The 106,844-nt window shown below is 65.1% G+C and carries 105 protein-coding genes, 1 tRNA gene and 1 pseudogene (1 of these 107 only partly in view); 33 read left to right on the top strand and 74 right to left on the bottom strand.

Annotation, left to right across the window (positions count from 1 at the left end):
* Positions 1-1,236 (top strand): pseudouridine synthase (locus KHO41_RS04660; RefSeq protein WP_211952132.1); only part of this gene is annotated, 1,236 nt, incomplete at its 5' end.
* 99 nt (positions 1,237-1,335) lie between these two features.
* Here KHO41_RS04660 and def read toward each other — a convergent pair.
* The 4 genes from def to smc form a co-directional block, all read right to left on the bottom strand.
* Positions 1,336-1,869 carry a peptide deformylase gene (def, locus tag KHO41_RS04655; RefSeq protein ID WP_211952131.1) on the bottom strand — a complete coding sequence of 178 codons (534 nt, stop codon included), beginning with the start codon at positions 1,867-1,869 and terminating at the stop codon, positions 1,336-1,338.
* Positions 1,866-4,001, bottom strand: a complete 2,136-nt coding sequence (ligA, locus tag KHO41_RS04650) for an NAD-dependent DNA ligase LigA (RefSeq protein ID WP_211952130.1) — start codon at positions 3,999-4,001, stop codon at positions 1,866-1,868. The genes def and ligA overlap by 4 nt, the downstream gene beginning before the upstream one ends.
* Before the next feature lie 12 nt (positions 4,002-4,013).
* Positions 4,014-5,357 (bottom strand): cell division protein ZipA C-terminal FtsZ-binding domain-containing protein, encoded by a 1,344-nt coding sequence (locus tag KHO41_RS04645; RefSeq protein ID WP_211952129.1) that lies wholly within the window; start codon positions 5,355-5,357, stop codon positions 4,014-4,016.
* 106 nt (positions 5,358-5,463) lie between these two features.
* The gene (smc, locus tag KHO41_RS04640; protein ID WP_211952128.1) at positions 5,464-8,979 is read right to left on the bottom strand and encodes a chromosome segregation protein SMC; all 3,516 of its coding nucleotides are present in this window, start codon (positions 8,977-8,979) and stop codon (positions 5,464-5,466) included.
* Between the two features lie 409 nt (positions 8,980-9,388).
* Between smc and KHO41_RS04635 the strand changes: the two genes are divergently transcribed.
* A complete protein-coding gene (locus tag KHO41_RS04635; RefSeq protein ID WP_211952127.1) occupies positions 9,389-10,216 on the top strand; it encodes a ferritin-like domain-containing protein in 828 nt (275 codons plus the stop codon).
* A gap of 11 nt (positions 10,217-10,227) precedes the next feature.
* Here KHO41_RS04635 and KHO41_RS04630 read toward each other — a convergent pair whose 3' ends face one another.
* Positions 10,228-11,193 (bottom strand): DMT family transporter, encoded by a 966-nt coding sequence (locus KHO41_RS04630; protein WP_211952126.1) that lies wholly within the window; start codon positions 11,191-11,193, stop codon positions 10,228-10,230.
* A 177-nt stretch (positions 11,194-11,370) separates the two neighbouring features.
* Between KHO41_RS04630 and dapC the strand changes: the two genes are divergently transcribed.
* The 7 genes from dapC (at position 11,371) to KHO41_RS04595 (ending at position 17,826) form a co-directional block, all read left to right on the top strand.
* Positions 11,371-12,570: a succinyldiaminopimelate transaminase gene (gene dapC, locus KHO41_RS04625; RefSeq protein WP_211952125.1), complete on the top strand. Its 1,200-nt coding sequence runs from the start codon at positions 11,371-11,373 to the stop codon at positions 12,568-12,570.
* A 126-nt stretch (positions 12,571-12,696) separates the two neighbouring features.
* Entirely contained in the window at positions 12,697-13,524 is an 828-nt protein-coding gene (gene dapD / locus KHO41_RS04620) for a 2,3,4,5-tetrahydropyridine-2,6-dicarboxylate N-succinyltransferase (protein WP_011298055.1), read from the top strand.
* Between the two features lie 115 nt (positions 13,525-13,639).
* Positions 13,640-14,002 carry a hypothetical protein gene (locus tag KHO41_RS04615; protein ID WP_211952124.1) on the top strand — a complete coding sequence of 121 codons (363 nt, stop codon included), beginning with the start codon at positions 13,640-13,642 and terminating at the stop codon, positions 14,000-14,002.
* A 32-nt stretch (positions 14,003-14,034) separates the two neighbouring features.
* Positions 14,035-14,382 (top strand): ArsC family reductase, encoded by a 348-nt coding sequence (locus tag KHO41_RS04610; RefSeq protein ID WP_211952123.1) that lies wholly within the window; start codon positions 14,035-14,037, stop codon positions 14,380-14,382.
* Positions 14,383-14,398: 16 nt separating this feature from the next.
* Positions 14,399-15,550, top strand: a complete 1,152-nt coding sequence (gene dapE, locus KHO41_RS04605) for a succinyl-diaminopimelate desuccinylase (protein ID WP_211952122.1) — start codon at positions 14,399-14,401, stop codon at positions 15,548-15,550.
* Positions 15,551-15,595: 45 nt separating this feature from the next.
* A complete protein-coding gene (prmB, locus tag KHO41_RS04600) occupies positions 15,596-16,489 on the top strand; it encodes a 50S ribosomal protein L3 N(5)-glutamine methyltransferase (RefSeq protein WP_211952121.1) in 894 nt (297 codons plus the stop codon).
* A gap of 86 nt (positions 16,490-16,575) precedes the next feature.
* Positions 16,576-17,826 (top strand): MFS transporter, encoded by a 1,251-nt coding sequence (locus KHO41_RS04595; protein ID WP_211952120.1) that lies wholly within the window; start codon positions 16,576-16,578, stop codon positions 17,824-17,826.
* Between the two features lie 152 nt (positions 17,827-17,978).
* Here KHO41_RS04595 and KHO41_RS04590 read toward each other — a convergent pair whose 3' ends face one another.
* Positions 17,979-18,710 carry a GntR family transcriptional regulator gene (locus tag KHO41_RS04590; protein WP_211952119.1) on the bottom strand — a complete coding sequence of 244 codons (732 nt, stop codon included), beginning with the start codon at positions 18,708-18,710 and terminating at the stop codon, positions 17,979-17,981.
* Between the two features lie 129 nt (positions 18,711-18,839).
* On the opposite strand from KHO41_RS04590, the gene pcaB reads away from it, so the two are divergent.
* The 3 genes from pcaB to KHO41_RS04575 are packed head-to-tail and all read left to right on the top strand — an operon-like array spanning position 18,840 to position 23,090.
* A complete protein-coding gene (gene pcaB / locus KHO41_RS04585; RefSeq protein ID WP_211952118.1) occupies positions 18,840-20,237 on the top strand; it encodes a 3-carboxy-cis,cis-muconate cycloisomerase in 1,398 nt (465 codons plus the stop codon).
* Between the two features lie 27 nt (positions 20,238-20,264).
* Positions 20,265-21,674 (top strand): cation:dicarboxylate symporter family transporter, encoded by a 1,410-nt coding sequence (locus KHO41_RS04580; RefSeq protein ID WP_211952117.1) that lies wholly within the window; start codon positions 20,265-20,267, stop codon positions 21,672-21,674.
* A 27-nt stretch (positions 21,675-21,701) separates the two neighbouring features.
* The gene (locus KHO41_RS04575; protein ID WP_211952116.1) at positions 21,702-23,090 is read left to right on the top strand and encodes a class II fumarate hydratase; all 1,389 of its coding nucleotides are present in this window, start codon (positions 21,702-21,704) and stop codon (positions 23,088-23,090) included.
* A gap of 68 nt (positions 23,091-23,158) precedes the next feature.
* Here KHO41_RS04575 and KHO41_RS04570 read toward each other — a convergent pair whose 3' ends face one another.
* The 5 genes from KHO41_RS04570 to KHO41_RS04550 are packed head-to-tail and all read right to left on the bottom strand — an operon-like array spanning position 23,159 to position 29,259.
* Positions 23,159-23,977 (bottom strand): enoyl-CoA hydratase, encoded by an 819-nt coding sequence (locus KHO41_RS04570; protein ID WP_211952115.1) that lies wholly within the window; start codon positions 23,975-23,977, stop codon positions 23,159-23,161.
* Positions 23,978-23,999: 22 nt separating this feature from the next.
* Positions 24,000-25,418 (bottom strand): aldehyde dehydrogenase family protein, encoded by a 1,419-nt coding sequence (locus KHO41_RS04565; RefSeq protein WP_211952114.1) that lies wholly within the window; start codon positions 25,416-25,418, stop codon positions 24,000-24,002.
* Positions 25,415-26,185, bottom strand: coding sequence for an enoyl-CoA hydratase/isomerase family protein (locus KHO41_RS04560; protein ID WP_211952113.1), 771 nt, complete (start codon positions 26,183-26,185; stop codon positions 25,415-25,417). Before KHO41_RS04560 ends, KHO41_RS04565 begins: the two co-directional genes overlap by 4 nt.
* 1 nt (position 26,186) lies before the next feature.
* Complete coding sequence (locus tag KHO41_RS04555; protein ID WP_211952112.1) at positions 26,187-28,286, bottom strand: acetate--CoA ligase family protein; 2,100 nt, start codon at positions 28,284-28,286, stop codon at positions 26,187-26,189.
* Positions 28,279-29,259 (bottom strand): Bug family tripartite tricarboxylate transporter substrate binding protein, encoded by a 981-nt coding sequence (locus KHO41_RS04550; protein ID WP_244873709.1) that lies wholly within the window; start codon positions 29,257-29,259, stop codon positions 28,279-28,281. Before KHO41_RS04550 ends, KHO41_RS04555 begins: the two co-directional genes overlap by 8 nt.
* 169 nt (positions 29,260-29,428) lie before the next feature.
* Here KHO41_RS04550 and KHO41_RS04545 point away from each other — a divergent pair, with 169 nt between their 5' ends.
* Complete coding sequence (locus KHO41_RS04545; RefSeq protein ID WP_244873708.1) at positions 29,429-30,349, top strand: LysR family transcriptional regulator; 921 nt, start codon at positions 29,429-29,431, stop codon at positions 30,347-30,349.
* A 98-nt stretch (positions 30,350-30,447) separates the two neighbouring features.
* Positions 30,448-30,984, top strand: a complete 537-nt coding sequence (locus tag KHO41_RS04540; protein WP_211952109.1) for a dihydrofolate reductase family protein — start codon at positions 30,448-30,450, stop codon at positions 30,982-30,984.
* Positions 30,985-30,996: 12 nt separating this feature from the next.
* On the opposite strand, the gene KHO41_RS41150 is transcribed toward KHO41_RS04540, so the two are convergent.
* Together KHO41_RS41150 and KHO41_RS41870 are read right to left on the bottom strand one after the other, a co-directional pair.
* The gene (locus KHO41_RS41150; protein WP_244873707.1) at positions 30,997-31,401 is read right to left on the bottom strand and encodes a hypothetical protein; all 405 of its coding nucleotides are present in this window, start codon (positions 31,399-31,401) and stop codon (positions 30,997-30,999) included.
* Positions 31,401-31,496, bottom strand: a pseudogene (locus tag KHO41_RS41870) (hypothetical protein); the annotation flags it as partial. The pseudogene KHO41_RS41870 and the gene KHO41_RS41150, both read right to left, overlap by 1 nt.
* Before the next feature lie 336 nt (positions 31,497-31,832).
* On the opposite strand from KHO41_RS41870, the gene KHO41_RS04525 reads away from it, so the two are divergent.
* The 3 genes from KHO41_RS04525 to KHO41_RS04515 all read left to right on the top strand — a co-directional run bounded on the left by KHO41_RS04525 (position 31,833) and on the right by KHO41_RS04515 (position 34,588).
* Positions 31,833-32,840: a tripartite tricarboxylate transporter substrate binding protein gene (locus tag KHO41_RS04525; RefSeq protein ID WP_211952106.1), complete on the top strand. Its 1,008-nt coding sequence runs from the start codon at positions 31,833-31,835 to the stop codon at positions 32,838-32,840.
* 59 nt (positions 32,841-32,899) lie between these two features.
* Positions 32,900-34,447 (top strand): class I adenylate-forming enzyme family protein, encoded by a 1,548-nt coding sequence (locus tag KHO41_RS04520; RefSeq protein ID WP_211952105.1) that lies wholly within the window; start codon positions 32,900-32,902, stop codon positions 34,445-34,447.
* A gap of 64 nt (positions 34,448-34,511) precedes the next feature.
* Positions 34,512-34,588, top strand: a tRNA-Val gene (locus KHO41_RS04515).
* 72 nt (positions 34,589-34,660) lie between these two features.
* Here KHO41_RS04515 and KHO41_RS04510 read toward each other — a convergent pair.
* Positions 34,661-35,269 (bottom strand): cysteine hydrolase family protein, encoded by a 609-nt coding sequence (locus tag KHO41_RS04510; RefSeq protein ID WP_211952104.1) that lies wholly within the window; start codon positions 35,267-35,269, stop codon positions 34,661-34,663.
* A gap of 85 nt (positions 35,270-35,354) precedes the next feature.
* Between KHO41_RS04510 and KHO41_RS04505 the strand changes: the two genes are divergently transcribed.
* The gene (locus KHO41_RS04505; protein WP_211952103.1) at positions 35,355-36,200 is read left to right on the top strand and encodes a LysR family transcriptional regulator; all 846 of its coding nucleotides are present in this window, start codon (positions 35,355-35,357) and stop codon (positions 36,198-36,200) included.
* A 25-nt stretch (positions 36,201-36,225) separates the two neighbouring features.
* On the opposite strand, the gene KHO41_RS04500 is transcribed toward KHO41_RS04505, so the two are convergent.
* The 3 genes from KHO41_RS04500 to KHO41_RS04490 all read right to left on the bottom strand — a co-directional run bounded on the left by KHO41_RS04500 (position 36,226) and on the right by KHO41_RS04490 (position 39,435).
* Positions 36,226-37,344 carry a CaiB/BaiF CoA transferase family protein gene (locus KHO41_RS04500; RefSeq protein ID WP_211952143.1) on the bottom strand — a complete coding sequence of 373 codons (1,119 nt, stop codon included), beginning with the start codon at positions 37,342-37,344 and terminating at the stop codon, positions 36,226-36,228.
* A 72-nt stretch (positions 37,345-37,416) separates the two neighbouring features.
* The gene (locus KHO41_RS04495) at positions 37,417-38,427 is read right to left on the bottom strand and encodes an NADPH:quinone oxidoreductase family protein (RefSeq protein WP_211952102.1); all 1,011 of its coding nucleotides are present in this window, start codon (positions 38,425-38,427) and stop codon (positions 37,417-37,419) included.
* An 18-nt stretch (positions 38,428-38,445) separates the two neighbouring features.
* Complete coding sequence (locus KHO41_RS04490) at positions 38,446-39,435, bottom strand: Bug family tripartite tricarboxylate transporter substrate binding protein (protein ID WP_211952101.1); 990 nt, start codon at positions 39,433-39,435, stop codon at positions 38,446-38,448.
* Between the two features lie 186 nt (positions 39,436-39,621).
* Here KHO41_RS04490 and KHO41_RS04485 point away from each other — a divergent pair, with 186 nt between their 5' ends.
* The gene (locus KHO41_RS04485) at positions 39,622-40,521 is read left to right on the top strand and encodes a LysR family transcriptional regulator (protein ID WP_211952100.1); all 900 of its coding nucleotides are present in this window, start codon (positions 39,622-39,624) and stop codon (positions 40,519-40,521) included.
* A 253-nt stretch (positions 40,522-40,774) separates the two neighbouring features.
* Here the strand turns inward: KHO41_RS04485 and KHO41_RS04480 are convergent, their stop codons facing one another.
* From KHO41_RS04480 to KHO41_RS04435, 10 genes are all read right to left on the bottom strand, one after another.
* Positions 40,775-41,857 carry a M14 family metallopeptidase gene (locus tag KHO41_RS04480; protein WP_211952099.1) on the bottom strand — a complete coding sequence of 361 codons (1,083 nt, stop codon included), beginning with the start codon at positions 41,855-41,857 and terminating at the stop codon, positions 40,775-40,777.
* Positions 41,858-41,930: 73 nt separating this feature from the next.
* Entirely contained in the window at positions 41,931-42,689 is a 759-nt protein-coding gene (locus KHO41_RS04475; RefSeq protein WP_211952098.1) for a hypothetical protein, read from the bottom strand.
* Between the two features lie 102 nt (positions 42,690-42,791).
* Entirely contained in the window at positions 42,792-43,610 is an 819-nt protein-coding gene (locus KHO41_RS04470; RefSeq protein ID WP_211952097.1) for a M55 family metallopeptidase, read from the bottom strand.
* Positions 43,607-44,644, bottom strand: coding sequence for a DmpA family aminopeptidase (locus KHO41_RS04465; RefSeq protein ID WP_211952096.1), 1,038 nt, complete (start codon positions 44,642-44,644; stop codon positions 43,607-43,609). Before KHO41_RS04465 ends, KHO41_RS04470 begins: the two co-directional genes overlap by 4 nt.
* A 6-nt stretch (positions 44,645-44,650) precedes the next feature.
* Positions 44,651-45,562, bottom strand: a complete 912-nt coding sequence (gene gsiD, locus KHO41_RS04460; protein WP_211952095.1) for a glutathione ABC transporter permease GsiD — start codon at positions 45,560-45,562, stop codon at positions 44,651-44,653.
* 12 nt (positions 45,563-45,574) lie between these two features.
* Positions 45,575-46,495 (bottom strand): glutathione ABC transporter permease GsiC, encoded by a 921-nt coding sequence (gene gsiC / locus KHO41_RS04455; protein ID WP_211952094.1) that lies wholly within the window; start codon positions 46,493-46,495, stop codon positions 45,575-45,577.
* 134 nt (positions 46,496-46,629) lie between these two features.
* The gene (gsiB, locus tag KHO41_RS04450) at positions 46,630-48,156 is read right to left on the bottom strand and encodes a glutathione ABC transporter substrate-binding protein GsiB (protein ID WP_244873711.1); all 1,527 of its coding nucleotides are present in this window, start codon (positions 48,154-48,156) and stop codon (positions 46,630-46,632) included.
* Between the two features lie 56 nt (positions 48,157-48,212).
* Positions 48,213-50,102: a dipeptide ABC transporter ATP-binding protein gene (locus KHO41_RS04445; RefSeq protein ID WP_211952092.1), complete on the bottom strand. Its 1,890-nt coding sequence runs from the start codon at positions 50,100-50,102 to the stop codon at positions 48,213-48,215.
* Between the two features lie 48 nt (positions 50,103-50,150).
* On the bottom strand, positions 50,151-51,125 hold the full coding sequence (locus tag KHO41_RS04440; protein ID WP_211952091.1) for an isoaspartyl peptidase/L-asparaginase family protein: 975 nt from the start codon (positions 51,123-51,125) through the stop codon (positions 50,151-50,153).
* Positions 51,126-51,131: 6 nt separating this feature from the next.
* The gene (locus KHO41_RS04435) at positions 51,132-52,103 is read right to left on the bottom strand and encodes a MurR/RpiR family transcriptional regulator (protein WP_211952090.1); all 972 of its coding nucleotides are present in this window, start codon (positions 52,101-52,103) and stop codon (positions 51,132-51,134) included.
* A gap of 263 nt (positions 52,104-52,366) precedes the next feature.
* Here KHO41_RS04435 and KHO41_RS04430 point away from each other — a divergent pair, with 263 nt between their 5' ends.
* The 3 genes from KHO41_RS04430 to KHO41_RS04420 all read left to right on the top strand — a co-directional run bounded on the left by KHO41_RS04430 (position 52,367) and on the right by KHO41_RS04420 (position 56,557).
* Positions 52,367-54,298, top strand: a complete 1,932-nt coding sequence (locus KHO41_RS04430) for an ATP-binding cassette domain-containing protein (protein ID WP_211952089.1) — start codon at positions 52,367-52,369, stop codon at positions 54,296-54,298.
* Between the two features lie 281 nt (positions 54,299-54,579).
* Complete coding sequence (locus KHO41_RS04425; protein ID WP_211952088.1) at positions 54,580-55,803, top strand: O-antigen ligase family protein; 1,224 nt, start codon at positions 54,580-54,582, stop codon at positions 55,801-55,803.
* Between the two features lie 100 nt (positions 55,804-55,903).
* Positions 55,904-56,557, top strand: a complete 654-nt coding sequence (locus tag KHO41_RS04420; RefSeq protein ID WP_211952087.1) for an ankyrin repeat domain-containing protein — start codon at positions 55,904-55,906, stop codon at positions 56,555-56,557.
* A 49-nt stretch (positions 56,558-56,606) separates the two neighbouring features.
* Here KHO41_RS04420 and KHO41_RS04415 read toward each other — a convergent pair whose 3' ends face one another.
* The 4 genes from KHO41_RS04415 to alr all read right to left on the bottom strand — a co-directional run bounded on the left by KHO41_RS04415 (position 56,607) and on the right by alr (position 60,409).
* On the bottom strand, positions 56,607-57,092 hold the full coding sequence (locus KHO41_RS04415) for a disulfide bond formation protein B (protein ID WP_211952086.1): 486 nt from the start codon (positions 57,090-57,092) through the stop codon (positions 56,607-56,609).
* A gap of 165 nt (positions 57,093-57,257) precedes the next feature.
* Positions 57,258-57,830, bottom strand: coding sequence for a GNAT family N-acetyltransferase (locus KHO41_RS04410; RefSeq protein ID WP_211952085.1), 573 nt, complete (start codon positions 57,828-57,830; stop codon positions 57,258-57,260).
* Between the two features lie 3 nt (positions 57,831-57,833).
* On the bottom strand, positions 57,834-59,198 hold the full coding sequence (radA, locus tag KHO41_RS04405; RefSeq protein ID WP_211952084.1) for a DNA repair protein RadA: 1,365 nt from the start codon (positions 59,196-59,198) through the stop codon (positions 57,834-57,836).
* Between the two features lie 89 nt (positions 59,199-59,287).
* Entirely contained in the window at positions 59,288-60,409 is a 1,122-nt protein-coding gene (alr, locus tag KHO41_RS04400) for an alanine racemase (RefSeq protein ID WP_211952083.1), read from the bottom strand.
* A gap of 476 nt (positions 60,410-60,885) precedes the next feature.
* On the opposite strand from alr, the gene lplT reads away from it, so the two are divergent.
* Positions 60,886-62,205, top strand: a complete 1,320-nt coding sequence (lplT, locus tag KHO41_RS04395) for a lysophospholipid transporter LplT (protein ID WP_211952082.1) — start codon at positions 60,886-60,888, stop codon at positions 62,203-62,205.
* 80 nt (positions 62,206-62,285) lie between these two features.
* On the opposite strand, the gene KHO41_RS04390 is transcribed toward lplT, so the two are convergent.
* From KHO41_RS04390 to tsaB, 4 genes are read right to left on the bottom strand one after another with little or no spacing between them, the layout of a single operon-like run.
* Positions 62,286-63,404 (bottom strand): DUF1853 family protein, encoded by a 1,119-nt coding sequence (locus KHO41_RS04390; protein ID WP_211952081.1) that lies wholly within the window; start codon positions 63,402-63,404, stop codon positions 62,286-62,288.
* Positions 63,385-64,251 carry a uracil-DNA glycosylase gene (locus KHO41_RS04385; RefSeq protein WP_211952080.1) on the bottom strand — a complete coding sequence of 289 codons (867 nt, stop codon included), beginning with the start codon at positions 64,249-64,251 and terminating at the stop codon, positions 63,385-63,387. Before KHO41_RS04385 ends, KHO41_RS04390 begins: the two co-directional genes overlap by 20 nt.
* The gene (rimI, locus tag KHO41_RS04380) at positions 64,248-64,733 is read right to left on the bottom strand and encodes a ribosomal protein S18-alanine N-acetyltransferase (protein WP_211952142.1); all 486 of its coding nucleotides are present in this window, start codon (positions 64,731-64,733) and stop codon (positions 64,248-64,250) included. The genes KHO41_RS04385 and rimI overlap by 4 nt, the downstream gene beginning before the upstream one ends.
* Before the next feature lie 56 nt (positions 64,734-64,789).
* Positions 64,790-65,554, bottom strand: a complete 765-nt coding sequence (gene tsaB, locus KHO41_RS04375; RefSeq protein ID WP_211952079.1) for a tRNA (adenosine(37)-N6)-threonylcarbamoyltransferase complex dimerization subunit type 1 TsaB — start codon at positions 65,552-65,554, stop codon at positions 64,790-64,792.
* A gap of 121 nt (positions 65,555-65,675) precedes the next feature.
* Here tsaB and KHO41_RS04370 point away from each other — a divergent pair, with 121 nt between their 5' ends.
* Positions 65,676-65,945 carry an acyl-CoA-binding protein gene (locus KHO41_RS04370; RefSeq protein ID WP_211952078.1) on the top strand — a complete coding sequence of 90 codons (270 nt, stop codon included), beginning with the start codon at positions 65,676-65,678 and terminating at the stop codon, positions 65,943-65,945.
* Between the two features lie 41 nt (positions 65,946-65,986).
* On the opposite strand, the gene KHO41_RS04365 is transcribed toward KHO41_RS04370, so the two are convergent.
* Positions 65,987-67,468 carry a DHA2 family efflux MFS transporter permease subunit gene (locus KHO41_RS04365; protein ID WP_211952077.1) on the bottom strand — a complete coding sequence of 494 codons (1,482 nt, stop codon included), beginning with the start codon at positions 67,466-67,468 and terminating at the stop codon, positions 65,987-65,989.
* Positions 67,465-67,935: an SRPBCC family protein gene (locus KHO41_RS04360; protein ID WP_211952076.1), complete on the bottom strand. Its 471-nt coding sequence runs from the start codon at positions 67,933-67,935 to the stop codon at positions 67,465-67,467. The genes KHO41_RS04365 and KHO41_RS04360 overlap by 4 nt, the downstream gene beginning before the upstream one ends.
* Positions 67,936-68,049: 114 nt before the next feature.
* On the opposite strand from KHO41_RS04360, the gene KHO41_RS04355 reads away from it, so the two are divergent.
* From KHO41_RS04355 to KHO41_RS04340, 4 genes are all read left to right on the top strand, one after another.
* Positions 68,050-68,724 carry an SGNH/GDSL hydrolase family protein gene (locus KHO41_RS04355; RefSeq protein ID WP_211952075.1) on the top strand — a complete coding sequence of 225 codons (675 nt, stop codon included), beginning with the start codon at positions 68,050-68,052 and terminating at the stop codon, positions 68,722-68,724.
* A gap of 104 nt (positions 68,725-68,828) precedes the next feature.
* Positions 68,829-69,236: a VOC family protein gene (locus tag KHO41_RS04350; protein WP_211952074.1), complete on the top strand. Its 408-nt coding sequence runs from the start codon at positions 68,829-68,831 to the stop codon at positions 69,234-69,236.
* A gap of 184 nt (positions 69,237-69,420) precedes the next feature.
* Positions 69,421-70,236: a MetQ/NlpA family ABC transporter substrate-binding protein gene (locus tag KHO41_RS04345; protein ID WP_211952073.1), complete on the top strand. Its 816-nt coding sequence runs from the start codon at positions 69,421-69,423 to the stop codon at positions 70,234-70,236.
* A 295-nt stretch (positions 70,237-70,531) separates the two neighbouring features.
* Positions 70,532-71,389 (top strand): lysophospholipid acyltransferase family protein, encoded by an 858-nt coding sequence (locus tag KHO41_RS04340; RefSeq protein ID WP_211952141.1) that lies wholly within the window; start codon positions 70,532-70,534, stop codon positions 71,387-71,389.
* Between the two features lie 27 nt (positions 71,390-71,416).
* Here KHO41_RS04340 and KHO41_RS04335 read toward each other — a convergent pair whose 3' ends face one another.
* From KHO41_RS04335 to KHO41_RS04290, 10 genes are all read right to left on the bottom strand, one after another.
* Complete coding sequence (locus KHO41_RS04335; RefSeq protein WP_244873706.1) at positions 71,417-71,863, bottom strand: PaaI family thioesterase; 447 nt, start codon at positions 71,861-71,863, stop codon at positions 71,417-71,419.
* 190 nt (positions 71,864-72,053) lie between these two features.
* Positions 72,054-72,704, bottom strand: a complete 651-nt coding sequence (locus KHO41_RS04330; protein ID WP_211952072.1) for a DsbA family oxidoreductase — start codon at positions 72,702-72,704, stop codon at positions 72,054-72,056.
* A gap of 212 nt (positions 72,705-72,916) precedes the next feature.
* Positions 72,917-73,312, bottom strand: coding sequence for a VOC family protein (locus KHO41_RS04325; RefSeq protein WP_211952071.1), 396 nt, complete (start codon positions 73,310-73,312; stop codon positions 72,917-72,919).
* 2 nt (positions 73,313-73,314) lie between these two features.
* Positions 73,315-73,662, bottom strand: a complete 348-nt coding sequence (locus KHO41_RS04320) for a ribbon-helix-helix domain-containing protein (RefSeq protein WP_211952070.1) — start codon at positions 73,660-73,662, stop codon at positions 73,315-73,317.
* Positions 73,663-73,694: 32 nt separating this feature from the next.
* Positions 73,695-75,263, bottom strand: coding sequence for a GMC family oxidoreductase (locus KHO41_RS04315; RefSeq protein ID WP_211952069.1), 1,569 nt, complete (start codon positions 75,261-75,263; stop codon positions 73,695-73,697).
* 97 nt (positions 75,264-75,360) lie between these two features.
* A complete protein-coding gene (locus KHO41_RS04310; RefSeq protein WP_211952068.1) occupies positions 75,361-75,966 on the bottom strand; it encodes a gluconate 2-dehydrogenase subunit 3 family protein in 606 nt (201 codons plus the stop codon).
* 71 nt (positions 75,967-76,037) lie between these two features.
* Positions 76,038-76,340, bottom strand: a complete 303-nt coding sequence (locus KHO41_RS04305) for a c-type cytochrome (RefSeq protein WP_211952067.1) — start codon at positions 76,338-76,340, stop codon at positions 76,038-76,040.
* A 216-nt stretch (positions 76,341-76,556) separates the two neighbouring features.
* Entirely contained in the window at positions 76,557-76,811 is a 255-nt protein-coding gene (locus tag KHO41_RS04300; protein ID WP_211952066.1) for a hypothetical protein, read from the bottom strand.
* A 20-nt stretch (positions 76,812-76,831) separates the two neighbouring features.
* On the bottom strand, positions 76,832-78,418 hold the full coding sequence (gene aceB, locus KHO41_RS04295) for a malate synthase A (RefSeq protein ID WP_211952065.1): 1,587 nt from the start codon (positions 78,416-78,418) through the stop codon (positions 76,832-76,834).
* A 54-nt stretch (positions 78,419-78,472) separates the two neighbouring features.
* Complete coding sequence (locus KHO41_RS04290) at positions 78,473-79,174, bottom strand: haloacid dehalogenase type II (RefSeq protein ID WP_211952064.1); 702 nt, start codon at positions 79,172-79,174, stop codon at positions 78,473-78,475.
* A gap of 251 nt (positions 79,175-79,425) precedes the next feature.
* On the opposite strand from KHO41_RS04290, the gene KHO41_RS04285 reads away from it, so the two are divergent.
* On the top strand, positions 79,426-80,376 hold the full coding sequence (locus KHO41_RS04285; RefSeq protein ID WP_211952063.1) for a LysR family transcriptional regulator: 951 nt from the start codon (positions 79,426-79,428) through the stop codon (positions 80,374-80,376).
* A gap of 185 nt (positions 80,377-80,561) precedes the next feature.
* A complete protein-coding gene (locus KHO41_RS04280; RefSeq protein WP_011298116.1) occupies positions 80,562-80,996 on the top strand; it encodes a universal stress protein in 435 nt (144 codons plus the stop codon).
* A gap of 57 nt (positions 80,997-81,053) precedes the next feature.
* On the opposite strand, the gene KHO41_RS04275 is transcribed toward KHO41_RS04280, so the two are convergent.
* The 4 genes from KHO41_RS04275 to KHO41_RS04260 all read right to left on the bottom strand — a co-directional run bounded on the left by KHO41_RS04275 (position 81,054) and on the right by KHO41_RS04260 (position 85,121).
* A complete protein-coding gene (locus tag KHO41_RS04275; protein WP_211952062.1) occupies positions 81,054-81,419 on the bottom strand; it encodes a response regulator in 366 nt (121 codons plus the stop codon).
* A gap of 35 nt (positions 81,420-81,454) precedes the next feature.
* Positions 81,455-81,988: a hypothetical protein gene (locus KHO41_RS04270; protein WP_211952061.1), complete on the bottom strand. Its 534-nt coding sequence runs from the start codon at positions 81,986-81,988 to the stop codon at positions 81,455-81,457.
* Positions 81,985-82,596, bottom strand: coding sequence for a methyl-accepting chemotaxis protein (locus KHO41_RS04265; RefSeq protein WP_244873704.1), 612 nt, complete (start codon positions 82,594-82,596; stop codon positions 81,985-81,987). The genes KHO41_RS04270 and KHO41_RS04265 overlap by 4 nt, the downstream gene beginning before the upstream one ends.
* 140 nt (positions 82,597-82,736) lie before the next feature.
* Complete coding sequence (locus tag KHO41_RS04260; RefSeq protein WP_211952059.1) at positions 82,737-85,121, bottom strand: HAMP domain-containing protein; 2,385 nt, start codon at positions 85,119-85,121, stop codon at positions 82,737-82,739.
* A gap of 273 nt (positions 85,122-85,394) precedes the next feature.
* Between KHO41_RS04260 and KHO41_RS04255 the strand changes: the two genes are divergently transcribed.
* Positions 85,395-85,595, top strand: coding sequence for a DUF3562 domain-containing protein (locus tag KHO41_RS04255; protein WP_211952058.1), 201 nt, complete (start codon positions 85,395-85,397; stop codon positions 85,593-85,595).
* Between the two features lie 20 nt (positions 85,596-85,615).
* On the opposite strand, the gene KHO41_RS04250 is transcribed toward KHO41_RS04255, so the two are convergent.
* The 5 genes from KHO41_RS04250 to loiP all read right to left on the bottom strand — a co-directional run bounded on the left by KHO41_RS04250 (position 85,616) and on the right by loiP (position 89,438).
* On the bottom strand, positions 85,616-86,326 hold the full coding sequence (locus tag KHO41_RS04250) for a GGDEF domain-containing protein (RefSeq protein WP_211952057.1): 711 nt from the start codon (positions 86,324-86,326) through the stop codon (positions 85,616-85,618).
* A gap of 6 nt (positions 86,327-86,332) precedes the next feature.
* Positions 86,333-86,725: a DUF1987 domain-containing protein gene (locus KHO41_RS04245; RefSeq protein WP_211952056.1), complete on the bottom strand. Its 393-nt coding sequence runs from the start codon at positions 86,723-86,725 to the stop codon at positions 86,333-86,335.
* Between the two features lie 18 nt (positions 86,726-86,743).
* Positions 86,744-87,313, bottom strand: a complete 570-nt coding sequence (locus KHO41_RS04240; protein ID WP_211952055.1) for a SiaB family protein kinase — start codon at positions 87,311-87,313, stop codon at positions 86,744-86,746.
* Positions 87,310-88,560: a SpoIIE family protein phosphatase gene (locus KHO41_RS04235; RefSeq protein WP_211952054.1), complete on the bottom strand. Its 1,251-nt coding sequence runs from the start codon at positions 88,558-88,560 to the stop codon at positions 87,310-87,312. Before KHO41_RS04235 ends, KHO41_RS04240 begins: the two co-directional genes overlap by 4 nt.
* Before the next feature lie 122 nt (positions 88,561-88,682).
* Positions 88,683-89,438 (bottom strand): metalloprotease LoiP, encoded by a 756-nt coding sequence (gene loiP / locus KHO41_RS04230; protein ID WP_211952053.1) that lies wholly within the window; start codon positions 89,436-89,438, stop codon positions 88,683-88,685.
* 253 nt (positions 89,439-89,691) lie between these two features.
* On the opposite strand from loiP, the gene KHO41_RS04225 reads away from it, so the two are divergent.
* Both KHO41_RS04225 and KHO41_RS04220 read left to right on the top strand, forming a co-directional pair.
* Positions 89,692-89,991, top strand: coding sequence for a type II toxin-antitoxin system RelE/ParE family toxin (locus KHO41_RS04225; protein ID WP_211952052.1), 300 nt, complete (start codon positions 89,692-89,694; stop codon positions 89,989-89,991).
* Between the two features lie 3 nt (positions 89,992-89,994).
* Positions 89,995-90,294, top strand: a complete 300-nt coding sequence (locus tag KHO41_RS04220; protein WP_211952051.1) for an addiction module antidote protein — start codon at positions 89,995-89,997, stop codon at positions 90,292-90,294.
* A gap of 186 nt (positions 90,295-90,480) precedes the next feature.
* Here KHO41_RS04220 and aceA read toward each other — a convergent pair whose 3' ends face one another.
* From aceA to KHO41_RS04130, 18 genes are all read right to left on the bottom strand, one after another.
* Positions 90,481-91,776, bottom strand: coding sequence for an isocitrate lyase (gene aceA / locus KHO41_RS04215; RefSeq protein WP_211952050.1), 1,296 nt, complete (start codon positions 91,774-91,776; stop codon positions 90,481-90,483).
* Positions 91,777-92,198: 422 nt separating this feature from the next.
* Entirely contained in the window at positions 92,199-92,615 is a 417-nt protein-coding gene (locus tag KHO41_RS04210; RefSeq protein WP_211952049.1) for a gamma-glutamylcyclotransferase family protein, read from the bottom strand.
* Position 92,616: 1 nt separating this feature from the next.
* On the bottom strand, positions 92,617-93,114 hold the full coding sequence (gene rraA / locus KHO41_RS04205; RefSeq protein ID WP_211952048.1) for a ribonuclease E activity regulator RraA: 498 nt from the start codon (positions 93,112-93,114) through the stop codon (positions 92,617-92,619).
* Between the two features lie 44 nt (positions 93,115-93,158).
* Positions 93,159-94,421 carry an MFS transporter gene (locus KHO41_RS04200; protein WP_211952047.1) on the bottom strand — a complete coding sequence of 421 codons (1,263 nt, stop codon included), beginning with the start codon at positions 94,419-94,421 and terminating at the stop codon, positions 93,159-93,161.
* 150 nt (positions 94,422-94,571) lie between these two features.
* Positions 94,572-95,393, bottom strand: a complete 822-nt coding sequence (locus tag KHO41_RS04195; RefSeq protein WP_211952046.1) for a LytR/AlgR family response regulator transcription factor — start codon at positions 95,391-95,393, stop codon at positions 94,572-94,574.
* 51 nt (positions 95,394-95,444) lie between these two features.
* Positions 95,445-96,611 carry a sensor histidine kinase gene (locus KHO41_RS04190; RefSeq protein ID WP_211952045.1) on the bottom strand — a complete coding sequence of 389 codons (1,167 nt, stop codon included), beginning with the start codon at positions 96,609-96,611 and terminating at the stop codon, positions 95,445-95,447.
* A gap of 94 nt (positions 96,612-96,705) precedes the next feature.
* On the bottom strand, positions 96,706-96,888 hold the full coding sequence (locus KHO41_RS04185; RefSeq protein WP_211952044.1) for a LiaI-LiaF-like domain-containing protein: 183 nt from the start codon (positions 96,886-96,888) through the stop codon (positions 96,706-96,708).
* Between the two features lie 269 nt (positions 96,889-97,157).
* The gene (locus KHO41_RS04180) at positions 97,158-98,105 is read right to left on the bottom strand and encodes a CysB family HTH-type transcriptional regulator (protein ID WP_211952043.1); all 948 of its coding nucleotides are present in this window, start codon (positions 98,103-98,105) and stop codon (positions 97,158-97,160) included.
* On the bottom strand, positions 98,102-99,238 hold the full coding sequence (locus KHO41_RS04175; protein ID WP_011298130.1) for a sulfate/molybdate ABC transporter ATP-binding protein: 1,137 nt from the start codon (positions 99,236-99,238) through the stop codon (positions 98,102-98,104). The genes KHO41_RS04180 and KHO41_RS04175 overlap by 4 nt, the downstream gene beginning before the upstream one ends.
* Complete coding sequence (cysW, locus tag KHO41_RS04170; protein ID WP_211952042.1) at positions 99,235-100,158, bottom strand: sulfate ABC transporter permease subunit CysW; 924 nt, start codon at positions 100,156-100,158, stop codon at positions 99,235-99,237. Before cysW ends, KHO41_RS04175 begins: the two co-directional genes overlap by 4 nt.
* A gap of 1 nt (position 100,159) precedes the next feature.
* Positions 100,160-101,116 (bottom strand): sulfate ABC transporter permease subunit CysT, encoded by a 957-nt coding sequence (gene cysT / locus KHO41_RS04165; RefSeq protein ID WP_211952041.1) that lies wholly within the window; start codon positions 101,114-101,116, stop codon positions 100,160-100,162.
* Positions 101,117-101,255: 139 nt separating this feature from the next.
* Complete coding sequence (locus tag KHO41_RS04160; protein WP_211952040.1) at positions 101,256-101,915, bottom strand: RBBP9/YdeN family alpha/beta hydrolase; 660 nt, start codon at positions 101,913-101,915, stop codon at positions 101,256-101,258.
* Positions 101,912-102,754, bottom strand: coding sequence for an EAL domain-containing protein (locus KHO41_RS04155; protein WP_211952039.1), 843 nt, complete (start codon positions 102,752-102,754; stop codon positions 101,912-101,914). Before KHO41_RS04155 ends, KHO41_RS04160 begins: the two co-directional genes overlap by 4 nt.
* 86 nt (positions 102,755-102,840) lie before the next feature.
* On the bottom strand, positions 102,841-103,056 hold the full coding sequence (locus KHO41_RS04150) for a TOBE domain-containing protein (protein WP_011298135.1): 216 nt from the start codon (positions 103,054-103,056) through the stop codon (positions 102,841-102,843).
* Between the two features lie 66 nt (positions 103,057-103,122).
* A complete protein-coding gene (locus tag KHO41_RS04145) occupies positions 103,123-104,022 on the bottom strand; it encodes an ATP-binding cassette domain-containing protein (RefSeq protein WP_211952038.1) in 900 nt (299 codons plus the stop codon).
* A 12-nt stretch (positions 104,023-104,034) separates the two neighbouring features.
* The gene (gene ssuC / locus KHO41_RS04140; protein WP_211952037.1) at positions 104,035-104,838 is read right to left on the bottom strand and encodes an aliphatic sulfonate ABC transporter permease SsuC; all 804 of its coding nucleotides are present in this window, start codon (positions 104,836-104,838) and stop codon (positions 104,035-104,037) included.
* A gap of 10 nt (positions 104,839-104,848) precedes the next feature.
* A complete protein-coding gene (ssuD, locus tag KHO41_RS04135; protein ID WP_211952036.1) occupies positions 104,849-106,012 on the bottom strand; it encodes an FMNH2-dependent alkanesulfonate monooxygenase in 1,164 nt (387 codons plus the stop codon).
* 43 nt (positions 106,013-106,055) lie between these two features.
* Positions 106,056-106,844: the 3' portion of a sulfonate ABC transporter substrate-binding protein gene (locus tag KHO41_RS04130; RefSeq protein ID WP_244873703.1), read on the bottom strand. 267 nt of this gene lie beyond the right edge of the window; 789 of the gene's 1,056 nt are visible here — the last part of the coding sequence; its start codon lies off the right edge, out of view — the gene reads right to left on this strand; it ends in the stop codon at positions 106,056-106,058.

Below are 106,844 nucleotides of genomic sequence, written 5' to 3'. Positions count from 1 at the left end.
GGCGAACAGCCGCAGCGCCGCTTCCGCGATGACGAATCGCGTCCGCGTCGTTTCGGCGACGATGAGGCACGCCCCCGCCGCTTCAGCGACGACAACCGTCCGCAGCGTCCACGACGCCCCGAAGGTGGCGAACAGCCGCAGCGCCGCTTCCGCGATGACGAATCGCGTCCGCGTCGTTTCGGCGACGATGAGGCACGCCCCCGCCGCTTCAGCGACGACAACCGTCCGCAGCGTCCGCGACGTGCCGAAGGCGGCGAACAACCGCAGCGCCGCTTCCGCGATGACGAGTCGCGTCCGCGCCGTTTCGGCGATGACGACCGCCAGCGTCGCGCACCGGACGCCGGTGCACGCCGAGGCGATGCACCGGCCCGACGCTTCAGTGACACCGCCGACCGCGCGCGCCCGGTCCGTGCCGAAAGGCAACCAGCCCATTCCAGCGGCGACTCCCCTGAGACCAGCCACGACGATGGCCTGGTCCGCCTGTCCAAGCGCATGTCCGAACTGGGCCTGTGCTCGCGTCGCGAAGCCGACGAATGGATTCCGCGCGGCTGGGTAATCGTCGACGGCAAGCCTGTGACCGAACTCGGCTCGCGCGTGCGTGCCGATGCCAATATCGAGATCCACCAGGCCGCGCGTTCCGAACAAGGCGAGCGTGTCACGGTACTGCTGCACAAGCCCATGGGCTATGTCTCCGGCCAGGCCGAAGACGGCTACGAGCCCGCGGCCGTGCTGTTCACGGCGGAGAACCAGTGGTCGGAAGACCCCACGCGCAAGCGCTTCGCGCCGTGGCAGCGCAAGAGCCTGGCGCCTGCCGGCCGTCTCGATATCGACTCCACCGGCCTGCTTGTGCTGACGCAGGATGGCCGCGTGGCGCGCGCCCTGATCGGCGAAGACTCCAACGTCGAGAAGGAATACCTGGTGCGCGTGCAGTGGCACTCGCCGGACGGCGTGGTCGAGCGTAATGTCAGCGAGGTCTTCCCTGCTGACAAGCTCGAACTGCTGCGCCATGGCCTGTCGCTCGACGGCGTGGTCCTGAAGCCGGCCAAGGTGAGCTGGCAGAACGAAGAGCAACTGCGTTTCGTGCTGCGCGAAGGCCGCAAGCGCCAGATCCGCCGCATGTGCGAACAGGTCGGCCTGGAGGTGGTTGGCCTCAAGCGCGTGCGCATGGGCCGCATCGTGCTGGGCGACCTGCCGCCGGGGCAGTGGCGCTTCCTCGGGCCGTTCGAGAAATTCTGAGGACTGGCATCGCATCGCCGGCGGACTCGCCGCCGGTGACGCAGCAATAGAAACGGGGCGCCAGTTGGCGCCCCGTTTCTATTGTGACCCTGTCACGCTTCAGTCATCGCTGTTCGGCGGCAATTCCGGAAACAGTACCTCGGTAAAGCCGAAGCGCGTGAAGTCGCGCACACGCATGGGATACAGGATCCCTTGCAGGTGATCGCACTCATGCTGCACCACACGCGCATGGAAGCCATCGGCGACGCGGTCGATGCTGCCGCCCATCAGGTCATAGCCGCTATATCTCAGGCGCGTATGGCGCGGCACCACGCCGCGCAAGCCGGGCACCGACAGGCAGCCTTCCCAGCCATCCTCGAGCTCGTCGGACAGCATTTCGAGCACCGGGTTGATCAGCACCGTTTTCGGCACCTTCGGCGCGTCCGGATAGCGCGGGTTGCGGTCGAATCCGAAAATCACCACCTGCAGATCCACGCCGATCTGCGGCGCCGCCAGGCCCGCGCCGTTGGCGTGGTCCATGGTGTCGAACATGTCTTCGATCAGCGTGCGCAGTTCGGGCGTATTGAAGCGCTCCACCGGCCGCGCTTGCTGCAGCAGGCGCGCGTCGCCCATCTTGAGAATCTCGCGGATCATGACTGTTCCCCCGGTTGGCCCGCGCCGGCCGATTCCAGCAGCGCCAGCATTCCTGCTTCATCGAGCACCGGTACGCCCAGCGCCTCGGCCTTGTCGAGCTTGCTGCCAGCTTCGGCGCCGGCCACGACGTAGTCTGTCTTCTTCGATACAGAGCCTGCGACCTTGGCGCCCGCGCCCTCCAGCATTTCCTTGGCTGCCTCGCGCGACAGGCTCGGCAGCGTTCCGGTCAGCACGAAAGTCTTGCCTGCCAGCGGCGCTGGCGCCCGCGCGACGGGCTCGCTTTCCGCCCAGTGTACGCCTGCGGCGCGCAACTGCTCGATGACCTCGACATTGTGCGGCTCGCCGAAGAAATTGACGATCGACTGCGCCACCACGGGACCTACGTCGTTGACTTCGAGCAGCGCGGCCTCGTCGGCCACCATCAGCCCGTCGAGCTTGCCGAAATGCCGCGCCAGGTCCTTGGCCGTGGCCTCGCCCACATGCCGGATGCCCAGCGAGAAGATGAAACGGTTGAACGTGGTGCTGCGCGAAGCTTCAATGGCCGCCACGAGGTTACCCGCCGACTTGTCCGCCATGCGGTCCAATGCGGCCAGCTTGGCGACACCGAGCTTGTAGAGATCGGCCGGCGTGCGCACGATGCCCTGATCGACCAGCTGCTCGACGACCTTGTCGCCAAGGCCTTCGATATCCATGGCGCGGCGTTGCGCGAAATGCAGCAGCGCCTGCTTGCGCTGCGCCGCGCAGATCAGGCCGCCCGTGCAGCGCGCAATGGCTTCGTCTTCCAGCCGCTCGATATGCGAGCCGCATACCGGGCAGGCGGTCGGCATCACGAACGCACGCGCATCGTCGGGGCGGCGCTCCAGCACCACGGCGACAACCTCCGGAATGACGTCGCCAGCACGGCGTACGATTACGGTGTCGCCGATATGCACGTCCTTGCGGCGCACCTCGTCCTCGTTGTGCAGCGTGGCGTTGGTCACGGTCACGCCGCCGACGAACACAGGCTGCAGGCGCGCCACGGGCGTGATCGCGCCCGTGCGTCCGACCTGCACTTCGATGTCCTCGACGATGGTGGTCATCTCCTGCGCCGGGAACTTGTGCGCGAGCGCAAAGCGCGGCGCGCGCGACACGAAGCCGAGCTGTTCCTGTTCTGCCAGCGCGTTGACCTTGTAGACCACGCCGTCGATGTCATACGGCAACTGGTCACGCTTCTCGCCCACCTTGCGGTAGAAATCGAGCAGGCCTTGCGCCCCCTTCACCACCGCGCGCTCGTTGCATACGGGCAGGCCCATGGTGGCAAAGCCATCGAGCATCGCACTATGGGTAGCCGGACGTTCAATGCCCTGCAATTCACCGAGGCCGTAAGCGAAGAACGACAACGGACGCTTCGCGGTGATGCGCGGATCGAGCTGCCGCAGGCTGCCGGCCGCGGCATTGCGCGGATTGACGAAGGTCTTTTCGCCGGCTTCGGCCTGGCGCGCATTGAGCTTGTCGAAATCGCGGCGGTACATGAAGACTTCGCCGCGCACCTCGAGCACCGCGGGCGCCGTGCCGCGCAGCTTCAGCGGAATCGCCTTGATGGTGCGCACATTGACGGTCACGTCTTCACCCGTTTCGCCGTCGCCGCGCGTGGCAGCCTGCACCAGGCGGCCATCCTCATAACGCAGCGACATGGCCAGGCCGTCGAACTTCAGCTCGCACGCGTATTCCACGGCGTCCGCGGCGCTGAACAGGTCCTGCTCGCCGCCTGCTGCAGCGCTGCGACCCAGTCCTTGCGCGCAGCGTCGGTCAAAACCGGCTACGTCCTCGTCGGCGAAGCCGTTGTTGAGCGACAGCATCGGCACGCGGTGGCGTACCGTATCGAACGCCGACAGTGGGGCTCCGCCGACCCGCTGCGTCGGCGAATCCGGCGTCAGCAGTTCGGGGTGCTCGGCTTCCAGTGCCTGCAGTTCGGTGAAGAGCGCGTCGTACTCGGCATCCGGGATGGTCGGGGCGTCGAGCACGTAATACTGGTAGTTGTGGCGGTCCAGCTCGTCGCGCAGCCATTGCACGCGTTCCGCGGCAGCTGCGGGCGGCAAGCCGCCGACCGGCGCGGAGGCATCGGCCTGCGCACCACGATGGGTTGCGTTCATGACAGGCTCCCGCTAGACGCTGAACAACCGTGCCGCCACCGGCGATCCGGCAGGCATCCCGCGCGTTTCCAGCTTCTGGTAGAGAGCCTCGAGCTGGTTGAAGATCGCCACGAACGACGCCTCGGTCAACGGCCGCATATTGTCGTCGACCAGTTGCGCACCCATGCGCTGGGCCAGCGAGTTGCCGTATTCGCAGACGGTCTTGAACGGCTTGCCGGCCTGGTCTGCCTGCGGCACATCCAGCAGCAGCGTGATCTGGCCACCGCCCTTGACGGTCAGGTCATCGCGCAGGAAGTTGGTGTCGCCGAACTGCAGCGCGAACAGCGGGCGCTGCACCCCTTCTGCATTGGCGTGGTAGCGGATGAAACGCGTCCCGTCGCGCGACAGCACCAGCCCGTCCTGCGTCGCCACGCTCTGCACGTAGGCGGCCGACCACGGCGCACCATCGGAGATCACGTTGACGCCGAGCTGCACGTCGCTGCTTGCCGCGAACGCGTCGAGTTCACGCGCGTTGGCCACGGTCTCGCCCATGTCCGGCAGTTCGGCCGAGGCATCCAGCGATTCCGCCAGCGCTTCGACGGCGTTCACGAACTCCGAAAACTCCAGCGCGTTGAGCGGGCCGCTGCGGTTGGCAAGTTGCACGGCCACCTGCAGGTCTTCGTACTGGTGGCCGGCCGTCACGGGTTCCCACGCGTTGGCTTCCACGCGCAGGCCTTCGATATGGATCTGCTTGGTGCCGGCGCGGCGCAGCCGGCCGGTCAGCGGCAGGATACGGTCGCCCGAGGCCTTGCGCTCCAGGTGCAGCGGCACGATGCAGTCGATCAACGGGTCGACCGTGGCCGGCATCGGCTGCCCCTCGGCGACTACCGGCTCGGGCTGCCTGGCCTGCTTGATGGGTTGCACCACGGCTTCGGCCTTGCTTTCGGCCTCTGCTTCGGATTCGGCTTCCGCTTCGGGTTCCGCGTCCGGTTCTGCCTCGGCAACTGCCGATTCAGATTGCATGGTCGCCAATGCGACCTCTTCGGCCACGACATCGTCAGCGTCCGCCGAGCTCGCGGCAGCCGTTGCGGCAGCCGCAGCGACGTCATGCTGTGCCGGGCGCGTAGCCGGCGTCAGCGTCGGCTCACGCCGCTCGACGTGTTCCGGGGCAGGCGGCTCATGCAGTTTGGCGGATACTTCCGGCGTGGTGGACTGGCCAACCACAGGCTCGCGCATCGGCGGCAGGTCGTCTTCGGGACGCAGTTCGCGCGGACGGCGCGCCTTGCGGATCTGCCACTGGTTGTAGCCGAACAGCAGCGCAAGGAAAACGAGACCGGCAACGATCAGTGCCGTCTGCAAATCCATGTTGAAACTCATGCTGCAATCTCCGAGGAGTTAACGTGAATCACAGCATCGTTGTGTCGATTGCGCGCAGCATTCGCGGACGTGCGCCGCCCCGCTGCGCGGGGCCCCTGCTTACTGCTCATGCTGCCTCCGCCATCGACACCGCCGCATCCATATCCACCGCCACAATGCGCGACACGCCCTGCTCCTGCATGGTCACGCCGATCAGCTGGTGCGCCATTTCCATGGCGATCTTGTTGTGCGAAATGAAGACGAACTGCGTCTTGCTCGACATGCGGGCCACCATATTGGCGTAGCGCTCCGTATTGGCGTCATCGAGCGGGGCGTCCACCTCGTCCAGCAGGCAGAACGGGGCCGGATTGAGCTGGAACATCGCAAACACCAGCGCAATCGCGGTCAGCGCCTTTTCGCCGCCCGACAACAAATGAATGGTTGAGTTCTTCTTGCCCGGCGGCTGCGCCATGACCTGCACGCCGGCATCGAGGATTTCCTCGCCGGTCATGATCAGGCGCGCCTGGCCGCCACCGAACAGCGACGGGAACAGCTCGCCGAAATGGTAGTTGACCTGGTCGAACGTGCCCTGCAAAAGCGCGCGGGTTTCCTGGTCGATCTTGGCGATGGCGTCTTCCAGCGTGGTGATCGCATCGTTCAGGTCGGCCGACTGGGCGTCCAGGAAGGTCTTGCGTTCGCGCGCCGCCGCCAGTTCGTCGAGCGCGGCCATGTTGACCGGGCCGAGTGCGTTGATGGCGTTGTTGATGCGCGTGACCTCACCCTGCAGGTACGACGGCTTGAGGTCGCCGGTCAGCTTTTCGGTCAGCGCGACTTCGTCGACTTGCGCGGTCGTCAACTGCTCGCTGAACTGCTCCTGGTTCAGGCGCGCGGCCTGTTCCTTGAGCTGGCTCTCCGTGATGCGGTCGCGCAGCGGCTGCAGGCTGCGTTCGGCAGCCAGGCGCTGTTCGTCGTGCTGGCGCAATTGCGCGGACAGCGCGTCGAGTTCGATACGCGCGGCACCGAGCTTCTCTTCCTTCTCGGCACGGCGTTCCAGTGCGTCCTGCAGGCCGGTGTGAGCCGTCTGCTCGTTGATCGTTTCCAGTTCCGCGCGCGCGTTCTCGAGCGATTCCGCGACGCGCTCGGCCTGGTCGCTTGCCACCTGGATATTGCGATGCAGTTCGTCGATGCGGCTGGCCAGGTTGCGTTCGCCAAACACGGCCTCCTGCGCCGCGCGTTCGAGGTCGCGCAACTGGTGCCGCGCCGACGACAGCTTGCTGTCGAGCGCTTCGAATGCCATCTGCTGGTCTTCGTGCGTGGCCTGCATCTCGGCCAGCGCCGAATCGTGCTGCTCGAAACTCGCTTCGGATTCGGCGCGGATCGCGCGCTGCTCTTCGATCTGCGCATGGATCTCGTCGAGTTCCTCGCGGATCTGGCCGCTGCGCGCGGCGTAGCGTTCCATCGCCTGCGACAGCTTGAGTACATCCATCTGCAAGGCGTGCACGCGGCGCGTGGCCTGCTCGGCGCGCGTGCGCGCATCGGCCAGCGACTGGCTCGACTGCGTGTACGCGGCTTCGGCACGCACGGCCTGGCTCTTGGCTTCGTCCGACAGCAGCATCTGCGCACGCGCCTGCTTTTGCAGATTCTCGATTTCCTGCTCGCGGGCCAGCATGCCGGCCTGCTCGGAATCGGCGGCGTAGATCTGGATCGCGTTGCGGCCAATCAGATGCCCTTCGGCCACCACGAACGACGCACCGTCCGGCAGCGTGTTGCGCGCGGCCAGTGCCTGCGTCATGTCCGTGGCGGTGTAGATATCGGCCAGCCAGTCCTGCATCACCGCGCGGATGCCCGGCTCGGTGATCTGCACGAGCGACATCAGCGGCCGCAAGCCAGCGGGAGTTTCGACCGGCCTCGCTGCGGGCGGCGGTGTATAGAACGCCAGCTTCGCCGGCGGCGCGTCCGACAGGAACGCCTTGACCCAATCCAGGTTCGACACTTCAAGCGCGGCGAGCTTCTCGCGCAGCACCGATTCCAGCGCGTTTTCCCAGCCCGGCTCGATATGGACCTTCTTCCACAGGCGCGGCAGCTCGGCCAGCCCATGCTTGGCCAGCCACGGCTGCACCTTGCCGTCGGTCTGTACGTTTTCCTGCAACTGCTTCAGCGCGGACAAGCGCGCTTCCAGCGCGGCGATCGCGGCGGCTTCGCTCTGTACGCGCTCCTGCGCGGCACGGCGCTCGCCATCGAGGCGCGGCACGCTTTCCTCGGCGTCAGAGAGGATGGCCTGCGCTTCGTCGAGCACCGCTTCCTGCTCGGCCAGTTCCGCGCGGGCCTGCTCCAGGCGCGTCTCGTCTGGTCGGTCGAGCCCTTTTTCCTCGCCGGACAGGCGTTCACGGCGCTGTTCCAGCTGCTGCAGCATCTGGTCGGCGCTGCGCTGCTGCGCGGCTTCGAGCTTGAGCGACTGCTCGGCCTGCATGATGCCGGCACGCTGCTCGTTGAGCAGTTGCTGGGCGTCACGCCACTGAGCCTCGAGCGTAGGCAGCTCGTCATTCTTCTGGGCCACCGCCTCCTGCGCTTCCACGGTGCGCCCTTCGGACACGGCGAGGTTTTCCTCGGCCTGCGCCAGTTCGTCGCTGGCCTGTTCCGACTTGCCCTGCCACTGCTCGCGCTGCGCGGTCAGTGCGGCAATCTGCGCCTGCACGCGGTTGCGCGATTCCACCACGTAGCGGATCTCGGCTTCCAGCTTGCTGACTTCGGCATTGGCCTCATACAGCGCACCCTGCGCGTTGTGCATGCCGTCAGACGCCGCATAGTGCGCCACGCGCATGGTTTCGAGCTCGGCCTCGACATGGCGCAGTTGCGCCGTCTGGGCTTCCAGGTCGATCTGGGCCTGCTCGATGGCACGCTGGTGCCGCTCCTGCTCGATCTGGGCCTCGCGCTTGCGCAACAGCCACAGCAGGTGCTGCTTTTCTTCGCCATCAGCCTGCAGCGTCTTGAAACGCTGCGCGACTTCGGCCTGCCCTTCGAGCTTTTCGAGGTTCGCGCCGAGCTCACGCAGGATGTCTTCCACGCGGGTCAGGTTCTCGCGCGTATCGGACAGCCGGTTTTCGGTCTCGCGGCGGCGTTCCTTGTACTTCGATACGCCGGCCGCTTCTTCCAGGAAGATCCGCATATCATCGGGCTTGGCCTCGATGATGCGCGAGATCATGCCCTGGCCGATGATCGCGTAGGCGCGCGGGCCCAGGCCGGTACCCAGGAAGATGTCCTGGATGTCGCGGCGGCGTACCGGCTGGTTGTTGATGTAATAGGACGAGGTGCCGTCGCGCGTCAGCACGCGTTTGACGGCCACTTCGGCATATTGGCTCCACTGGCCGGCGGCACGGCCTTCGGCATTGTCGAACACCAGTTCGACGCTGGCCCGGCCGGCCTGCTTGCGGGCCGTGGAACCGTTGAAGATGACGTCCTGCATGGACTCACCACGCAACTCGGACGCACGTGACTCGCCCAGCACCCAGCGGACTGCATCGATGATGTTGGATTTACCGCAGCCGTTGGGACCTACGATGCCCACGAGTTGGCCGGGCACCTGGAAATTGGTCGGATCGACGAATGATTTGAAGCCCGCCAGCTTGATCGAAGATAGTCGCACGGTTGTCGTGTGGTATCGGCGCTGATGGCAGCGCGCGCAGCATTAGAGCGTTCAGGAATGAGCGGCGCACGCGGACGGGCGGACGCGGCGTGTCGCCGGCGCCCCTTCTCGCCCCCCGTGCCCGAGAATTGGCGGTAATCATACCATCGCGGGAAGCCCTTCCGGCCGCTCCGGCAGTGGGTTCCCCGGCATTTTTCCGGCCCGCTTTCCCTTTGGCAGCAGCCATTTACGAGCGTTTCTGCAAGCACTTTTGCAGTGGGTGCGCTGCCGCTTTCCTGAGGCGGTTATGTAACGGCCGGGAAACTAACTAGGGTAAATGCTAGTCTCTCTGACATGCCAGCGTGACGCCAGATGCTCTCAGGGGGCCACCGTCCGGCGTGGCATGCGGCCCTTTTTCGGAGGATCAAGCATGACCCAGTCGTCAACGGCAACTCTGCCGTGGTCTGTCAGCGAGATTGATTTCCGGGCGATCGAGTCCGAACGCGTGCGGGATAACCGCGATCTGTTCTACCTGCTGGTGTCGGCATCATTCATCGAAAGCGGATCCGACACCTACGCCGGCAACCTTGCCACCTATTACGCCAGGGTGCCGGAGGCGGCCGGATGGCTGGCCGACCACTGGGAAGCCGAAGAACTGCAGCATGGGCTGGCGCTGCGGCGCTATGTCGAGCATGTCTGGCCGGAGTTCGACTGGGAGCGCGGCTACGAACGATTCTTCCGGGAATACAGCGCAACCTGCTCGATCGACCAGTTCGAACCCACCGAGGCACTGGAAATGGCCGCCCGGTGCGTCGTGGAAACGGGCACGGCAGCCTATTACCGGGCGCTGGAGCTTGCCAGCGACGAACCGGTGCTGCGCGCCCTGACGCGACGCATCGCCAATGACGAGGTGCGGCATTACAAGCACTTCTACCGCTTCTTCAATCGGTTCGCGGAGTCCGAGCAAGTCGGCCGCGCCAGGGTGCTGGGTGCCCTTGCGCGCCGGCTACTAGAGATCAAGAACGAGGATGCCGCCATCGCGCTGCGCAATGTCCTGCGCATGGAGCGCGGGCAGGAAGACATCCCCGACCACGAAGTGACGGCGCTCAACTCACGCGTCAGCGCCGTGATTCGCCGTCATCTTCCCGTCGAAATGACCGTGAAGATGCTGCTGCGCCCGCTGCACCTGCACAGCACCGTGGAACGCGCCGTGCGCAAGCCGCTGGTGGCCGTGGTGTCGCGGGTCATGCTGCACTGACCCGCGCCGGATCAGGCGACGGCTTCGGCGCCGCCTGTCACGGCTTCCGGTTTGACGCGGCTCCGATGGACCAGGCCCGACAGTGCGCCGGCGGCAACGATGCAAAGGCCGCCCGCGGCCTCCTTCCAGCTCAGCGTTTCGGTCGCCAGCCACCACGAAGACACCGCGGCCACCACGATCTCGAACAGCATCAGCAGCGACACGCGGTTCGCCGGCAGGCGCTGCAGGCCATACTGGACCACCGAATTGCTCAGCACGAGCACGGCTGCGAGCGCCGCCACCAGCGCCGCGGCGGCCGCATCCATACCAGGGACGATCGCCGCCGATTGCGCATCGAGCAGCAGTGCGCAAGGCACGCCGACCACCGTACAGCCGAGGTAGACCACCACGGTCCGCAGGCGCGCATCCATATCGGGAAACTGCTGTCCGGCACGGCGCGACAGTACGTTGTTGACGGCGAAACCCATGCCGCCGATCAGTCCTGACCATTCCGCCGCGCTGCCCGGCAGCGGCACGCCAACCTCTGGCGTCCAGAGCATCAGCCCGGCCCCCGACAACGCCAGCGCAACCAGCCCCAGGCCGGGCGCCGACAGCCGCTCACCGAGGAACAACCTTGCGAACAGCGCGGTCCAGACCGGGGTCAGATAGAACAGCAGCAGCACGCGCATGACATGCCCGTTCACGCTGCCCCAGACAAAACCCGCATTCGTGACGCCGGCCGCCAAGCCGATGGCCACAAACAGCCAGGACGCACGCATACCGCGCAGGCGCTTGCGGAAAGCCAGCAGCGAAATGACGGCTGCAGCACAGCTCACAAGCGCGGCCGCACTCATGCCGCCCAGGCCCCAGCCGGCCAGTACGCGGTAAGGAAACCATGCAATGCCCCAAACCGAGGCACCGATCAGAATGGAAAGCGACGACTTGACCGAATGGCGGTCAGCGGCGCCATGTTGCGCCGCAATATTATTTTTGGTCATTTGGAAATGATTACGCGAAGGCCCGACAGCCGGGGAATCGCACGTAGCCACAGCCGGCATCACATGCCAATGATGCCCGGCATCCGCACACCGGATGCGCCGCGCGGGCCGCGCCCACGCACGGGATACCGTGCCGTTCCTTTATAATGCTGGGTTTCAACCGGCCCCATCCAGAACGTGAATCCGCGCCTCGACCTGCTCCAGCCCTACCCCTTCGAGAAACTGCGCGTGCTGTTCGCGGAGGTGAAGCCTGCCGACAAGCCGGCAATCAGTTTCGGCATCGGCGAGCCCAAGCACCCCACGCCCGAGTTCATCAAGAAGGCGCTGGCCGAGTCACTGTCGGGGCTGGCGAATTATCCCACAACGGCTGGTTCCGATGCACTACGACAGTGCATCGCCACCTGGCTGGAGCGCCGCTACGGATTGCCGAAGGTCAATGCTGCGACCGAAGTGCTGCCGGTGACCGGCTCGCGCGAAGCGCTGTTCGCCTTCGCCCAGACCGTGGTCGATGGCACGCGCCCCGGCGCGCTGGTGCTGTGCCCGAACCCGTTCTACCAAATCTATGAAGGCGCCGCGCTGCTGGCAGGCGCCACGCCAGTGTTCGCGAACAGCGATCCGGCCCGCAACTTCGCCCCGGCATTCGACCGTATTGCCGACGATGTCTGGAAGAACGTCCAGCTGCTCTTTGTCTGCTCTCCCGGCAACCCGACCGGCGCGGTGCTGTCGCTGGAAGACTGGAAGCAACTGTTCGCGCTGTCGGACAAGTATGGTTTCGTGATCGCCTCCGACGAGTGCTACTCGGAGATCTACTTCGACGAGAGCCGTGCGCCGCTCGGTGCGCTGGAAGCCGCCCACAAGCTGGGCCGCGGTTTCGAGCGGCTGGTGATGTTCTCGAGCCTGTCCAAGCGTTCCAACGTCCCGGGCCTGCGTTCCGGCTTCGTCGCCGGCGATGCCGCGCTGCTCAAGAAATTCCTGCTATACCGTACCTACCACGGCGGCGCGATGAACCCGGCCGTGCAGACCGCCAGCATCGCCGCCTGGAACGACGAAGCCCACGTGCGCGACAACCGCGCCGCCTACGTGCGCAAGTTCAGCGAAGTCACGCCGATGCTCGCCGAGGTGCTGGACGTGGCACTGCCCGATGCCGGTTTCTACCTGTGGGCCGATGTGTCGCGCACCGGCCTGAACGATGTCGAGTTCGCCGCGCAGCTGCTGGCCGCGCAGAACGTCACCGTGCTGCCGGGCAGCTACCTGGCGCGCGAAGCCGATGGCATCAACCCCGGCGCGAACCGCGTGCGCATGGCGCTCGTGGCCACGCCGGAGGAATGCCTGGAAGGCGCGCGGCGGATTGTGGAATTCTGCAAGTCGCTGGGCTGAGGGACATCGTCTCAGCCACTGGTTTGCTCCCCTCTCCCGCTGAGGGGAGAGAGAGAAAACAATTGGGCCAGTCCACCGGATCGCCAGACCGAAAGTTTCAACCATTCAACACCTGAGAACACGAACATGACGCAAGCTCTGCAAGCCCTGATCGACCAGGCCTGGGAAGACCGCACCAGCCTGTCGCCGAAGTCCGCCCCCGCCGATATCCGCGAGGCTGTCGCCAACGTCATCGGCCAGCTCGACGCCGGTACGCTGCGCGTGGCCGAGAAGCAAGGCAAGGACTGGATCGTCAACCAGTGGGTCAAGAAGGCCGTGCTGCTGTCGTTCCGCCTGGAAGACAACGCGCCGATGAGCGCCGGCGGTTTCGCCCAGTTCTACGACAAGGTGCCGACCAAGTTCGCCAACTGGAGCGGCGACGACTTCGCCAAGGCCGGCTTCCGCGTGGTGCCGCCCGCCGTGGCGCGCCGTGGTTCGTTCATCGCCAAGAACGCGGTGCTGATGCCGTCGTACGTGAACATCGGCGCCTATGTCGATGAAGGCACCATGGTCGACACCTGGGCCACGGTCGGTTCGTGCGCGCAGATCGGCAAGAACGTCCACCTGTCGGGCGGCGTGGGCATCGGCGGCGTGCTGGAGCCGCTGCAGGCCAACCCGGTCATCATCGAAGACAACTGCTTCATCGGCGCACGTTCGGAAGTCGTGGAAGGCGTGATCGTCGAAGAAAACTCGGTCATCTCGATGGGCGTGTACCTCGGCCAGTCGACCAAGATCTACGATCGCGAAACCGGCGAGATCCACTATGGCCGCGTGCCGGCGGGCTCGGTCGTGGTCGCGGGCAACCTGCCGTCCAAGGACGGCAAGTACAGCCTGTACTGTGCCGTGATCGTCAAGAAGGTCGACGCGCAGACCCGCGCCAAGACCAGCCTGAACGACCTGCTGCGCGGCGACTGATCGCCCGCGGCCGGCCCGGCCTGACGCGCCGCCTTGCGCGGTGCGGCCAGCCGGGCCACCCCCTGCATCACCCCGCCTCACCGTCCGCGACGTGCCCTCCCTCCGCAAGCGACTCATGGCCCTGGACCCCACCACCGTCAGCACTGTCCTCTCCCTCCTGCCCACGATCCTCGAACAGGCCAACAAGACCATCGACAAGATCAAGAAAGGCAGGCGCAAGGATGACGCTGCAGAAGGTGCCGGCGCGCCAGAAACGCGCGACCCTGCCGCGCGCATCGCTGAACTGGAAACGGCCGCGATGCAGCAGGCTGAGGCCGTCAAGCTGCTCGCCGAGCAGCACGCCATCACCATCGATGCGTTGCGCAAGGAAGCCGCGCGGCTGGACCGCCGCCTGCGCCTGATGACAGCCGTGGCGATGGCAGGCGTGGCACTGGGCCTCGGCGGCCTGGTGATCGCACTGAATCTGCTTTTCCGCTGAACCCTCAACCGCAGCACAAGACCCGACAAGCCATGACCGTCCTGCTCTACGGCATCCCGAACTGCGACACCGTCAAGAAGGCCCGCACCTGGCTGGACGCCAACGGCGTCGCCTACACGTTCCACGATTTCAAGAAGCAAGGCGTCGATGAATCGATGCTGCGCGGCTGGCTCAAGCACGTGCCGCTGTCGACGCTGCTCAACCGCAAGGGCACCACGTGGCGCGCATTGTCCGACGCCGACAAGGCCCGTGCCGAGCAGGAAGCCGGCGCCATCGCGCTGATGCAGCAAAGCCCGTCGCTGATCAAGCGCCCGGTGCTCGCGCACAACGGCCAGGTCTCCGTGGGTTTCTCCGCCGACCAGTACGCCAGCCAGTTCTGAATTTTTTCGTCCTCCCATGACCGCCACCCTTGCCCTCACCGAAGACCTGATCCGCCGCCGCTCCGTCACGCCCGCGGACGAAGGCTGCCAGGCCGTGCTGGAAACGCGCCTGAAGGCGCTCGGCTTCACCTGCGAAGCCATCGTCAGCGGCCCCGACGATTTCCGCGTGACCAACCTGTGGGCCGTGAAGCGCGGCACGCAAGGCACGGACGGCAAGCTGCTGGCCTTCGCCGGCCACACCGACGTGGTGCCGACCGGCCCGCTCGAACAATGGAACTCCGACCCGTTCGAGCCGACGCACCGTGACGGCCGCCTGTTCGGCCGCGGCGCGGCCGACATGAAGACGTCGATCGCCGGCTTTGTCGTGGCGGTCGAGGAGTTCGTCAAGACGCATCCGGCGCATGCGGGCTCCATCGCGTTCCTGATCACCAGCGACGAGGAAGGCCCGGCGCACGACGGCACCATCAAGGTCGTCGAAGCGCTGAAGGCGCGCGGCGAACGCCTGGACTACTGTGTGATCGGCGAACCCACATCGGTCGACACGCTCGGCGACATGGTCAAGAACGGCCGCCGCGGCTCGCTGTCGGGCAAGCTCGTCGTCAAGGGTGTGCAGTGCCATATCGCCTACCCGCACCTGGGCCGCAACCCGATCCACGAAGCCGCGCCCGCGCTGGCCGAACTGGCCGCCGAGTTGTGGGACCAGGGCAACGAGTACTTCCCGCCCACGAGCTGGCAGATGTCGAACATCCACGGCGGCACCGGCGCGACCAACGTGATCCCCGGTCACGTCACGATCGACTTCAACTTCCGCTTTTCGACGGCAAGCACGCCGGAAGGCCTGAAGTCGCGCGTGCATGCGATCCTGGACAAGCACAAGCTCGAATACACGCTGGACTGGACGCTCGGCGGCGAACCGTTCCTGACGCCGCGTGGCGACCTGTCCGATGCGCTGTCGGCCGCCATCGAGGCCGAGACGGGCGTCAAGACCGAACTGTCGACCACGGGCGGCACCTCCGATGGCCGCTTCATCGCCAAGATCTGCCCGCAGGTGATCGAGTTCGGCCCGCCCAACGCGACCATCCACAAGATCGACGAGAACGTCGAAGTCCGCTTTATCGAACCGCTCAAGAACGTCTACCGCGGCGTGCTCGAACGGCTGCTTGCCTGATCGCCTGCCGATCGCTCCCCCCATCGACCACAGGACTCCACGACCATGGCAACCCCCTCCCCGCTGCGCACCGTGCGCGACCTGCTGCGCCTGGCGGTGTCGCGCTTCACTGCGGCGCGCCTCTCGTTCGGCCACGGCAGCGCCAATGCCTATGACGAAGCCGCCTACCTGGTGCTGCATACGCTGAACCTGCCGCTCGACACGCTCGACCCGTTCCTCGATGCACGCCTGCTGCCCGAGGAAATCGACGCAGTGATGCGCGTCATCGACCGCCGCGTCAACGAACGCGTGCCGGCCGCCTACATCACGCACGAGGCCTATATGCACGGCCTGCGCTTCTACGTCGATTCGCGCGTGATCGTGCCGCGCAGCTTCGTTGGCGAGCTGCTGCAGGAAGGGCTGGAGCCGTGGATCGGTGAAACCAGCCAAGTTGGCCCGGTGCTGGAGCTTTGCACGGGTTCCGGCTGCCTGCCGATCATTGCGGCCCATGTCTGGCCCAATGCGCAGATCGATACCGTCGACATCTCGCCCGACGCGCTCGCCGTGGCGCGCCGCAACGTGGCCGACTACAAGATGCAGGACCGCATCCACCTGTTCGAGGGCGACCTGTACGCGCCGCTGCCGGCAGGGGCCACGTACGATGTGATCCTGACCAACCCGCCGTACGTCAACGAATCGTCGATGCAGGCGCTGCCGCCCGAATACCTGGCCGAGCCGCGCATTGCGCTGGCCGGCGGTGACGACGGCATGGACGTGGTGCGCCGGATCATCGCCGGCGCCAAGGCACGGCTGAACCCGGGTGGCGTGCTGGTGGTGGAAATCGGCAACGAGCACGCCAATGTGGAAGCGGCGTTCCCGAACCTGGAAATCGTCTGGCTGCCCGTGAGCGCGGGCGATGAGCAGGTATTCCTGCTGACCTACGACGCTCTGCCCGGTTAAGCGGCAACCCGCAGTACGGGGCGCCGCACACTGCCGCGCCCCGAGTTGACTGAAGTCCTGAATCTGCAGCACCCATAACAAGAACAATGACCGGAGACGACCTCCAGGCCCTGCCCCACGGCGGCGCCGCTTCCTCCCGGGATGCCGCAACACGCGGCATCGCCATCCTGACCTTTGCCTTCGCGCTCAGCCAGTTCTTCCGCTCCTGCCTGGCGGTAATGGCACCGGAACTGCAGCACGATTTCGGCCTGTCGCCAGCCGGCTTCGGCGCCCTGTCCTCCTCCTTCTTCCTCGCCTTTGCCGTGGCGCAGATTCCGGTCGGGATTGCCTTCGACCGCTATGGCGTCGGCAGGCCGACAGCGTGGCTGCTGGCGGTCGGCGCGGTCTCGTCGATCGTGTTCGTCGCGGCGCCAAACGGTGCGATCGCCACGCTGTCGCAGGTTGGCCTCGGACTGGCCTGCGCGCCGGTATTCATGGGACTGCTGCATTTCGCATCCGAACAGCTCTCCGAGCGCGACTACACGCGCGTGGTCAGCAAATCGAACGCCATGGGCATGATCGGCGCGCTGTGCGCGACGGCGCCGCTGGGCTGGGCAACGGAACTGGTCGGGTGGCGCATGTCCATGTCCATGTCGGCGCTCGGCATGGTTGCCGCTGCATGGGGCGTCTGGCGCTTCGTGCGTGATACCGGCCATGCCGAGGCACGCAGCGCCTCGTGGCCGTCCATGCTGTCGCAAAGCGTCCGTCTGCTGGGCCTGGTGCCGCTGTGGACGCTGATCCCGCTTTGCGTGGCCATGGCTGCCGGCACGGCATTCCGCAATGCCTGGAGTGGCCCGTATCTGGCCGATGTCTATGGACTCAGCTCGGGTTCTCGCGGCGTGGCGCTCACGCTGCTGAGCGTGGCTGGCTTCCTCACGGCATTTCTGCTGCCGGTGCTGGTGCGGCGTAGCACGCTCAAGACGGCAATTCTCGCGTGGTCGTGTGTATCGATGTCCGGAGCCGTGATGCTGACCGTGTGGCCCGATTCCGGCGTGGTGAGCGGCGTCGCGATGATGGCGCTGCTGTCGACCATCGGCATGCTGCATCCGCTGGTCATGGCGCAGGGTCGTGGACTGATTCCGCCGTCGAAGCGCGGGCGTGGACTTGGCCTGCTCAATACGTTCGTGTTTCTTGGCTCTGCGCTGACCTCGTGGGGGTATGGGCTGATTGCCAATATGGGGCATGTGCAGCGCTGGGGAGAGCCCGCTACGTATGCGGCGATTTTCCTGTCGGCGGCGGTGTTGGTGGCGGCAGCACTGGTGCCATATTTCTTTAGCCCGGCTCAGGGCAACCATTGAATCGGGTGCGGCTTCCCGCCTAGTCATCCTCGCAAATCGGCGTCCTCATCTGGAACGGATCTGAGTCTGGCGACGGCTGCGTGGACGGCTCGATTTGTAGCGAGCGATGCATTCATCGGCCAACACGGCCCCAACACAGCCCCAACTGGCCTTTACCCCGCAGATCGCTTCAGCCGCATCGACAACGAGAAGCTGTCAGCGGGGTGCACGGTCACGGAATATTCGAACGCTTCACCGGCGGCATCCAGGTAGCGGCGCGAAATTTTCAGCACGGCTGCGCCATGTTCTAGCCCGAGCCCCTTTTCGACGCGCTCGTCCGAGAGCGTCGAGGCGCGCACGTCCTGCTCGATTTCGGCAATCTGGCGACCATAGCGCGATTCGATCAGGGTGCTGACCAACTCCGTCGAGTTGCGCACCCTCTCGCCGATGTCCTTGTATGCCGGATCGATATAGATATCCGTCCAGGCCATCGGGGCGTCGGCAAGGCCCTCATCCACGCGAATGCTGGAGATGCGCAGCAAAGGCGTGCCTTCGGCGCAGCCGATCTCGCGCGCCAGGTCGCCCGGCACCTTGACCGTTTCCACCGATTGCACGTGGCGCGAGTGTTCGACGCCGAACTGGACGAGATCGTCCACCGAGGCAAGCGTGGGCCGGAACCGGGCCTGCGGCCGCGACGCCTCCACGCGCGTGCCCACATTCTTGCGGCGCGACACCAGCCCCTGGTCCTGCAATGCCTGCAGCACGGCACGGATCGTGTACCGGCTGGCGTTGAACTGCTCGCATAACTCGAATTCCGTGGGCAGCAGCGAGCCGACCGCGAAGCGCCCGCTGGCAATCCCGTCAAGAAGTTGTCTGGCGATCTCCGCCGAGTTGGTTTTGCTCATCTGGTTCGACAACATCACTTTTCAATCGAATCGGGTAAACCCTCATTTCGAAAATATGTTCGAACATATTTAATGCTCGATATGTTCGAACATATTAGTCAACCCGACCTCCCATCGCAAGGTAGCACCATGACTCTCTACGCCACCCCCGCGTCCACCCCAGTGTCCATTCCCGCCGCCAGCACCGTTGTGGACTCCGCCCTGTTCCGCGACGCGTTCGGCACGAACAAGATGCGCCAGATCTTCTCCGACGGCGCGCTCGTGCAGCGCTACATCGACGTCGAGATCGCACTGGCGAAGGCCGAGGCGCGTGTTGGCGTGATCCCGGCCGAAGCCGCCGAGGTCATCGCAAGCGAGTCGCGCATCGAGCGCATCGACTTCGACCACATGCGCGAGGAGACCGACATCGTCGGCTATCCGATCCTGCCGCTGGTGCACCAGCTCGTGAACATGTGCGGCGACGCCGGCCGCTACGTGCACTGGGGGGCGACCACGCAGGACATCATGGACACCGCCGTCGCCCTCCAGGTGCGCGACGCGCTCGACAGCATCGACGCCGACATCCGCGAACTGCGTGGCATTCTCGCCGATTTGTCGACGAAGCACCGCAATACCCCGATGGCCGGCCGCACCCATCTGCAACAGGCGCTGCCGGTGACCTTCGGCTACAAGACCGCGATCTGGCTGGCCATGTTCGACCGTCACCAGCAGCGCATTGCCGAGCTGCGCCCGCGCGTGGCGGTGGTGGAATTCGCCGGCGCGGCCGGCACGCTGGCATCGGTCGGCGAGAAAGGCTTCGCCATCCAGCAGGCGCTGGCCGAGGAATTGGGCCTGGGCGTGCCGGCCACCACCTGGCACGTGGCGCGCGACGGCTTCGCCGAGGCAGTCAACCTGCTCGCGCTCGTCACCGGCTCGCTCGGAAAGATCGCGCTCGACATCATGATCATGGCCTCGACGGAGTTCGCCGAGGTCTACGAGCCGTTCGTCAAGGGCCGCGGCGCCAGCAGCACGATGCCGCAGAAGCGCAACCCGATCTCCAGTGAACTGATGCTCGCCGCCTCGAAGGCGGTGCGCCAGCACGCCGGCCTGATGGTCGACGCGATGGTACAGGACTTCGAGCGCGCCACCGGCCCGTGGCACGCCGAGTGGATCGCCATTCCGGAGAGCTTCATCCTGACATCCGGCGCGCTGCACCAGGCGAAGTTCGCACTGGGCGGACTGATCGTCGACACCGCCCGCATGCAGCACAACCTCGGCATCTCCAAGGGCCTGATTGTGGCCGAGGCGGTGATGATGGGCATGGCACCGCATATCGGCCGCCAGCGGGCGCACGATGTGGTGTACGACGCCTGCCGCACCGTCAACGAAGCCGGCGGCACGCTGGCCGACGCTCTCTGCGCCCTGCCCGCCGTCACGCAGCATTTCGACCGGGCGGCCATCGAGCGCCTGTGCGACCCGGTGAACTATCTCGGCCTCGCCCCACAGATGGTCGATCGCGCCATCGAACTCTCGAAACAGGTGGCCTGAGCACAGGTCCAGGTGGAGGAAGACATCATGCAAAACCAGACCATCCAGACCCCCGCAGCGCCGCCAGCCGCTCCCCGGCTTCCCTGGTATCGAAAGCTCGGCATGCAGGTGCTCATCTCGCTGATCCTCGGCATTGCCGTCGGCTTCGCGTTCCCGGCGTTCGCCGCGAAGCTGAAGCTGCTGGGCGACATGTTCCTGTCGCTTATCAAGGCCGGCGTGGCGCCCCTTGTGTTCCTGACCATCGTGCACGGCATTGCCTCGGCGGGCGATGTGAAAAGCGCCGGGCGCGTGGGCTGGCGCTCGATCCTCTACTTCGAGGTGATCTCGACCATCGCGCTGGTGGTTGGCATGCTCGCCGGCAACCTGCTGGAGATCGGCAAGGGCATGGCTCACGTCACGGGCAGTGCCGCAACGCCGACCGCCAAGGCGGCAGCGCCGCAGGGCTTCCTTGAATTCATGATGCACATCGTGCCCGACAACTTCGTCGGCGCGTTCGCCAAGGGCGAACTGCTGCAGGTGGTGGTGCTCGCGGTCATGGTCGGCATCGGCATCCTCGCCATTCCCGAGACGCGCCGCGCAAAGATCAATGACGGTCTCGACACCATTTCCGAAGTCCTGTTCTCCTTCATCAACCTCGTGATGAAGCTGGCGCCGATCGGCACCTTTGGCGCGGTGGCCTACTCGGTGGGCAGCAACGGCGCCGCCGTACTGGTTGCGCTGGCGCAATTCGTGCTGAGCTTCTACGCGGTGGTGGTGCTGTTCATCGCCGTCGTGCTCGGCATCGTGGCAAAGGTAGCGGGCTTCAGCTTGTGGCGCTTCCTGCGGTTCATCAAGGACGAGATCCTGATCGTGCTTGGCACGGCATCGTCGGAAAGCGCGCTGCCGCGCCTGCTGATCAAGCTGCAGCGGCTGGGCTGCGCCAAGCAGACCGTCGGCCTGGTGCTGCCTACCGGCTACGCCTTCAACCTTGACGGCACGTCGCTCTTCATGGCGATGGGCGTGATGTTCATCTCCCATGCCTATGGGGTTCCGCTGACGCTGGACCACCAGCTCGGCATCCTGCTGCTGATGCTGCTGACGTCGAAGGGCGCGGCCACGGTATCGGGCGGCTCGTTCGTGGTGTTCGCGGCGACTGTTACGTCGACAGGGGTGCTGCCAGTGGAAGGGCTGGCCGTGATCTTCGGCGTCTACCGCTTCCTGTCCATGGCCATCTCGACCTGCAACACCATCGGCAACAGCGTGGCGACGGTGGTCGTGGCGAAGTGGTCGGGCACGTTCGATGCCGAAACCGCGAAGCGCCACCTGTATCCCGAGCGCTATCCCGACATGGCTGCGGCCGACGCCGCGCTCGACGACGGCAACCTGCTGGGAGACGACGCCAATGCGGGCAATCCGCACTCCTCCGGCATCCCGATGCAGCGTACGACGACTGCCTGACCGGAACGACCTTCGCTGGACTCAACCATGACAACGTACCGCACGGAGCATGACGCCTTCGGCCCGGTGGACATTCCCGCCGACCGCTATTGGGGCGCCCAGACACAGCGCGCGCTGGCCGTGTTCGAGGTCGGGCAGGAACGCTTCCCCGACTGCCTCATCCACGCCTTCGGCCTGCACAAGATGGCCGCCGCCCGCGCCAATATGCGCTGCGGCGTGCTCAATGCCCGGATCGGCGAAGCCATCGTCGCCGCCGCGGAAGAGCTGCGCTGCGGCCGGTTCGACGAGCACTTCCCGCTGACCATCTGGCAGACCGGCTCAGGCACGCAGACCAACATGAATGCCAACGAGGTGATCGCGAACCGGGCCAACGAACGGCTGGGGCAGCCGCGTGGCACAAAGTCGCCCGTCCATCCGAACGACCATGTGAACGCCTCTCAGTCGTCCAACGACAGCTTTCCGTCGGTCATGCACATGACGGCCGCCATCGAACTGGAAGACCGGCTGGTGCCGGCCCTCGGCCGCCTGCGCGACAGTCTGCACGAACGCGCCAGCGCCTTCGCCGACGTGCTGAAGATTGCCCGCACGCACCTGATGGACGCGGTCCCCACCACTCTGGGTCGTGCCTTCGAGGGCTTCACAGCCCAGGTCGACAACGCGCTGGCACGTCTTCACGACACGATGCCCCGCCTGCTCGTGCTCCCGCAGGGTGGCACGGCTGCCGGAACCGGCCTGAACGCCCCGTCGGGCTTCGATCTGGCCTTCTGCGAGGAGGCAAGCCAACTGAGCGGCCTTGCATTCCGCCCGAATCCCTGCAAGGTCGAGGGCATGGCCGCGCACGACGCATTGCTTGAACTCTCTGGCGTACTTAACGTGATCGCCGCCTCGTTCACCAAGATCGCCAACGACTTGCGCTGGATGGGCTCCGGCCCGAACTCCGGCCTCGGTGAACTGCTGCTGCCGGAAGACGGACTGACGTCGTCGATCATGCCGGGCAAGCGCAATCCGACCATTGCCGAGGTCATGGTGCAGGCGGCGATGCAGGTGACGGGCAACCATGTGACCGTGACGATGGCCGCTGCGTCCGGCAGCTTCGAGCTGAACGTCGCCAAGCCAGTACTGGTGTACAACGTCCTGCAATCGATCCGGCTGCTGGCAGACAGCGCGAACATCGTGGCCACCCGCCTTATCCCCGGCCTCCAGCCGGCCGGAGAACGGCTGGCCCGCGACCTGCAAAGTCCCCTGCTTGCCGTAACGGCCCTGAACCCCACGCTGGGATACGACAAGGCTGCCTCCATCACCCGCCATGCGACGGGTCGCGGGATCACGCCGCGGGACGCGGCGATCGAGCTTGGACTACTGGATGGGGAGACGTTCGACAGGCTCGTGGATCTGCGGCGCATGGCGGGGAGATGACGGCGCAGCGATTCGGAGCGGCGCTCGCAAGATAGCGGTTCGGGCGAGCCCTGTCGCTTCCCTTGCCATCATCTCCCGCTGAACCGGGGCGGACGGCGTTCGATGAAATGCGCCACGCCTTCGGTAAAGTCCTCGCTCTGAATGCTGTCGAACATTTCCGCATTGGCCATCTGGGTGGCTTCCGCCAGCGTCTGGAACGGTTGCGCCCAGAGCTGGCGCTTCATCACGCCGATGGAACGCGGAGAGACGTTTTCGGCCAGGTCCTCGGCATAGGCCAACGTATGCGCCATCAGGTCATCGGCCTCGCACACGCGATCCACCAGCCCCATGCGCAAGGCTTCTTCCGCCGGTACCTTGCGCGCGGAGTACAGCAGGTCTGCCGCATGCCCCGGCCCCACCACACGCGGCAGCAGCCACGAGATCCCATGCTCGGCAATCAGGCCGCGCCGTGCAAAGGCCGTGCTGAAGGCCGCCTTGTCGCTGGCGAAGCGCATATCGCTGTATAGCGCGAACACCAGTCCAAGGCCGGCAGCCGCCCCGTTGATGGCAGCAATCACGGGCTTGCGCATGGCCGGAAAGTAGCCGTAGCGGGTCTGGTAGTCGGCGCGGCGGTTCATGTCGTACGGCCGCATCCACTGGGCAGCACGGATGTCGCCAGGGGGCAGGACCTCAAGTTCGTTGATGTCCATGCCGGCGCAGAAGCCCTTGCCTGCGCCGGTCAGCACCACGACGCGGATGGTGTCGTCGCGGTCCGCGGCCTCCATGGCTTCGCGCAGTTCGGCCTCCATGACCTTGGTCAGCGCATTGAGTTTGTCCGGCCGGTTCATGGTCACGATGGCGACGTGCTCGTTCCGGCCCGAGCGGGTCACTGAAATCTGCTGATACATGCTGGATATCCTGAAGTTTGACTTAGCGGGGAAACTGGATGGCGCGCGGTTCCAGGAACTCTTCGAGCCCATAGACACCGCCTTCGCGGCCAACGCCGGACATGCCGAAGCCGCCGAACGGGGCCGCCGCGTTGAATCGTGCGCCGTTGACATCGACCTGCCCGGCGCGCAGCGCATTGGCCACGGCCTCGCCACTGGCTTCGTCGACCGCCCAGACCGAAGCAGCCAGGCCATAGCGCGTGCCGTTGGCCAGCGCTATGGCGTCCTCGACGGTCTCATAGCAAAGCACCGCCAGGACCGGCCCGAAGACCTCCTCGTTGGCAAGCCGGCTGTCCGGCGCCACGTTCCCGTAGATGGTGGGCGCGACGAAGTAGCCGTGCTCCGGCACCGGCGCATCGGGGCCGCCTGCAATGCGGTCGAATCCGCCCTGCTCGGCTTCGGCGATATGCGCCAGCACGCGTTCGCGCTGCAGGGCCGACAGCAACGGGCCGATGCGCGTGGACGCGTCGGCCGGATCGCCCATGCGCATGCCGGCCACAGCCTCGGCCAGCAATGCGCGGCAGGCCGGATAGTCTTCCCGCGACACGATCAGGCGCGTGATAGCGCTGCATGTCTGTCCCGAGTTGAGAAAGCACGAAGCCACAGTGGCCTTGACGGCGCGTGCGAGGTCCGCGCCGGGCAGCACCATGGCTGCCGACTTCCCGCCCAGCTCCATCGACACCCGCTTCATGTCGCCCGCCGCCAGCGCCGCCACCTTGCGGCCCACGGCCGTCGAACCGGTAAACGACACCATGTGGACATCAGGGTGCGTGACCAGCGCGTGACCCACCTCGGCATCGCCCAGCACGATGTTGAGCACACCCGGCGGCAGGCCGGCCCGTTCGCAGGCGGCCATCAGACCGGCCGAGGCGGCGGGCGCCAGTTCCGACGGCTTCAGTACCACCGTGCAACCGGCCAGCAATGCCGGCGCAAGCTTGCCCGTGATCTGGTGCAGCGGATAGTTCCACGGCGTGATCGCCGCCACCACGCCCACCGGCACCTGCGTGACACGCGAGTTGCCCACCTCGCTGACGAAGGAGAAGGTATCGGCCAGCGCGGCCGTCGCGCGCCACGCGGCAATCGGGGCCTCTACCTGGATACGTTGCGACAGTTTCAGCGGCATGCCGACTTCGCGCGAGATGCCGTGCGCCAGGTCCTGCCCCATGCTTTCCAGCGCGTCTGCCACCGCGCGCAGCAGCGCCGCGCGTGCGTCCACCCCCATCTGTTGCCAACCCGGCAGCGCCAGCCGCGCCGCCTCGACGGCCTCATCGACATCTCCGGCATTGCCGAGATGGACCTCACCGAGCGGTGCTTCGGTGGCTGCATCGTGAATACGAACGGTGCGCCCTTCGCGCACGGCCCGTCGCGCGCCGTTGATGAGATGCTCGTTCCACTGGATCATTGCGACTCCCTTGCATTCCGTTTGCTGAGAAATTCAGCCATCACGCGTTGCGGCTCGCCGTCCGCATAGCATTCGAGCTGCGCGCGGATGCCCGCCACGCATGCGTCGTCGAACCCGGGCTGCGTCATTGCCCGCAGCCGTTGCTTCGACAGCCTGACCGATGTCGGCGGCAAGGCGGCCAGCGACCGGGCACGCGCCAGCGCGGCGCCCATCAGTTCCGCCTCGCCATGCAAGGCGGTTACCAGCCCGATCTCGTAGGCCCGCTGCCCTGATACCAGTTCGCCCGACAACGACATCTGCACGTTGTGCGTATGCCCGACGTGCAGCGTCATCAGGTATGAGCCGACGATGCTGGCCAGGCCGGCCTTGACCTCGGGCTGGCCCCAGCGGCTGTCCGCCGTCGTCAGGCGCCAGTCCGCACACAGCGCAAGCTGGAATCCCGCGCCGGCGGCCACGCCCCGCACCGCGGCCACGCAGGGCTTGTCCAGATCGCGCACGGACTGGTACATGGCCCGCTGGCGGTTCAGCCACGGCACGATCTGCTGCCACGTCACCGCAGCCGCTTCATCAAGATCCTGTCCGGCACAGAAGGCGCGCTCGCCGGCCCCGGCAAGCACCAGGGCGCGCACGGCCGGATCGGCGTTGAGCCGGGCCAGCGCATCGATCAGCGCACCGCGCAGCGCATCGTTGACGGCATTCATGCGCGCGGGACGATTCAGCGTGACGATGGCCACGTCGCCATCGCGTTCCACAAGTACGGGTTCCATGTCAGGCTCCTTGCAGTTCCACCACGGCGTCCACGGCCACCACACCGTCGCCGGCCGCCATCACCATCAGCGGATTGATGTCCACCGACTTCAGCGTGCCGCGATGGCGCAGCGCCCAGTTGCCGAGCGCCACGGCCGACGCGGCAAGCGCATCGAGATCGAGTACAGGGATGTCCCGGTAGCCGTTGAACAGCGGCGCCAGCCTCAGCCGGGCACAGGCTGCCTTCACGTCGGCCACGGTGAACGGCGCCAGCAGCGTGACGACGTCCTTGCGCAGTTCCAGCAGCGTGCCGCCCTCGCCGATCATCACGAGCGGCCCGAACACGGGATCGACCGATACGCCCAGCGCGAACTCATGACGCCCCCTGACCATCGATGCCACCACCACACGAGGGCTCGCGACGCCAAGGCTGCGCAGCGTGGCCAGACAGGCCTCCGCAGCCTGCGCCACGGCTGGCGCATCGGCCAGCCGCAGATGCACCAGTCCATGCTCGCTCTTGTGCGGCACCTCCGCCGCGCAGCCCTTGACCACCACCGCGCCGCCGCCGAGGGCGGCAAATGCCGCCACAGCGTCATCGGCATTCGCGCAGCAGCGGTACGGCACCACAGGCACGCCTGCCTCGGCCAGCAGCGTCAGGCTGCGCGCTTCGTCCTGCAAGCCGATACCGTCCAGCGGTTGCAGTGCGGGCCACCCCGCTTCGGGCTCGACTTCGGGCTCTGCCGCGGCACCTGCCAGCCGCGCGTGGCCGGCGTACTGGGCCAGCGCCGCGACCGCATCCGCTTCGGTCACGAACGTCGGCACGCCGTGGCGCACGAATGCAGCGCGCACGTTCTGCTGCGGCGCGCTGGCCACCAGCGGCTTGCCGAGCCGGCTGCTGAACGCGGCGGCATCGCGCGCCAGCGCTTCGACATCGTAGCCAGGGCCGGCCACCGGTATGCCGACCATGAGCATGTCGGCCTGCGGGTCCGCGCCCAGTGTGTCGAGCACGCGCGGGAACATGTCGCCCTTGCCCATCAGCGCAGCGGTCATGTCGAGCGGATTGCCTGCGGTGCCGAACTCGGGAAGGATCGCGCCGAGCCGGTCGAGCGTGGATGGCTGCAGCGCCGCGAGCGGCAGGCCGTGGCGTTCAGCCAGGTCGGCGGACATCACCCCGACGGCGCCGCTGTGGCTCATCACCACGGTGCGGCCCTGCCCCGGCACATGGCCTTGCAGGTAGAGCGGCACGGCACGCACCAGTTCGCCGATATCACGCGCACGCCAGATGCCGTGGCGGGCCAGGAAGGCGTCGATGGCTGCATCGTTGCCAACCAGCGCACCCGTATGCGACGCCGCTGCGCGCGCGCCGTGCTGGCTGCTCCCCGCCTTGACGGCCACGATGCTCGCCCCGCGGCTGCGGGCCAGCGCGGCGGCCCGCGCCAGCGCCGCCGGGTCCGTGATCGATTCGAGGTACACCAGGATCAGCCGGACTTCCGGATCGCCAGCCACGGCGGCGGTCATCGCGCAGGCATCCAGGTCGGCGTCATTGCCGGTTGCCACCAGATAGCGCACGCCCAACCCGGCCTGGCGCAGCAACGCATACGGCATCACGCTGGCCGCGCCGCTCTGGCTGATGATCGCGACCGGCCCGTCCTGGGGCGTCACCTCCATGAACATCGTCGAGAAATTCAGCACCGCGCCACTGGCGAAGTTGGCCGTCCCCTGCGCGTTCGGCCCCACCAGGCGCATGCCGCCGGCATTTGCCGCGTCCACGAGTTGCTGCTGGCGCCGCCGCCCGGCCTCGCCGGTTTCCGCAAACCCGGACGCCATGATCACCGCCGCCCTCACGCCGGCCTCGGCGCACAAGCGCACCTGTTCCAGCGTGGCGTCGCCTGATACCGCGATGACCGCGGCTTCCGGCGCCCTGCCGATGTCGTGCAGTGTCGGATAGGCGCGATATCCCTGGATCGTCGTGCGCCCCGGGTTCACGGGGAACACCTCGCCGGCATAGCCGAAGTGGCGCATGTAATGGATCGGGCGGCCGCCAACCTTGTTGGGATTGTCCGACGCGCCAATCACGGCCACCGAGGCCGGCGCGAACAGCGCCTGGAAGATCTCAGTCAAGGGTAGCTCCCGAAGCCTTCACCACAGGCGCCCACTTGCCGGCGTCGTGCTGTATGAGTCTGGCGAAATCGGCGGACGTGCCCGGCATCGGACTGGCGCCCAGCGCGGAAAGCTGCTTCTTCACGTCGGCCTGGGCCAGCACCTTCTGCAGTTCGCCGTTGAGCCGCTGCACCGCATCGGGCGGAGTGCCCTTTGGCGCCGACAGGCCGAACCAGATCGTGACGTCAAACCCCGGCAGCCCGGATTCCGCAATGGTCGGCACCTTCGGCAGCGCATCGGAGCGTGCGGGGCCGGTCACGCCAAGCGCTTTCACCTTGCCCGAGCCGATGTACTGCACCTGGCTCGACACCGTGTCGAACATCATCGAGATGCGCCCGCCCAGCAGATCGGTGAACGCCGCCGCCGAGCCCTTGTACGGTACGTGGACGATGTCGATGCCTGCCATCGACTTGAACAGTTCGCCCGAAAGATGATTCGAGCTGCCGTTGCCGGCCGATCCGAACGTCAGCGAACCGGGCTTCTGCTTCGCCAGCGCCACCAGTTCCCTGACGTTGCTGACCGGCAGGCTGTTCGGCACGACCAGCACGTTGGTGGTTGACGCCACTGAGCCCACGGCATCGAACCCCTTGATGGGATCGACCTTCAGCGAGCGATAGAGCGACGGATTGATCGCCATCGTGCCCGTGGTGGAAAACAACAGCGTATAGCCGTCGGGCGCCGAGGCAGCGACTGCCTCGGTGGCAATCGTGCCGCCCGCACCGCCGCGGTTATCCACTAATACGGGCTGGCCGAGCTGTTGCGACAGGTGCTGACCGATCAACCGTGCCATGGCGTCCGTGGGCCCGCCGGCCGGAAACGGAACGATCAGGCGGATCGGCTTGATGGGATAGCTGGTAGCGGTGGCGGCGCCGGCGACACCGCAAAGCGTGAGCGGTGCAACGGCCATCAGCAGGGTGCGCAGTGACTGGCGCATGGAGCGCCCTATCGTCGAAAAACTTCGCATGTTGTCTCCGTATCGTTTGGCAACCCTTCTCTGCAGGGAAGGATGCACCCAGTGTATGGAGACTTCAGTTAGCGCAAAAGTGTATATTCTGCTATACCAGCTATCCACTTTATGGATGGATGACCATCAACCAGGCAAAGTGAACCTCAAGCAACTGGAAACCGTGGCCCTGGTGGCTGAACTGGGCTCGCTGTCGCGGGCAGCGCGCGCGCTGGGGACGGCGCAGTCGCTGGTCAGCCGCGCCATCGCGCAGATCGAAGCGGAATGGGGCGACCGGCTGTTCGAGCGCACGGGACGCGGCGTAGTCCTGTCCGAATTCGGCAAGCGGATCTTTCCGGAGATCGAACTGCTGCTGGCCCAGTCGGCGCGCCTGCACGACGAAGTGCGCAACGCGGCGGGCGTGCCGGTCGGGATGGTGCGGATCGGCGTACTGCCGTCCATGACGCGCCGCCTGATTCCCGCTCTGTTCGCCGACCTGCGCGATACCGCGCCGGGGGTCCGGCTGCGTGTCGCGGAAGGCTTCAGCGGCCAGCTCGACGAACAACTCGATTCCGGCCACCTGGACCTTGCGGTCATCAACCGCTATGGTCCAAGCCCGCGCCAGAACGAGGATGTACTGGCCACCGTGGCGAATTATCTGGTCAGCGCGCCGGGCCATCCGCTCACGGCAGGGCCTGCCGTCGATTTCCGACGGCTAGACGGGGTGCCACTGGTATTGCCGCCCGCACCCAACGGGTTGCGCCTGATCCTGGACCAGCACGCACGGCAACAGGGCGTAACGCTGGACGTTGCACTGGAGGTCGAATCCCTGAACGCGATGAAGGAGGTTGCATTGTCAGGGCACGCCCTGACCATACTGCCGCAACTGGCCGTGGATGATGAAGTTGGCGCCGGACGCCTCGCGGCCGCGGAAATCGTCAAGCCGCAACTGCCACGCGCCATCAGCCTGGGGGTGACGCAGCATCACCCGCTGTCGCGTGCGGCCAGGGTGGTACTGTCACGCCTGCATGACCTGGTCCCGCACGTAACGGCCCGCAACTGGTCAGGCAAGGCAAAGTAACGCTCGCCGCAAAACCCGCATACGCGCGAAGCCCATGGCCATTGCAGCGGAAATTGCACCGGCCGAGGTTCGCATTCGAACGCAACGAGGGGAGATAAATGGTTTCAGGACACGTCTTTATTGCTACCAGCCTCGATGGCTATATTGCCCGCGCCGATGGCGACATCGGTTGGTTGCTCGAGCGGGATGATCCGGCCGAAGAGCATGGCTACGCCGAGTTCATCGCCGACAAGGACATGATCGTGATGGGAAGAGGCAGCTTTGAAAAGGTCCTCACGATGGGCCCGTGGGCCTACGACAGGCCCGTGCTGGTTCTCTCGCGCCAATTGGCCGGCAAACCCGTGCCGGAACCGCTGCAGGGAAAGGTGCGGTTCTCGGATTGCGCCCCCAGGGACGCGATGGCGCAACTCGCGGCCGAAGGCGTGCATCGCGTGTATGTCGATGGCGGCCAGTTGGTCCAGTCATTTCTGCGCGAGGGATTGATCACCGATCTTGTGGTTACCACCGTGCCCGTGCTGATCGGCACCGGGAGGCCATTGTTCGGCGCCTTGCCGCGCGACGTGGATCTGGCGCTCGAGTCGAGCCGGCACTTTCCGTCAGGTTTGGTGCAATCGAAGTACCGGGTGCTGGGCTGATGGCGAAAGCCTTCATCTCGACATCATCTTCACCATGTCAGCAATGACGGTAAAACGAATCACACGCAGGCAGGCCAGTTCCCCGGCCAGCCCCGCGCGCGCCTCGGGATCGCGCGCCGCCATCGTGGCATTCTCCCTTTCCGCCAGTACATAAAGCGCCTCGGCAGCGGGCCCGATACTCTTGAGCATCACGTCAAGCCTCCGCTCCGCCGTTCCCGCTGCCAGCCCAAGCACTCGTCCAGCCTCGACGGCAAGCCTCCGGGTGAAATCGCTATAGAACTCCACCCCCAGCACCGGCCATGCAAACCTCTGCGCATCAGGCCAACTGGTCTTCTCGTAGGTGCGCCATCTACCTGCCGGCCGGACTGCAAGGGCAATGCCGGACTCAGCGGGAAGGCCTGCGGATTCGCGATCCACTCCGGGGCGTATTCGAATGACCAGACGTCCTGCTCGTCGCGCAGCGTGCCCACCGGCGCGCCATTGATGCTGGCCACCAGTTCGCGGTCAGTCATGTCCGTCCTTTGCTGACCGATCCGATGCGGCTTGTGCCGAGGCCTGACGTCGCTGGCTGCGCGCCTGCCGCTGCCGCAACTTGTCACGTTCGATGGAAACAAGCGGGGTGGCTGCCTCAGGCACATCCACGACGACGCGGATGCCTAGCCCACTCAGCACCTGGAAAAGCTTGCCCCACTGGATGCCCTCCCTCCCACTGCAAAACCCTCCCTTAGCCATTCCCGAATTCCCCTCCTCGCGCGCGCGATTTAAGGTTTCCGACACAAGTGCCCCACGCTCCACGCGCGGAGGCGCCCCGGCCTTCGGCCGGCACAAGAACACCGAAGGAGACAGCGATGAACCCGCTTTCATGCACCGCTCAGCAGCGCCGCGCCTGGCTGCTGGCATCTGGCCTGGCATTCGCCGCGGCCGCCACGCTCGGCCATGTCGGACTGGCCAGGGCCGAGACCTGGCCTTCCCGCCCGATCCAGTTGCTGATCCCCTATCCGCCTGGCGGCAGCGCCGATCTGCTGGCGCGCCCCGTGGCGGCGAAGCTGCAGGAGCGCCTGGGCCAGCCCGTGGTGCTCGACTACCGCCCTGGTGCCGGCGGCACCATTGCCACCCAGATGCTGGCGCGCGCCAAACCCGACGGCAACACGCTGATCATGGTGCTGGCCGCGCATGCGATCAATGCGAGCCTGTATCCGAAGCTGCCGTATGACACGCGCAAGGACTTCGCGCCGGTCTCGCTGGTGGCCAACCTGCCGATGATCCTGGCCGGCAGCACTTCGCTGCGTGCAAACACGGTGCCGGAGTTGATTGCCGAAGCCAAAGCGTCTCCGGGCAAGCTCACATTCGCATCGGCCGGTAACGGCAACACGGGCCATCTTGCAGGCGAGTTGTTCGATTCCGTCGCAGGCATCAAGATGACGCACGTGCCGTACAAGGGCAGCGCACAGGTCGTAACCGCGATGCTGTCGGGCGAGGTCCAGCTGACCTTTGACAGCATCTCGACCACGCTGCCGCATGTACGCAGCGGCAAGGTGCGCGCGCTGGCCGTGACGGGCGCCAAGCGCGCTGCCATCGCGCCTGACGTGCCGACGCTGGCCGAAGTCGGCGTACCCGGCATCAACATCACGGGCTGGTATGCCGTGCTCGCGCCGGCCGGTACGCCTGCGCCGGTAGTCGACCGGCTCAGCCGCGAGATTGCGACTGTGCTGAAAGAGCCGGAACTGAAGGCCAATCTGGCGTCCAACGGCTATGAGCCCGTGGGTTCCACGCCCGATGCACTGCGCTCGCACATCGATGCCGAAATCACGCGCTGGAGCAAAGTCGTCAAGGACTCCGGCGCACAGGTACAGTAGCCCTTCTTGTTCTGAATTTCCCATCGCCGGCGGAACGAAGCTCCGCCGGCCTGCATGCCATGACCGACACCTCCATCATGCAACGCCCCTTCACCAGCATGTCCGCGCTTGTACGCGGCCACGCTGCGAGCCAGCCCGCACATGCCGCCCTCGTGCATAACGAGCGATCGATGTCCTATGGCGAACTCGATGCCATCATGACCCGCATCGGCGCCGCGCTTCAGCGCGATGGCGTTCAGGCCGGCGGCACGATCGCCATCTGCGCGACGTCGTCCATCGAATACGCAGCGGTGTACCTCGGCGCGATCCGCGCTGGCGTAGTCGTCGCCCCGCTCGCGCCGTCGTCGACCGCCCAGAGCCTTGCCGGCATGGTGGCCGATGCAGGCGCAAGCATTTTCTTCGTCGATGCGGCGGTTGCCGAAGCGCTCCAGCCCGTGCTGCCGCAGCTCGGTGCCACGCGCCTTGTGACGCTCGACAACAGCGCCGCGGGGCAGACCTTCCAGTCGTGGCTGGCACCGGCCGGCACACCGTTTGCCGAACCGGAAGTGCGGCCGGAACTGCCGCTCAACATCATCTATTCGTCCGGCACGACCGGCGTGCCGAAGGGCATCGTGCAATCGCACGGCATGCGCTGGGCGCACGTGTCGCGCGGCGCGATGACCGGCTACGGCACCGATGCCGTCACGCTGCTCTCTACCCCGCTCTATTCGAACACCACGCTCGCCAGCTTCTTCCCGACGATCGGGCTCGGCGGCACGGCCGTGCTGATGTCGAAGTTCGATGCCGGCAAGTACCTGGAACTCGCCCAGCGCCACCGCGTCACGCATACGATGCTGGTGCCCGTGCAATACCAGCGCCTGATGGCCCATCCGGATTTCGACAAGTACGACCTGTCGAGCTACAAGCGCAAGTTCTGCACGAGCGCGCCGTTCAGCGCGGCCCTCAAGGCAGAAGTGGTGCGCCGCTGGCCCGGCAAGCTGACGGAGTTGTATGGCATGACTGAGGGAGGTGGCGGCTGCCTGCTGCACGTGGACGAGTTTCCTGACAAGCTCCACACGGTCGGCCGCCCTGCGCCGGGCGCGGACGTGCGCATCATCGATGAAAACGGCAAGGAACTGCCGCCGGGAAGCACCGGCGAAGTGGTCGGACGTTCAGCCGCGATGATGAACGGCTACCACAACCTGCCGGCCAAGTCGGCCGAGATCGAATGGCACGATGCCGAAGGCAATCGCTTCATTCGCACGGGCGACATCGGCCGCTTCGACGAAGACGGCTTCCTCGTGCTGATGGACCGCATGAAGGATGTGATCATCTCCGGCGGCTTCAACATCTATCCGAGCGATATCGAAGCCGTGGTGCGCACGCATGAGGCTGTGGCGGATGTATCCGTAGTCGGCGTGCCGTCGGAAAGCTGGGGGGAGACGCCAGTCGGCTTTATCGCGCTGCGCGAAGGACATGATGTCACCGCGCAGGCCGTGCTCGCCTGGGCCAACGAGCGTCTTGGCAAGACGCAGCGGCTGAGCGCATTGCACATCGTCGACACCCTGCCGCGCAGCGCGATCGGCAAGGTGCTCAAGCGCGAGCTGCGGGACCGCATTACCGCCTGAGCGAAAAACTTTTCCAAAACACTTGCACAGCCGCAAAGGCATCCCTATAATCTGCGGCTTCGCTAGGCTCGTAGCTCAGCTGGTTAGAGCACCACCTTGACATGGTGGGGGTCGTTGGTTCGAGTCCAATCGAGCCTACCAACGCACAAAGCAGACACGGACGGTCGCCACTTCGGCACCGTCCGTTTTTGTTTTGGCGCCGATTATTTCGACTCAGGCCTTCCACACCGACGCATCGGGCACGACCGTCGCAAAGCGATCATGCAGCGCGGCCAGCGTGACGCGATGCAATTCCGCCGCGCTCAGCGGCGCACCACCCAGCGGATCCGGCAGGTCGCGCGTGGCACACGCGTTGGCCACCAGCGTGACGCGATAGCCGTGATCGAGCGCCGAACGCACCGTCGCGCTGATGCACATGTGGGTCTGGAAGCCGGCCACGATCAGTTCCTTGCGGCCCAGCGCTGCCAGCTTCGCGGCCAGGTCCGTGCCGGCAAAGCTGTTGGGCAGGTGTTTGGCTACCGTCTGCTCGTCGCCCTGCGGCGTCAGTCCTTCGATAAACGCCACATACGGACCTTCCGGATCAAAGGCGCCCTTCCCCTTGCCGTGGTGCATCACGTGGATCACCGGCGTGCCATGCTGACGCGCCAGCGCCAGCAGGTCCGCACAGGCGGCCACGGCTTCCGGCATGCCGACGAGCGGCAGCACGCCGTCGATGTATTCGCGCTGATGATCGACCAGGACCAGCACGGAATCCTCCCAGGCGGAGGGCTTGCGGCTGGCGCCGACGGCATCGAGCAGGGTCACGGGCGTAGCGGTAGTCATGTCGGAATCTCCGGGTGAACAAGTTGTGCAGGCATCGTAGAGCACGCTATGCTGTGCGCCAATTACCCACTCACACACAGCCGCTGTGCAAAAACGTACAGTCTCGTGGGACGACCTGCTGACCCTGTCCACGCTGATTCGCGCTGGGAGCTATTCGGCCTGCGCGCGCGAGCTTGATATCACCCACGCCACCGCGATCCGGCGCATCCGGCGTCTCGAAGAGGCCCTCGGCAAGCCCGTTGCCACGCGGTCAGAAGGGGCCTTCGAATTGACCTCGGCCGGCCGCAGCGCACTGACGGCAGCCCGGCAGATGGAGCAGTCGGCCGGGCGGCTGCTGCGCGAGATCGAAGGCGCGGGCAGCGGCGTGTCGGGCGTGGTACGGATTGCCGCTACCGCCGCGCTCGGCAGCCACTTCCTGACACCGCGCCTGCCAGCCCTGTATGCGGCCCATCCCGATATCGTGGTCCGGCTCGAACTGGATGACCGCGTGGCAAGCCTTGCCCGGCGGCATGCGCATCTGGCCATACGGCTCGCACACCCCAAAGAGGACGATGTCGTGGCCCAGCGGGTCGGCACGGTGCGTTTCGGACTCTACGGGTCCGCAAGCGTGCCCATGGACGACAGCACGCCGCTGTGCGCCTTGCTCGACGAGGGCTATGACATTCCCGAGGCGACGTGGCCGCTCAGCGCCAGGCGGCGCATCGCCTTTCACGCCAACAATATGCTGGCCATCCGCGAAGGCGTGCGCGCGGGCCTGGGGACCGCCCTGCTTCCCCACTATGTGGCGCGCGACGACGCCGGATTGCGCCTGTTGCGCGAGGTGCCAGAGGTCATGCGCGAGATCTGGCTGGCCTATCCGACCGAATTCCGCGGCGCATCGCGCTTCCGGCCGGTGATCGAGTGGCTGGCCGATACGCTGTCCCAGTGCTGAAGACTGCTGACCCGCCGGCGCGACACTAGGCCTCGGCAATACCAAATTCGGCGAGCACTGAGGCCGTGTGTTCGCCGAGCAGCGGCGCCGACCCATGCGGATGAACGCTCCCGGCGAAACCCGGCAGGTTCGCCCACGGCAGCTCGCCAAGGCCGGCCTGTGAAACGTTGCCAAATACGCCGGCCTGCGTGCATTGCTCGCTCCCCCGCAACTCGCGTGGCCGGCTTATGCGTGCGAACAGCACATCATGCTCCGTAAAGACCGACCCCCAGTACGCCAGCGGCTTCTGCGCCAGCGCGGCGCCCAACCGTTGGCACAGTTCGGCCGTACGCGGCAGGCGGCCCGCACTCGTGCGCAGACCGGGATCGGCCAGCCAGTCATCGAACCCTAGAACGGTAGCCAGACGCATGAACATCGCGTCATTGAGCATACTGACGTAGAGCGGGCCATCCGCGGCCTGGAACATGCCCGTGGGCGCATTCGCGGCGGCGAACTCGGCATCCGGGAACATCGCGTCATCCACCAGCAGATAGGACTGCAACGCCGCGCTTGCCTCCAGCAGCGACATCTGCACGTGCCGCCCCTTGCCGCTGCGCGCCGCGCGGAACAGCGCAGCCGATGCATGCTGCGCCGCATAGAGGCCTGTGCTCAGGTCCACCAGGAAGAAGCCGATGCGGCGCGGCTGGCCGGCAGCGTCGCGGTTCACGTGCATCAGGCCGCTGAAAGCCTGGATCGTCGTATCGACCGCAGGCAAGCCCGCGAGCGGGCCGTCCTGACCGTAGCCTGTGATCGAGACATAGACGAGCGCAGGGTTGCGCGCCGACAGCGCTTCATAGCCGACGCCCATGCGCTCGGCCACGCCGGGGCGATAGTTCTGGATGATCACGTCAGCCTGCTCCGCGAGCTTGCGCAGCGCGTCCTTGCCTGATTCGGTGCGCGTATCGAGCACCACGCTCTCCTTGCCGGCGTTGTAGGCAATGGCGATCGCCGTCTGTCCTTCGCGCACGCGGCCCATCTGGCGGCCCCAGTCGCCTGCGGGTGGCTCGACCTTGATCACGCGCGCGCCCTGCTGGCGCAGGATCAGCCCGCAGTACGGGCCGGCAATGCCCTGGCTCAGGTCCAGCACGGTCAGGCCGGCCAGCATGGCGTCATCGTCGGCCACAGGTGTCTTGTTCAAGTCTGTCTCCCGTTGTTCTTTGGTGGCCCTGCTGCCCCGTCAGGGCATGTCCAGCATGACCTTTCCGATCGCGCGGCGCGACATGGTGGTGTCGACGGCCTCGAGCCACTGGTGCAGGTCGAAATGCTGCAGGACCGGCTTCGGCATCTCTGCGTTCGCCACGGCATGCATGACCTTGCCGACCACGTCCTGCACCTGCGGCGCGAACCGGCTGCGCTCGTCGGTCAGACCCCAGCCGATGTAGTAGCCGTAGTTGAAGCCGATCACCGACAGGTTCTTTACGAGCAGCAGGTTGGCCGGCACCTCGGGAATGCGGCCGCCGGCATAGCCGATCGACAGCAGGCGGCCGCCCGGCGCCGCACAGCGCAGCGAGGCATCGAAGAGATCGCCGCCCACAGGGTCGAATACGACGTCCACGCCGCCCGCCGGGCACAGTGCCTTCACCTCGGCCGCCAGCGTTTGCGGATCGGACGACAGCGCATGCGCAGCGCCATTGCGCAAGGCCGCCTCGCGCTTGGCGTCGGTGCTCGCCGTCGCAATCACGCGCGCGCCCATCAGCCGTCCCACCTGCACGGCCGCCGTCCCCAGTGAACCGCTTGCGCCGTGAACAAGCAGGGTCTCGCCCGGCTGCAGCGCCGCGCGCCAGGCCAGCGCGGCCCAGACGGTGCCGTAGGTGACTGGCAACGCTGCGGCACTCGCCAGGTCCAGCGCATCGGGCACCGGGTACACGGTATCGGCGGTGGTCACAACTTCCTGCGCAAACCCGCCCCAGTCCAATGCGGCGGCTACGCGCTGTCCGGGCCGAAGACGCGTCACATCGGGCGCCACCTCAATGATCTCCCCTGCTGCTTCCGTGCCCGGCGTGAACGGCAACGGTGGCTTGCGCTGGTACTTGCCTGACACGAACAGGCTCAGCGCAAAGCCCACGCCCGCATGCCGCACACGGATGCGCACCTGCCCCGGCGCCAACGGACGCCGTGCGATTCGCTGCAGTTCCAGTTCGCTCCAGTGACACCAGCGCGAGCACACCAGTCCAAGGTAATCGCCCATACCGCGCTCAAGCCTCCCTCATTCCATCGCGATGCCGACATCGCGGATGATGCGGCTCCATTTGTCCTGATCACTCTTCAGGACCGCTGCAAACGCCTCGGGCGAGTTGCCGACGGGCTCGAGATTCAGGTCCTTCATCTTCTTTGCGATCTCGGGCATGCGCACGATCCGAGCGACCTCGCGCGACAGCGCATCGACGCGCGCCTTCGGCACGCCAGCCGGGAACATCAGGCCCATCCACGCATCGGGCTCGAAGCCCTTGTAGCCGGCTTCGCGGAACGTCGGGACGTTCGGCAGCAACGCCGAGCGCTCGGCGCCGGCCAGCGCGACGGGGATAATCTTTCCGCTTTGCAGCAGCGACATGGCCGTGCCGACCGGCACCAGGCCGATCTTTACGTGGCCGGCTGCCAGATCCGTGACGAGCGGCGCGCCGCCTTTGTAAGCGACGTGCGTCATGTCGAGCCCGGCTTCCCGCTTGAACAGTTCGCCGAGGATATGGCCCGTGGTGCCGGCGCCATAGGACCCATACGGATACTTGCCCGGATTGGCCTTGACCAGCGCCACCACATCCTTGAGCGTGCGCGCCGGGAAATCCGAGGACACTGCGAGCACGGTGTACGAGATGGCCACCTCGCTGACCGGCGCGAAGTCCGCGATCGGGTCATAACCGATGCGCTGGTACAGCGACGGGTTCTGGACGTGAGCGGTGAACGTGAGCAGCACGGTGTAGCCATCCTTCTCCGCACGCGCCACGTACTTGGTGCCCGTTGTCGTGCCCGCGCCCGGCTTGTTCTCGACGATCACGGGCTGGTTCCACGTCTTCGTGAGCTCCTGCCCGATCAGCCGCGCCGCGGCGTCGTTGACGTTGCCGGCCACGGACGGCACCACGATGGTCAGCGGCCGAGACGGATAGGGATCAGTATCGGCTGCCATGGCGGCGGTCCCGGTCACGGCGCTCAGCACGATGCCCAGCAAGGCGGCACGCAGCCGCGCGGATTGGTTCTGCATTGGCTTGTCTCCTGTGTGCGGCGCTTGTTTGCGGCATGCATGGCCTGTCAGCGCCTTGGCCGCAGTCTAGGGCAGCCGCCCACGCTGCGTGATTCCCGCGAGTACCGGCGCGATTCCCCGCAGGAATGAGCAACCAATGGCAGCTACAATGCCCCGATCCCATTCTTGCGCCCACTTGCCGACGCGATGCGATTCGAGGACATCGAAGCCTTCCTGGTCGTGACCCAGCACGCGAACCTGCATCGCGCCGCCGCCGCGCTGGGCGTGACGCAGTCCGCCCTGTCCAAGACGCTGGCGCGCCTTGAGGCGGAGGCTGGCATGCCGCTGTTCGAGCGTACGCCGCGCGGGCTGGTGCTGACGAGCGTTGGCAAGACACTGCATGCCCATGCGCGCAAGATCTCCCTGGCCGCGAGCGACATGCGGCAGGAACTGGCCGAGCAGCGGGTCGCCAAGGCGGGCACGGTGCGGCTCGGTGCCATCCCGTACCTGGTACCGTCGCTGCTCTCACCGCTGCTGGCGCAGTTCTTCGTAAGCCGCCCGCTGGCCGTGTTTTCGATCGAAACCCACCTGAGCGCGCGCCTGATGGCCGTGCTGCAGAACGGCGACGTCGACCTGATTTTGGCCGCGCGCCCCACCAGCGTGCCCGAGGATGTATGCGGCTTGCCGCTGGGCCCGCTGACGATGCAGATCGTCGCGCGCAGCGAGCATCCGCGCCGCGCGCGCTTCCGTACGCTGGCGGACCTGACCGAAGAACGCTGGGCCGTGCCCGCGAGTTCGCTCTATCTGCGGCAATGGCTCGAGGAACGTTTCACGGCAGTGGGGCTACCGCCGCCGCGCGTGGCCGTGGAAAGCACAGCCTCTCCTGTGGCGTTCGGCGAACTGCTGCGACATTCGGACCTGCTCGGCATCATGCCGCCGCGCATTCTCAAGCAGGCGGAAGGACAAGGGCTTGAGGCGATAGAAGGCCCGGGCATGGCCTGGCAGCATGAGCTGGCCATCTTCTGGCGCGCTGACGGCTACCTCTCGCCGATTTGCCAGGACTTTCGCGATGCGGTGGTGAGCTGGTGCGAGCAGGCGGATATCTGAAACCGCCACGCAACAGAAAGACATACCCGCCTGTTTGCTCCCCTCTCCCGCCTGCGGGAGAGGGGTTGGGGGAGAGGGCCGGCACCTCCACGAAGTCAAGGCAGCCGCATCGAGACACGCCAACCCTCACCCCCGGCCCCAGTCCTATGCATGGGCCAGGGGGACACCAATATCCAATCGCGACTTTTGGCTTTTGCCGACACCATTACCCCCCAAGGGAAAGGGGCGTATCCAGCACGTCTCAGCCGGTCCGTTATCTCGCGCGCATGGCCTTGCGGACGGCCTCGGTCACCTGCTCCACCACGCCCGCGCGCCAGTCGTCGGCATCGCCATAGAACGCGCGCCACATGGCCTGCCGGACCAGCATGCGCTGGTTTTCATCGGCTTCCGGATGCAGGTACAGCCAGTGGTCGCCGCGCAGCGCGTCAAGGACTTCCGCAACCGGCAACGTGCCGAATTCCAGCGCTATTCCTGCATAGTCGACGTCCGGAAGCGTGCCGGCCACGGCCTCCCACGCAAGGCCGGTCAGCCGGGCCGAACTTGAGGAGCCGTCATAGATCGAGGTGACCTCACCACCCCAGATGGCACGCGTGCGCTTGAGTTGGCCATCGTCATCGGGCCCCATGCAGATCGGCTCGCCATACCCCCACGGGCCGAGGCCGGTGTGGATGTCGATCCAGCGCAGGCTGCTGCGCCCGCTGCCGAAGCGCGCGAGCACGCGCCGCAGCGTGTAGTTGCTCCAGGTCTCCTTGTTGCCGCCGTAGAACAGGCCTTTCGGGTCCTGGTACTGGCCGCTGCTGACCGCGGTCTGGTACCAGTCCATGCCCTTTTCCGCGACGGCTTTCATGAACTGGGCGTGCTCCGTACCCGAGGGCGGCCAGTGTGCGGGCAACAGCATCGGTGCAATTTCCCCGTAGGGCGCGTTATCCGGCAGTGGCTGCGCAAAATCCATGAAATTGCGGTTCAGATCGACGTTGTCTTCGTTGACCCGGCGCAAATGCGAAAAGCCGTAGGGATTGACTGCGTGCACCACCAGCAAGCCCAGGCGTGCCTCGGCGCAATCGGCCAGCAGTATGGCGTCGGACAGCAGGGCCACCTGTGCGCCGGAGCCGCAGAAGCCTTCCACGCCATGTACGCCGGAGCTGATCATCAGCACGCGCCGGGCGTCGGCGGGCCCTACCCAGGCGACATCCATGGCAAGGTCCTCGCCGGCGCTCCCGCGCCGGGTCGGATGGGGAAATTCGGCAAGTGTCGCGCCCGCGGCGCGCGCGGCGGCCAGGAACTTCTGCCGCGCCTCGGCATAACTGGTGGCAAAGCTTCCCGAAACCTGGCCCATGGCAACTGCCCCTCGCGAACGGAGATGCTGGCATTAGACGCCAATTCGTCCCGGCTTGCCAACGTGCAGTGCGTCAGAAAAGCTGTCCGCTGTCGCCAGCCCGTGCCTCGTCCGGCCCCCAGATGCCGGGCGAGCTGAACGCCTGCGGATGCATCTCGATGCCCGCTGCGCCGAGTTGCGCGGCCGACAGCACCAGTTGGCGCGCCAGCCAGTCATGCAGGCCGCGCAGGAACCGGATGTTGTCGAGCCGGTTCGACGCCGCAATCAGCCGTTCGAGCTTGACATGCGCGGTATAGACATCAAGCAGATTGGTCGCCCTGAGCCGCGGCGGCGTGGTCGGGCTGCGCTCGATGGCAAGGATGCGGCTCACCTGGGCGCGGCTCAGATCACCGGTGCGCTGGAAATATTCGTAGACGTCCTGCAGTGGCGCAAAGCGCACCGTGGGCTGCACGCGTGGCACGGACGCGACCTTCTCCATACGCAGCACAAGGTAGCGGATCGCCGCCAGGCGCTGCGCGGCGTCGCGCTCGGCGCTGGTCGGCCGGCGGCGTGATGCACTGGCGATCACGGCATCCAGCGCCTCAGATTGCCGTACCACGTCGCGCTCGGTGTAATCCGGCACTTGCGCGAGCAGGCCGGGATGAACCACCGCGACCCGGGCACAGGCGTCGCCAAACGGATATTCGTGGCCCTGCGCATCACGCAGGATGAAGGCCCGGCCATCGGGAAAGCCGTGATGCCGCCCCGTGGCGCCGCGCGCGTGGCAGCGCGTGTCGAGGTCGACGAAATCCTTGCGTACGGGAATCCAGCCCCCGTGCTGTGCCTGGGTCATGAGTCTGCGGTATTTCGGGTCAAGACAGCGAGGCTGGCCAACAGACCAGCCCGCGCCGAACCGGCTATTGTCGCCGATTGCGCCGCGACCCGGCCAATGCCGCTATTTCAGCATGAACGACATCGCCGACAGGCAGTTCAGCATGCGCACGGCCGACTGCACGGAATCGGCTGCGAATGACAGCGTGACGCCATCCACGCGCTCCAGCGTCGGCCACTGGCAGAACAGATCCGCGTGTGCGGGTGTCTGGGTCTGGAGCCGGCAGGTCACAGGGCCGTCGATCCGGAATGCCCTGGCGTCGGCTCGTTCGCGCACGGCCTGCGCCGCAGCTTCGCGGATCGCATCGCGCGCCGCCGCGGGCGCCAGCGTGCTGCCGCTGCCGAAGCCGCCTGCCGATTTGGTCTGCACATAGCGCACCCACGCCATCAGCGGCCGGGTCTCGCCGATGAAGACATCGTCGCCACTGGCCATCAGCACTGGCACACCGAACTCGCCGGCCAGCGCGGCGTACAGGCCGGCTTCGCCCAGCTCCTGTTCGTTCAACCACACGCGCGCAAAGGCGCTGCTGTTGATCGTGTGTGCCAGCACCCCACGGCTTTGCGCGCGACCGTGATATCCGATCATGAACGCGCCGTCGCAGCCGGCTTCCGCGCCGGCCATCATGCCCAGATAGCGCGGCTTGCCGAGTACGAGCTGCGCACGCGAATCGATCTGGTCCGGCAGCAGGTTACGAAAACCGCCGTGCGAGTCATTGACCAGCACCTCGGTCGCGCCGGCGTCGAAGGCACCCTGCACGGCGGCATTGGCTTCGCCGGTCATCCATGCTCGGGCACGCTCATATTCGCCATTGCCCGGACGCGTCTGCTCGGCGTGGAAAACGCCGGCAATACCTTCGATATCGGTGGAGATCAGCAGCTTCATGTTGGATTGCGCAGTTCGGACATGACATCAAGCAACGCCTGCCGGCGGTGGCCATCACGGCTACGGACGGGCACGGCCTGCCACAGTGCGTGAAGAATGGCTTGTTCCACACTGTCAGCCGCCGCGCGGAACAACGGATCGAGCCGGCTTTCATGAAGCAGCGGCATGAACGGCATGGGCTCCGCAGCATGGTGCGGTACGGTGTATGCCGTGGAAAACGCGAGTGCGATATCGCCCGATCCATGCCCGTACACCGAACCCGTGCGGGCCAGGCCGGCCCCCGCACGAAGCGCCAGCCGGCGCAGTTGGCGCGCGTCGAGCGGCGCATCCGTGGCGAGGATGATGATGATCGAGCCCTTTTCAGGCTCGGTCGCGGGTGCCGCAAGCCGCGCAGCCAGTTCATCACCGACATGTCGGCCAGCGATAACGAGCGATTCCGGCGTGCCGAAATTCGCCAGCACAAGCGCGCCAACGCAATAACCGCCAGCCAGCCGCGATGCGGTGCCGATGCCACCCTTGACGCCAAACGACGACATGCCTCGCCCGGCACCGACCGAACCGGCCTGCACGTCGGCGCCAGCGGCAGCGCAGGCAGCCTCATAGTGGCCGCGGTCGACGGCCATCGCCTGAATGTCGTTCAGGTAGCCATCATTGCATTCGAACACCAGTGGATTGACCGTCGGCAGCGACCGGCCGATTTCCGGATTTGCGGCAATGGCTTCGTGGATCTGCGCCTGCGCCACCGCGCCAACAGCAAACGTATTGGTCAGCGCAATGGGCGTTTCCAGCACGCCCAGTTCCTCGACCTGCACAAGCCCGACGCTTTTGCCGAAGCCGTTGATGACGGCGCACGCGGCAGGCACCTTCTGCAGATAGACATTGCCGGCATGCGGACGTACGACGGTCACTCCGGTCTGCACGTCGCCTTCATCCAGCGTGCAATGCCCGACCGTCACGCCGGCCACGTCCGTGATGCGGTTGCGTGCGCCAGCGGGCAGCGTGCCAATGACCGGTGTCAGCGGTTCCATCTCCATCTCGCCTCAGCGCCGGTCGATCTTTGGGTCGAGCGCATCGCGCAGGCCATCACCGAGCAGGTTGAAGGCCAGCACCGTCAGGAAGATCGCCAGGCTCGGGAAGATCGCTACGTGCGGCGCCGTCACCATGTCGGCGCGGGCCTCGTTCAGCATGGCACCCCACTCCGGCGTGGGCGGTTGTGCGCCGAGCCCGAGGAACGAAAGGCTCGCCGCGGTAATGATCGACGTACCGATCCGCATCGAGAAATACACCACGATCGACGATACCGTTCCCGGCAGGATATGCCGCATCAGGATGGTCCAGTCCGAAGCGCCAATGCTGCGTGCGGCTTCCACATAGGTCAGGCGCTTGAGCATCAGCGTATTGCCGCGCACCAGCCGCGCAAACGCCGGAATGCTGAAGATCGCCACGGCAAAGATCACGTTGACCATGCCGTTGCCAAGGATCGCGACAACACCGATCGCCAGCAGGATGCCCGGGAACGCGAACAGCACGTCGGAGATGCGCATCACGATGCGGTCCCACCAGCCTTCGTAGTAACCGGCCAGCAGGCCCAGCGCGGTACCGATCACGGCGCCGATGATGACGGACAGGAAACCCGCCGCCAGCGAGATGCGCGTGCCAGCCAGGATACGGCTGAAGATGTCGCGCCCGAGCGAATCCACACCCATCCAGTGGGCTGCGGACGGGCCAGCATTGAGCGCGTCATAGTCGAAGAAATTCTCGGGATCGTAGGGCACCAGGTGCGGCGACAGGATCGCCACCACGATCAGCAGCAGCACGAACGCGCCGGCGCCCAGCGCCAGGTGCTGCTTGCGGAATTTGCGCCAGAACTCGGTCCAGGGCGTACGCACGGCCTGCGGGGCCGCTGCTGCGGTGGCTGCCTGGCTGTCGGCGGGCGTGGAAATCTCGGTCATGCCTGCCTCCTTTTACTTGTAGCGGATGGTTGGGTTGATCACGGTGTAGAGCAAGTCCACCACCAGGTTGATCAGGATGAATTCGAGCGAGAACAGCAGCACCTCGGCCTGTATCACCGGGTAGTCGCGCATCTCGACGGCATCGACCAGCAGGCGCCCGAGGCCCGGCCAGTTAAAGACTTTCTCAACGACAATCGAGCCGCCCAGCAGGAAGCCGAACTGCAGGCCCATCATGGTCACCACGGGAATCATCGCGTTGCGCAGCGTGTGCTTGGCCACAACCACGGTCTCGCGCACGCCCTTGGCGCGGGCGGTACGCACGAAATCTTCCTGCAGCACCTCGACAAACGATGCGCGCGTAAAACGCGCCATCACCGCTGCCACGGCCGCGCCCAGCGTCAGCGACGGCAGCACGTAGTGCTTCCAGCTATCGGCGCCGATCGACGGCAGCCAGCCGAGCTGCACCGAGAACACTTCCATCAGCAGCATGCCGAGCGCAAATGCCGGGAACGAGATGCCGGACACGGCCAGCGTCATGCCGAGCCGGTCGGGCCAGCGATTGCGCCAGACCGCCGAGCAGATCCCGATCACCATGCCGAAGACGACGGCCCACGCCATCGACGCAACGGTCAGCCACAGCGTCGGCATGAAGCGGTCGCCGATCTCGTCGCTGACCGCGCGCTTGGTACGCAACGAATGCCCGAACTCGCCGCGCGCGGCGTTCGAGAAGAAGTTCACGAACTGCTCAGGCAGGGACTTGTCCAGGCCCAGGTCCTTGCGTACCAGCTCAACGGTCGCGGAATCGGCCTCCGGGCCCGCCGCCAGCCGCGCGGGATCGCCGGGCAGCAGATGGACGAACAGGAATACCAGCACCGCCACGATCAGCAGTGTGGGAATCACGCCCAGGCATCGTTTGAGGAAATAGTTCAGCATGACGCTTCAGAGGTAATGACCGCAGGCCACATTCGGCTTAAGCACCGATCTGTGTTCTCCCCTCTCCCGCTGGCGGGAAAGGGGCCGGGAGCGAAAGCCGGCACATCCACGAAGTGCCAGCCTTCACGTCCCCATCACTGCTTGATATCGATGTCGTCGAAATTGAACGAGCCATCGGGCATCACATACGCACCGGTCAGGCGCTTGCTACGCGCGTACAGCACCTTCTCGGTCACCAGGAAGGCCCACGGCGCATCCTTCCAGATGCGTTCCTGCGCGTCCTTGTACAGCTTGGCCTTCTCGGCGCGATCGGTCGTGCGCAGCGCACCGGCGATGTCGGCATCGACCTGGTCGTTCTTGTAGTACGCGGTGTTCAGCAACTTCGGCGGCATCGACTCCGAGGCCAGCAGCGGACGCAGCGCCCAGTCCGACTCACCGGTCGACGACGACCAGCCGATGTAGTAGATGCGCACGCCAGCGTCTTCCGGCTTCTGCACGCTTTCCACCTTCTCCACGCGCTGGCCAGCTTCCAGCGCCTGCACGCTGGCCTTGATACCGACCTGCTGCAGCTGCTGCTGCACGAACTGGATCACCTTCTGCGCGGTGGTGTGGTTATAGGCCGACCACAGCGTGGTCTCGAAGCCGTTCGGGTAGCCGGCCTCCTTGAGCAGCGCGCGCGCCTTGGCCGGGTCATACGGCCACGGGCCCAGCTTCTCGGCATAGTCCACGCCCGGCGGCACCACGCCTTCGGCAGGCACGGCGTAGCCGGCAAAGGCCACCTTGGCGAGCGCGTCCTTGTTGATCGCGTAGTTGATGGCCTGGCGCACCTTCGGGTCGTTGAACGGCTTGACCGTGGTGTTCAGGCTCAGGTAGCGCTGGATGATCGACGGCGCCGCGATCAGGTCCACCTTGGGGCTGTTCTTCAGCACCGCGGCCTGCTCGAACGGGATGCTGAAGGCAAAGTCGGCTTCGCCGGTCTGCATGATGGCCGCGCGGGTGTTGTTGTCCACCACCGGCTTCCAGGTGACGGTGTCGATCTTCGGATAGCCGGTCTTCCAGTAGCCGGCGAATTTCTTGCCCTTCAGGTGATCGGGCTGCTTCCACTCGACGAACTCGAACGGGCCGGTGCCGACCGGATGGAAGGCAATCTCCTTGCCGTACTTCTGCAGCGCCACGGGCGAGATCATCACGGCCGACGGGTGGGCCAGCACGTTGATGAACGGCGAGAACGGCTCCTTCAGCGTGACCTTTACCGTGCTGCTGTCCACCACATCGGTCTTGGCGACGCGGTTGAACAGCGTATAGCGCTTGAGCTTGTTGGCCGGGTTGGTCACGCGGTCAAGGTTGGCCTTCACGGCGGCGGCGTCGAAGGGGGTGCCGTCGTGGAACTTGATGCCCTTCTTGAGCTTGATCGTGTAGGTCAGGCCGTCCTTGCTGACGTCATAGCTTTCGGCCAGCACGTTGACCAGCTTCATGTCCTTGTCCAGGCCGAACAGGCCCTGGTAGAAGCTCTTGGTTACGGCCTGCGACAACGTGTCGTTCGAATCGTACGGGTCCAGCGTGGTGAACGTGGAAGCGACAGCCATTACCGCGTCCTTGGCGGCAAAGGCAGACACCGGCGCCAGCGCGCCCATCGCGCCGGTCACAAGCAGCCCGGCCATCAGCCTGGGCGAAACCATCCATGCAGACATCTTGATTCTCCTTGGATAAACCGATTTCAGTAGGCACCGCCAACGGCGTGCCGCGCGACAAAGTGGCCGATCCCACGGCTGTCCGCGACGGGCACCAGCGGCTGCACCACCGGTTCGTCGCCGACCGCGCGGATCGGGCTGGGAATTTCGTCCGACAACGGTTCGCGCCGAAGGTGGCGGCGCGCCGGGTCGGCGATCGGCACGGCGGCCATCAGCTTTTTCGTGTACGGGTGCTGCGGGTTCTCGAAGATCGCGCGGCGCGGGCCGATCTCGACGATCTGGCCGAGGTACATCACCGCCACGCGATGGCTGACTCGCTCCACCACGGCCATGTCGTGCGAGATGAACAGGAACGCAATGCCGAGCTCGCGCTGCAGATCCAGCATCAGGTTGACGATCTGCGCCTGGATCGAGACATCGAGTGCCGATACCGACTCGTCAGCCACGACCACCTTCGGGTTGAGCGCGAGCGCACGTGCAATGCAGATGCGCTGGCGCTGGCCGCCCGAGAACTCGTGCGGATAGCGTGCGGCATGCGAGGGATCGAGTCCGACCTTCTCCAGCAGCCACGCAACGCGCTTTTCGGCGTCCTTGCCGCTGGCCACCTTGTGCACGAGCAGCGGCTCCATGATCGAATAGCCGACCGGCACGCGCGGATCGAGCGAGGCGAACGGGTCCTGGAAGATGAACTGGATATTGCGACGCAAGTTCTGCAGCGCGGGGCCTTCCATGTGGCTGATATCGTGCCCGGCGAATTCGATGCTGCCGCTCTGGCTTTCCACCAGGCGCAACAGCGAGCGGCCCGTGGTCGACTTGCCGCAGCCCGACTCACCGACCAGCGCCAGCGTCTCGCCCGGATAGAGATCGAAGCTGACCTGCTCCACGGCATGCACGCGCCGCGTGACGCGGCCGAACACGCCGCCCGGCACGTCGAAGCGCGTCACCAGATCGCGCACGCGCAGGATCGGCCTGGCGTCGGACGATACGGTGTCCTGCGGCGCTTCTTGTGTCGGTGCAGAATCGCCAAGCTGCAGCAACGGGAACTTGGCCGGCAGGTCGGTGCCCTGCATCGCGCCGAGCCTCGGCACGGCGGACAGCAGCGCGCGCGTGTACGGGTGGGCCGGCGCGCGGAAGACTTCATCCGAGCCGCCCTCTTCCACCTTCTCGCCGCGGTACATCACCAGCACGCGGTCGGCCACTTCGGCCACCACGCCCATGTCGTGCGTGATGAAAACCACGCCCATGTGCATTTCCGCCTGCAGGCCGCGGATCAGTTGCAGGATCTCGGCCTGGATGGTCACGTCGAGCGCCGTGGTGGGCTCGTCGGCGATCAGCAACGCGGGCTTGCAGGACAGCGCCATCGCGATCATCACGCGCTGGCGCATGCCGCCCGAAAGCTGGTGCGGGAAGCGGTCCAGCACGCGCTTCGCTTCCGGAATGCGCACCAGTTCCAGCATGCGCAGCGCCTCGGCGCGCGCGGCTGCGCGGCTCTTGCCCTGGTGCAGGCGGATCGATTCAGCGATCTGTTCGCCCACCGGGAACACCGGGTTGAGCGAGGTCATCGGCTCCTGGAAGATCATCGCCACGTCGGCGCCACGCACGCTGCGCAGCGTGGCGTTGTCGGCGCGGGCCAGGTCGATGACGTCGCCGCCGCGCCGGCGCAGCGCCATGCTGCCCGATGCGATCTTGCCGCCGCCATGCTCGACCAGGCGCATCAGTGCGAGCGAGGTCACGGACTTGCCTGAGCCGGATTCCCCGACCACGGCCAGCGTCTCGCCACGGTCGACGTGGAACGACAGGTTGCGCACGGCTTCGACGGTGCGCTCGGACGTGGAAAAGCGGACGGTCAGGCCGTCCACCGACACCACACGCTGCGGCGGCAGCACGATATTCGATTGAGAAGAGAGTTCAGCCACTGGCTCCCCCTGGGATTGCTGCGGGAATTGCGGATGGAAAACGGCGTGTCAGCCGTAGATCGACACGGTCACCGGACCGTCCGCGCGCGCAAAGCCGCGGTACATGCCCTCGGTGTTGAACGGCAGCGTGATATTGCCGGCACGGTCCACCGCGATCAGGCCGCCACGGCCGCCGATAGCCGGCAGCTTTTCCATGACCACGCGGCGCGCCGATTCCTCGAGCGACAGGCCGGCATAACGCATCTGTGCCGACACATCATGTGCTGCCACGGTACGGATGAACATTTCACCGGTGCCCGTGGCCGACACCGCGGCAACGTCATCGGCATAGCAGCCGGCGCCGATCAGCGGCGAATCGCCGACGCGGCCGACCTGCTTGTTGGTGACGCCGCCCGTGGACGTCGCGGCGGCCAGGTTGCCGAAGCTGTCGCAGGCCACGGCGCCGACGGTGCCGAACTTGCTGTCCGGATCGATCGGATCGGGCTTGCCGGCCAGCGCGCGCGCGGCGAGCGCGGCGGCATCATGATCGAGCAGCGCCATGCCCTGCACGGCGCGCGCGCGTTCCCATTGCTCGTAGCGGGCCTTGGTGTAGTAGTAATCGCGCGACACCAGTTCCAGCCCGTGTGCCTCGGCAAAGGCTTCCGCGCCTTCGCCCGCGAACAGCACGTGTTCGCTGTGATCCATCACAGCGCGCGCGGCCAGTACCGGGTTGCGCAGCCGCGATACGCACGCTACCGCGCCCGCATTGAGCGTCGCACCATCCATGACGGCGGCATCGAGTTCGTAGGTGCCGGCGTGCGTCAGCACTGCGCCCTTGCCGGCGTTGAACAGCGGGCACTCTTCCAGCAGGCGGACGGCTTCCGTCACAGCGTCGATGGCCGTGCCGCCACCGGCCAGCACGCGCTGGCCTGCCAGCAGCACCTGTTCCAGCGCTTCGATGTATTCGCGTTCGCGGGCGGAATCCATGGCCGCACGCGTGATCGTGCCGGCGCCGCCGTGGATGGCAATGACTGCTTGGTTCATAGGGGACTAAGCTTTCGGGTGCTTGGAAGGGTTGCGGCGGCCGGTGGCGGGCTTGCCATCATCGGCATCGGCCGATGCCACGGGCTGTGCAGCTGCCGTAGTGCCGGCATTGCCGGCATGGGCGCCATACAGCCACGGCAGCAGGAATTCAGTCATCTCGGCCGCGGCCTTGACCGGGCGTTCGGCGCGGTGTGCCACGGCGCCGCACAGCGCTTCGATCAACGCGAGCACGTTGGCATCCGAATTGGCCGACAGCCGGTTGGCGGCCTGCGCATAGAGCGCGATATCGGCAATCGGCGCCAGCGGCGAGGTCGGGCCATCGGTCAGCGCCAGCAAGCGCGCGCCGCGTGCCTTGGCGCGCTGGGCCAGCACCACGGTATCCGACACGTAGCGCGGAAACGCGATGGCGATGACGAGGTCGGCGGGGCTCAGCTTGAACAACTGGCGCGCCGCGTGCGACGCACCGCCCGCACCGGCGACCGAGGTCACCATGCGGCAGTGCATTTCGAGGCCGTGCTGCAGCAGGCCCGACAGGAAGCCGCTTGCGCCGAAGCCCGCAATGTAGACGCGCTCCGCGGCAAGAATCGCGGATACCGCCCGTTCGCACGCGTCGGCATCCAGCGCGCGGCGCGTGGCCTCGAGGTTCGCGGCGGCGTTGTCCAGCGACGCTGCAAATGCCTCGGCGGCCGTGGCAGGCCGCTCCAGCTCCGAACGCAAACGCTCCACCGGCGCCAGCGTCGCCTCGAAACCGCGCACCAGTTCGGCGCGGAACTGCGGATAGCCATCAAACCCGAGCGCGCGCGCAAAACGGTTGGCCGTCGCGACCGATACCTGCACCGCCGCCGCGAATTCATCGATCCGCATCGTCGCGGCGCGGAACGGATTGGCGAGCACGTATTCGGCCATGCGCTGGTGAGCGGGCGTCAGCGCAGGCAGGCTGCGCGCAATACGTTCAGAGATCGAGGTGCCGTCCGGCATGGGTATCAGGAGCTTTGGCCGATGTGAAAACCAGACATCGGTCGTGGTGGCCGCAATGAAAATGAATTTACACGCAGACCGAGAACAAGAAAACAGGGTTTTCATCATTCAAGGGTAATCCCTAGGACATGCCGTCAAACGAGCGGGTCACCACCGACGGGAAACGCTACAATGCCGCCGAGCGCCGCATCCTGGGCCGCTGTCCGCGCTTTCCGCGCTTTTCCGCTGTTTTATCCCCGCTTACCGACGCTTCTGCCTTACTCGTGATCCGAATCGACCAGCTTGTCCTCCAGCGCGGCACCAAGGTGCTGTTCGACCACACCAGCGTGACGCTCAATCCGGGCGAACGCGTGGGCCTCGTTGGCGCCAACGGCAGCGGCAAGTCCACGCTGTTCTCCATGCTGCGAGGAGAACTGCACCCGGACGGCGGCGACGTGACGGTGCCCGCACAGTGGCGCATCGCACACGTGGCACAGGAAACGCCGGCAGTAGCGCGCAGCGCAGTGGACTACGTGATCGACGGCGATACCCGACTGCGTGAGATCGAGGCCGCCATCAACGAGGCACAAGCGGTCGGCGATGGCAGTGCGGAAGGCGAAGCGCACGCCGCCTTTGCCGATGCCGATGGCTACACCGCCCCGGCCCGCGCCGAGGCGCTGTTGCTGGGCCTGGGCTTCACGCTGCCGCAGGTGTCGCAGCCGGTGTCGTCGTTCTCGGGCGGATGGCGCATGCGCCTGAACCTGGCGCAGGCGCTGATGTGCCCGTCGGACCTGCTGCTGCTCGACGAACCGACCAACCACCTGGACCTCGACGCCATCGTCTGGCTCGAAGACTGGCTCGCGCGCTACCCGGGCACGCTGGTCATGATTTCGCACGACCGCGAATTCCTGGACGCGATCTGCAACGTCACGGTCCACATCGAAAACCAGCAGCTGCGCCGCTACGGCGGCAACTACACGCTGTTCGAGACCCTGCGCCTGCAGCAGATGGCGCAACAGCAGTCGGCCTATACCCGACAGCAGAAGGAAATCGCGCACCTGGAATCGTTCATCACGCGCTTCAAGGCCAAGGCGACCAAGGCGCGCCAAGCCCAGAGCCGCGTCAAGGCGCTTGAGAAGATGGAGCGACTGGCGCCGGTGCACGTCGCTGCGGGCTTCGCCTTCGAGTTCCGCGAGCCCGATGCCGCACCGAACCCGATGATGGTGCTCGACGGCGTCGACTGCGGCTATGCCGAGGCCGACCCGCCGGTGACCATCCTGCACAAGCTGGCGCTGTCGATCCAGAACGGCCAGCGCATCGGCCTGCTCGGTGCCAACGGCCAGGGCAAGTCGACGCTGGTCAAGACGCTGGCCGGCACGCAGGATCCGCTCACCGGCACGCTGCGCCTGGGCAAGGGCCTGCAGATCGGCTACTTCGCCCAGCACCAGCTGGAAACGCTGCGCGACCACGAATCTCCGCTGCAGCACCTGGCGCGCCTGGCGCCGGACACCCGCGAGCAGGAACTGCGCGATTTCCTCGGCAGCTTCAACTTCCGCGGCGATATGGCCACCGCGCCGATCGAGCCGTTCTCGGGCGGCGAAAAGGCCCGCCTGGCGCTGTCGCTGATCGTCTGGCAGAAGCCCAACCTGCTGCTGCTCGACGAACCGACCAACCACCTGGACCTGGACACGCGCGAGGCGCTGACCATGGCGCTGGCGCAGTTCGAAGGCACGCTGATCCTGGTCTCGCACGACCGCCACCTGCTGCGCGCCACCGCCGACCAGTTCATGCTGGTCGCCGACGGCACCATCAAGCCGTTCGACGGCGATCTCGATGACTACCGCGACTGGCTGCTGCAGCAGGCCGCGGCCAAGCGCAACGCCGCCGTGGCCGCGCACCAGGCGGAGACCGGCGGCAATGCGGCCGCGGTCAACCGCAAGGACCAGCGCCGCGCCGAAGCGGACGAGCGTCAGCGGCTGGCGCACCTGCGCAAGCCGCTGACCAAGGAACTGGAAAAGGTGGAAAAGCGCATGACGGTGCTGCAGACCGCCAAGACCGAGATCGACCAGTTCATGGCCGATGAGACCAGCTATGCCGAGGCCAACAAGGCGAAGCTGATGGAGATGCTCAAGCGCCAGGGCGAAGTCAACGGCGAACTGGAAACGCTTGAAGAAAAATGGCTGGAACTGCAGGAGCAGATCGAGCAGATTGCGTGATGGTGCAGGCCCGCCTTGTTGCTGCGTCTTCCGCTTTCGCAACAGACAATACTCCGCGGGAATTCTCCATACCGCTATCCGCGCCATTCGGCAACTCACCGCTTGGCCACCGCCCCTACTTGAGTAGGGCTCAATGCAGCAGCCTGCCAACCGACAATTATCGGTTTACGCCCGAGCCTTAGCCCCCTCACAAAGGCCGAGCCTGCTGGAGTGCCCCAATCCCCTCGGCTCCGCCGCGAGAACTGGCGCCGCGCAATTCCGCAAGACCATGTAATCGTTCAATGTTTGCCTACACGTCATTTGCCACCTTTATATTCTTTGCCATCTCATTAGTCATACCTGGTGGATTTTCTGTCGGCCCCGTTTTGCTCTTGCTCGGCAGCTTCGTCCTTATGCGCGCCCAGCGCCGGGTGAACCTCGCCACGCCGGACTACGTCGTCATCGCAGCGCTGGCCATATATTTCTTCTCGTCCTGCCTCATGAACGTTTTCCAGGTCTCGCCTGGACGCGAATATGACGCTCCCTTACGCTTTTTGCTGGCAATTCCAGCAATATTTCTGCTTCTGGAGTATCCACCAACGCCCATTGCCATCTGGGGCGGACTAGCGACGGGTGCAATCGGTTCTGGCATATTCTCGGCATGGCAGACCCTTGTCCTTTTACATGAGCGAGCTGAAGGCTTCACCAATCCCATTCAATATGGAAACATCAGCCTTCTATTAGGCACTCTTTGCCTTGCCGGGATCGATTGGGCACGCAATCAACGCCATGCCACTGCCTGGATGACAGCACTCGTCACAGGGGCGGTCTGCGGCATACTTGGCTCCCTTTTCACCGGCAGTCGCGGCAGTTGGCTAGCCTTGCCTTTCTGCCTCGCCGTGCTGATGTTCCAGTATCGGCGTGTCTGGAAGGCTTGGCACTTTGCGGTCGGACTCATTGCAGTTCTGGTCGCCGTCATGTTCTACCAGGCAGCGCCACACAACTCTGTCAAGAAGCGCATAGAACTGGCCTTCACCGAAAGCAGTGCCTATTCGAAAGAACACAATGCCCGCACATCGGTCGGAGCACGCCTCGAGATGTGGCGCACAGGCATTTTGCTGATCAAAGAGAGGCCTGCACTAGGTTGGGGTAAGCAAGGCTACATGAACGATGTACAACGGCTGATTCATGAAGGCAAGGTCGATGCCGTTGTCGGAGAACACAGTCATCTGCACAACGAATACCTTGATGCCTGGGTCAAGCGGGGTATCCTTGGGCTGTTCGCAGTACTGATACTTTATCTTGCCCCGCTCTACCTGTTTGCAGTCCGCACCCGGCACGTCACTGAACAGGCAAAACCCTACGCTGTCGCCGGAATCATGTTAAGCCTGTCTTATCTGATATTCGGATTGACGCAGGCATTTCTGACCCATGTGAATGGCGTCATGTTATATGCCTTTACGCTCGCGATTTTGTGGACAGCGACGACCACGCCTGTACAACTCACGATAAAGCGTGAAATTTGAGCCTCACATTCCCCACGCAGGCCTCATCACTGAACTGCTTGCGGCAAGCCCAGATAACGAGCACCATTCGGCGAAGCGCTCAGAATGATAAAAAATAATAATGTTAGTTGAATTCTTCAGCAGTTTTATATTTGGCAGACACAGTGCAGAAATGAATGCCTTTGAGGAATCCTTGAAGGGCGGTGACACGCAAGGATGCCTTGAGATATTGGAACACAATCAAACTCTTGCGCACAGGATAGAACGCGATGTGTCCGGTAGCGATACGCCTTTGCAGATGGCCGTACGATATGGGAATCACAAGGTGTGCGATCGCTTGTTGTCTCTGGGCGCAAAAATGGACGCGATTCACGAGTTCGATGGAGAACGCGCATCGCCAATGATGAAAGTCGCCTCAGCCCAGTACGACACAATCAGCAATTCGACAGCCGTACGAGCGGTCTTTGTGAAGCACTACGTTGAACGTCGACAAACACCAGGCCAACCTGAAGTTCGCAGAACAATAGCAGACGTCTTCGCCATGCTGACGAATCGACTCCTTGCGCGAGTACGAGAGCCAGCACCTCCAATCCTCACGGTTCAGGCGACCATCGAATATTTCGAAGCATCGGCAATCATCCGGCAGGACCGGAACTACTGCGACTCAGAGTATCCGCAAGCGGCAGCGGCGATTTCAAGAATGAACACGGTTGCTCGCCAAGCACCCGCTCGCCAGGAATCCGGCAAGACTGAGCCAGTACAGCTCACCAAGTGAGCCCATGCTCAGGAAACCAACTTTCCGTTACACAGACGATGCGCCCGACTCAACGGAAATTCTTCTCCCGCCGGATCAGCCCCACCGCCAGCGTCAGCGTCAGGATGAACAGCCAGATCAGCGACCAGGCCGGTACGGACAGGCCCAACACCGGCGGCAGCGGCGCCGTGCAAAGACCGTCGGAATAGAACACCTGCGGCAGCACCTTGGCCGTGGGCAAGGCATTGACCCAGTTCTCCAGCGGATCGATGCCGCAGCTTGCCTTCGGGTTCAGCAGCAGCGACACGTGATACACGGCCACGGCAATGCCGCCGACGCCGGACAGCATGCCGAGCCCCTGCCACAGCGAACGCGTGTTCTGGGCAATGACCGCGAGCAGCGAGAACAGCCCGATGCCGATAAAGGCGAACCGCTGCATGATGCACAGCGGGCAAGGCTGGTAGCCCTTTTCAAACTGGAGGTAGAGCGCAAAGCCAACCAGCCCGAATGAAATGAGGGAGATCAGCAGGAAATAGGCGCGGGAATTGGCTTGCATAGACGGGCTTGCATAAACGATGAACAGAGCGGGATCACGGCTGCCAGGTTGCCAGCACGCGATCCGCTCCGGCTGTTGGTCGGCATTATTACCGATTTTCCGAAATGTCCCCTGAGACCACTTACGGAAACGGCATATCCGCGCCTGTGGCGGATTGCCGCAGGCTCAGACGCAGCCACGTGTAGCGGCTTCCCAGTCGGCGCGAGGCAACCGGTAGAGGCAATGTGACCGAAGCGGATGACCCGCCTGCAGCGCGGGGTGCTCAAACACGAGCGCATCCTCATGCATGCCGAGGCGCTCCATCACCGCCCGCGAGCGGCGGTTGCCGAGCGCGGTAAAGGACACGATCTCGTCGAGCCCGAGCCGCTCAAACCCCACAACCAGCGCCGCACGAGCCGCTTCGGTCGCGAAGCCCTGCCCCCATGCCTCGCGGGCGAGCCGCCAGCCGATCTCCACGCATGGCGCGAACGGCAAGGCCGCTGCCGGCACATTGAGCCCGACGAAACCGATGAAAGCGCCATCTGCCTTGCGCTCGCATGCCCAGAAGCCCCAGCCGAGCGCGTCAATCCTGTCGCGGCAACGCGCAGCCATGCCGTTGCTTTCCGCACGGCTCAGCGGCGCGGGAAAGTAGCGCATCACCTCGGCGTCGGCGTTCAGCGCGGCAAACGGCGCATCGTCGGCATCGCGCCACTGGCGCAGGTGCAGGCGCGGCGTGTCGATTTCGATGAGATCGGCCATCGCTCAGTCGAGATGGCGCACGCGGTCGATCGCCTGCTCGATACGCTCGACTGCGATTACTTCCAGCCCGTCGATCTTCTGCTTCGGCGCATTGGCCTTGGGAATCACGGCCTGCGTGAAGCCGAGCTTCGCGGCTTCCTTCAGACGCTCCTGCCCGCGCGGACTCGGGCGGATTTCCCCGGCCAGCCCGACTTCGCCGAACACCACCAGCCCGCGCGGCAGCGGCTTGTTGCGCATCGACGAGTGGATTGACAGCAGCACGGCCAGGTCGGCCGCGGGCTCGGTGATCTTCACGCCGCCGACGGCGTTCAGGAACACGTCCTGGTCAAAGCAGGCAATGCCGGCATGCCGGTGCAGCACGGCCAGCAGCATCGCGAGCCGGTTCTGCTCCAGGCCCACGGCAAGTCGCCGCGGGTTCGGGACGTTGGCGGTGTCGACGAGCGCCTGGACTTCGACCAGCAGCGGACGCGTGCCTTCCTGCGTCACGAGCACGCAGGAACCCGGCACTGTCTCTTCGTGCTGCGACAGGAACAGCGCCGACGGATTGCTGATGCCGCGCAGGCCGCGCTCCGTCATCGCAAACACGCCCAGTTCATTGACGGCACCGAAACGATTCTTGAACGCGCGGATCAACCGGTGCGAAGAATGCGTATCACCTTCGAAATACAGCACGGTATCGACGATGTGCTCGAGCACGCGCGGACCGGCCAGATTGCCTTCCTTGGTCACGTGGCCGACCAGGATGATCGTAATCCCGCTGCTCTTGGCAATGCGTGTCAGTTGCGCCGCACACTCGCGTACCTGCGCGACCGACCCCGGTGCCGAGGTCAGCGCCTCCGAGTAAAGCGTCTGGATCGAGTCGATCACCGCGACCTCGGGCTTTTCCGCCTCCAGCGTGGCCTGGATTTTCTCGAGCTGGATTTCGGCGAGGAGCCCGAGCGTCGGGCTTTCCACGCCCAGGCGCTGTGCGCGCAGCGCGATCTGTGCGCCCGATTCTTCACCGCTCACATAGAGCACGCGCCGCTGTCCGGCCAGATTGGCCAGCGCCTGCAACAGCAGCGTCGACTTGCCGATACCCGGATCGCCGCCGATCAGCACCACCCCGCCCGCGACCAGCCCGCCGCCGAGCACGCGGTCGAATTCATCGATGCCGCTCGAAAAGCGCGGGACATCGGCAGCGTCGATCTCCGACAGTTTGCGCACCGTGGCCGAGGCCGCCAGCGGCTGGAAGCGCTTGCCCGCAGTACTGCCTTCCTCGACGGTCTCGACCAGCGTGTTCCACTGCTGGCAGTGCGGGCACTGGCCGGCCCAGCGCGGCGCGGTGCCGCCGCATTCGGTACAGGTGTAGACGGTCTTGGTCTTGGCCAACGGGAGATCCTCGAAAGTGGGTAGCGGAAACGCGACGGCCGGCCACCACATGGCAGCCGGCCGTCAGACGGATCCGGTCAGGGTAGCACTCAGGCCAGCAGCGGCGAGGCGCTGTCCGGCGCCGTAATGGTGGCCACCGTGGTCGGCACGCGAGGCGCCAGCGCGCACATCAGCTCGTAACCCACCGTGCCGCTCGCCTGCGCGACATCGTCGATCGGCAGCCCCTGGCCCCACAGGGTGACGGAACTGCCGATCCTGGCCTTCGGGCACGGCCCCAGGTCGACGCACAGCATGTCCATCGACACGCGGCCCACGAGTTCCGTGCGCACGCCGTCCACCAGCACCGGAGCGCGGTGTTCGCCCCAACCCGTGGCATGTCGCGGATAGCCATCCGCATAGCCACAGGCCACCACGCCGATGCGCATGGGCCGATCAGCGGTAAACATCGAACCGTAGCCGACCGTATCGCCGGGCTGCAGGTCCTGCACCGCAATCAGTTCGCTGTGCAGCGACATGGCCGGCTGCAGGCCGACGCCCGCAACGTCGGCCTCGCGGCCGGTCGGCGATGCGCCATACAGGATGACGCCAGGCCGCACCCACGCCCGGTGCGCCTCGGGATGCCACAGGACCGCGGCGGAGTTCGACAGGCTCGCCTCGCCCGGCAGGTTCGCCGTGGCCGTGTCGAAAGCCTCGATCTGATGGGCGATGCCGCGCGGGCTGTCGGCATCGGAAAAATGCGTCATGTGGACGATACTGCCCACGCAGGGCATGGCGCGTGCGCGCTCCCACGCCGCGCGGTACTGCGACGGCTGGAAGCCCAGCCGGTTCATGCCCGTATTGAGTTTGAGCTGGATCGCCAGCGGGCCCTTCGGGCGTGCGATCTCCAGCATCCGGAGCTGCTCGTCGCAATGCACCGCGGTGGTGAGCCGGTATTGTTCAAGCAGCGGCACGTCCTGCGGCTGGAAAAAACCCTCCAGCAGCAGGATCGGGCCTTGCCAGCCGAGGTCGCGCAGCTGCACGGCCTCGTTCAGGTCGAGCAGCCCGAAGCCGTCCGTGCCACGCAGGCCGGCGAACACACGGCGGATCCCATGGCCGTAGGCATTGGCCTTGATGACGGCCCATACGCGGGAACCGGGGGCGTGACGGCGGACGACCTCAAGGTTGTTCGCAATGGCGGGTTGATGGATGACGGCGTGGATCGGTCTTGGCATGAAGTCACATCTCGCGAGGCATGCATCGCTGCCGGTGGAAGGAATCCTCTAGACGCCGCGGCGTGATGCGGGCGTCACCGGATACCACCGGGCGTCACTTTCAGCGGCGTATGCACCAGATCAGGGAAGACCCGGTCCGCGGTCAGCGATGCGCAGCCGTTATTTGAACACATCCTGGAGCGACGACCGGCAAATCCCGGGGAATCGCAGCGCGCTCCCGCTGTCAAACTGGCGCCTTTGCGGATTCAGGATTGTCGTGTTTTCGTGATATAAAGCCGGACGCTAAGGCCATGTTCTAAACGCGAAGCAATATGTCAATGACGGTCAGGCAAACCGCGCGGCGCCCCGGTGCCAAGCATGCGACACAATTCGACAAGGCCGCAGCTCAGGGTCCCCTGCAACAAACCATGGCCACGCCGATGGGCGTAGCCCTTCCCATAGCGCACGCAGAACGCGATGGAGACAAAGTCGAAAGCATGAAGAAGGGTTTTTACACCATCATGGCCGCGCAGTTTTTTTCGTCGCTGGCCGACAACGCGCTGCTCATCGCCGCCATCGCCCTTCTCACTGAATTGCATTCCCCGCAGTGGATGACTCCGCTGCTCAAGTTGTTCTTCGTTCTCTCCTACGTCATCCTGGCTGCCTTCGTCGGCGCATTCGCGGACTCCATGCCGAAAGGCCGGGTGATGCTCATCACGAATGCCATCAAGATCGTCGGCTGCGCGATCATGATGTTCGGCCTGCACCCCTTGCTGGCTTACGGCGTCGTCGGCTTCGGCGCGGCCGCGTACTCGCCCGCCAAGTACGGCATCTTGACGGAACTGCTGCCACCAGAGAAGCTGGTGATGGCCAACGGGTGGATCGAAGGGCTGACCGTGGGCTCCATCATCCTGGGCACAGTGGTCGGCGGCGCGCTGATCTCCGTGCACATTTCTCAGGTGCTGCTGCGCTTTGACATCCCGTACTTCGACACCGGCATCAATACGCCGGCCGAAGCCGCGATGGTCGTGATCATGCTGTTCTACGTGATCGCCGCGATCTTCAACCTGTTCATTCCCGACACCGGCGCGCGCTACCCGCAGCAGGAAAAGAACCCGATCAAGCTGATCGCGGAGTTCGGCGACTGCTTTGTCGCGCTGTGGCGCGACAAGCTGGGCCAGATTTCGCTGGCCGTGACCACGCTGTTCTGGGGCGTGGGCGCCACGCTGCAGTTCATCGTGCTGAAGTGGGCGGAAAAATCGCTGGGCCTGAACCTGTCCCAGGGCGCCCTGCTGCAAGCCGTGGTCGCTGTCGGCGTGGCGGTTGGCGCCATCATGGCGGCGGCGCGCATTCCGCTGCGCAAGTCGCTGTCCGTGCTGCCCTTTGGCGTGGCCATGGGCGCCACCGTGATGCTGATGGCCTTCTACACCAAGGACGCCATGCCGCAGGTCATGGTCGACCTGCTGGGCCTGCACATGCCGCTGTACATGGCGATTGCCTATGTATTCCTGATGATCGTGGGCGCCATGTCCGGCTATTTCGTGGTGCCGATGAACGCACTGCTGCAGCACCGCGGCCACGTGCTGCTGTCGGCCGGCCACTCGATCGCCGTGCAGAACTTCAATGAGAACGTATCGGTGCTGCTGATGCTGTGCCTGTATGCCTTGCTGATCAAGCTGAATGTGCCGATCGGCCTCGTGATCGTGGCGCTGGGCCTGTTCATCTGCATCACCATGGCGCTGGTCATGAAGGTGCACAAGTACAACGTACGCACGTTCAATTCGCTCGCCATGATCGGCGAGGACAAGCATCACTAGTCTGCTGCGTCAGAGAAAGCGCACCCGGCGGCGCAGTCGAACGGGGGCGCTTTTCGATTGACGCAGTGGACCAGGCACCGCTAGGCGCTCGCCTCCACCGGCTCCGCGGCGCGCACGCGCGCCCGGGCTTCCCACCCCGGCGGCACCACGAATCCGCGCGAGCGTTCGCGCCACCAGCCCGGCGCCTGTGCGCCGGCGGGTTCCAGTTCGCACAGCATGACCGGCGATTCCCGGCGCCAGCTGTGGCCGTGATCAGGATCGGCAAAGCGCTGTGCCAGCGCCTCGCGCAGCGACGCGGCGTCTTCCGTATCGCGTTCCTCCAGCCATGCGCCAGACAGCCATCCCGGCCGCGGCAGCCGGCACCAGCGCGTGCCGGGCGCCGAAGCGGCGCGAGCGAACCAGTCATCGAGCGTGGACCACCAGCCGTGCAGGTGGTTGTGCGCAATGCCCAGCGCATCGAGCCCCGCCGGCAACTGGCCATCCCGGTAGAACAGCCACCCGAGCAGATATACCTCGCTGCGGTCCACCGCAGGGCCCAGCAGCGCCTGCGCCTCGGCCGTGCGGGCCAGCGGCAGTTGACGCTGCACGATGTGGTCCAGCTTGTCGCCCAGCCGGTCCACCAGGTTGGGACCGACAAACGCTCGCAGCCCCTGCGGCGGCGTGCCGCCAGCATCGACCATCAGGTAGAACTTGGTGGCCATTTCCCAGTGCACGACCTCGCCGCTGCCCAGATCGCGCCAGACGAAGTCGAGCTCGCCGAGCGTCTGAATGCCATGGCCATGCGCGCGCCGCACCGGCACGTTCGCGGCAACCAGTTCCAGCCCTTGCGCATGGCGCAGGGCGAAATGCAGCAGGCGCTCGGCATGGCGCCCCAGCCGCAGGCTTCGCGCGCGTCCTGGCTCTTCAGGCAAGGCATCGGCAATGCCATTGGCGAGTTCGCCAATGGTGGCTGGGAGGCCGGCGGGATCGGCATGCTCGAGCCAGCGCTCCCAGGCGGCCTGGGTGCCGGAAGGCCAGCGAGCCGTGCGTGCGCCGCCATTGGCGGTGCCGGGTAGTGTCTCAAGCAGCGGGGGGGACAACGTGCACCAGGCCAGGTCGCGCGCGCGTTGCGATGCGGCCTGACGCCACAGCGGCAGCGCCGGCGTATGCACGCCGTTGCCGCCGTGGCTTATCGGGAGATCAGGCCTGGGCTCCCGCACGATCGTGCACCTCTCGGGCCAGGCACAGGTCCTCCCATGCGCGCGCCTTGTCGGTCAGGGTGCGCAGCAGGTAGGCGGGATGGTAGGTGACCACCACGGGAATCCCTTCGTAGCTGTGGACGGTACCGCGCAGCTTGCCGATCGGCGTGGTGGTGCGCAGCAACGACTGCGCGGCAAAGCGGCCCAGTACGACGATGACCTTGGGCCGCACCAGCGCAATCTGCCGCTTCAGGAACGGCTCGCACTGATCGACCTCGGCCGGTTCCGGATTGCGGTTGCCCGGCGGACGGCACTTGAGCACATTGGCGATGAACACATTGCGGCCGCGCCTGAGGCCGAGCGACGCCAGCATATTGTCGAGCAGCTTGCCGGCCTGGCCGACGAACGGCTCGCCTTGCAGGTCTTCGTTCTCGCCCGGGGCCTCGCCGACGAGCATCCATTCCGCTTCGCGGTCGCCTACGCCGAATACGGTATTGGTGCGCGTGCTGCACAGCCCGCAGGCTTCGCATGCGGCCACGGCGGCGTCCAGCGCGGGCCAGTCCATGGCGGCAATGGCAGCTGCTCGGTCCGGAACGGGGGCGATGAGCGGGGCATCGACTATCGCAGGGGGCAACAGCTCTGCGAGGGGCTCCACGACGTCGAAGACGTCGGCAGCCTCCACTGCGTCCATGTCGACCGATGCCTGCGCCACCATCGATATCGCTTCCTCGGCGGTTTCCGGCTCAGCAGCCATTACAGCCGGCAAGTCCGCCTCAACAGTGCCGCCCTCAGGCGCGGCAGGCGGTCTGCGCGGAATCCACTCGGTCGGAATCCCCAGCACTTCCAGGAACTGCGCGCGTCGGCTCATGCTGCGTCCTCCCCGCCGGGCCAGGCCCGACGCAGCACCAGTGCGTCTTCGCGCGCGTTACCGGCTGCCGGGTAGTAACCCTTGCGCCGGCCGATCTCGACAAAGCCCGCCTCCAGGTACAGCGCCAGCGCGCCCGTATTGGAAGGCCGCACTTCGAGCAGCATCGTATGCAGGTGGTGGGTATGCGACGTGGCCAATGCCACCGCGAGCATCAGCCGGCCCAGCCCCTGGCGCTGCCGGTGAGGCTCCACGGTGATGTTGAGCAGGTGCATTTCGTCGACGACCGGCATCAGCACGGCATACGCCACGAGCGTGCCCAGCGGATCGCGCAGGGTCAGCCCCATATGGCCGGCCTTGATGGAGTTCTCGAAATTGCCACGCGTCCACGGATGGGTGTAGGCACGCGATTCAATCTCCGCCACCGCATGCAGGTCCAGCGCGCTCATGCGTCCGAGTGCCCAGCCATTCGCCAGCGCGGGCATGGCCGGAATGCCCGTCCAGTCCGGGGTGTCGGTCGCATCCGAACGGTAGGACACGCTCACGATGCGCCCCCTGCCGCCGCCTTTGCCGCGGCCTTGGCTGCAGCGGCCGCTTCGCGCTCTTCGATGGTCTGTGCGACCTTGTCGCGCAGGTAGATCGGCATGGCGTCAGCGGCGTCGATGGTTTCGCCGCGCGCCAGCGCGCGCAGGGCGATGGCCAGCATCGGCTGCGCATGGGGCATCGCCTCGGGCAGCACGCGCGTGGCGCGTGCCAGGCCCGCCAGGCGCTCGCCAAATACCGTCGCGGCGTTGCCGGCTACCCAGAAATCGCCGGCGGGCAGCGGCACGGTTTCCGGCGGGCCGACCTGCAGCGGCGTTTCGGCTGCCCACTCCTGCGCCGCTTCGTCCCAGCGGAAGGCGCTCGAATAGGCTTCGTCCATGCGCGCGTCCAGCGCGACCAGCACCGACACATCAGCAGGCAAACCTGGCGTGGCGCCGCGTGCGCTTTCGGCGCAGACCATCAGCGTATTGACGGGAATGACCGGCAGCCCGGCGCCGAAGGCCAAGCCTTGCGCCACGCCGCAAGCGGTACGCAGGCCGGTAAAGGAGCCCGGGCCCGCGCCGAACGCAATTGCAGCGCAATCGGCCAGTGCAATGCCGGCCTCGGCCAGCAGTTCGCCCGCTGCGGGCAGCACGCGCGCGGAAGAGCGCGCGCCGGTATGTTCATGGCGAGACCATGACTCGACCGCGCCATCCGCCGTGGCACGGCCCAGTGCAACAGAACACCACTCGGTGGAAGTTTCGACAGCAAGAATCCAGGACATGGCGCGATTGTAGCCGGTGGCACCCCAAACCGAGTCCTTCCTCGGTTTTTTGACGGGCGCGGGCGGCGTGTTGGCGACTATCATCGGGCCATTCCTTCCCCCGACCTCTACAGGAGAACCCATGAGTGACCTGCAAGCCCGCTTCGAACAGGCCCAGATCGACGTCAAGCAACTCAGCGAGCGCCCCAGCAACATGACGCTGCTGCGCCTGTACGCACTGTTCAAGCAAGGCAGCGAAGGCGATGCGCACGGCGACAAGCCGGGCATGACGGATTTTGTCGGCCGCTACAAGTTCGAGGCGTGGGAAGCCCTCAAGGGCACGGCCAAGGATGCGGCCATGGAGAGCTACATCGCGCTGGTGGAAGACCTGCGCAGCGGCGCGACGGAATAAGGTTCGCTGGCGCCGTCTGTCGGAACGGACGGCGCCCCGCCTCAGGCTCCCGGCACCGGCTTCGGCCGGATGCGCCAGGATGCGAGGATGGCCGTGGCGATCACCACGCCCACGGCCAGGAAGGTTTCATCGAACGCGCGGATGCGCGCAGCCTGCGCCAGCACGTCGCCGCCCTGCCCCAGCGCCACGCCGTGCTGGTTCAGCCGCCACTGCAGGCCCACGCCGGCCAGGCTGACGCCGATCGCGCCGCCAAGCTGGCGCACGAAGTTGATGCAACTGGATCCTTGCGCGATCAGCGAGAAATCCACACCGCGCATGGAGCCGAGCGTCAGCGACGGCAGGATGCAACCCAGCCCGATTCGGCCCAGCACCGCCAGCGCCACCAGCACCAGGTACGGCGTGGACGGCGAACCCGTCGCCATCAGCAGGAACGACAGCGCCAGCAGCGCCAGCCCCAACGACACCTGCAAATGCGGTGATACGCGATGCGTGAAGCGTCCCGCCAAAGCGATCGTCACGCCAAGCGCAATACCGGCCGGCAGCAGCACCAGGCCCGCGCGCGACGGCGTATAGCTCAGCGCCATCTGCATGTACACCGGCAGCAGGTAGGTCGAACCAAACAGGCCGGCGCCGTAGATGAACGCGACCACCGCGCCCGCCGAGAACTGGCGGTAACTGTAGAGCCGCATGTCCATCAGCGGATCGGCCGCGCGAAGCTGCCACATCACGAACACCACGATCAGCACCACGCCCAGGCCAGCCAGCGCCAGCCCGGCGGCCACGCTTTCGCGCATTTCCACGAGGCCGTTCAACAGGCAGACCGTGGCGACCCCGGCCAGCGCGAGCCCGCGCCAGTCCAGCGGCTTGCGTTCGCCCATCATGATCGAATCGACGGCCATGAAGCGACGCGCCATGACTGCGCCTAGCAGCGTCAACGGCACCACCACGAAGAAAATCGAACGCCAGCCGAAGGCCTCCACCAGGAAACCACCGAGGCTCGGCCCCAGCGCGGGCGCCAGCACCACGCCGAACCCAAACAGGCTCATGGCCTTGCCCTGCTCCCGCTCGTCGAAGACGCGCAACACGAGGATGTTGGGCAGCGGCTGCATGATGCCCGCGGCGGCGCCTTCGGCCACGCGCATCGCGATCATCACGCCGTAGGTCGGCGACAGCCCGCCTACCAGTCCGCCCACGCCCAGCAACACCAGCGCCCCCAGGAACGTGCGGCGCAGGCCGTACCGGTTGAGCAGCCACGGCGTCAGCAGCATTGCCAGCGTCATGGCGATCATGAAACTGGCCGCGACCCACTGCGCGCGTTCCTGCCCGAGCACGAAATGCCGGCTCAGGTCGGGAATGGCGACATTGATGATGGTGGAAGAGACGATGGACGACATCGTCCCAAGCATCAGCGTGAGCAGCACCAGCCAGCGCAGGCGGTCGCCGTAGCGCGCGCGCAGCGCCGCCCGGGTCGGTCCGTCCGACCCGCCGCCGGAACCTTCCGGCGTTTGCGGAGCGCGGCTCACCCCAGGCGCCCCGTGGCAGCGATCTCGCGGACCTTGCGGACGGTGTCGATGTCGGCCTCGTGGTAGGCGGACTTGACGATTTCGGCGTAGCGGTCGTCGCCGCTGGCGTCCACGGCCGGCATGGTCGTGTCGTACACGAAGCGCAGCAGCAGCGCGCCCGCCGCGGGCGTCTCGATCACCATCGTCAGCGTGCCGCCGGCGTGCTCGGCGGTGGCAGCGGTCTCGTAGCGGACCTGGCGGCGCGGTTCGAACACCACGCGGTCATGGATCTTCGCAGCCCCGAAATGCAGCACGCGGTCGATCCAGCCTTCACCCCGGGCCAAGACTTCGGCGCGGTCCAGTCCCAGCACGAACAGTTCGGGCGACTCGGCGCGCAGGACCAGCCCTTGCCAGAGCTGGTCAGGCGTGAGCGGATCCAGTTGAGGATTGCCTGGATCGTTGATCTCTACCAAGTGCTCGAAACGCAACTTATTTCTCCGTGTTCTGATGTAATCGATATTATGAGGTGTCTGGCCTGTTCGTCAGTACCATTTCACTGCGCAGCGCAGCATCCGCGCCACGCGCCTAGAGGAGCCTTTCGCATGCCATTGACCGCGCCGTCTGAAGTCGATCCGCTGCAGATCCTGGTCTATGCCGACTCGCTTTCGTGGGGCATCGTGCCCGGCACGCGCCAGCGGCTGCCCTTCCCGGTCCGCTGGCCGGGCCGGCTCGAACTCGGCCTGAACGCCGACGGCGGCACCCCGGTCCGCATCATCGAGGACTGCCTGAACGGCCGGCGCACCGTCTGGGACGACCCGTTCAAACCGGGCCGCAACGGCTTGCAGGGTCTGGCGCAGCGCATCGAGATCCATTCCCCGCTGGCGCTCGTGGTTTTGATGCTGGGCAACAACGATTTCCAGTCCATGCATCCGCACAACGCCTGGCATGCGGCACAAGGGGTCGGCGCGCTCATTCATGCCATCCGCACGGCGCCCACCGAACCAGGCATGCCGGTGCCACCGATCCTGGTGGTCGTGCCTCCGCCGATCCGCACACCGTGCGGGCCGCTTGCGCCCAAGTTCGCCGGCGGCGAGCACAAGTGGGTGGGCCTGCCCGAGGCCTTGCGCGACCTGTGCGCCGCCGTCGATTGCCCGCTGTTCGATGCGGGCACCGTAATCCAGAGCAGTGCCGTCGACGGCGTGCACCTTGACGCCGATGCCCATATCGCCCTCGGCGATGCCCTGCAACCGGTCGTCCGTACGCTGCTCGAGCGCTGAATCTTCGGCCAATCGCGGCAAGGGACACCTCTCCTGACAGCAGTTGTCAGGAGCACGGGCGCACAATGCGGCAGCTATCCCCCCAAAGCTGTCAGGAGACCGTGATGGAGTTGCTGATCAACGTCGACGTCGATGACCTGCCGCGCGGCATCGGCTTCTACCAGGAAGGACTGGGCCTACGCCTGAGCCGCAAGCTGTTTGACGATACCGTCGCAGAAATGACGGGCGGCGCCACGCCCATCTACCTGCTCGCCAAGCCGGCCGGCACGCGCCCGACCTCGCGCGCCGATACTCGGCGCGACTACCGCCGGCACTGGACGCCGGTGCACCTCGATTTTGTCGTGGACAACCTCGAGGCCGCCATCGAGCGCGCTCTGGAAGCCGGCGCGGAGATCGAGGACTGGCCGCAGGAGTTCGACTGGGGCCGGCAGGCGACGCTGTCGGACCCGTTTGGGCATGGGCTTTGTTTTATTGAGTGGAAGGGTGAGGGGTATGGAAGCTCACGCCATTAAATGGCAGCATTCCCGCCGCACTTGAATTCATAAGCATATGAAAAAGAAATAGACGCCCAAATACCCTGCGCAGCCCCGTTTGGACGCAATTGCGTTAATCTTTGGCTTCGCCCGCCCCACCCTACACGGACCGGGGTCAGGCGCCTTTCAAGCCACAAGCTTCCAATAACATCCAAACTCTCCTATGCGCAGCATCTCCCTTTACAAGCGTCTGGCGGTTGCCGTGTCCGCCGTTGGCTTCATTGTCGCCGCCGGCAGCGCCTCGGCCCAGGAACAGACCATTCGCGTGGGTACCGTGAGCGGTCCGGACGCCGAAGTCTGGCAAGTCGTGCAGAAAGTGGCCAAGAAGAATGGCCTGAACGTGAAGGTCGTGGAATTCAACGACTACGTGCAGCCGAACGCCGCGCTGGATGCCGGCGACCTCGACGCCAACAGCTTCCAGCACCAGCCTTACCTCGACAGCCAGATCAAGCAGCGCGGCTACAAGATGGTCAGCGTGGGCTATACCTACATCTCGCCGCTGGGCATCTACTCGAAGAACCTGAAGTCGCCGAAGGACCTGGCGCAGGGCGCCAAGGTCGCCGTGCCCAACGACCCGTCGAACGAGAACCGCGCGCTGCTGCTGCTCCAGGCACAGGGAGTGATCAAGCTCAAGGCCGGCGCGGGCACCAACGGCACCAACGCAACCCCGCTGGACGTCGCCGAGAACCCGAAGAAGCTGAAGATCGTGGAACTGGACGCCGCCCAGCTGGCCCGCGCCCTGCCCGACGTCGGCGCCGCCGTCATCAACACCAACTATGCGCTGGCCGCCGGCCTGCAGCCGACCAGGAACGCGATCGGCCTGGAAGACATCCACAGCCCGTACGCAAACATCATCGTCGTGCGCACCCAGGACAAGGACAAGCCGTGGGTGAAGAAGCTGGTGGCGGCCTATCAGTCGGAAGACGTCAAGCAGTTCATGAAGACCCAGTTCAAGGGCGCGATGGTCCCTTCGTTCTGATCGTCTGATGATCTGATCGCGAAGCGGGGCCGGTGCGGCAGGATTCGAACATCCTGATCCGGTCCCGTATGCCATCGCCAATCTGTCCCCAAATCGCGGCCGCGCGCGTGCCATCGTTGCAAGCGCACCGCGTTCCCCGCCAAAACTGCGGCCCGAAAACCGATGCGTGGTACAGTGAGCGCCCTTCAACGCGAGAGGCCCGCATGTCCCGCCGCGCTATTGATTTCACGCTGAAACGGGAGACGCTCGCGTGACCGCATCCCCACGCCAGCCTTCCTCACGCAGCCCCCTTGCCATGGTGGTACGGCTCGTTGCCGCGCTGCCGCTGCCAGTCGCCCATGCACTCGGACGCATGTTGGGACGGCTTGTCTATGCCCTGCCCGGTCGATACCGCCAGCATGTGCAGCAGAACGCCATGCAGGCCGGATATCCGGGGCCTGCTTTCGCGCGCCGGGCGGCGGCCGAAACCGGTGCGATGATGACCGAACTGGCCCATGTCTGGTTTCGCAGCCCGGATTGTATGGAAAAGGTCATCTGCGAAGACTGGGACGTGATCGAGCAAACGCTGGCCGAAGGCCGCGGTCTCGTCATGCTCACGCCTCACCTGGGATGCTTCGAACTGGCGGCCCGCTATGCCGCGGAACGCATCTCGCTGACGATCATGTTCCGGCCGCATCGCAAGGCGGTGTTTCGGGACCTGCTTGATTGGGTGCGCGAAACGTCGAACCTCAAGGCGGTTCCGGCAACCGCACAGGGCGTACGTGCATTCGTACGCGCATTGCGACAAGGCGAGGCGGTCGGCCTGTTGCCCGATCAGGCTCCCAAGGGCGATGGCGTCTGGGTGCCCTTCTTCGGCCGCAAGGCCTACACGATCACCTTGCCGTGCAAGCTGGCTTCGCAAACCGGTGCGCCACTGATCATCGCCGCCGGCGAGCGGCTGCCGCATGGGCGCGGCTGGCGCATGCATGTGAAGCGACTGACCGCGCCAATGCCGCCGACTACGGAAGAACAGGCTGCATGGATCAATGCCGAGGTCGAGGAGATGATCCGCCGATTCCCCGAGCAGTATCTGTGGGGCTACAACCGCTACAAGGTACCGTCCGGCACGCAAGCGCCGAGCGCGAACAGCACCGAGACCGCAAACGCCGCGTGACGACTGCGCTCGCGGCGAATTCCTCGCTCACTTGAGGTATTTCATCGTCGCCACGCCCGTGGCGACGAGCGTTTCTTCGTCCAGCCAGACCTCCGCGCGCGAGAAGAAGATCGAACGGCCACGCCGCTCGACCATGCCTTTCGCGGTCAGCAGCTTGCCTGTCCCGTTGCTCAGGAAGTTTGACGTCAGCGACAACGTGACGGCGTGCAACGGCGCTTCGCCGGGCGGCGAGTACAGGCCCGAATAACCCGTCGCGGCATCAAGCAGGGTGCAGATGGTGCCCCCGTGAATGACGCGGCTCCGGTTGAGCATATGGGGCGCGACGTCGAGTTCCAGCTCCACGTAATCGCGGCGCCATTGGGTAATGCGGACACCGACGCTTTCCAGCGCGGGATTATCGAGGCTGAATCGGCCGTGATCGTCACAGGAAACAACATCCGCGGCAGTGGCGGTTTCGGAGAATTGATCTTTCATTTCATGAATCGGCGCGGCTCCTTGGGGAAGCGCACGCCTTGCAAGCTACAGGGGGCACGCCGGGCTGACGCCCCTTCAGGAAGCGCAGGCCCGTTTGCTATCGCGCGACAGCAAGAGCGTAACTTCCGGCGATTTGCCCCTGACGTAAAGCTGGATTTCGCGAACGGTCCCTTTTGTCCGCGTGAATGCCCTATTCCTTTGCGGTTTCCGCCAGGATGCTGTGGATCGCCTGTTCGAAGGCTTCCGCCGGCTGGCCGCCCGTCACCAGGTAGCGGCGGTTGAAGATGATGGCCGGCACGGAACTGATGCCCATCGACTGGTTCTCGCGTTCCGCCTCGCGCACCTCATCGGCGTAGTCGCCACCCTGCAGCACCTGGCGCGCCCGCGCGCCATCGAGTCCGACCGATTCTGCAACGTCGACCAGCACATCCTGATCGCTGGGATCCTGGCCCTCGCCATGGTAGGCCTTCAGCAGTGCGAGCTTGAGCGGAAGCTGGCGGCCTTCGAGCCCTGCCCAATGCAGCAGCCGATGTGCGTCGAACGTGTTGTAGACGCGCGTACGCGGCCCGAAAGCAAAGCCCACCGAAGCGCCGCGATCGCGGATCATCGCCTGCGTCTCGGCAATCTGCTCCGCAGTGCGCCCGTATTTCTTGCCGAGGTACTCGACGATCGACTCGCCCTCGGGGCCCATGTCGGGATTCAGTTCGAAAGGATGCACGGCGATCTCGACCTCTACGGCATCCCCGAGTCGCGACAGTGCAAGCTGCAGCGAGGACAGGCCGATGGCGCACCACGGACAGGAGATGTCGGAAATGAAGTCGATGCGAAGCGGTTGGGTCATGGGATTTGTGGCGGGAACGGCCCTATGTGGGGAAAAGCAGCGCACAGCGTAACCCGAAATGGCGGTGCTTGCAGGAGCCGGCCTTGTCAAGAACGACCGTCGCATCGCCAGGATCGACGACCCCTCCATGCTTGGATGCAGTTGTCGTCGAACGCCGGAATGGGGTGAATCGAAAGCAGGCGGCGGATGACTGGCGTGCGGACCTGCGAATTTCAACGATAGTGTCCGTGCCGTTCGAGCACTTCGATCTTGTACCCATCCGGGTCCTGGATGAAGAAGAACCTGGCCAGGAGTTCGTCGCCGGACTTGAACTCCTTTACGGGTAGCGGCTGATACCCCGCTGTCAACAGCGCGGCGTGCTTAGCGGCAACATCGTCCACCACCACCGCAACATGGCCGTAGCCGTCCCCATGCGTGTAGGGTTCGCTACGGCCCTTGTTATAGGTAAGCTCGAGCTCCACATCGCTCGCCGGGTTGCGCAGGTACACCAGCGAAAAATCAGGAAAATCGAGCCTGTGCGAGGGTTTCAGGTCCAGCACTTCGTCATAGAACCTGAGGGATGCGTCAAGATCGCGCACCCGGATCATCGTATGGATGAATTTAGCCATGGTCAGTGAGTCGTGATTCCAATGTTGGGCGAGGAAGCCGTCGGCTCTTCGATCAATTCCTTGCCCTGCTGGGCCTCTTCAAACTGATCGCATTTCCTGCGAAGAAAGCGAAGGCACGTGACTCTCAGGAAGGACGTAAAGTTTTGCACGTCGCCTCGATGCCGCATGATCTCGTCGTGGAACTGTACGATCAGCGCGTTGGTCGTCATGCCTTCCTCTGCCGCCAGGGTCGACAACGTGTCCCAGACGAAGTTCTCCAGCCTGATGCTGGTCTGCACACCATGAATGCGCACCGAGCGCGTCCGCGATTCATAGTGAATGGGGTCTGCCGTAACGAAGAACTCGCACATAGGGAGCCTCTGCGCTGGTCATTGTCTCGGGGTCAGATCGTTCTCTTTGACATCCGGGAGGCGATATAGTCGGCCTGCCGGATGGCAAGGGTCACAATGGTCAGTGTCGGATTCTCCGCCCCGCCAGTCGTGAACTGGCTACCGTCGCTGATGAACAGGTTCGCGATGTCGTGAGTCTGCCCCCATTTATTGCATACGCCATCGCTTGCGCGCGCGCTCATGCGCGCCGTCCCCAGGTTGTGGGTCGAAGGATATGGCGGCGTCCGGAATGTCTTGATGGCTCCGACGGCTCCGTACAGGCGCTCTGATTGGGTGTAGGCGTGATTTCGCATCGCGATATCGTTCTCGTGATCGTCGAAATGCACATTGGGAACGTAGTTTCCCCAATGGTCCTTGACATTGCTGTTCAACGTGACGCGATTGGATTCGCGCGGCATGTCCTCGCCGACAATCCAGAGACCGGCGAGATCCGTGTATCTGTCCATCCACCACGTGAAGTCGCTGCCCCAGGCACCAGGGTTCAGGAACGCTGCCATGAACGGAACGCCCAGCGCGAGTGTTTCGAGTTCATAGCCGCCCACGAATCCGCGCCGCGTGTCATTGCGTGCTTCGTCCCGCACGATGCCGGCCATCGTCGTCCCGCGATACATGTGGACGGGTTCATTGAAGGCCGCGTAGACGGACCCCGTCATATGGCGCATATAGTTGCGCCCCACTTGCCCTGACGAATTGGCAAGGCCCTCCTTGAACATGCCTGAAGCCGACATCAGCAAGAGGCGGGGCGTCTCGATGGCGTTCCCGGCCACGCAGACGACGCGGGCCTTTTGCCGCTGCTCCTTGCCATCGGCATCCATGTACACGACGGCATTCACGCGCCCTTTCTGGTCATGCTCAATACGGGTGGCATGCGCCTGCGTCCGCAGTTCGAACTTGCCGGTTGCTTCCGCCGCGGGTAACTCGGTGTACAAGGTGGACCATTTCGCACCGCTCTTGCAACCTTCGAAGCAGAACCCGAGTTGCATGCACCTGGCCCGGTCCTTGCGCGGCTGGCTGTTGATCGCCATATGGCCGGTGTTGACTTCCTTGTACCCCAGGCGCGTGGCGCCGTTGTACATGACCTTGAAGTTGTTGTTTCCAGGCAGCCCCGGGATGCCGTGTGTTCGTGTCACCCCCATCTTGTCCTCGGCCTTCGCATAATACGGCGCCAGTTCCTTCAGCGTGACAGGCCAGTCCAGCAGGTTCGCCCCCTTGATGTCGCCATACACCGTGCGCACCCGGAACTCGTGCTCCTGGAGCCGAAGCGAAGCGCCGGCCCAATGCGTACTGGTGCCTCCCACCGTCTTGCAGACCCATGCCGGCAATTCCGCGAAATCCTTCGCAATACGCCACGTGCCGGAGGTCGTGCGCTTGTCGAGCCAGGCGAGCTGGCTGAAGGCCTTCCACTCGTCATTGATGAAACTCGCGTTGGACTGCTTTCCACCCGCCTCAAGCACCACGACCTTGATGCCCTTCTGGCACAGCTCATTGGCAAGCGTCCCGCCGCCGGCGCCTGAACCGATGATGACGACAACGGAGTCGTCACTGAAGTCGAACTTGGCCATTTTTGTCTCCGTTCAGGGGTCGTCTGCCACGCAGGGCGCACGCCTCTTCTGTGCTGCGATATCTTTGCTTCGGAGGAACCGCCGGAGCGCTCTGGACTCAGCCCATATAAGGCGGCGGGCTCGCTGATGCAGGCGGATCCGGCAGCCACTTCAGGTCCTGGAAGCCGCGAACGATGTATCCGCCTTTTTCCCACGCGGAGCCTGGATACCCGAGCGCGGCGAAAGCCATTTCGCTGTCGTACAGCGATGTCACCGCTTTGCCGCGCACCGTATTGAAGAAAGGCTGCCCCTCCATCGCCTTGACCGCTGCGAGGCGTTTCGCGGCGTCGGCTTTGACAAAGCTGCCGCCCGCCTCGCGATCCAGAGCAGCAATGCCCGCACGCAATTGATCCGCGACGCTGGCATCCTTGGCCGCCGCGGCGTCCAGGTCCTTGGCGAGCAGTGCGTAGATTGCGTCCGGGAACTTCTCATGCGGGAACAACACGCGGCCCATCTGCATCAGCGTGTCCCCCTGTTGCTGGTTCAGTACCTTGAGCTCCACGGCCCAGACCGTTGACGGCGCCAGCAATGCCAGCGGGCTGCCCGCCGCTAGTGTGCCGATCAGCACACCCGCTCCTTTCAGGAGGCTTCTGCGCGTCAACGTTGCGCGGGCCGGTTCGCGACGTTCCTTCTCGTCGATCTGGGAAATCGGGATGACTTTCATGGAAGACTCCCATCAGGTTTAAGCGTCTGGCGAGACGCTGGCGGCGCCGCAAACTGGCGCAGCTTCTTCTTTTACTTGTCCGGGCTGCCGGCAAGGATCCATTCGGCAAGGGTCCGCGCGTCGGCGTCGGAAAGCCCGGCTTGTGCGGGCATGGGTGTACTGCCCCATTTGCCGGCGCCGCCAGCCTTGATGCTCGCGGCCAGGGTCGATGGATCCACGCCCTTGTACTTCGCTGCGACCTCCGCATACGAAGGGCCGACCAGCCGTGCATTCACCGCGTGGCAGCCAAGACAAGCGTTCTGGTTCGCAAGCTGCCGGGCGCGCGCCGCGTCCGGGGCGGCATGCGATGAAGCTGCCGTCATCAACGCCGCCATGGCAAACGCGGCTTTCCATGCGCTGGCGATGCGGCCACCCTCACATCGCGCTTGTCGTTGATCCGGGGGGCAGGGAGATCGGGGCGCGCGTATGCGAATGGTTATCACAGTGTTGTCTCCGTGGGTTCTTGCCTCGTCGCCGTTCGATGGTCGCGAGCTTTGAACTGAATATAGTCTCGCTCTGGCCGACCTAGGTCACATCCGGCTATTCACAGGTTAAACCCTGAGTTTCAGTGTGAAATGGCCGCCAGCAGTGGCGTCGGCCACACCGACTGACACAGTGGGTAACGCTGCCAGGATGCGTTTGACTGCGCGATTGCTGCGCCGCAACGAGCGGGAGCCCGCAATGGCACGGGCGTCCTTGGCTTCATGCTGCGACGAGAATATTGAGGCGATGCGGGCGAACGATGTCGTCACTGCGACAGCGCCGAAAAACAAAAAACCCGCGGCTTTCACCGCGGGTTTCTTCACTGCAACAAGCCGCTACAGGCTCAGACTTCTTCGTACAGCGGCAGCGTCAGGAATTCGGCGAAGTCTTCCGACGTCGACATCTGCTCGAAGATTTCCGCAGCGCGGTCGTACGTCTTGGTCTCGCCGCCGACTTCGGCCTTCACCTTGGCCAGTTCTTCCGGAATCAGCTTGCGCACCAGCTCGGCCGTAACCTTGGTGCCGTCTTCCAGCTTGCCCTTCGGCGAGCGAATCCACTGCCACACCTGCGAGCGCGAGATTTCGGCGGTGGCCGCATCTTCCATCAGGTTGTGGATCGGCACGCAGCCGTTGCCGGCCAGCCAGGCGCCCAGGTAGTGGATGCCGACGTTGATGTTCATGCGCAGGCCGCCTTCGGTGATCGGCGTTTCCGGCTGGAAGTCCAGCAGGTCCGAACCCTTCACGTTCACGTCCGGGCGTTGCTTGCCGAACTGGTTGGGCTTGTCGCCCAGCACGTCCACGAATTCCTTCATGGCGGGCTCGACCAGGCCCGGGTGAGCCACCCAGCCGCCGTCGTAGCCGTCGGTCGCGTCGCGCTTCTTGTCGTTGATGATGCCCTGCATGGCGATGGCGTTCTTCTCCGGATCGTTCTTGATCGGGATCAGTGCGCTCATGCCGCCCATGGCGGGCGCGCCGCGGTAGTGGCAGGTCTTCAGCAGCAGCAGTGCATAGGCACGCATGAACGGCGCGGTCATGGTGACCTTGGCGCGGTCGGCCAGGCAGAAGTTCTTGTCGTTCTTGAACTTCTTGATGCACGAGAAGATGTAGTCCCAGCGGCCGGCGTTCAGGCCAGCGCTGTGCTCGCGCAGTTCGTACAGGATTTCATCCATTTCGAACGCGGCGAGGATGGTCTCGATCAGCACGGTGGCCTTGATGGTGCCTTGCGGCAGGCCGATCTCGTTCTGGGCCATCACGAAGACGTCGTTCCACAGGCGTGCTTCCAGATGGCTTTCCATCTTCGGCAGGTAGAAGAACGGGCCGTCGCCGCGGGCGATCTGCTCCTTGGCGTTGTGGAACAGGAACAGCGCGAAATCGAAGATGCCGCCCGAGACGCGCTTGCCGTCGATCGTGACGTGCTTTTCGTCGAGGTGCCAGCCACGCGGGCGCACCTGCAGCGTAGCGATCTTGTCGTTGAGCTTGTATTGCTTGCCCTTCGACTCCAGCGTCAGCGTTCGGCGCACGGCGGCCTTCAGGTTCACCTGACCCTGCAGCTGGTTGTGCCAGTTCGGGGTGTTGGAATCCTCGAAGTCGGTCATGTAGCTGTCAGCGCCCGAATTGAAGGCGTTGATGACCATCTTGGCCTCGACCGGGCCGGTGATTTCCACGCGGCGGCATTCCAGGGCCTTGGGGATCGGGGCCACCTTCCAGTCGCCTTCGCGGATGTGCTTGGTCTCCGGCAGGAAATCAGGCAGTTCGCCGGCGTCCAGGCGCTTGGTGCGCTCCACGCGAGCGGCCAGCAGTTCCTGGCGGCGCGGCTCGAAAGCGCGGTGGAGCTTGTCTACCAGGGCCAGTGCTTCCGGCGTGAGGATATCTTCGTAGGCCGGCAGGATCTCGCCGGTAATCTTCATGCCCGCGGGCAGCGTGATAGCCATCAGTCTTCTCCTGTTAGTCGATAGCTTGTTAGAGGGTTGACCGCTCGTTGCCGTTCAGATTTCCACGCCTTTGGCGCGGACGAAATCGAGCAGGTCGTTCATATCGTGCCCGGTGCCGGAGGGCGCTACGTCGAGCCGCTCCGCCGGGTGGCCGGCACGGTTGATCCAGAACGTGGTGTAGCCAAACCATGTCGCGCCGCAGGCATCCCAGCCATTCGACGAGACAAAGAGGATGTCTTCGGGTGGCAGGTCGAATGCCTTCGGCCCGAGCGCATAGGCCGCCGGTGCCGTCTTGTACTGGCGCACGGCATCGACGGACAACACATGATCGAACAGCCCGTGCATGCCCGCACTCTTGACCGAGATATCGAGCATCTCTGCATTGCCGTTCGACAGGATGCCCAGTGGCAGGCCCGCGCGTCGCAGTCGCTTGAGCGCGCCCAGGTTCTCCGGGAACGCAGACAGGCAGGCGTATTCCTTGAGCAACTGCGCCTCGGTCGCCTCGTCCAGCGTCACGCGCAGTCGTTCTGCTGCGTAGCGCAGCGAATCCACCGTCAGCGCCCAGAACGGCTTGTAGTACTTGCCGTCGGGCGAGGCCATGGTGCGAACGCGGGTGTAGTCGATCTGGCGTTCGCGCCACAGCAGCGCCAGGGCCTCGCCCTTGCCCGGGAACAATTGCTCCGCGCGCGCCGTGACGGAATACACGTCGAACAGCGTGCCGTAGGCGTCGAAGACGACTGCGCGGATCTTGGTCATGAGGCGCTCTGGTTTCCGGGAATGTGCGGTGCCGTAGGCGTTTGCGTGGGGCTGTACACCAATGAATGCATCGCATTGTAGGCAGTCGCTGCAGTGCGGCAAAGCGGCCCCGGGTCACTTGATCTTTTACTTTTCGGCATCTAATCTTGGCTGACTCATCGAACAATAAACACCAATCCTCTCCCATTTGCGCGAAATCCCCGTCCACCAGCCCGTGCGGGTGATCGCGCAGGCATCGCAGGCAAACATTCGTGGACCATTTCAAACAACTGGAGACTTTTGTATCCGTGGCCTCGCGCGGCAGCTTGTCCGCCGCGGCGGCAGCCGAAGGGGTGGCACCGGCCATCATCGGACGGCGCATCGATGCCCTGGAGGAGCGGCTCGGCGTCAAGCTGCTGATCCGCACCACGCGCAAGATCAGCCTGACCTTCGAGGGGTCGGCCTTCCTGGAAGACTGCCAGCGCATCCTGAACGACCTGCACAACGCGGAAGCGAGCGTGTCGGCAGGTGGCGTGAAGGCCAGCGGCCACCTTCGTGTCACGGCCCCGGCCGGCTACGGACGCAAGCATGTGGCGCCGCTGGTGCCGCTGTTTATCGAATCGCACCCGGATGTGACGATTACGCTGGATCTGTCCGACCGCGTCGTCGATCTCGTCAACGAAGGCTTCGACTGCGCCATTCGGCTTGGCGATCTGCCGGACTCCAGTCTGGTTTCCATCCGTCTTGCGGAAACACGGCGAGTGGTGGTGGCATCACCCGACTATCTGGCCAGGGCAGGCACTCCGGTTCTGCCGGAAGAACTGCAGGGCCATAACTGCCTGGCCTTCGGCGCGAGTGCCAATGTGCAGCGAGGCTGGGTGTTCCAGCAGGAAGGCCGTACGGTCACGGTCAAGGTGGGCGGCGATATGGAATGCACGGACGGCGCCGTGCTCCACGAGTGGTGCCTGCAGGGCCATGGATTGGCCTGGCGTTCGTGGTGGGAAGTCGGCAGCGAAATCGCCAGCGGCCGGCTGGTGACGGTGCTCGATGAGTTCCAGGCGCCGCCCATCGGCATCCACGCCGTATTTCCGCAGCGCAAGCACCTGCCGCTGCGCGTGCGCTTGTTCATCGACCACCTGAAGAACACCTACGGCAATCCGGCCTACTGGCGCCGGACTGAGCAGGCCCCGGCACGGCCAGCCATGACGGCAATGGCGGGATAAGGCAGCGACGCGGTGGCCGGATGTGCGCTATCACACTCTGTTGCAATTGATTTAGCGCAATGCCCTACTCGGCACACTGTCTACAATGGTTTTCAGACAGGCGCTTTCCGGTCGCAAGCAAAGGTCTTGTGAAGGTCGCAACCGGGCCTGCCCTCCCCTCATTCCCCGCATGAAAGGAGTCCCGCATGTTCCAACACATCCTTCTACCGACCGACGGTTCCGACCTGTCCAAGAAGGCAATCAACGGCGGACTGGAACTGGCCAAGGCCATCGGCGCACGCGTCACTGCCTATGTTTGCCTGGAAGAGTATCCATACACGCCGTTCAGCGAGATCGTGGTCGAAGCGCCGCAGGCCTTCAAGGACCGCATCGAGAACCAGGCCAAGCTGTACCTGAAGGAAGTGGAAAACCTCGCCATGGCTGCGGGCGTGACGTTTGACACCGACATGTCGACGTTTGCGGTGCCTTACCTCGGCATCATCGACGCGGCCGAGCGGCATGGCTGCGACGTGATCTTCATGGCTTCGCACGGCCGGCGCGGCTTGTCCGGGCTCCTGCTGGGCTCGGAAACCCAGAAGGTGCTCACGCACACCGACATTCCGGTGATCGTTTATCGCTGATTCTGATCGGGCCAGCGGATCGGGCCGGGGCAGCGCCCCGGTCCTTGCATTTTCCGCTCAGGCGGCGAGCTTGCGGAGCGTTTCGAGAACGGCGTCGCCCTTGAACGGCTTGACGATCCAGCCGCGAACGCCGGCTGCCTTGCCGCGCTCCTTCATGGCCGGGCTGCTTTCCGTGGTCAGCATGATGATGTTGACACCGGCGTTATTCAGTTCGCCGCGGATCTTTTCCACCATGGTCAGGCCGTCCATCTCGGGCATGTTGATATCGCTGACCACCAGCCGGATGTCCTGACGGCCACGCAGCTTCGCAAGACCGTCCTTGCCGTCCACCGCAGTCTCCACATCCAGGCCATTGCGCCGCAGGAATCCGGCGACCTCGTCCCGCACCGTGCTCGAGTCGTCTACTACGAGAATCTTCCCCATTTATTGCCTCGTCTTCTTTCGTATCAACTTTCGTATCAAAACAATTCCAGCTCGCCGCAACTCTCGGTCTCTGCCGGGATATCGGCCTGGAAGTCGAGCGGGCCATCCGCACACACTGCCAGCGTCACGCCCACCTGCACCCCATCGTTGATGACCACCGCATAAGTGGCCAGCATTTCGGGGCCGAGCGCATCGACGTGCGACAGGCAATGCGCGCCGAGCACGTAGGGCGTGGACATGCCCAGATCCGGGAAATGCGCCGACAGTGCGTGGCTGATGGCACCGCAGCACAGATTGCCGATTTCCAGGAAACCCTCCAGCGGCGTCACGCTGGCCGCATCACGCACGAAGTACTCGCGCGTCTGTGCACGCGCTGGCAGGTGCAGCAGGAGCAGCAGCCGAAACGCGAGGCCCGAAATCGTGAACGTGACGATATCCGCGTCGGTCGCCATCGTTTCCGTGCTGACGCGCGCCACGCTGCAGTGGTCGGCGGCATCCATCACCAGACGGCTGCGCACGGCGTGCTGCAGGATCCGGTCAAAGCTGTCGCTTGCGTTCGCGCTGATCACGACCCTGCCCTGCCTGATAGCGAAGCGAGCTGGCCGGCCAGTGACTCGACCTGGCTCAGCGACGCGGTGACCATCTTGCCGCCGGCCTGGATATCCTGGAACGTCGCCGCCGTGGACAGGTCGTTCTTGTGCAGGCATTCGCCGAAGCCGCGCGCCAGCGCTTCCGACCGGGCCGCAAGCGTTCTGACTTCGCCGGCGACGATCGCAAAGCCGCGGCCGAACTGCCCGGCATGCGCGGCTTCGATCGAAGCGTTCAACGAGACAATGACGACGTGTCGCACGATAGAAGCCAGCTCCGCGTTCTTGGTGTGCATCTCGCGGTTCTGCGCCATCAGCGCGATCATCTGCTCGTGCCAGCGTTCGAAAGTCGTCGCCAGGCTGCGCAGGCGGTTCGTTTCGGCAGCGATACGGGCGGCATGCGCAGCCGCGTTGCGCGCGGCCCCTTGCGCGCCGTGCAGCGCCTCGGCTGCCTGGCGTGCCTGCCGGGTCTGCTGCGTCAAAGCCTCCCTGGTCTGCGCAAGTTCCTGCTCGAGTTGCGCCACGCGCTGTTCGGCGGCCTCGCGCAACTCGCGTTCGCCATCTTCCTGCCACAAGGGTGGCTCTGTCACGGGCTGCACTCCCGGAACGCGCGCAGCGCGCCTGTCACCGAACCATGTTCTCCATCGCGCGGCCCACGTGCCGGTACGGCCGGCAAATCCTTCCACCAAAGACTGTCTGCTCATTGCCCTGACACTGATCCTCAAATCGTTCATGCTTCCACCGGCTGCGATACAGCTGCACGGCCCGCTTGCGGCTGTCGGTTCTCAAGTCCGGCGGTGGCCACGATGCAGCGTTGCGGCAGCCGCACGATGGTTTCGAAGGACCGGAACATGGCGCCTTCGCTGTTGTCGGTAAAGTGCAGGTTTACGCTGCCGCCCTCGCGTTGCAGGAAGGCCAGCACCGCCTCCATGCCGACACCTCGGCCGGAGACCGCCGTCACGTTCTGCGCGGTCGAGAACCCGGCTCGGAAGATGAACTGCGCAAGCTCTGCATCGCTGCACGCCTGATCGGCTTGCAGCCAACCGCGCGCGATGGCGATGCTGCGGATGCGCCCAAGGCCCAGCCCGCGGCCGTCATCGGCCAGCGTTACCCGCAGGCCCTGCTCGTCCGTGATCACATCGACCGTGATCCGGCCCGCACCCGGCTTGCCCTCCAGGCGGCGCACGTCGGGCTGCTCGATCCCGTGGTCGAGCGCATTGCGCAACAGGTGAGTGAATACGTCCGTGAGCACGATGCCGGCCTTCGCCACCACGCGCTGGCCGCCACCATTGACCTGTACGGTCGGCGCGGCCTTGCCAAGTTCGGCTGCCAGCGAAGGCAGGGAGTTCAGCACACCCGACAAGGCGTGATCGACGCTAACCGTGCCCAGGTGGCTCAGGTTCCGGTGCACCGCATCGCGCATCGCGGCAAGCTCTTGCAGACTGGTCGGATCGGACTGTTCCACAAGCGCGAGCGTCGTGCGAATGGCCTCTTCATCGGCAGACGGCATGCCAGCCGCCGACCCACGGCGCTGTGTGCCGCGCCCGAGCCGCGATTCGCTGATCGTTGCATAGCGGCCCAGCGCATCATGCACGCGCTCGAGTTCGTCGAGCAGCCGGTCCTTGTCCCAGTCGCCTTGGGCGGCGGCGCTGCGCAGCGAGTCGTACGACTGTTCGATCTCGTGCGCGACTTCGGCAATATGGCGGAACTGGTGCGTGCGCGCATTGCCCTTCACGGTATGCATATTGCGGAACAGCGCGTTGACCGCGTCGATGTCCGCCTGCACGTTCTGGCGCAGGATGCGCTCGTTCTCGCGCGCAAACCCGACCGCGTTTTCCATGAAGCGGCTGAACGATGCCTCGTTTACCGCCAGGATCTCCCCGATGATCTCGAGATCCTGCTTCTGCTCGCTGGCCTCGGCCGCAAGTTTGCGCAACTGCGTGACATCGCGCAGGCACAGCATCAGCCGCACGATGTTGTCGTGCTCGTCGGTGATCGGCGACCAGCTCAGGTCCAGGACCTTCACGCGCCCGTCCGGCATGCGGCGCGTGACTTCCGTCACGAGCAGATGCTCGTTGAATTCGAAGTTCATCAGGTCCTGCCCAAGGCAGGCGTCCATGGCAGCATCCACCTGCGAAGCCACCTCGGCGCTGATATCGCTGTGCGCGAAGATCAGCTCCATGACTTTGCGGCCCTCGATCTCGTGCGTTTCCAGGATCTGTTCGAGGAACCTTGAATACTCGGGATGGACGACCGCGCCCGGCACTACGGTCAGGATGCCCTGCTGCATGTTCTGCAGGATGGCCTGCATGTCGGCCGTCTTCTGCCGCAGCAGCCCCGCGTTTTCCTGGATCTTCTCGATCATGCGGTTGAACGCGACGATCGAACGGCCGATCTCGTCCGCGCTGCCAACCGGCACGCGGCGCGAAAAATCCTGGCTGTCCGCGATCTCGCTCATCATCGCCTGCATGCGCGTCAGCGGACGCGCAATCTGGCGGTACAGCACCATGCCGACGCCTACGAGCAGCACCACCGCGATGCTGCTCACCACGCCAATGGCCGTGGTGGTCGTGCGCATCAGCCCGTTCAGTGCGGTGACGGCCTCGTCTTTTTCCCGGTTCTTTTCGACGCGCAGCGTCTGGACGATCTTTTCCATCTCGTCGCGATAGCGCGCCACGTTGGCGAACAGGAAAGCCTGCGCGAGTTCACCGCGGCCAGCGGCCTTCATTTCCGCGGTTTCGCGGATGGCCTCGGCGTAGTTGTCGAAGCTTTCCCTGGCTTGCTCCACCAGCCCGCGCTGGGCCTGCGTATGCGCGTGCTTCGCCTGGGCTGCGAGCGCCTCGCCCAGCGCCGCCTGATGGTCCTTTAGCTCGGCCTGGTTCTGTGCCGCCAGCGCGGCATCAGGCGCATACACGAGCGCCATCGTCGCGAGCTGCACGTCCTTCACGAGCGCGACAACGTCAGCAGACGCCAGTGCACTCGGGACGACACCTTCCGTGACTTCCCGGACCTGCGCGGCGCTGCCGCGCGTCTGATAAACGGCGTAACCGCCAATACCGGCCAGCGACAGGAACGCCAGCATGATCAACAGCGTAATGCGATGACGAATACTCATAGCTACCTGCAATGCCCCAATGCTGCGTGTGCGAACTGATCCTGCGCCATTGCGCAAGTCAGAAGAGAGGTGGAGAACAGGGTCAAATTATTGTGACAAAGTGTTACCGCGACATGACTACGCGTCACTTTGTTTTGCGTATGCAACGCGGGAGCGCAAACTTGCGCGTCAGGCGGGGGTCGTTCCGGAAGGAGCACCCGGAGCAAAGTCAAAAAGGACCTTGCCCGGCGGAGTCAGATTGCTAATCTGGATGGCAGTCGCGGAGGAATGGCCATGATCAAGACAGACAGCAAGCAGGAACTGATCCGCAAGATCGCGGAGGAATGCCATGCGCCGGAGACGCTGGTCGCGGACATGTACGAACACACGATGGAGGACCTGAGCGCACAGGCTCGCATCCGGGACTATCTGCCGTTGATGGTGGCGCGGCGTGTCCGGCGGGAGATCAAGGACAGCCAGCAGATCTTGCACTGAGGTACTGAGGCGCTGTGCCGCTAGGCCAAGCACACCACGCGGTTGCGGCCCAGGCGTTTTGCCTCGTAGAGCGCTTCGTCGGTGCGGGCATAGGCCCGTTCGAAACTAGCATGGCGCTCATTCCAGCTCACGCCGAAGCTGGCCGTCACCTCAACGTCCGGAGTCTCGGTAAAGCGCGTGCTAGCCAGATGCGCGCGCATGCGCTCGGCAAGTTCGCCAGCCGCTTCCAGCGATTGCCCGGGTAACAGTACCGCGAACTCTTCGCCACCGACGCGTCCGACCGGTCCCTCGCCGTCCACCAAGTGGATCAGGCACGCTGCAACGCCTTGCAGAATCGCATCGCCCGCCGGATGGCCATGGATATCATTGACGCGCTTGAAGTGGTCGATGTCCACCATGATCAGGGCAACACAGCCATCGTCCAGCATCGCGCCGGCGCGCTCCACCAGCGCGCCACGGCTGATGGCGCCAGTCAATGCGTCATGGCTGACGCGAAACTTCAGTTCTGAAGCCAGTTCCTGCAGCCGGTAGTTGAGCCGGTTCATTTCCAGCTCTTCGCGGTCGCTGCGGCGAATGAGCTGACGGGTGTCGCGAATGAGGCGTTCGTACGCGCCAATCAGGTTGCCCAGCGAGTGCCGGTACGCGTTATCGCCCGCGGCGGGGTTATCGAAGACGGCGCGGGCACCGGCAAGGATGCCGTGTTCCTGGGCGAACAGATCGGCGTCCGACATCGTCGTTCAACCGGCCGACGTAGCGTGCGACACAAAGCGGATGGCCGGGAAGTCGGCATGCATGTCTTCGCCGAATTCGAGGATGGTGTCGTCTTCCTCGTCGCAGTACCAATGCATCGTGACAACCAGCCCACGTTCCGCCGCCGCGTTGAGCGCATCGAACATGGTGAACAGCATCTTGGTGCTGGAGCTGTTGAAATACGTGAGCGCGATATCCACGTCGACCTGCCCCTCGCTACGGCTGGCCAGGTATTCGCGCAGCGCGGCAAGCGCCTTGCCATAAAACGCCGCCGCGTTTTCCGGATACGACTCGCCTTTCAGGGAAAGCCGGTGCTGCGCAAAATCGAAATTCACTTCAGGCGAAGACGGCGTCGCCGCAATGAAGAGATGGTCGTCCATCCCGGTCCCCTCTTGTTCTTAGATCGTGGCAGTGATGCAAAACAGCGTCGACGCGGGATTGGCTTCGATTGGCTGGAACTGGAATTCGAGCGGGGCACTGGCATCGCGAGCCAGCGTCAGCAGGCCCAGGCCTGCTCCCTTGCTTCCTTCCGGCGCTTCCGCGCGCAGCGTGCGCTTGTAGGCTTGCTTGATCTCCTCGCAGGTCATGCTGCGCAACGGCTCAAGCTTTTCGCGCAGGGATTCTACCGCAGCCGTCGCCACGGGATTGCTGCACATGAGCCGGTAGTGCGGACCCACAACACTGATGCAGACGGAGCCGTGGCGCAACTGCCGGTCCTCGTCCGACGATGGTGTCAGCGCTTCGGCCGAGTAATGGACAATGTTCTGCGCCATTTCGATGAACGATGAAAACAGCTTGCGGCGCGTGCTGCCATCCACGCGTGTCTCCGCCATCTGCAGCCGGACCGCTTCCGACATCGCCGCAATGATGTTCTGCGAGAAATAGCCCACGTAATAGAAGATCACGTTGTGGCTCCGCGCAGAGGCCAGGAAAGCGCTGTAATCGCGCTCGATGGAAAATCCCGTCATAAGCCGCCCGGTACTTGAATGCGAAAGCAAAGAAAAGTCAGGTCGTCGCGACGATGGTGGTCGCCCTGCCAGAGCCGGAGCTGTTCCAGCACGGCCTGGGCCACCGTCGTCGCCGGGGCCGCGCGCTGCGCAAGAATGGCCTCGCGCACGCGACGTTTGCCGAATGCAATATCCTTGGCGCCGCCGATCTGGTCGATCAGCCCGTCCGTCGTCACGAACACCAGCGTGCCCGGTTGCGTCGGCACCGTGCGATCCTGCCAATGGTAATCGAGGCCCGTGTCGACGTAGCCCACGCTCACGCGATCGCCGTCCACCACAGTGAAGTCGGCATCATCGGGATTGAGCATCAGCAAGCCGCATTTCGCGCCCGCGAACGTGAGCATGCCGCTGGCCCGATCGAACCAGAAGAACGCGGCATCCATGCCGTCATCCGATTCGCGCGCCGCCCGGTCCGCTTCAACCTGCCCCAGCATCTGCTTGATGCCCTGGTTCACCGCCATCAGCAGCGCCGCCGGGCTGCGGGGGCCGTGCTGGGCCAGTGCCTGGCTCAGGATGGTCGAGGCAATCAGCGTCATGAACGCGCCCGGCACGCCGTGGCCCGTGCAATCGCCGATCGCGGCAAACCAGCCGTCCGCGCAGTCCGTGAAATGGTAGAAATCGCCGCCAACCGTATCGCGCGGCTCCCAGACCAGGCTGGCGTCGCGCAACGCGGCCAGCAGCGCATCGCGCGAAGGCCGCAGCATCGCACGCTGGATCGTGCTCGCGTAGTCGATGCTCTGCATGACCTGGCGATTGCGCTCGGCCTGCATGTCGCCGACCATGCGCATCAGGTGCAAGCCATGGCCGAACCCCACGAACTTGCCGCCGCGCGTGATCAGAAAACCTTCGGCCAGCGCCTTCTCGCCATGTTCGACCGCCTTGAAGGTCAGGGCCTCCAGACTGGTGGCCGCGTCCACGATCAGCGGCTCCTTGTCCATGAACGCAATGCAGCTTTTCCGGCTATAGAGCTCGCGGTGGTACGGCTTGCTCATCTGCGACATGAAGATCGACCGGTTGATCATTCCGATCGGCACATCGTCTTCGGTGACTGGCAGGCAATTGAGCTCGCGGTGGCTGGTAAAGACCTCCAGCACGCTTTCATTGTTCTGGCTGGCAGTCACCGACGGCGTCGCCACACACAGGTCTTCGGCGCAAGGCGTACGGAACCTCGGCCGGACTGCATGGCGACTGTCCGAATGTATGGACATAAATGCGGCTTCAATCTGAATGAAGCCATGTAGTGTAGAGGCGTCACATGACTGATACGTGACACCGCACTCGAACGGCGGGCCAGCCGTCCTGGCGACCCGCCTTTCAAACGCATGGGCGCTTACGAACCCTTGCTGATGCGCTCCTGGATATGCTGCGCGCGGGCGTCCGAGCCCGGGTGCGACGAGAACATGCTTGACTTGCCGCCATCGAGCTTGGCCAATTTCTGGAACGCCGTCACGAGGCCGGTGGTGTTGGCCTTGTTCTTCGTCAGCAGGTCGAAAGAGTAATCGTCGGCCGCCGATTCCTGCGACTGCGAGAACTGCGCGTTGATCAGCTTCTCGCCGAGTTCGCCCAGTTGCGACGACGAGAGTGCCGCCACCGCGCTGTTGCCGGCCGACGCTGCAGCGCCGCGCGCCGCAGTGGCCGTGTAGGCGACCTGCATCGCCTTCTTCGTGTGGCCCAGCGCCACGTGGCCCATCTCGTGGCCGAGCACGCCGCGCACCTCGTCGTCGGTCATCATGTCCATCAGGCCGCTGTACACGCGCACGCAGCCGTTGGCCATCGCCCAGGCGTTGACGTCCTTGGTCATGTAGACCTTGGCGTTGACGTTCTGCATATCCGAGTTTTTCAGGCCCGCCATGACTTTGACCAGCCGCTTGGAATACGTCGTGCCGGATGCGGCGATCTTGTTGGTCTTGTCCGATTCGGCGCAGGCCTGGTCGGACAGGCTCTTGACGTCGGCGTCGCTGAGCGTAGCCGCCTTGGCCAGGCTGCTGCCGGCGGCCATCATGCCGTCGAGGTTGGTGCCGGCGCAGCCGGCCAGGGTCGCGGCGGCGGCTGCTGCTGCCAGGGCAATGAGGAGAGGTGCTTTCATGGTGTCGCGGAATCAACGCACGGCAAGCGTGCAAGAGGATGTGTGTCGGATGTGCCTTGAATGTGCCATCCAAGGCACCGGGACTTTATTCCACTTTTATGCCGATGCGGGGCGGTTGATGCGCGATAGCCACCAATTATGACAATTAATTACATTTGGCCAACTCCTTCCTTAAAGGACCGCCGCCATACTGCGAGTCGACAAACCGTGAACCACAGCTTACACTCCGTGAACTGCGGATTACACTTTTCCAATGACCACGATCCGCACCACAGAAGTCTTCGATGTCTGGTTTCACGACCTCAAGGACCGTTTGGCCAAGCGCCGCATTCAAGCGCGTATCGACCCTCTGGCGATGGGGAACCCCGGCGACACGAATTCCGCCGGCGCACCCATCACTGAATTGCGCATCGACTACGGCCCGGGCTATCGCGTCTACTACGTGCAACGCGGCGCCGTCGTGGTGATCCTGCTATGTGGCGGCGATAAATCTACGCAAAATGCGGACATCAAGGCCGCGCACAAGATGCTCGGCCAGCTTGATACGGAGTGAGCAATGGAAAAAATCAAAACCCGGCCGTGGGATTCAGCCGAGCACCTGAAAACGGAAGACGACATCGTCGAATATTTCGAGGCCTGCTTGCTCGAAGGCGGTGACGATCCGGCGTTTATTGCCCATGCCCTTGGCGTGATTGCGAGGGCACGCGGCATGGCGCAGGTGGCGCGAGACGCGGGTATGTCGCGCGAAGGTCTGTACAAGGCCCTGTCGATCGAAGGCAATCCGAGCTTCGGCACGATCCTCAAGGTAATCAAGGCGCTGGGACTGCAGCTCCACGGCTCAAAAGCACACGCCTGACGCAACACTCGATGGAGCGAGCGCAGTTGCTAAAACGAAAAAAAAACCGCGCCGCCTCCTGAGAGAGAAACGGCGCGGTGCCTGAAAAAGAGGAGCGTGATGGTCGCACGCTCCCCCTGGTCTGCTGAACCTAGAGACTGCTCGGTTCCCCCCGATCTATGTTTCAGCAAACGGTGGCCAGGAGAGTCAGGCCACTTTCTTGTCTTCGAAGAACTGCTCGTCTTCGGTAGATCCTTTCAATGCGGTCGTCGATGACTGGCCGCCTTCAATAGTCTGCGTCACGGCGTCGAAGTAGCCGGTGCCGACTTCGCGCTGGTGCTTCACCGCGGTGAAGCCCTTCTCGGCTGCCTTGAACTCGGCTTCCTGCAGTTCCACGAACGCGCTCATCTGGTTGCGGGCGTAGCCGTAGGCCAGGTTGAACATCGAGTAATTCAGCGAATGGAAGCCCGCCAGCGTGATGAACTGGAACTTGTAGCCCATGGCGCCCAGCTCCCGCTGGAACCTGGCGATGGTCGCGTCGTCGAGATTCTTCTTCCAGTTGAACGACGGAGAGCAGTTGTAGGCCAGCATCTTGCCCGGGAATCTGGCATGCACGGCTTCGGCAAACTTCTTGGCGAACTCGAGGTCCGGCTTGCCGGTTTCGCACCACACCAGGTCCGCAACTTCCGCGTAGGCCAGCGCACGCGAAATCGATTGCTCCAGGCCGTTGCGGACGCGGTAGAAACCTTCCACGGTGCGCTCGCCGGTGCAGAACGGCTTGTCGTTGTCGTCCACGTCCGAGGTCAGCAGGTCAGCGGCTTCGGCATCGGTACGTGCGATCACCAGCGTCGGCACGCCCGACACGTCCGCGGCCAGACGCGCAGCGGTCAGCTTGGCCACCGCTTCGCGGGTCGGCACCAGCACCTTGCCACCCATATGACCGCACTTCTTCACCGAAGCGAGCTGGTCTTCGAAGTGCACGCCGGCTGCGCCCGCCTCGATCATCGACTTCATCAGTTCGAATGCGTTCAGCACGCCGCCGAAGCCGGCTTCTGCGTCAGCCACGATCGGGGCGAAGAAATCGGTGTCGCCCGTGCCCTCACTCCACTGGATCTGGTCGGCGCGCTGGAACGTGTTGTTGATGCGCTTGACGACCTGCGGTACGGAGTTGGCCGGATACAACGACTGGTCCGGGTACATCTCGCCAGCGAGATTGGCGTCGCCAGCGACTTGCCAGCCCGACAGGTAGATGGCCTTCAGGCCGGCCTTCACTTGCTGCATGGCCTGGTTGCCAGTCAGTGCGCCCAGTGAATTCACGAATGGCTCAGTGTGCAGCAGGTTCCACAGCTTCTCGGAGCCGCGGCGGGCCAGCGTGTGCTCGATCTGGACCGAACCGCGCAGGCGCACCACATCTTCAGCACTGAAGTTGCGCTTGATGCCCTTCCAGCGGGGATTGGTGTCCCAATCCTTTTGCAGAGCCTGGATTTGTTGTTCGCGGTTCATATCACTCTCCTAGCGACAAATTGGGGGATGGCAAGAAAATCCGTATGCCTGACCTGCCTGCTTTTCTCAGGCTGGCGACGCGCTTTTTGCGTCAAAGGTCATTTGTCTTATATAAGAGTGTAGGGAAACGTCCCGCGTCGCAACAGGCCTTGAGGGCTGTCGTTATTTAGTTTTTTATTGTTATAGATCAATATCTTACGAAACAATTTTCACAATGCGGAACACAATATTCCATCATGAGAAATCCCATTGTGCTTCGCAACCCAATAATTTTGCGGCTCAAAATATATTTCCACATTGTGAAATTTGAGCAGAAAAAGGCCGATCGCCCGGCCCGGTACCATCGCGGCATACCCGGAGGGGCATCACAATGAAAAACGGCGCCTCGAATGGGCGCCGTTCCGGACTGGGAGAAGCGGTTATCAAGCCGCAGCGGTATCGCGCGCCTTGCGGTAAGCCACCCAGTCGCCACTGTCGATGCGCGGTAGTCCCGTGACAGCGGCATCGGCCACCGGATACAACAGGCAATTCACCGGCCGGCCCTGATGAAGGACGGTCTGTTCTTCCCGGACAAAGAGCGAGGCCTGGCCCGGATAGACTTCCTCAATCTCGTCGAGGACTGGCAACAGCGCCTCAGGCACGTCATAGAGATCGCCCACCGCCGGACCAGCCGCCGGATCAAGCACGAGCCCCGGATAGGTGCCGAAGTCATAGAGCCGCCCGGCAATGGTCCCCGTGCCTAGCAGCGTGGGCGCGGCGATGCCGTGCCGGCGCGCAGCAGCGTTCAGATCGTTGACCTCGCCGGCGCGCAGCGTGCCGTAGACAAAGACCCTCGGCATATCAGGCACCCAGCTTTTCTTCGGACACCAGCACGCCATCGGCATCCACATAGATCCAGTTGCCGGGGCGTACCACCGCGCCGGGCATCTGCACTGCCACGTCGCGCTCGCCAGCGCCGCGCTTCTGGCTCTTTTGCGGATGCGCGGCGAGCGCGCGGATACCGATGTCGCAGACGTCCAGCTCGCCCGTGTCGCGCACGCAGCCATTGACGATGATGCCGACCCAGCCGTTTTTCTCGGCCAGCAGACCCAGGTTGCCTCCGACCAGCGCGCAGCGCAGTGAGCCGCCGCCATCGATCACGAGCACACGGCCCTGCCCCGGCGATTCCAGCGCTTCGCGCACGAGCGAGTTGTCTTCAAAGATCTTCAGTGTGGCAGCCTGGCCGGCAAAGGCCTGCTGCTTGCCGAACGCGCGGAACACCGGTGCCATGACGCGCAGCGTGCCGTCGGCCAGACGCGGCTCGTTGGCATCGCAAAGATCGGTGGTGACATGCTTCATCAAACACTCCTGCAAGGAAGAAATTCAGTACCGCCTGGCCGGCGTCAGGCTGCCGTTGCCTGCGAACCAGCGCCTCGGCGCGAACGGTTGCCGTTGCCGACCGTCACGGCGGTCAGGATCGACACCAGCTGGAAGCCGCCGATCATGAAGAACACCCAGTTGGGCAGGTGCGCGTCCATCAGCGCACCGAAGAACAGCGGGCCACTCGCCAGGCCGATATCCAGGCCCGAATACACCACGCCGTACACGCGCCCGGTAGCCCCGGCCGGGGCCGCAGCACGCACGAGCAGGTCGCGCGACGGACCCGCCGTGCCCGCGCCAAAGCCGACCACGCCGAGCAGCACCGGCACCAGCAGTCCCGGCGCAACATTCAGGCCCACCAGCACGGCCATCAGGCCCGATACCGTGAAGCTCAGCGCGATCAGCCTGTCATGGTTGCTGGTGCGGGTCGCGGCAAACCCACCGACTACCATGCCGCCCGCGCTGCAGAGCATGTAGATGGTGTAGGACGCCGTCGCCAGCGTGAACGGAATGCCATAGAGCTGCGTCAGCGCCGTCGGCGCGAAGCTCTGGATGCCGGCGGCCGAGAACGTGGTCAGCAGGAAGAAGGCCCAGCATACCCATACCTGCGGCAGTTTCAGGAAGCCCAGCAGGCTGCCACCGGCACCGGCCTGAGCGGCCTTGGGACGGCCGACCGCACTGCCAAGCTCGCGCGGGTCGAGCACATGGCGCAGCACCAGCAGCACTGCCAGCACGCTGAACGCCACGACCGAAGCCGCCGCCAGCGCCACGCGCCACGTCGCCAGGTTGGCAATGGTCACCAGGAAAACCGGCGCAGCCGCCCAACCCAGGTTGCCCGAGATGCCGTGCACCGAGAATGCATGGCCGAGCCGGGGCTGCGACACATGCTTGTTCAGCAGCGTGAAATCGGCCGGATGGAACACGCCGTTGCCCAGTCCCGCCACGCCGGCGCCGAACAGCAGCATCGCGTAGCCGGTGCTGGTGGAAAGCAGCAAGGCCGCCGCGCCCAGGAAGGCCAGTCCGCCAAACAGCACCGGCCGGGCGCCGATGCGGTCCACCACGAAGCCCGATGCGGTCTGCACTACCGCCGACACCGCGAAGAAGACCGTCATCAGCAGCCCGAGTTCGGCATAGCTCAGGCCAAACTCCGCCTTGATCCACGGGAACAGCGGCGCCAGCAACAGGTGATAGAAGTGGGAAACCCCGTGCGCCAGCCCTACCAGCCCGATCACCTGGGCATCATGGCGGAGCGTATTGCGGCTGGGATCGAGAGCAGCGGTAGTCATGGCGGCGGATTCGCGGGATGGAGCCAGGCACGCGTACCGCAGGCCTGCAAACCACAAGGCATGCAAAAACGCGCACCGAAGCTCGCATCATAGTGGAAAACCGCAAGTGGCTGCATCCGGGTGCAGCCGCCGCCGCAACGCCTGGGACAACTACATCTGCTTGAACAGGTAGGCGTACTGCCGCGCGACGGGCAGCGATTCCGGCCGGTCGCGCAGGCGCAGCGATACGCGGCCAAGCGACTGCGGGACGGCGCTGGCCACGCATGTGATATTGACCACGGTACCGCGGTGAATCTGCCAAAAACGCTCCGGATCCAGCTGCTGCGCCAGTTCGCGCAGGCTGGTGCGGATCAGCGCCTCGCCGCCGGTAGATACGACGTTGACGTACTTGTCGGTCGCTTCGAGGTAAATAACCTCATCGACCGGGATGATGCGGACCTCCTGCCCCACCAGCGCCTTGATAAAGCGCAGGTAGCTGCCCTGCTGCCCCGTCGCGGCGCGGGCCGTTGACGGGTTCTCCAGCGCATCCAGTCGGTTAAGCAGTTGCGCGAGCCGGTCGTTGTCGATCTGGCCGTTGCTTGGCTCGGCATCGGCCTGTGCCGCCGCCAGCCGCGCCTTCAGCCGCGAGACCGTTGCCTCCAGCCGCTCGTGCTGCACGGGCTTGAGCACATAGTCGACGGCCGCCCGTTCAAACGCTTCCAGCGCGAACTGGTCGTAGGCCGTCACGAATACGACAAGCGGCGGCACATCGAACTCGACCAGTTCGCGGGCCACCTCCATGCCGCTCATGCCGGGCATGCGGATGTCGAGGAACACCACCGTCGGCTGATGCTGCCGGGCGGCTTCGAGCGCGGCAACGCCGTCGTGCACCACGCCGACCACGCTGGCCTCCGGCCATAGCGCGCTCAGTTCGGATTCCAGCACGCGGGCCAGCAGGGGTTCATCATCGGCAATCAGCAGGGTCGGGGTCATGGCAGGGATCAGGGGCGTGATCGATGTCAGCAAGCGACGTGTTTCAGATCATCAGGGACGTGGCATGGCCGGTGTAGCGCCAGCCGGCGTGGCCGGCATGGGCGCAGCAACCGGCGCAGGCACCGGCACTTCGGTATGGCGCGTCATCGGCAGCGTCAGGCGCACCACCACGCCGCGGGGCGTGTTTTCCTCCATCTGCATGCTGGCCGCCGCACCAAAGATGCGCGCGAGCCGTTCGCGCACGTGGGTCAGGCCTAGGCCCGAGCCCTTGCCCGATCCATGGCCGAAGCCGACGCCGGTATCGGCGATGATGACCTGCACCGCGTCTTCGCCGGCCGCGCGCGCCGACAGCGTAATGTGGCCGCCGCGCATGCACGGCTCGATGCCATGCGTGACCGCGTTCTCCACGAGCGGCTGGATCAGCATCGGCGGAATCTCCACACCGGCCAGCTCGGCAGGCAGATCGAAGTCGTAGCCAAGGCGCGTGCCGAAGCGCATGCCCTGGATATCGAGATAGCTTCGCAACAACTCGAACTCCTGGCGCAGCGTGCATTGCTCGGCCCGCGTATGCGACAGCGAGGTGCGCAGGAAGCCGATCAGCCGTTGCAGCAGCTTGCGCGCCGCGCGCGGGTCGGTGGCAATCAGACCGTCGAGATTGGCGAGCGAGTTGAACAGGAAGTGTGGCTCGATCTGCGCCTGCAATGCCATCAACTGGGCGCGCACGAGCTGCTTCTCGGCTTCTTCGCGCTGCAGCGCGTCCAATGCGGCCTGACGCTCGAGATGGGCAAGCTTTTCGCGCGACCAGTAGAAATAGATCATGCTCGTCGACGCCAGCATGCCCACCACCAGGCACATACGCAGCATGTCGCCGGTCTCGGCGACGGACTTGGGCGGCAGGTTCAGTACCTCGCGCGTGGCCCAGCTGCCGAGGATCACGCCAAGCGGCACGGCAGCCGCGGCCAGGCCCAGGAACGGCCAGCGGCGCGGGCGATCGTTCCACCAGATCAGCACGCGCGGGATGTCGATCAACAACCAGATCGACAGCCCGATCAGGTGGCTGTAGACGAAGTTGTGCCAGAACGTGCCGCCGGTCTGGAAGCCATAGTTCAGGCTGACGGCGATCACCGTGTTCATGCACAGCACGAACAGCAGGTCACGCCCGAGGATGGTCAGCCGGGACGGGATGGCCGAGGAAAGACAACGGTTCATGGGGTTCATGTTAGCGTGGCCTGTGCCTGGCGCAATGCGTGAGGGTCCGGATGGGTACGATCGCCGCGCGCCTCAACCCTCGGCGCCGGCGCCCCGCACGGCATCAGCGCCGCAGCGCCACACGGCGGGCCAGCAACACCACGCCCGCGATGACGAGCAGCAGCGGCCACCAGTCATGCGTGAATTGCGCGGGCAGCATGCCGCGGTGCTGTAGGAGAAGCACGCCTCCTACCAGGATCAGGATCAGCGGGACGAATACGCCCCGGCCAGTGCGGCCAGTCCTCATGGTCTCTCTCCATCGTCAATGGCATCGCGCGCAATATCTGTTGCGCTGCGGCACGAACCGGAGAGTCGTTTCGCTATCGATTTCCCCGGCATGTGCAGGCACTTTACGACGCCTGGGGCCGGGAAGAAAAGTGTCTTGCGACGAACGGCGGGCGCGCGGCGCGAACCGCGCGGGGACGGGATGGACAGCGACATGCGCCGCTGCCTGCACAGATGGGGGCCGCCAGGGCCTGGCAGCAATGCAAGGCTGACCGGGTAGCCAGCGCGCAATCAGGCAGCCAGGGCCTGCCGCGTGTCGCTTTCGCCCAGCGCGCTGGAGACCGTGTCGCGCGACAGGTGCGGCGCGAACATGTTGATGAAGGCGTGGGCGTAGTCGCGCAGGTAAGCACCGCGGCGCAGCGCCACGCTTGTTGTATTCGAATCGAACAGATGGTCGGCCGAAATCCGCACCAGGCCCGAGTCCTTGCGCTCGTCGTAGGCCATCGATGCGATGATGCCCACGCCCAGTTCGAGCTCGGCATAGGTCTTGATGACGTCCGCATCCAGCGCCGTCAGCACGATTTCGGGCTGCAGGCCGGCTTCGGCAAACGCACCGTCGATCTTGCGGCGGCCGGTGAAGCCGGCGTCATACGTGATCAGCGGGAAACCGGCCACATCTTCCAGCGTCGGCTCCGGCACGAGCGTCAGCGGATGATCGGGCGAAACGACCAGCACGTGCTGCCAGGTGTAGGCCTCGAACGACGTCAGCCCAGCCTCGGTGGCGAGCGCCTCGGTTGCGATGCCGATGTCGGCCTGCCCCGTCAGCAGCAGTTCGACAATGTGCGTCGGCGACGCCTCCTGCAGCGCGAGCGTTACGTGCGGGTACGCGCGGCGGAACGACTGCACCACCTTCGGCAGCGCGTAGCGCGCCTGCGTGTGCGTCGTGGCGACCGTCAGGCGCCCCGTATGGCGGCCGGCGAATTCGTCGCCGGCCTGGCGCAGGTTCTCGGCCTCGAGCAGCAGGCGCTCGACAATGCGCACGATCTCGCGGCCCGGCTCGGTCAGCCCGGTCAGGCGCTTGCCATAGCGCTCGAAAATCTCCACGCCGAGTTCTTCTTCGAGTTCGCGGATCTGGCGCGACACGCCCGGCTGCGAGGTGTACAGCGCGTTGGCGACTTCGGTCAGGTTGAACTGGCGGCGTACCGCCTCGCGAATCGATCGGAGTTGCTGGAAATTCATCGCACTGCCCCTTGCCGGCTTGACGTCGCGCCGTTGGCGCGCGCGTTCGATTGTTGTTGTGTGTGCTGGGTGAAGACACGCAGCTGGCGCGGCCGCACCGCCAGCAGTTCGCCTTCGCGGAAGCCCGCGTGGCGGAAGCGCTCGAGCGGCAGCGCCACCTCGATCACGTCCTGGTTGTCCTCGCGCTCGAGTTCGAGCTGGGCCACGGGGCCCAGCGTCAGCGCGCGGCGCAACGTGACGGCGATGCCATCGGTGCCCGGCGCATAGCGTTCGAGATCGAGGTCGTGCGGCCGCACATAGGCCACGGCATCGCCGGCGGTCTCATGGCCGCTGCCCACGACCGGCAGCACCGCTTCGCCGGTATGCAACAGGCCGCCGCTCTCGCCCACTTCCAGGCGGCCATGGAACAGGTTGACGTTGCCGAGGAAGCCGAACACGAACGGCGTAGCCGGATGGTTGTAGACCGCTTCCGGCGAGCCGAACTGCTCGACATGCCCGCGATTCATCAGCACCACCTGGTCAGCCACTTCGAGCGCTTCTTCCTGGTCGTGCGTCACGAACACGCTGGTCACATGCAGTTCGTCGTGCAGGCGGCGCAGCCAGCGGCGCAGTTCCTTGCGCACCTTGGCATCGAGCGCGCCGAACGGCTCGTCGAGCAGCAGCACGCGCGGCTCCACGGCGAGCGCACGGGCCAACGCAATACGCTGGCGCTGGCCGCCCGAAAGCTGCGCGGGATAGCGGTCAGCGAGCCAGTCGAGCTGCACGAGTTCCAGCAGCGACTTCACCTTCTCGCGGATCTTCGCTTCGCTCGGGCGCTCGTTGCGCGGCTTCACGCGCAGGCCGAACGCCACGTTCTCGAACACGCTCATGTGCTTGAACAACGCATAGTGCTGGAACACGAAGCCGACCTGACGCTGGCGCACATGCTGCTCCGAGGCATCGCGCCCGGCCAGCACGATCTGGCCCGCATCGGCGCGCTCCAGGCCCGCGATGATGCGCAGCAGCGTGGTCTTGCCGCAGCCCGACGGCCCAAGCAGCGCGGTCAGCTCGCCCTCTTCGAAGTCCAGCGAGACGTTGTCCAGCGCGACAAAATCGCCAAAGCGCTTCTCTACGTTCTTGACCTGAATGCTCATGATGCCTGTCCTTGCAATGCAGCCAGCGGACGTTCCGTGGCAGCGTTTTCGTTTTCCTTGCGGGCACGCAGTTCGACCAGTGTCTTGATACCCAGCGTGACCAGGGCCAGCAGCGTCAGCAGCGATGCCACCGCGAATGCCGCCGCAAAGTTGTACTCGTTGTAGAGAATCTCCACATGCAGCGGCATGGTGTTGGTCAGGCCGCGGATATGGCCCGACACCACCGACACCGCACCGAACTCGCCCATCGCACGGGCGTTACACAGAATCACGCCATAGAGCAGGCCCCAGCGGATGTTCGGCAGCGTGATGTGCCAGAAGGTCTGCCAGCCCGACGCGCCCAGCACGATGGCGGCTTCTTCCTCTTCACTGCCCTGCGCCTGCATCAGCGGAATCAGTTCGCGCGCCACGAAGGGGAACGTCACGAAGATCGTGGCCAGCACGATGCCGGGCACCGCAAACATGATCTTGATGTCGTGCGCCTCCAGCCACGGACCGAACCAGCCCTGCGCGCCGAACATCAGCACATAGACCAGGCCCGAGATCACCGGCGACACCGAGAATGGCAGGTCGATCAGCGTGGTCAGCAGGCTCTTGCCCGGGAACTCGAACTTGGCGATGGCCCAGGCCGCGGCCACGCCGAACACCAGATTCAATGGCACCGCAATGGCGGCCACGGTCAGCGTGAGCTGGATTGCCGACAACGCATCCGGCTCGATCAGCGCTTCCCAGTAAGTCTCCACGCCCTTGCGCAGCGCCTCGTAGAAGACCGATGCAAGCGGCACGAACAGGAACAGCGTGAGGAACAGCACCGCCACGGTGATCAGCGTGTAGCGCACCCATACGGCTTCGCCGGTGGCGTCGAATTTGTGGTGGGCCGAGCCCTGCCGCCCGAGGCGGCCCGAAACTGCGCCGGCCATGTCAGTGCTCCTTGCCCGTGGCGGGCGCTTCGAGTGCCAGGCCGCTATGCGCGCCCGACTGGTGGCGGCGGGTCCAGGCCTGCAGCAGGTTGATCACTAGCAGCAGCCCGAAGGAAATCACGAGCATCACCACGGCCACCGCGGTAGCACCTGCGTAGTCGTATTGCTCGAGCTTCGAATAGATCATCAGCGGAGCGATTTCCGAGACCATCGGCATATTGCCGGAGATGAACACGACGGAACCGTACTCACCCGTGGCACGTGCGAACGACAGCGCAAAGCCGGTCAGCAGCGCCGGCAGGATGGCTGGCAATATCACGCGAATGAAGGTCTGCAGGCGCGTGGCACCCAGGCTTGCAGCAGCCTCTTCAAGCTCCTGCTCGACGTCTTCGAGCACCGGCTGCACCGTGCGCACGACGAACGGCAGGCCGATGAAGGTCAGCGCCACCACCACGCCCAGCGGAGTAAAGGCCACCTTGATGCCGAGCGGCTCGAGATAACGGCCAATCCAGCCATTGCCCGCGAACAGTGCCGTCAGCGCGATACCAGCCACTGCCGTGGGCAGCGCGAACGGCAGGTCCACCAGTGCATCGATCAGGCGCTTGCCCGGAAAGCGGTAGCGCACCAGCACCCAGGCCACCACCAGTCCGAAGACGGTATTGATGATGGCGGCAATCAGCGACGCGCCAAAGCTCAGTTGATAGGAGGCAACCACGCGTGGCGCCGTCACCGTCGTCCAGAAAGCCTCCCACGTCATCGTGAACGTCTTCAGGAACGTGGCCGACAGCGGGACCAGCACGATCAGCGTGAGATAGAAGATCGTGAACCCGAGGGACAGGCCAAAGCCCGGCAATACCGTAAAGCGCTGGCGGCTGTTACGGCCCGGCGCGCTACGGCTGGCACGCGAATCGGGGGCGGCCGGTGGGGGCGTGTCCGCCAGGGAAATGGTCGGTGGCATGTCGTCTCGTCGGTGGTCGGCCCCGCGACGTTGCGCGGGCCCTTATGAAACCGGCGCATAAAGCACCGGCCCTACGAGACAAATTCTGCAGATGCCGCCTTATAAACAGAACGAATCTTTACGAATTTTCTTAGACGATTTAGATATATGGGACCGTAGAAGCGACTTCCACGCCAGCTTCCCAGGGCCCCGCCTGGTCGCCAGTGGCTTCGGCGCTACCTGCGAAGTTGATCCGCTGCACCAGGGTGCCAAGCAGACCCAGACCCTCGCCCCACTCGCCCAGGCCAGAATCCGCGTTGATGTGACCGAGGCTGCCCGCATCGATCAGCTCGCTGCCCCACAGCGTCCCCCAGCTGAAGGCCGTACGTTGCGGCATCCACGGATCGTTGCGGCTCGCAATCAGAATGGTTGGGAATGGCAGCCTGTAAGCCGGCAGTAGATGCGCGACAGCGAATTTGTCGGGATCCGCGGGTGCCACCAGCAGCGCGCCGGCAATTCCCGCCGGATCGAGCGCCGCCTGCCGCAGCGTGGCCAGACACCCGAAGCTATGCGCGACCAGCACCGCGCCGCGCGACGCCACGCGCTGCGCGCGCATGACGCCTTCGGACACGCGCTCCGCCCACAAAGGCAGGCTCGGACGCGACCAGTCATGCTGCTCGATGCGTTGCCAGTCCGGGAAGCGCTGCTCCCAGCGGCTTTGCCAGTGTCCCGGACCGCTGCCGTGAAGGCCCGGCACCGTGAGCACCTGCAGGTGCCTGGGGATCTCCAGGCGTGGAATCGGCTTGCTGCTCTCCGTCATGCCACCTCCTCGCTCAACGTCCGTGCGGGGCGCAGCGCAGCAGGCGTCACCAGCCCGCCCGCGAACGCACCCTGCCCCAGACCGATACCGGCCGCCTGCAGGCGTTCCACGCTCAGGGCATCCTGCAGCCGCCGGCCGATCAGCGTGACGCCGGCATTGGCCGCGCTCGCGCCCAGCCCGGCAAGCTGACGGTCGGTCCATGTGCGGCGCATATCGAGCTTGAGCCAGTCGGGCAAGGCGTGGGCCATCAGCGCACCGGCCTCGGCCGGGTCGGACGCCTGCAGGCTCACGGCAAACCCGTTGCGGCGATAGTTGCCCACCACGTGCAGCAGCAGCGGCAAGTCGTCATTGGCGCTGGCCGGCACCTGGATCACGAAGCGATCTGCCGGCAGGCCGAGCGACTGCAGCGCGCGCCGGAACGCGGAGCCATGGTCATCGGCCACCGCCGCCAGCAGGCGGTTGTGCACATTGAGCACCAGCTTGTGGGCCCCGTCCGCGGCAAAGTAGTTGATGGCATGCACGAGGCGCGACAGACGGTCCAGCGACACCAGCGTGGCGTCATCGGCGGCCATCGCAAACAGCTTCCACGCGGCAAGGCCGACACCGTCCTCTGCATACGTGTGGATCGCCCCTTCGTGCGCGACGACCTCGCGGTCGGCCAGCGTCACCAGCGGCTCGAATGCGCTCGTGAGTGAACAGTTGAAAAACTGGCCCTGCACCTGGCCGCGCGCGTCGCGCCAAAGCTGGCGGTCGGCCAGCGGCTGCCGCGGCAGCGTTTCAAGGTAGCGCTCCAGGGCGCCCCACGTGGCTTCGGGTGCGTTCGCGCCTGCGATGGCCATGCCTGTGTTTCCTTTCGCGCCTCCCGGCGCCTTTGTTCCTGCTTGACAGTCAAGCTGCAGACCGTGCGCACACGGCCCGCGGCACTTTACAGCTTGGCAATGGACACTTCGGTGGCCTTGACCAGCGCAACGACTTCGCTGCCCAGCGTGAGGCCGAGGTCGCGGATCGAGCGCGTGGTGATGACCGAGGTGACGATGCCGGCCGGCGTTTCCACGTCCACTTCGGAAACCACCGGGCCTTCGATGATGGCGGCTACCTTGCCGCGGAACTGGTTGCGTACGTTGATCGCCTGAATGCTCATGATAGAAGCTCCTTTGGTGAAGGCGTATGAAGATTGTGTAATGACGATGTGCGGGTTCCGAATGCGTTACACCGCGAAGCGCACGGACTCGACCGTGCGCACCAGCGACCAGTCCGCGGTGGCTTCCCGCTCCGATTGCGGCACGGCCCCTGCATTCGGCGTGTGCTGCATGACCCGCCGCAGCACCTGTTCCTCGAGGTGCGCGAACGCCGCCGAGCCACGCTGCCGCGGCCGGGCCAGCGCCACGCGTTCATCCATTGCAATGTGGCCGTCTTCGATCAGCACGATGCGGTCGGCCAGTGCCACGGCCTCGGACACGTCGTGCGTCACGAGCAGTGCGGTAAAACCCAACCGGCGCCACAGCGATTCGATCAGCCCTTGCATCTCGATGCGGGTGAGCGCATCCAGCGCGCCGAGCGGTTCGTCGAGCAGCAGCAGGCGCGGGTGGTGCACCAGCGCGCGCGCCAATGCCACGCGCTGGCGCTGCCCGCCAGAGAGCCGCGCCGGCCACGCACCGGCGCGGTCGGCCAGACCGACCTGCGCCAGCACGGCCGCGGCCTCTTCGCGGCGTTCGCGCGGCAGGCCCAGCGCCACGTTCTCAAGTACGCGCTTCCATGGCAGCAGGCGCGAGTCCTGGAACATCACGCGGATGTCCTGCTGCAGCGTGCGCGCAGGCTGCGCGTCGAGCGTGATGGCACCTTCGTCCGCGCCTTCCAGCCCCGCCACCAGCCGCAGCAAGGTGCTCTTGCCGCAGCCGCTGCGGCCGACGATGGCAACGAATTCGCCCGGTGCCGCCGTGAGTTCGATACGGTGCAGCACTTCACGCCCGTCATAGCGCTTGATGACCTGCTGCACATGCAGCGCGACACCGCCGGGCTGTGTTTCTGCAGTGTGCGGCAGGGCCGACTGCTTCAGCCGCGTATCGGCATACGCGAGCGCGGCCTGTTCCACGGGATTGCTTTGCATGTCGCGTTCTCCTTATGCGGCCTGGTAGCCCGGATGCCAGCGCAGCCAGAAGCGTTCGAGCCCGCGTGACAGCACATCGGCCAGCTTGCCGAGCAGCGCATAGAGCAGGATGCCCACAAGCACCACGTCGGTCTGCAGGAACTCGCGCGCGTTCATCGTCATATAGCCGATGCCCGATTGCGCGGAGATGGTCTCGGCAACGATCAGGATCACCCACATCAGGCCCAGCGAAAAACGCACGCCGACGAGGATGTTCGGCAGCGCTCCCGGCAGGATTACCTCGCGGTACAGGCGCCAGCCTGACAGCCCGTAGCTGCGCGCCATCTCGATCAGGCCGGGATCGACGGCGCGGATGCCGTGGAACGTGTTCAGGTACACCGGGAAGAACACGCCCAGCGCGACCAGGAACAGCTTGGCAGTTTCGTCGATGCCGAACCACAGGATCACGAGCGGAATCAGCGCGAGCGTCGGGATGTTGCGGACCATCTGCAGCGTGCTGTCGAGCAACGTGGCCGCGCTGCGGAACGTACCGGTCAGCAGCCCAAGCAGCAGGCCCAGGCCGCCGCCTACGGCAAGGCCCACCACGGCGCGCCACGTGCTGACCCAGACGTGCGTCCACAATTCGCCGGAACGGGCGAGTTCCCATGCAGCCTTCACCACGGCCAATGGTGCGGGCAGCACGCGCGTCGACAGCCAGCCGTACTGCGATGCAGCCTGCCAGGCGACGAACAGCAGCGCCGGCACGACCCACGGTGCGAGCGTGCGCGCCACGATGCGCCAGTCACGGCGCGGCGACGCGATCAGAGTTGCGGACATGGCGGCCTCCTCAGCTCTGCGAGGCGCGCGGCACGATGCCGGTCGCCATGACTTCACCGAACGGACCCGACAGGACTTGCCCGGGCAGCTTGTCGCGCACCGAACGCGGCAGCAACGGGAACACCAGTTCTGCGAAGCGGTACGCTTCTTCGAGATGCGGATAGCCGGACAGTACGAAGGTATCGATGCCCAGCTCGGCGTATTCGCGGATACGCTCCGCAACCTGATGCGGATCGCCCACCAGCGCCGTGCCCGCACCGCCACGTACGAGGCCTACGCCAGCCCAAAGGTTGGGACTGATTTCCAGCGCCTCGCGCGTACGCTTGTTGCCCCCCGCATGCAAGGCTGCCATGCGGCGCTGCCCCTCGGAATCCATCTTGGCAAACACCGCTTGCGCGCGCGCCACGGTCTCGTCGTCGAGCCGGCTGATGAGATCCTCCGCAGCGGCCCACGCAGCGGACTCGGTTTCGCGCACGATCACGTGCAGGCGGATGCCGAACTTCACCGTGCGGCCGTGGCGCGCGGCATGCTTGCGCACGTCGGCGAGCTTCAGCGCAACTTCCGCCGGAGGCTCGCCCCACGTCAGGTAGGTATCGACCTGCTCGCCAGCCAGTTCATGCGCAGCGGCCGAAGAGCCGCCGAAATACACGGGCGGATGCGGACGTTGCAACGGCGGGTACAGCACGCGTGCGCCCTTCACGGTCAGATGGCGCCCTTCGAAGCTGATCTCGCCGCTGTCATGGCTTGCCGCGAGCACGTCGCGCCAGATGCGGATAAATTCTGACGACGCTTCGTAGCGTGCGGCGTGATCGAGGAACAACCCATCGCCCTCAAGCTCCGCCACGTCACCGCCCGTCACCAGGTTGACCAGCAGACGTCCGCCTGAAATGCGGTCGAACGTGGCGGCCATGCGCGCAGCGAGCGTGGGCGTCATCAACCCCGGGCGCACTGCCACGAGGAAGCGCAGCCGCTGCGTCACGGCTGCCAGCGCCGATGCCACCACCCACGGGTCTTCGCAGGATCGTCCGGTCGGAATCAGCACGCCTTCATAGCCGAGCGTGTCGGCAGCCACGGCCACCTGCTTCAGGTAGTCGATGCCCACCTCGCGCGCGCCTTCGGACGTGCCCAGGTAGCGGCTGTCGCCATGGGTCGGGATAAACCAGAAAACTTGCATGTCGGTACCTCGTTATCGTTCTGATCGTGGTGCAGGACGCGCGTCAGCGCTGCGCCTGCTGCCAGCTCGCGTCCGAGACCCGGATCGGCTTCGGAATCAGCTTGAGCGAATGAAAGACGTCGGCGATGCGTTGCTGCTCGGCCAGCACCTCGGCGCTCACGGGCCGCGCGCCATAAGAGAAGCGCGATACGGCCAGATCAAGCACGGCGGGATCGAGTCCGATTTCGCTGGTCAGCACGGCCGACGCGTCCTTCGGGTTCTTCTCTGCCCACGCGCCGAGCGATGCGAGTTCATCGAGCAGCAACTTGACGATCTCGGGCCTGGCTTGCGCATAGGGACGCGATGCCAGGTAGAACTGGTGGTTGCTGACCACGTTCTTGCCGTCGGCGCCGCGGCCATCGGCCAGCACGCGTGCGCCGAGCTGCCTTTCGGCGGCGGCGAGGAACGGATCCCAGATCACCCACGCATCGACCGCACCGCGTTCGAACGCGGCACGCGCATCTGCCGGGGGCAGGTAGACCGGCTGGATTTCGTTGTACGGGATGCCGGCTTTTTCAAGCTGCCGCACCAGCAGGTAATGCACGTTCGAGCCCTTGTTCAGCGCCACGCGCTTGCCACGCAGGTCGGCCACGCTCTTGATGGCCGAGCCCTTCGGCACGACGATGGCCTCGGCTGTCGGCGCCGGCGGCTCGTTGCCGATATACGCGAGCTGCGCGCCGGCGGCTTGCGCGAAGATCGGCGGCGCTTCGCCGACAGTGCCGAAGTCGATCGCGCCGACATTAAGGCCTTCCAGCAATTGCGGGCCGGCCGGGAACTCCGTCCACTTGACCGT

The sequence above is a fragment of the Cupriavidus numazuensis genome, assembly GCF_905397435.1.
In the GTDB taxonomy this organism is placed as follows: domain Bacteria; phylum Pseudomonadota; class Gammaproteobacteria; order Burkholderiales; family Burkholderiaceae; genus Cupriavidus; species Cupriavidus numazuensis.
The sequence above is the reverse complement of the archived record's forward strand: the minus strand, read 5'-3'. Positions and strand labels throughout refer to the sequence as shown.

Bases quoted from the DNA above. Each gene is read 5' to 3' on its own strand.
- KHO41_RS04370 (WP_211952078.1), top strand. From the start codon at position 65,676: ATGAGTGACCTGCAAGCCCGCTTCGAACAGGCCCAGATCGACGTCAAG.
- KHO41_RS04630 (WP_211952126.1), bottom strand. From the start codon at position 11,193: ATGACCAAAAATAATATTGCGGCGCAACATGGCGCCGCTGACCGCCAT.
- KHO41_RS04345 (WP_211952073.1), top strand. From the start codon at position 69,421: ATGCGCAGCATCTCCCTTTACAAGCGTCTGGCGGTTGCCGTGTCCGCC.
- cysT (WP_211952041.1), bottom strand. From the start codon at position 101,116: ATGCCACCGACCATTTCCCTGGCGGACACGCCCCCACCGGCCGCCCCC.
- prmB (WP_211952121.1), top strand. From the start codon at position 15,596: ATGGCAACCCCCTCCCCGCTGCGCACCGTGCGCGACCTGCTGCGCCTG.
- KHO41_RS04145 (WP_211952038.1), bottom strand. From the start codon at position 104,022: ATGCAAAGCAATCCCGTGGAACAGGCCGCGCTCGCGTATGCCGATACG.
- KHO41_RS04225 (WP_211952052.1), top strand. From the start codon at position 89,692: ATGACCACGATCCGCACCACAGAAGTCTTCGATGTCTGGTTTCACGAC.
- KHO41_RS04435 (WP_211952090.1), bottom strand. From the start codon at position 52,103: ATGCCGGACGGCACCTCGATCTCTGAACGTATTGCGCGCAGCCTGCCT.
- KHO41_RS04385 (WP_211952080.1), bottom strand. From the start codon at position 64,251: ATGAGCCGACGCGCGCAGTTCCTGGAAGTGCTGGGGATTCCGACCGAG.
- KHO41_RS04155 (WP_211952039.1), bottom strand. From the start codon at position 102,754: ATGGCCATCGCAGGCGCGAACGCACCCGAAGCCACGTGGGGCGCCCTG.
- KHO41_RS04325 (WP_211952071.1), bottom strand. From the start codon at position 73,312: ATGGCTAAATTCATCCATACGATGATCCGGGTGCGCGATCTTGACGCA.
- KHO41_RS04415 (WP_211952086.1), bottom strand. From the start codon at position 57,092: ATGCAAGCCAATTCCCGCGCCTATTTCCTGCTGATCTCCCTCATTTCA.
- alr (WP_211952083.1), bottom strand. From the start codon at position 60,409: ATGCCAAGACCGATCCACGCCGTCATCCATCAACCCGCCATTGCGAAC.
- KHO41_RS04315 (WP_211952069.1), bottom strand. From the start codon at position 75,263: ATGGCCAAGTTCGACTTCAGTGACGACTCCGTTGTCGTCATCATCGGT.
- KHO41_RS04350 (WP_211952074.1), top strand. From the start codon at position 68,829: ATGGAGTTGCTGATCAACGTCGACGTCGATGACCTGCCGCGCGGCATC.
- KHO41_RS04320 (WP_211952070.1), bottom strand. From the start codon at position 73,662: ATGTGCGAGTTCTTCGTTACGGCAGACCCCATTCACTATGAATCGCGG.
- aceB (WP_211952065.1), bottom strand. From the start codon at position 78,418: ATGGCTATCACGCTGCCCGCGGGCATGAAGATTACCGGCGAGATCCTG.
- rraA (WP_211952048.1), bottom strand. From the start codon at position 93,114: ATGAAGCATGTCACCACCGATCTTTGCGATGCCAACGAGCCGCGTCTG.
- KHO41_RS04355 (WP_211952075.1), top strand. From the start codon at position 68,050: ATGCCATTGACCGCGCCGTCTGAAGTCGATCCGCTGCAGATCCTGGTC.
- pcaB (WP_211952118.1), top strand. From the start codon at position 18,840: ATGACTCTCTACGCCACCCCCGCGTCCACCCCAGTGTCCATTCCCGCC.
- KHO41_RS04540 (WP_211952109.1), top strand. From the start codon at position 30,448: ATGGTTTCAGGACACGTCTTTATTGCTACCAGCCTCGATGGCTATATT.
- KHO41_RS04330 (WP_211952072.1), bottom strand. From the start codon at position 72,704: ATGACCCAACCGCTTCGCATCGACTTCATTTCCGACATCTCCTGTCCG.
- KHO41_RS04200 (WP_211952047.1), bottom strand. From the start codon at position 94,421: ATGACTACCGCTGCTCTCGATCCCAGCCGCAATACGCTCCGCCATGAT.
- KHO41_RS04260 (WP_211952059.1), bottom strand. From the start codon at position 85,121: ATGAGTATTCGTCATCGCATTACGCTGTTGATCATGCTGGCGTTCCTG.
- gsiB (WP_244873711.1), bottom strand. From the start codon at position 48,156: ATGGCCGGGCTGCTTGTGACCGGCGCGATGGGCGCGCTGGCGCCGGTG.
- KHO41_RS04305 (WP_211952067.1), bottom strand. From the start codon at position 76,340: ATGGCGGCGTTGATGACGGCAGCTTCATCGCATGCCGCCCCGGACGCG.
- KHO41_RS04150 (WP_011298135.1), bottom strand. From the start codon at position 103,056: ATGAGCATTCAGGCGATCAACGTACGCAACCAGTTCCGCGGCAAGGTA.
- KHO41_RS04560 (WP_211952113.1), bottom strand. From the start codon at position 26,185: ATGGAACCCGTACTTGTGGAACGCGATGGCGACGTGGCCATCGTCACG.
- KHO41_RS04565 (WP_211952114.1), bottom strand. From the start codon at position 25,418: ATGATCCAGTGGAACGAGCATCTCATCAACGGCGCGCGACGGGCCGTG.
- KHO41_RS04595 (WP_211952120.1), top strand. From the start codon at position 16,576: ATGACCGGAGACGACCTCCAGGCCCTGCCCCACGGCGGCGCCGCTTCC.
- KHO41_RS04235 (WP_211952054.1), bottom strand. From the start codon at position 88,560: ATGTCCATACATTCGGACAGTCGCCATGCAGTCCGGCCGAGGTTCCGT.
- KHO41_RS04280 (WP_011298116.1), top strand. From the start codon at position 80,562: ATGTTCCAACACATCCTTCTACCGACCGACGGTTCCGACCTGTCCAAG.
- KHO41_RS04210 (WP_211952049.1), bottom strand. From the start codon at position 92,615: ATGCCGAGGGTCTTTGTCTACGGCACGCTGCGCGCCGGCGAGGTCAAC.
- aceA (WP_211952050.1), bottom strand. From the start codon at position 91,776: ATGAACCGCGAACAACAAATCCAGGCTCTGCAAAAGGATTGGGACACC.
- KHO41_RS04645 (WP_211952129.1), bottom strand. From the start codon at position 5,357: ATGAGTTTCAACATGGATTTGCAGACGGCACTGATCGTTGCCGGTCTC.
- rimI (WP_211952142.1), bottom strand. From the start codon at position 64,733: ATGCCCGCGCTGGCGAATGGCTGGGCACTCGGACGCATGAGCGCGCTG.
- KHO41_RS04160 (WP_211952040.1), bottom strand. From the start codon at position 101,915: ATGACGGAGAGCAGCAAGCCGATTCCACGCCTGGAGATCCCCAGGCAC.
- KHO41_RS04440 (WP_211952091.1), bottom strand. From the start codon at position 51,125: ATGAACCAAGCAGTCATTGCCATCCACGGCGGCGCCGGCACGATCACG.
- ssuD (WP_211952036.1), bottom strand. From the start codon at position 106,012: ATGCAAGTTTTCTGGTTTATCCCGACCCATGGCGACAGCCGCTACCTG.
- KHO41_RS04475 (WP_211952098.1), bottom strand. From the start codon at position 42,689: ATGACCCAGGCACAGCACGGGGGCTGGATTCCCGTACGCAAGGATTTC.
- KHO41_RS04425 (WP_211952088.1), top strand. From the start codon at position 54,580: ATGTTTGCCTACACGTCATTTGCCACCTTTATATTCTTTGCCATCTCA.
- KHO41_RS04580 (WP_211952117.1), top strand. From the start codon at position 20,265: ATGCAAAACCAGACCATCCAGACCCCCGCAGCGCCGCCAGCCGCTCCC.
- KHO41_RS04570 (WP_211952115.1), bottom strand. From the start codon at position 23,977: ATGTATCAGCAGATTTCAGTGACCCGCTCGGGCCGGAACGAGCACGTC.
- cysW (WP_211952042.1), bottom strand. From the start codon at position 100,158: ATGGCCGGCGCAGTTTCGGGCCGCCTCGGGCGGCAGGGCTCGGCCCAC.
- gsiC (WP_211952094.1), bottom strand. From the start codon at position 46,495: ATGCTGAACTATTTCCTCAAACGATGCCTGGGCGTGATTCCCACACTG.
- KHO41_RS04610 (WP_211952123.1), top strand. From the start codon at position 14,035: ATGACCGTCCTGCTCTACGGCATCCCGAACTGCGACACCGTCAAGAAG.
- KHO41_RS04525 (WP_211952106.1), top strand. From the start codon at position 31,833: ATGAACCCGCTTTCATGCACCGCTCAGCAGCGCCGCGCCTGGCTGCTG.
- KHO41_RS04195 (WP_211952046.1), bottom strand. From the start codon at position 95,393: ATGACCCCGACCCTGCTGATTGCCGATGATGAACCCCTGCTGGCCCGC.
- lplT (WP_211952082.1), top strand. From the start codon at position 60,886: ATGAAGAAGGGTTTTTACACCATCATGGCCGCGCAGTTTTTTTCGTCG.
- KHO41_RS04240 (WP_211952055.1), bottom strand. From the start codon at position 87,313: ATGACGGGATTTTCCATCGAGCGCGATTACAGCGCTTTCCTGGCCTCT.
- dapE (WP_211952122.1), top strand. From the start codon at position 14,399: ATGACCGCCACCCTTGCCCTCACCGAAGACCTGATCCGCCGCCGCTCC.
- KHO41_RS04495 (WP_211952102.1), bottom strand. From the start codon at position 38,427: ATGGGCGATTACCTTGGACTGGTGTGCTCGCGCTGGTGTCACTGGAGC.
- KHO41_RS04575 (WP_211952116.1), top strand. From the start codon at position 21,702: ATGACAACGTACCGCACGGAGCATGACGCCTTCGGCCCGGTGGACATT.
- ssuC (WP_211952037.1), bottom strand. From the start codon at position 104,838: ATGTCCGCAACTCTGATCGCGTCGCCGCGCCGTGACTGGCGCATCGTG.
- KHO41_RS04175 (WP_011298130.1), bottom strand. From the start codon at position 99,238: ATGAGCATTCAGGTCAAGAACGTAGAGAAGCGCTTTGGCGATTTTGTC.
- loiP (WP_211952053.1), bottom strand. From the start codon at position 89,438: ATGAAAGCACCTCTCCTCATTGCCCTGGCAGCAGCAGCCGCCGCCGCG.
- KHO41_RS04635 (WP_211952127.1), top strand. From the start codon at position 9,389: ATGACCCAGTCGTCAACGGCAACTCTGCCGTGGTCTGTCAGCGAGATT.
- KHO41_RS04420 (WP_211952087.1), top strand. From the start codon at position 55,904: ATGTTAGTTGAATTCTTCAGCAGTTTTATATTTGGCAGACACAGTGCA.
- KHO41_RS04190 (WP_211952045.1), bottom strand. From the start codon at position 96,611: ATGAACCCCATGAACCGTTGTCTTTCCTCGGCCATCCCGTCCCGGCTG.
- KHO41_RS04255 (WP_211952058.1), top strand. From the start codon at position 85,395: ATGATCAAGACAGACAGCAAGCAGGAACTGATCCGCAAGATCGCGGAG.
- KHO41_RS04275 (WP_211952062.1), bottom strand. From the start codon at position 81,419: ATGGGGAAGATTCTCGTAGTAGACGACTCGAGCACGGTGCGGGACGAG.
- KHO41_RS04615 (WP_211952124.1), top strand. From the start codon at position 13,640: ATGGCCCTGGACCCCACCACCGTCAGCACTGTCCTCTCCCTCCTGCCC.
- KHO41_RS04550 (WP_244873709.1), bottom strand. From the start codon at position 29,259: ATGCGCCAGTCACTGCGCACCCTGCTGATGGCCGTTGCACCGCTCACG.
- KHO41_RS04290 (WP_211952064.1), bottom strand. From the start codon at position 79,174: ATGACCAAGATCCGCGCAGTCGTCTTCGACGCCTACGGCACGCTGTTC.
- KHO41_RS04250 (WP_211952057.1), bottom strand. From the start codon at position 86,326: ATGTCGGACGCCGATCTGTTCGCCCAGGAACACGGCATCCTTGCCGGT.
- gsiD (WP_211952095.1), bottom strand. From the start codon at position 45,562: ATGACCGAGATTTCCACGCCCGCCGACAGCCAGGCAGCCACCGCAGCA.
- tsaB (WP_211952079.1), bottom strand. From the start codon at position 65,554: ATGTCCTGGATTCTTGCTGTCGAAACTTCCACCGAGTGGTGTTCTGTT.
- KHO41_RS04470 (WP_211952097.1), bottom strand. From the start codon at position 43,610: ATGAAGCTGCTGATCTCCACCGATATCGAAGGTATTGCCGGCGTTTTC.
- KHO41_RS04220 (WP_211952051.1), top strand. From the start codon at position 89,995: ATGGAAAAAATCAAAACCCGGCCGTGGGATTCAGCCGAGCACCTGAAA.
- KHO41_RS04520 (WP_211952105.1), top strand. From the start codon at position 32,900: ATGACCGACACCTCCATCATGCAACGCCCCTTCACCAGCATGTCCGCG.
- KHO41_RS04185 (WP_211952044.1), bottom strand. From the start codon at position 96,888: ATGAGGACTGGCCGCACTGGCCGGGGCGTATTCGTCCCGCTGATCCTG.
- KHO41_RS04510 (WP_211952104.1), bottom strand. From the start codon at position 35,269: ATGACTACCGCTACGCCCGTGACCCTGCTCGATGCCGTCGGCGCCAGC.
- KHO41_RS04335 (WP_244873706.1), bottom strand. From the start codon at position 71,863: ATGAAAGATCAATTCTCCGAAACCGCCACTGCCGCGGATGTTGTTTCC.
- KHO41_RS04500 (WP_211952143.1), bottom strand. From the start codon at position 37,344: ATGCTGGCCGGCCTGACCGTGCTGGACCTGAGCCAGGGCATTGCCGGC.
- dapD (WP_011298055.1), top strand. From the start codon at position 12,697: ATGACGCAAGCTCTGCAAGCCCTGATCGACCAGGCCTGGGAAGACCGC.
- KHO41_RS04465 (WP_211952096.1), bottom strand. From the start codon at position 44,644: ATGGAGATGGAACCGCTGACACCGGTCATTGGCACGCTGCCCGCTGGC.
- KHO41_RS04340 (WP_211952141.1), top strand. From the start codon at position 70,532: ATGGTGGTACGGCTCGTTGCCGCGCTGCCGCTGCCAGTCGCCCATGCA.
- KHO41_RS04180 (WP_211952043.1), bottom strand. From the start codon at position 98,105: ATGAATTTCCAGCAACTCCGATCGATTCGCGAGGCGGTACGCCGCCAG.
- KHO41_RS04410 (WP_211952085.1), bottom strand. From the start codon at position 57,830: ATGGCCGATCTCATCGAAATCGACACGCCGCGCCTGCACCTGCGCCAG.
- def (WP_211952131.1), bottom strand. From the start codon at position 1,869: ATGATCCGCGAGATTCTCAAGATGGGCGACGCGCGCCTGCTGCAGCAA.
- KHO41_RS04310 (WP_211952068.1), bottom strand. From the start codon at position 75,966: ATGAAAGTCATCCCGATTTCCCAGATCGACGAGAAGGAACGTCGCGAA.
- KHO41_RS04485 (WP_211952100.1), top strand. From the start codon at position 39,622: ATGCGATTCGAGGACATCGAAGCCTTCCTGGTCGTGACCCAGCACGCG.
- ligA (WP_211952130.1), bottom strand. From the start codon at position 4,001: ATGAACGCAACCCATCGTGGTGCGCAGGCCGATGCCTCCGCGCCGGTC.
- KHO41_RS04490 (WP_211952101.1), bottom strand. From the start codon at position 39,435: ATGCAGAACCAATCCGCGCGGCTGCGTGCCGCCTTGCTGGGCATCGTG.
- KHO41_RS04245 (WP_211952056.1), bottom strand. From the start codon at position 86,725: ATGGACGACCATCTCTTCATTGCGGCGACGCCGTCTTCGCCTGAAGTG.
- KHO41_RS04480 (WP_211952099.1), bottom strand. From the start codon at position 41,857: ATGGGCCAGGTTTCGGGAAGCTTTGCCACCAGTTATGCCGAGGCGCGG.
- KHO41_RS04590 (WP_211952119.1), bottom strand. From the start codon at position 18,710: ATGAGCAAAACCAACTCGGCGGAGATCGCCAGACAACTTCTTGACGGG.